Origin of the sequence: Alcaligenes sp. Lyrl_28 (assembly GCF_051948705.1) — a bacterium.
In the GTDB taxonomy this organism is placed as follows: Bacteria; Pseudomonadota; Gammaproteobacteria; order Burkholderiales; family Burkholderiaceae_B; genus Alcaligenes; species Alcaligenes ammonioxydans.
The window spans coordinates 113,352-228,694 of the sequence record NZ_JAYJLG010000004.1; the positions used below are offsets into that span (position 1 = coordinate 113,352).

Below are 115,343 nucleotides of genomic sequence, written 5' to 3' on the forward strand. Positions count from 1 at the left end.
TCTGGCTCAGATTTTGGGTGCAGGCAACGGTACACGTGTTTCGAATTTGGCCTGATGAATGGAAAAAAAACTGCGGATATTACGTATGTTCGCCTGGCTGGTGAACAGGGCATGAGCCAGCTTGTGATAGGCCGTCATATCGCTGACTTGCAAAATCACAATGAAATCCACCCCGGTTGAGACGCGATAGCACTGCGTCACCGCCGCTTCGGGGGCCATCAGGCGCTCGAACTGCTGCAAATATTCTTCACCCTGACGGTCCAGCGTAATCTCCACAATCGCCGTCAAACTGGAGCCCAGTTGCTCCGGGTCCAGCAAGGCGACCTGCCTGCGAATCACCCCTTGTTCACTTAAACGACGCACTCGCCGCAAACAGGTTGGGGGAGAGGCATGCACGAGCAAAGCCAGTTCCTGATTGCTGATGGAAGCATCATTTTGCAGCTGCTCCAGAATGCGTAAATCCAGCTCGTCTAGTTCAATCATGACAATGTTTATCTAATCGTATTGAAATAAAATTCCATAAAATCAGAATTTTTATTTATTTATTTTATTTTTATTATTAATTGAAATTTTAATTCATTTCAAAAGAAAAATAGACATAAAATTTTTTGTGTTTCAGATCAGAATAAGCAGATTGCATTAATTAGTCGGCCGACCGAAAGGGGCCATGAACAGGAGTTGGCTATGTGTGGAATTGTTGGCGCTGTGGCGCAACGCGATATTGTTCCCGTGCTGCTGGAAGGTCTGAAACGTCTGGAGTACCGGGGCTACGATTCTTGTGGCGTTGCTGTTCATGCGCAGGGCCTGTTGTTGCGGGCGCGCAGTACTCAGCGCGTGGCCGAGCTGCAAGAACAGGTTAAGGCAGACCATCTGCAAGGCTTTACCGGCATTGCTCATACCCGTTGGGCAACCCATGGCGCGCCGGCTACTCATAATGCACACCCGCATTTTTCGGGCAAAGGTAAGGCCCGCATTGCGCTGGTGCATAACGGCATCATTGAAAACCACGACGAGCTGCGCGCCGAGCTGCAAGCCATAGGCTATGTGTTCGAGAGCCAGACCGACACCGAAGTGATCGCTCACCTGATTGACCACCTGTACAACGGTGATCTGTTCGAGGCTGTGCAGCAGGTTATTCGCCGTTTGACCGGCGCTTATGCGATTGCGGTGTTCTGTCAGGATGAACCGCACCGTGTGGTGGGCGCGCGCCACGGCTCGCCCCTGGTGGTGGGTGTGGGTCAGAACGAGAACTTTCTGGCCTCGGATGCGCTGGCACTGGCCGGAACGACCGATCAGATCATTTATCTGGAAGACGGTGACGTGATTGATTTGCAAATCAGTAAAGTATGGATCATGGACAAGGAGGGGCGCTCTGTAGACCGTCCCGTCCACACCGTTCATTTGCACACCGCTGCGGCTGAATTGGGCCCCTATCGTCACTTTATGCAAAAGGAGATCTTTGAGCAGCCCCGCGCGGTGGGTGACACCTTGCAAGATATCGAAAGCGTCACCCCCGAGCTGTTTGGCGATCAGGCCTACAAGGTGTTCCAGGACATTGACAATGTGCTGATTCTGGCTTGTGGCACCAGCTACTATGCTGGTCTGACTGCTCGTTACTGGATCGAATCGCTGGCCAAAATCCCCGTCAACGTGGAAATTGCCAGCGAATACCGCTACCGCGACAGCGTTCCTAATCCGCGCACGCTGGTCGTGACTATTTCCCAGTCCGGCGAAACGGCTGACACGCTGGCTGCCTTGAAGCATGCCCGAAGTCTGGGCATGGAGCAGACCTTGACCATCTGCAACGTAGCCACCAGTGCCATGGTGCGCGAGTGCAAGCTGTCCTATATCACTCGTGCTGGCGTTGAAATTGGCGTGGCTTCCACCAAAGCCTTCACGACTCAGCTGACGGCCTTGTTTCTGTTGACCATCGCACTGGCGCAGGTCAAGGGCCACCTGAATCAGGAGCAGGAAGGCGACTACCTGAAAGCCTTGCGTCACTTGCCTACCGCTATCGCGGCCGTGCTGGCTCTGGAGCCGCAAATCATGGCCTGGGCGGACCGTTTTGCCAGCAAGGAAAACGCCTTGTTCCTGGGCCGTGGCATGCATTACCCCATCGCCATGGAAGGTGCGCTGAAGCTGAAAGAAATCAGCTACATCCACGCTGAAGGCTATCCGGCCGGTGAACTGAAACATGGCCCGCTGGCCCTGGTCACCGAAGCCATGCCCGTGGTCACTATCGCTCCACGCGATGAGTTGCTGGAAAAGCTGAAATCCAATATTGAAGAAGTCCATGCTCGTGGGGGTGAGCTGTATGTGTTTGCCGACGCCGATACCCGTATCGGCAGCAGTGAACGTGTGCATGTAATCCGTATGCCAGAGCACTACGGCAAACTGTCCCCTATCCTGCACACCGTGACCCTGCAATTGCTGGCCTATCACACGGCTTGCTCGCGCGGCACGGACGTGGATAAGCCACGGAATCTGGCCAAGAGTGTGACCGTCGAATAAACCTTGATTCAAGGTGCCAAAAATGAAGAGCCGCTGCGGCGGCTCTTTTGGTATTTCGTTTCGGATGGCCGTTTGTGGTCGGTTTTTATCGAGAAACATGCCTCATGAGTGAGAGTAGGCTTTACCGCTAAGCCGCTGTAAATAATGGATCTGGCTCTGCCCCCTGACAACAGGGTCTATATCCCGGCAGAACATACCTTGCACGTGTTCCGGAAGGATGTGAGTCACGGCAAAGTCAAAAAGATCAAACAGTGTCTGGGACGTATCTCGTTTACAAGGAATGCACGGGGGAAGCTGTAAGGTGTCGTACAGGCTGACAAGGTGAGACTCAAGGCCCGGATTTGGCGTAAAGCTGAATTCGGGCTTTTTCACAGCTTTGAATTGCTTGCGGGATTTATAATCAAACTACAAGATTAGTAATCTAACTAAATGGTTGGCGCTCAGAGTTACGAGCGTGAAAAGTCTTTGCCCCGGATGCGTGTGCAGGTGCTGATGCTGGGGTGGTAATGCATCCGCGTCGTGTTGTCTGCTCAGCTTAGCGAGCAGGTCTTGGAAAGCGATGTCTGGGCAGCAGCGCCAACACTTTCTGGCCGGGCTGCAAGAGGCAATGGCTGGTTTATCCAGCCAGGGTATTGAGGTTCTGACCCTGAGCGTTACGGAGCCTCATATCGATCAAGCCAGCAGCCATCACTTTATGGGTGTGTGGCGCTTCCCGGATCAGCGGGCTTGCCAGGCTCTGCTGGCGGGTATCCAAGCCAGCGGTTGGTATGAGTACTTCGATCACATAAACGCGGCGGGCGCGCAGGGTGAGTTTGCTCAACACCTGCTTGATCTGGCGAATGTTTGATGGAGTGGTAGGGCACGAGTTGCTTGTTTTTCCGGCTCTCGGTGCCGGCTATCTATGTGGTGTAGGCATGGAGCCTGGTTACGAGCCCATGCCACTGATGGCTTGATCGGGAAAGAAAGGAAGGCAATCACTTCATTTGCTGCACCGCATCTCAAGGAAAACCTCCATGTACGGCAGCTAAGCATGGCGGCACACTGGAAGAGAGGCCGCGCCCGCCCGGGGGTGGTCTGTTTTCGGGATGAGCGCAACTATGCAGTCTTCACATGTGGCACACGTCCAAGAGATCACGGCTGTTTGGCAGGGCAGCCTGTCCCGGCGCGATCAGGCTGTGGTCCATAGCTGGCGGCGGTGTATTGAGCATCACAGGCTGGACCCGGCACAGGCTTGCGAGGCCTATATCGTGCCCGATTCCCAGCTGCGTGAGCACCGTCAACAGTCCGAAGCCCTGATCAATATTGCGCGCTCCGGGCTGGAGCGTCTTTATCAACAGGTGTCCGGGCTCAATTACGTACTGCTGTTGTCCGATAACAAGGGCGTTACGGTGGATTTTCTGGGTTCGGAAGGCCAGCGCGATGCCTTGCGGCAGGCCGGCCTGTATATGGGCTCGGAATGGTCTGAAGAGCGTGCGGGAACGTGCGCGGTGGGCACTTGCCTGCACACGGGCGAGGCCCTGACCATTCATCAAAATGATCATTTCGATCATATGCATGCGCCTTTATCCTGCACGGCGGCGCCTATCTATCACTATGACGGCAAGCTGGCCGCAGTACTGGATTTGTCCTTGTTGCAGTCGCCGGAGGCCAAGGCCAGCCAGGGCTTGGCCCTGCACCTTGCCAATGCGGCGACCCGTCGTATTGAATTGGCTAATTTGATGGCCTGCCACCGTCAGGAATGGATTCTATGTTTGTCGCAGTCGCCGGAGTTTCTGGATATTGATCCGGAAGCGGCTATTGCGATTGATGGCTCTGGCCGTATCAAGGGCATGACGCATACGGGTGCCCGAATTCTGGCGCGGGCAGCGGGGGTGGACTGGCGTAATCCTGCGGATTTGCTGGGGCAGAGTTTGATGCGCTTTCTGCATCTGGAAGTGGATCAGTTACCGACCTTGATGCGCTATCGCCCCACGCAGGAGCGAGTCGTCATGGCCCGGGATGGGAGTGTGCTGTTTGCCCATGCCATTGAGCCCAGGCGTGTATTGAACAATCGGTCTGTGGGGATGGATGGGGCAGCCGTGGATGCGGCCTTGCCACAGGCATTGCGAGGCTTGGCAGGCACGGATGCGGCCATGCAGTCCATGCTGCTGAAAGCTGCCCGTTTGGCAACGCGGGAAATGCCGGTACTGTTGCAGGGCGAGACGGGTTCGGGCAAAGAATATCTGGCACGTGCGATTCACACAGCTAGTGGTCGTCGCGGGAGTTTTGTGGCCGTCAATTGTGCGGCCTTGCCCGAGAGTCTGATTGAAAGCGAATTGTTCGGCTATTTAGCTGGCACGTATACCGGCGGTGCTGCACGAGGTCGCACGGGTTTGATCGAGGCGGCTGATGGCGGCACTCTATTCTTGGACGAGATTGGCGACATGCCGCTGGCTTTGCAAAGTCGTTTGCTGCGAGTACTGGCCGAGTCCGAGGTCATGCCTTTGGGCGCACGCACAAGCAAGCGCGTGGACCTGCGCGTGATTTCAGCCAGCCACCATGATTTAAGCGCCTTGGTAGAGCAAGGCCGCTTCCGTGCGGATTTGCTGTATCGCTTGAATGCGGCGGTGTTGACCCTGCCTGCCTTGCGTCAGCGCAGTGATCTGGAGTGGCTGGTGCAGCAGATATTGCATCGGCGTAACAAGGGCGATGTACCCGGCTTGTCTCCCGAGGCCTGGCAAGCGTTGCAAGCGTATGAGTGGCCAGGTAATTTGCGCGAACTGGACAATGCACTGGTGCTGGCACTGGCCTTGGCGGAAGGCTCCTGCATTGAGGTACAGGATTTACCAGAGGCGTTGCGCGAGCGGCGTCTGGCCACATCTACAAGTAGCCCGACGTCAGTTATCTGCGCCGGGGAACCCTCCTGGCGGCAGGTTTTGCAGGCCTGCGACGGTAATGTCAGTGCGGCAGCGCGGCAGCTTGGAATCAGCCGGTCCACCTTGCATCGTTATATCAAACGAGCAGGTCTGACTCAGCAAGACTCGGCCCCTGACACAGGCTGCGACACCTGATGCACCACCTGTGTCACCACTGGCACAGTTTCACCGCTTTGAAACAAGCGATACCCCTTTAAAACAAGCCATTCCCGGTTTGGCACGGTGTTTGCTATGTACTCCATAGCTGGGCGGCAAAAGCCCGGCACACCATTAAAACGATATGGAGACAAATCATGCAAACACAGCAGCAACTGCAACCGTCTGCGCGACAGTTGGACACGGTTCTTGACCAGTTGACCCATGCGCTTGCCAGCAATGCACCGGACGATGCGGCAGCCCTGTTTGCCGAAGAATGCTTTTGGCGTGATCTGGTTATGTTCACCTGGAACATCCGAACTATGGAGGGGCGCGATCAGATCCGCGACATGCTGACGCAGCAGCAACAAGGTACCGTGTCAGCCAGGTTCGAGCGCGACAGTGCCGAGCCGGTCAGTGACGATGGCCAAGGTCTGGTGGAGGGCTGGTTCCATGTGGAAACCGATGTGGCGCGTGGCTATGGCCATATTCGCGTCAAGGACGGCAAGATCTGGACCTTTCTGACCACCATGTCTGAATTGAAAGGCTATGAGGAGCCGTTAGGCGTGCGTCGTCCCATGGGGGCCGAGCACGGCATCCGGCGCGGCCGTCAGACCTGGCAGGAGCGTCGTCAACAGGAGCAGGCAACATTAGGTACGTCTGAACAGCCCTATGTATTGGTCATTGGGGGCGGACAGGGCGGCATTGCCCTGGGCGCACGTTTGCGGCAGTTGAATGTGCCCACGCTCATCATTGATCAACATGCTCGACCCGGCGATAGCTGGCGCAAGCGTTACAAGTCTCTGTGCCTGCATGACCCCGTCTGGTACGACCACCTGCCTTATATGCCTTTCCCCGACAACTGGCCTGTCTTTGCGCCCAAGGACAAGATTGGCGACTGGCTGGAAATGTACGTCAAGGTGATGGAGCTGAATTACTGGAGCAGCACCGTGTGCAAGAAGGTGCGCTACGACGAGCCCAGCCAGACCTGGGAAGTGGAGATCGAGCGTGATGGCAAGCCCATGACGCTACGGCCACAGCAACTGGTCTTTGCCACGGGCATGTCCGGCAAGGCGAATGTGCCCAGTATCAAGGGACAGGAGGTGTTCAAGGGTGAGCAGCAGCACTCCTCGCAGCACCCTGGGCCGCAAGCGTATGCGGGCAAGAAAGTAGTCGTGATCGGGGCCAATAACTCGGCGCACGATATTTGCGCGGCGTTGTGGGAGGCGGGGGCGGACGTCACCATGGTGCAACGTTCGTCCACCCATATTGTGCGGTCCGACTCCTTGATGGAGATCGGCTTGGGAGATCTGTATTCTGAACGGGCGCTGGCTTCGGGAGTCACCACGCGCAAGGCAGACTTGCTCTTTGCGTCCCTGCCCTATCGCATCATGGCGGACTTCCAGATTCCTGTGTACGACAAGATCCGCGAGCGTGATGCAGAGTTCTACCAGAAGCTGGAGGCGGCAGGCTTCATGCTGGATTGGGGTGACGATGGTTCGGGCTTGTTCATGAAATACCTGCGACGTGCTTCGGGCTACTACATCGACGTAGGCGCTTGCGAGCTGATCATCGACGGCAGCATCAAGCTGAAATCCCGGACCGACATCAGCCATCTGACCGAGAACGCTGTGGTACTGACAGACGGCACGCAATTGCCTGCGGATCTGGTGGTGTACGCCACGGGCTACGGTTCCATGAACGGCTGGGTAGCGGATCTGGCCGGCCAGGAAATGGCGGACCGGGTGGGTAAATGCTGGGGCCTGGGTTCGGAAACCACGAAAGATCCGGGGCCATGGGAGGGCGAGCAGCGCAATATGTGGAAGCCCACCCAGCAGCCAAATCTGTGGTTTCACGGTGGCAACCTGCACCAGTCGCGGCATTACTCACAATATCTGGCCTTGCAGTTGAAAGCGCGTCAAGCGGGTTTGCCGGTGCAGGTCTATGGGCTGCAGCAAGTACATCATTTACGGTAATTGACCGGCTCACGGTGTCGCGTTTGTTAGTGGCACTGCTAAATTTCTTACCTTATGTATCCGCCCTGTCTTGCCTCTCCATGGGCAGGACAGGGTCTGTTGTCGTCCCGGCCCTTGGGTAAATTATTGCTCGTGCGAACAGCCTTCTGGTCAACGTTGTCCCCTACGTGAAAACCAGTCTCGATGCTGGCTAGGGCGGTTTGGGGCCAACTGGTACAGGGTCAGAAAAACAGGGTCAGGGACACCCGCTTATTCAGGTCGAAGAAGCTGCCTTGAGCAATTTGAAGGGAAATTATTATAAGGAAATTGCTTGTAGCATTTCGTAGTTGTCGCCCTGGTCGGGAATGTTACGGTGGAACCATCCATTGCAAACAACGAAATTTTTGTTGATTGAATTGGACTCCTTTTAATAGCAGGGATAAGGGAATTTTTAATTCTAAAAATACTCTTTCTGATATTGGAGAAAATCTATGAAAAAATCCGCCATCCTATCCAGTTTTCTAATGGCCTCGGCTTTGAGTTTTGGCCTGCAAGGCGGCGCACTGGCTAATGAGCCTGCCGTTAATCAGGATCATTCCGCAACAGCGGGCGAAGCCGTCAGCGATACCTGGATTACCACCAAGATCAAGGCTGATCTGGCCAGTACCAAGGATTTGAAGAGCACGGATATCTCTGTTGAGACCAATAACGGCGTTGCAACATTGACCGGTACCGTGCCTAGCGAAATCGAGCTTAAAAAAGCGGTGGCAGCCACCGAAAGCGTGAAAGGTGTTGTGAAAGTCGACTCGTCGGGATTGAAAGTGAAGCCGGAATAATTATTCCCTGATCAATCTCTGTAATGAAATTACTTTGTAAATAGGAGAACGACTATGAATGAAGATACGATTAAAGGCAAATGGAAGCAGCTGACTGGTAAAATTCAGGCGAAATGGGGCAAGCTGACCAATGACGATATGGATGTTGCCGAGGGCAATACCGAGTATCTGGTCGGTAAGATTCAGGAGCGCTACGGTATTGCACGTGAAGAGGCTGAAAAGCAGGTTCACGATTTTAATCGCGGCATCTGATCCCCGGCTTGATGGCCCGTTCAGAGAAAACGCCCTGCATATGCAGGGCGTTTTTGTTTTCTGAAACCGATCGTGCACTCCATGACCGGGTTTCTAAACCTGCCAGGCTCAGAATGGCGTTTAGTCCTCGTCCATGGCTTGGTAGCGTTCGACCAGATAGTCCAGCAGGGCCCGTACGGCAGGCATTTGACCACGGCGCGAGGAAAACACCGCATGAATGATCTCGCGGCGCGGCGCCCAGTCCGGGATCAGTTTGACTAAAGCGCCTTGTGCCAATTGATCGCAAACCACCAGTGTAGGCAGTTGGACGATTCCCACTCCAGCCAGGGCCGCGGCGCGCAGAGCGGTCATGTCCGTCGTGATCAGACGGGGGGTGTGGTGCAGTACGGCTTGCGCTCCATTGGGTCCGAACAAGGTCCAGGTATGGGTTTGCTGAGGCACACCCAGGCCCAGGCTGGGATAGTCGGCCAGATCCGCCGGCGAACCGGGCATGCCGTAACGGGCAATCAGCGCCGGGCTGGCTGTCAGACATTGGCTACGATCGGATAAAACACGCATCACCAGATCACTGTCCTGCAGGGGCGGGGGGCGGACGCGGATTGCGATATCCTGTGCTTCTCCGATGAGATCCACCTTCCGGTTGGTGGCCTCCAGCTGAACCGTCACATGCGGATAGCGGACCATGAAATCAGCCAACATCGTGCTGACATGCGCGTTCAGCAAGGTGATGGGGCAACTGAGACGTACCACGCCACGTGGCTCGGCATGCGTCATTTCAATGGCGGCTTGTGCCGCTTCAGCCTCTACCAGCATGGCCTTGCAGTGTTCGTAATAGGTCTGGCCGATTTCGGTCACCGTAAAGCGCCGGGTAGAACGTTGTATCAGCCGAACCCCCAGGCGCTCTTCCAAAGCGGCCAGTCGGCGGCTCAGGGTGGATTTGGGCAAGCCCAGTGCGCGACCGGCCGGGGCAAAGCCGCCGTGATCCACAATCTGAACATAAAAGTACAAGTCATTTAAATCGTGCATAGCGCTTTTATCGTTCCATAAATGGAACAGAGATGACCGTTTTAGGGGGCTACTGACTTCATCGTTCCGAGTTTATTCTGTCTCCTATGTTGAAACAAGGAGATGGACATGAAGAACATTCTTGGTATTTATAGTGCGCCCCGTCCCCATTGGGTGGGCGACGGCTTTCCCGTTCGCTCCCTGTTTTCGTACCACACGCACGCAAAACAGCTGAGTCCTTTTCTGTTGCTTGACTATGCCGGCCCGGCCGAGTTCGCGCCCAGCGAGCACAAGCGCGGTGTAGGTCAGCATCCGCACCGGGGGTTTGAAACGGTCACCATCGTCTACAAGGGGGAAGTGTCGCACCACGACTCCACCGGCCAGGGGGGCACGATCGGACCGGGCGATGTGCAGTGGATGACGGCGGGTTCGGGCATCTTGCACGAGGAGTACCACTCTGATGCCTTTGCCCGTTCGGGCGGCACCTTGGAGATGGTGCAGTTGTGGGTCAACCTGCCAGCCAAAGACAAAGGCACGCCTGCCGGTTATCAGGCTATTACTGACAAGCAGATCCCTGTCGTGCCTCTGCCCGATGCTGCCGGCAAGGTGCGCATTATTGCCGGTGAAAAAGACGGCGCTACAGGCCCTGCCAGAACCTTCACCCCCATGAATGTATGGGATTTGCGCCTGAATCAGGGGGGGATTGTCGAGCTGGAAAGTCCGCAAGGCTGGACGGCCGCCTTGGTGGTTCTGCACGGCACGGTGCTGGTCAATGGGCAAAGTGTGGTGCGTGAAGGGCAATTGGTAGTGCTGGATCGCGCCGGTAGCCAGTTCATGGTGGAAGCCAATAACGATGCGGTGGTCTTGCTGATCAGTGGTCAACCGATTGATGAGTCCATCGTGGGTCATGGGCCGTTTGTCATGAATAGCCAGCAGGAAATCTTGCAGGCGATGGACGATTTTAACAATGGCCGCTTTGGCTCCATGCCTTCTGGCGCGACTTCCTAAGGCTGGTCGGTGAGGGCGGCCCGGTCCGCTCTCACTGGCTGGGTTGAAACAGCTCAACGCTTTGTTTTTGCTGCGCGATTTCCCAGAAGCGCTTTAGCCGTGCCGGGTGCCGGATTGGCACCCACCCTTTCTTACTCATTCTTAAGGAGAACTGAGATGACTACGCCTTACAAACGTCTTGATAAAGACCAGGCCGCTGTATTACTGGTCGATCACCAAACCGGGCTGCTGTCTCTGGTCCGTGATATTGATCCGGACAAGTTCAAGAACAATGTGCTGGCTTTGGCTGATCTGGCCAAGTACTTCAAGCTGCCCACGATTTTGACTACCAGCTTTGAAGAAGGCCCTAATGGCCCCTTGGTTCCCGAACTGAAAGAAATTTTTCCCGATGCGCCTTACATCGCACGTCCTGGTCAGATCAACGCCTGGGATAACGACGAGTTCGTCAAGGCTATCGAGGCAAGCGGCAAGAAGCAGCTGATTATTGCGGGAGTCGTCACGGAAGTGTGCGTGGCATTTCCGGCCCTGTCGGCCCTGCAAGCCGGGTTTGATGTGTTTGTGGTAACCGACGCCTCGGGGACATTCAATGAAATTACCCGCCACGCAGCGTGGGATCGCATGTCGGCGGCTGGCGCGCAGTTGATGACCTGGTTTGGGGTGGCCTGCGAGCTACACCGCGATTGGCGTAACGATGTGGAAGGTCTGGGTGCCTTGTTCTCTGCCCATATTCCTGACTATCGCAATCTGATCCACAGTCACAGCAAGTTTACTTCTGGCAAGTAAGCGTTTGTTTGCCCTTCTGCCCAGTTTGATGGGCAGCATTTTTTTCGTTTTGGTCGCCCGCGAGGAGCAGGCAGACATGGATAAAATTTGCTCATTTTGACTGGCGGAAGGCGGACGAACGGAGTAAAAAACCAGGTGCTGGTGTGAACGGGTAAATAGACCATGGTCTGTGGGGATGCTGTGAAAACCTGGGTTTGCATGACAGCGTGGAGCGATTTTTAAAAGGTAGCTGGAATGCGATTGAAAGATAAGGTGGCGCTTGTAACCGGATCGGCAGCCGGTATAGGTTTGGCAACGGCCAGAAAGTTTGCCCAGGAAGGCGCGGTAGTGGTCTTGTGTGACCGGGATGCCCAAGCCCTTGAGTCGGCCGCACAGTCCTTACACGCCCCGGGCGTGACGGTCGTGGCCTATACCGTGGATGTCACCGACCGTGCTCAGATTGATGCGATGGTGGCGGATGTAAAGCATCGGTTCGGCCGTATCGATGTATTGGTGAACAATGCTGGGATCACCAAAGACGCCAAGCTGCTGCGCATGACGGAACAGCAGTTTGACGATGTCATTGATGTCAATTTGAAAGCGGTATTCAATTTCACTCAGGCAGTGGCCGCGGTGATGCTGGAGCAGGAAAGCGGCGCTATCCTCAATGCGTCCAGTGTGGTGGGGCTGTATGGCAATTATGGTCAGACCAATTACGCGGCCAGCAAGTTTGGTGTGATTGGGTTTACCAAGACCTGGGCCCGTGAACTGGGCCCCAAAGGGATTCGCGTCAATGCCGTTTGCCCTGGTTTCATCGAGACGGACATTTTGAAATCCATCCCTGAAAAAGTGCTGCAAGGCTTTCGCGATCATTGCTGGCTGCGCCGTATGGGCAAGCCGGAGGAAGTGGCCAATGTATACGCGTTCCTGGCTTCGGACGAGGCCAGCTTTATCAATGGCACGACCTTAGAAGTATCAGGTGGCCTGACGATTTGATGTTGCGTCTGCAGCGGCGCCTGAATCGGGGCCCCGCCAAGGCCTGGAGCGTAAGTTACAAGCCCGATCCCGCCTGGATACGGGATCGGGTTTTTTGATGCAGGCTTTCAGCGGGGATGCCGCGGCGTGAGAACTGTTTGCCGATTTCCCGGCCCGGGCCAACGGGCTTGGCAGCAGGGACAGGATTTAATCCAACTCGGGGTGGCGGTCCACCAGACCTTGGCGTTTCTGTTTCAGGCTTTCCAACTCGGCCTCGGCCTTGGCAATGGCTTCTTCCACCTCCTGGACGCTTTGCTCGATGTGATCGTAGGCTTGTTGGAGCAGTTCTTTGGCTTCCTTGGGGTTGGAGGCGGTCGGCGTATCGCCGCGCAAGGGGCGGTTAGCCGTTTCAGGCAGGAACACGGCCGTAATCAAACCGATGACACTAGCAAACATCAGGTAATAGGCAGGGATCAGAAGGTTATTGCTTTGCTCCACCAGCCACGCAGCGATGGTTGGCGTCAGGCCCGCCACAATAATCGCAATATTGAAAGAGGCGGCCAGGGCACTGTAGCGTAGTCGGGTCGGGAACAGGGCGGGCAGGGTAGAGGCCATGACCCCGGTCAGGCAGTTCAGTAAAACGGCCAGAATCAGCAGTCCCAGAAAGATCTGCACATTGCTGTCGCTGCCAATAAAGTGGAAGGCGGGAATGGCAAAGATCAGCAGTCCCAGACTGCCGGCCAGCAAGAAGGGCTTGCGCCCGATCTTGTCGCTGACAAAGCCCACCACCGGTTGCACAAACAGCATCCCGATCATCACCACCACAATAATGAAGACACCGTGTTCTTCGGCATAGCCCAGACTGCTGGACAGATAGGTCGGCATGTAGGTCAGCAACATGTAGTAGGTAATGTTGGTGACCAGCACCATGCCAATACAGATCAGCAGGGCTTTACGGTATTTGGAGAAGATCTCGCCAAAGGAAATCGTCGGGCGCTCTTGCAGGGCGGCACGGTCCTCTTTTTCCATCTTTTCCAGTTGCTCGGTAAAGGCTGGCGTCTCTTCGGCCGCATGGCGCAGATACAGGCCCAAAATGCCCAGTGGGCCGGCTATCAGGAAGGGAATGCGCCAGCCCCAGTCCTGAAAACTGGCTTCGCTCAGGGATGTTTGCAGCAACACCACCAGACCAGCGCCCAGCACAAAGCCTGCAATGGAGCCAAAGTCCAGCCAGCTTCCCAGAAACCCGCGTTGCCGGTCAGGTGCATATTCGGCCACAAAGACCGCGGCGCCGGTGTATTCGCCGCCCACGGAAAAACCCTGGGCCAGTTTGCACAGCAACAGCAAGATGGGGGCCCAGATACCAATCGCGAGGTAGGAGGGAATCAGGCCTATCAGGAAGGTGCTGATCGCCATAATGATGATGGTCAGGGACAGCACCTTCTGACGACCGAACTTGTCCCCCATCAGCCCGAAGAATACGCCGCCCAATGGTCGCACCAAAAAAGGCACGGAAAAGGTGCCCAGCGCCGCAATGGTTTGCACGGCGGGCGAGGCGTCGGGGAAAAAGACTTTACCCAAGGTGGCGGCCACAAAGCCGTAGACACCAAAATCAAACCATTCCATGGCGTTGCCCAGCGCAGCGGCAGTCACGGCTTTTTTGAGCTTGGTGTTGTCTACGACGGTGATGTCGTCAAGATGAAGCGGCTTGGCGTTGCTGGAGGTCGCGGAAGACTGCGTCATGGTGCTTCTCCTGGTGAGCAGGACGATGACGCGCTGGGTCGCCTTGTGGGCCATCAACACCCGGAAAGCAGCACGGGCATGATGGCAGGGTGATCAGGCGAGCCTGAACGGTGCTACGTCCGGCTTTGCTGTTCGTCTATTCATGGAAAGGGTCGAGCAGACTGGGCCAGGTCGCGTCATCCTGCGCACGCGACTAGCGGTCCTTATTGTTACCGAGGCCGGGCGCCCCTCCCATGATATTTGCATATGCTTACAGAGCGCGGCATCCAGGCGGTAATGCTGCTTTTTTCACATAGGCCCGCAGCTCATCCACCAAGGCGGCCGCTGCAGGTGTCAAATCATGTTCCTGATGGAACATCAGGCATAAGGTGCGAACCAGTGTGGGGGCTTGCAGCAGCGAAAAACTCAGGCCGGGCATGAGAACCCGTTGAGCGGCCAGGGCCGGCAGTAGGGCAATGGCCAGACCACTCTGTACCAACGCCGCTTGTGAGGTGGTGCTGGACGCTTCATAAAAAGGGGCTGAGGCTTCAATGGGTAAATCCGGTCGCGATTGCAGCACTGCCATGATGCCTGTTTCGTCCACCACACCGACCAGTTTGCGCTCCTCCAGCGCCGACCAACTGACCGTGTTGTTGGCATCGGGTTTGATCTGCGTGTCGTCGCTGCGATAGAGCACGCCGAATTGATCTTCCAGCAGGGGTTGACTGTCCAGCCCTTGGACATCTGCCCAGGGACTGGTCAGACCAAAGTCGATTTCTCCTGCCACGATCTGGCGCTGAATGCGGCCTGAGTTGTCATCACGCAGATACAGCCGTACCGCAGGGTGCTGCTGCGAGAAATGAGCGGCAGCCGGTGCAATCAGATCCGTGATGGCCGAAGGGGCGGCCGCCACACTGACCCGCCCGCTTTTCAATTCTCCGTAACGCATGACATCACTGATGGCCCCATCAAAGTCCGCCAGCAATCGCGTGATGCGCGGCAGGAACTCCAGGCCAATAGGCGTCAGGGATACGCGCCGACTGGTGCGATTGAACAGAGTGGTATTCAAGGCAACTTCCAACTGCTGAATCAGGCCCGTGACCGAGGACTGGGTTTGAAAAAGTCGCCGGGCGGCGTGGGTGAAGCTGGCCTCCTGGGCGACGGCGACAAAGGCATTCAGGTGCTTGAGCGTGATGTGCTTGGGAAGTCTGTCCATTTCATTTTCTGATTGATCAATTAACTTAAACAATTTTTCATATTAATAATACCTTTGGATAATGCGGTCAACTCCCCTTTTTGTGGGAGGGTAAGTGGAGACGTAAATGCAGACAGACGACCGCAGCTTGGACGTCAAGATCAGCAATGGCTGGATTATTGATGGCTTGGCCACCCCGCGCTGGCGCGGTGATGTGGGTATTCGGTCGGGGCGTATTGTGGCCCTGGGCGATTTGAGCGCCTGGCATGCCGATCAAGTGGTGGATGCCAGCGGCCATGTGGTGGCCCCCGGATTTATCGACACCCACGGTCATGATGACTTGATGTTCATCGAGCGGCCCGCTCTGGACTGGAAAACCAGTCAGGGCATTACGACGGTGGTGGTTGGCAATTGTGGCGTCAGCGCCTTTCCGGCTCCCTTGCCCGGCAATTCGGCGGCTGCCTTGGCCTTGCTGGGCGACTCGCCCTTGTTTAAGGACATGGCGCAGTATGCACAGGCGGTGCGTCAGTTAACGCCCATGATCAATGTGGCAGCCTTGGTCGGCCATGCGAATTTGCGCATGGCTGTCATGCAGGACCCGCTCGCTCAGCCTGACGCCGATGAGCAGCAGGCCATGCAAGCCCTGTTGGCCCAGGCTCTGCAGGATGGGGCGGTGGGCTTTAGTACTGGCTTGGCCTATGAGCCTGGCTGCATGGCCGAACCGGCCGAACTGGAAGGCCTGGCCCGTGTTGCCGCTTCCCAGGGCTCCTTGCATACCAGTCATATTCGCAATGAAGGCGATACGGTGCAGGAGTCGGTAGAAGAAGTGCTGGCGATAGGCCGCCAGACGCAGTGCGCCACCCTGGTGTCGCATCACAAGTGCATGATGCCGGCCAACTGGGGCCGCAGTAGTGAGACCTTGGCCAATATTGATCGAGCGCGCGCCGATGGCGTACAGGCCACCCTCGATATCTACCCCTATTCGGGCAGCTCCACGATCCTGATTCCTGAGCGCGCCCACACCATAGACCAGATTCGTATTACCTGGTCCGAGCCTCACCCGGAATGCAATGGCCTGTATCTGGCCGAGATTGCCGAACAGTGGGGCTGCGACCGTGAAACTGCCGCACGGCGTTTGCTGCCGGCCGGCGCGATTTATTTTGCGATGGACGAGAAAGAAGTCCAGCGTATTTTCAGCCACCCATGTTGCATGGTGGGCTCGGACGGATTGCCTGCGGATGCGCATCCCCACCCTCGGTTGTGGGGCAGTTTTACGCGCATTTTAGGGCGGTACGTACGCGAAGATGGCCTGATGTCCCTGGAGCAGGCGGTCGCCAAAATGACGGCCCTGCCTGCTTCGGTTTTCGGGCTGGAAAACCGCGGCGTGTTGCAAGTCGGCGCCTGGGCGGATCTGGTGGTGTTTAATCCCGAAACGGTGCAAGATTGCGCCACCTGGGAGCAGCCCACCTTACCGTCTCAAGGTGTGCAGACTGTGTTTGTCAATGGTGTACAGGTTCATCCTGTCGCTCCGGAGCAGCGGCCCGGACAGGTGCTTAAACGCGCCTTTGCCGCTCAGGCACAAAGCCTGGATGCGCCGATTATTTCGGTTTAAGCGGCGCATCGGACAAGAAACCAGTTGCCCGGATCTGGGGCCGTCAACCAGGGCAGGGTGATTGCATCACATGCAAAGGCCGGACTTATGAAAAGCCGGCCAGGAAGGATCGTTAAGGAGACGACATGAGTGTCATTCAGCAAGCAATGCCAACGGGCAAGCGCAATGCAGCCATGGTGGTGTTTTTAATTGGCATGGCGATTGCCTTGTACACCCATTTTTACATGCCGGGTGAAAGCTCCCTGTGGGGCTTGACGCCGGTAGTGGTGTTCGCGCTTATCGCCCTGCTGGGTGTGGACATTGTGTTGGCCACGATTGGAGCCATTGTTTTGGGCGCCATCATGACCAGCACGACGCCGATTGCGATGGGTAAACTGCTGGCCGAGTCCCTGGGCTCGTTCATTGCGGTGGTGGGTTTGATTATTGTGCTGGGCGCCGGGGTTGGCGAGGTCGCCGCCCGTACGGGTGCCGCTGAGCAATTGGTGCGAGCCATTGTGAAGCGTATCGGCTTGTCCAATCCGGTGCGTGTGCGTTTGGGCATCATGGTGGCGTCCACCCTGATCTGTGGCGCTCTGGGCACGTTGGCGGGCGGTAACGCCATTATCGCTGCGGTGGTGATCCCGATTGCCGCGGCCGTGCGTCTGTCTCCCCCCGCCGTGGCTGCCTTGTTCCAAAGCGCCGGCTCCGCAGGTCTGGTGCTGGGCCCATTCACTCCTAATGTGGTGACGGTAACGGGTCTGACCGGTTTGAGCTACACCGACTATTTGCTGGTGGCCGGCCTGCCGATGGCGGCGGCAACCTTGCTGACGGGCTGGTTCATGTCCGGCCGCATCCAGAAAATCACCAAAGACCAGTTCCAGTACGAAGAAGCCTCGCAAGGCCAGGCGGCTTTTGATGTGAATGCCAAGGCGTCGCCTAAAGCAGTACGTGCAGCCTGGGCTTTCTGCATCACGATTGTGGGTCTGGCGGCGGTGGGTATTGCCTCCAAGGCCGGCTTTGCATACGCCATTATTGTGATGGTGTCCCTGGGAGCGGCAACCGGTCTGGCCGGCGGCATGAACCCACGCGAGATTTTGCAGGCCATGTATGCCGGGGCGGGCAAGCTGATCTGGATTTTCTTCTTGTTCTGGCTGTTCAATCCCGTGCTGGTGCTGGTGGATCAGCTCAATGCCTATCACGCCTTGCTCGATTCGGTACAACCGTATCTGGTCGGCATCAGTGGCGCGGTACTGTGCATGTTGATTGTGGCCTTTAACGTGGTGGGCCATATTCCGGGAGCCGCCGTCGCACAGATGACCTTTACCGCCAAGATTTTTGGCCCCCTCCTGGCAGCAGCTGGCGTGGGTCCTGCCGCAACGGCCGCCGTCATTCTGGGTAGCTCGCAAATTGACTGGTTCGGTCCCTTTCCTTCTTCGGATATGTTCGGCCAGATGGGGCTGGCGCGTTCCACTCAGCTTAAATACATGTTGTATAACGGCTGGGCGGTGATGATCGTCAACTTGTTGATGTTCGCCGGTCTATTCCTGATTTTGGTCTGAGTGCGGAAGGAGAGTGTGTATGTTTGCCTTGGGAAGCGAGTTGTTGGATGCGCCACGGGTTCGTGAGCGTCTGCAAGAAAGACTGGAGCCTGTGCTGGCCCAGGAAGCCGCCCGCATTTCGATGGCGGTCTACGCGACCGACGGTACCTCCTTGTTTGAGTGGCATGCGCAGCGCGTCATGCCCTCGGCCAGCTTGATCAAGACGCCCATGCTGCTGTGTCTGCTGGAACAGGTTGCCCAGGGCAGATTGTCGCTGGATACGGTCTATCCCTTGCCCGAGGGAGACCGTACGCCAGGCACCGGTATTTTGAGCCAGTTGCCTGGCGTGACCAGCCTGAGCTTGCGTGAGCTGGCCCTGCTGATGATCATTTTGAGCGACAACGTCGCCACCAATGCGCTGATCGACTTGCTGGGCATGGCTAACATCAACGCCTGGTGCGCGCAGGCTGGCCTGCAGCAGACCCAGTTGCAGCGTCACATGATGGACATGAAGGCGCGGGAGGCTGGTAAAGACAACTGGACTACCGCCCAGGATGCCTGCTCGACCTTGCTCTACCTGCTTGGCTCGCCTGCCTTGCCGGAAAGCCTGCGTCAGCAGGGTCTGGACATGCTGGCTGACCAGCGTGAACGAGGACATTTTGCGGCAATTTTGCCTTCCATCGCTCAACTGGCTCACAAGACCGGCTCTTTGCCCGGCTTGCGCCACGATGCCGGAATCTTGACCATGGGTGAGCGCAGTGTGGTGCTGGCGGTGATGGCCGATGGCTTTACGGACGGGCGCACCAGCACGTCTCTTTACGGGGGGCAGGGGGCGGGGGTGTTGTCCCGTCTGGCCTTGGAAACTGCTCGCGCCTTGCAGTACTGAGCCGGGCTGAAAGGATAAAAGTATGTCTACGACACGTGTGGCCCTGGTTCAGCTGGATAGTGGCCGCGACCGCCAGACCAATCTGGATCAGCTGGAGCATTGGGTGCTGGCCGCCGCCAGGGACGGGGCAAAACTCATTGTGACCCCCGAGTACAGCGATGTACGCGGCGATACGCCATGGCTGCAGCAAAACGCCACGCCTATCCCAGGCTTGGTAACCGAGCATATGGCCAGCCTGGCGCGGCGCACCGGAGCCTGGATTCATCTGGGTTCCATGCATGAGCGCCGTCCGGACGATCCTCGCCTGGGCAATACCAGTGTGACTTTCTCGCCCGATGGACAGATCGTGGCTCAGTATCGCAAAGTGCATTTATACGATGCGGTGGTCAACGGCCTGGAATACCGCGAGTCCGACGATTTTTGTCCTGGTGAGGAGGTTCAGAATGTGCAGGTCGGGGAACTGAACCTGGGTCTGAGCATTTGCTATGACATGCGCTTTGCCGAGCTCTTTCGTACCTTGCGAGCCCGGGGCGCGAATGTCCTGGTGGTGCCGGCTGCCTTTAATGTGCATACCGGCCGCGACCATTGGGAAGTGCTGTTGCGTGCCCGTGCCATTGAGAACCAATGCTATGTGCTGGCCGCCGCCCAAATTGGGGGGCCTGGTCCTGCCCTGCCCTGTCTGGGTCGCAGTATGATTATTGACCCTTGGGGAACGGTACTGGCCTGCATGCCGGATCATCCTGGCTATATCTGTGCCGATCTGGACCCCGCTCGTGTGCAGCGCATGCGCGAATCACTGCCGGCCTGGCAGCACCGCCGGGGTGATCTGTATCCTATTCCCTCTTGATTGTGTGCTGAAACCGACCGGAGCCCGTCATGACTGTTCCTGCTGCTTTTGAGTTTTACCCGGGCACTGTCCCCTTGCTGATCTCCATGCCGCATTCGGGCACCTACGTGCCCTCGGATTTGCTGACGCGTTTCACGGAATCGGCTCGTCAGGTGCCTGATACGGACTGGCATATTCCCCGCCTTTATGAATGCGCGCGCACATTGGGGGCTTCGGTTCTGGCAGCGACCTATTCACGCTTTGTCGTGGACCAGAACCGCCCGCCGGACAATAGCAGCCTGTATCCGGGTCAAAGTGTCACCGGCCTATGTCCAGTGGACATGTTTGACGATGCGCCCATTTATCAGCCCGGCCAGGAGCCGGACGAGCGAGAGGTTGCCCAGCGGCGCGAAACCATCTGGTTGCCTTATCACCAGAAACTGGAAGAAGAGCTCACCCGCCTGCTGGCGCTGCATGGTCGTGTGGTCCTATGGGATGCGCACTCGATTCGTTCGGTAGTGCCGCGTTTTTTTGAAGGCCGCCTGCCCGATCTGAATTTTGGCACCGCCAATGGTCAGAGCTGTGATCCTGCCTTGAGCGAACGTCTGATGAAAACGGCCTTGGCCAACCAGGACTACAGCAGCGTGTTGAATGGCCGTTTCAAAGGTGGCTACATTACTCGCCATTACGGACGTCCTGAACAGAACATCCATGCGGTCCAACTGGAAATGGCGCAGTGCTGTTATATGCAAGAGCAATGGCCTTTTGCCTACAACGAAGAGGCGGCCGGTCGGATCCAGCCCCTGATCGAGGCTTTGCTGCGCGACGCGCTGGCCTTTGCCACGCAAGCGTAAACGCCTTGTCGGCCCCGGCACAGACTGTCCGGGGCGCTACACTATCGCCTTGGCCACGGTGGCCGTAGAGCGATTCATCCATGTCCGACTTTCCCCCCCCCCTGTTCGAGAAGCTGTGCTGTCCCTTGGATGGCTTGCCGCTCACATTTGAATCACCTAGCTGGCGTTGCGCCTCGGGTCATTGCTTTGACACCGCCAGTCAGGGCTATATCAATCTCCTGCCGGTACAGAACAAGCGTTCTCGCGATCCGGGCGATAGCAAGGAAATGGTAGCGGCACGCCGTCGCTATCTGGAATCGGGGGTGTATGAACCTATTGCCGCCGGTGTGTGGCGTGCCTTGATGGATGGTCTGGAAGGGGAGGCTCCTTATGCCTGTCTGGATGCGGGCTGTGGTGAAGGCTATTACCCGCGTTACTTGCGTCAGCAGGATCAAGATGGGCAGTTGGCCCTGATTGGTCTGGATATTTCCAAATGGGCCGTTATGGCGGCGGCACGCAGCTCCTCGGACATCCGTTGGCTGGTGGGCAGCAATGCGCAACTGCCAGTGCCCGATGGTGCCTTGGATGCGGTCTTATGCCTGTTTGGGTTTGCAGTGCCCGAGGAATTTTGGCGGGCTTTAAAGCCAGGTGGCATCTGGGTTCAGGTTGAGGCCGGGCCGGAGCATCTGCTGGAGCTGCGTCGCATTATTTATCCGACGCTGAAAGCCGATAAGGAAGAGAATCTGGTGCCCCCGACCGGCTTTAGCCTGGAAACCACCGAACGCGTCCGTGCCCAGATCCGGCTCGACTCACAGGAACAGATTGCAGATCTGCTGTTGATGACACCCCACCTGTTTCGAGCCAGTGCCCAGGGGCGGGAACAAGCGCGTCAATTGACGAGCCTGCCTGTTCAGCTGGATGTGCGTATCAAGGTGCTGCGCCGTCTTTAAGCGCTCTGCTTGTCTGTTTCGTCTACGCCAGGATCGCACAGCTCGACGCGGTTGCGACCATTGCGCTTGGCTTTATACAGGGCTTCGTCCGCCAGTTTCAGGACGGTGCTGTGGTCGCGGGCGTGAATCGGCCAGTGGGCCAACCCGATTGAAATGGTGATGGGCGAGCCCGCAGGACTGGTAGTCTCGCTGATCAGAATGCGCAAGCGCTCGGCCAGTTGCAACGCCTGATCGATATCCTGATCAGGCAGGAAAATACAGAACTCCTCACCGCCGACCCGGCAGATCAGATCCGTGTCGCGGGTGCAGGCCCGCATGGTGTCGGCCAGAAAGCTCAATACCAGATCGCCGACATCGTGGCCGTAGGTATCGTTGACCCGTTTGAAGTGGTCAATATCCACGGTCAGTACGGAAAAGGGGGTGTCCATTTCCTTCCATTGCTGCAGCACTGTCGTCATGCCGCGCCGGTTGTTCAGACCGGTCAGGGGGTCGGTATTGCGTTCCACATTCATGACGCCCATCTTGCGGTTGACACGTTTCAAACCCAGCAGCATGGCCAGCTTGATCTGGCGGGACTCAAAGTACCAGGCGTGAACCTGGGCAATACGGGAGCTGGCATTGGCCGAATCCAGGTGTGGAGCCTGCCGGGCCAGCTGACGCAGGGGTTTGGCGATCAGCATGGCCAGCATCCAGATCAGAATCTGTACGGCCAGAAAAAAGGGAATGGAGTTGCGCACTACTTTTCCCAGCAAGACGGTCAACTCGTCCAGAACGACTTTTGTGGGGCTTTGTACCACCACCCCCCATTTCACATCGCTGCTGGGGGCGAAACCGGCCAGCATGTCCACGCCCTTGATGTTGCGCAAGGACAAGGCGTCACTTTCGCCCTGGCTGACGGCATCAATGGCCGGGTTGCCGTGTATGACTTCGCCAATACGCGCGACATCCCGGTGGAAAATCAGGCGTTTGTGTTGATCAACCACATAGATGTAGGAGCCATCACGGTAAAAATGTTCACCTAGCAGGGTATTGAGGCTATTGGGCTCGTGCAGATAAATAGAGCCGCCCACCAGACCTTTGTAGTTTCCCTGGGCGTCAAAAAGAGGGTGGGACAGAAAAATCAGCAAGCGCCCCGTTGCGGACAGATAGGGCGGGCTGACGACGGGTTTACGCGTTTTCAAGGCCAGTTGAGTGCCTTCGCCGCGCAAGGTTGTGCCCAACAAGCTGAGCTTTTCAGGAGCATTGGCCAGGACCCGTCCCTCGGCATCGAGAATCAGCACCGAGTTAAAACTGTTGTTTTGTTCTTTCAGCCGTTGTACTTCGTCGATCAGTAATTGTTCGTCGATATACCTGGATCGCTCGAGCACGCCAGCGCTATAGCTCAGTTGCTGCAACAGGTTGGCGATAAATGCATCTGTACTGCTGGCCAGTTTCAGCGCGTAGGCGCGGTTTTTTTCCAGAGCTTGCTCGATCAGCAAGGAACGTTCCGCTGAGTAGGCCCCATACAAGGTGTAGCCCATGGTCAGCAGACTGCTGGCAGTAGCCAGCAAGAGAATCAGCCGGCGCAGATCAACAAAAAACATGAGGAAGGGCGAGTGCTCGAAATAAAGGGAGGAAAGGGGGCACAAGACAGGCGGGAGGCACCTAAATGATTATACGTAAAGAATGTTTCCGGGTTTGTGTAGGTGTGTCGGAAGGCCACAGGGGGGACGTCACGCGGGGCAGGGGGTGGCGCCAGCGTGTAAGATGTGAAATGGTCTAGACCCATAGACAATTACCCGATGTGTTTTGCTGGCTGGGTGAATTGGGTGGTATCGGCCGGCACTTTTCCATGGAGATCCCGATATGAAAAGCGTAGATAGTTTTAAAGCTTTGCACCAGTTGGATGTCGGCGGGCAGTCCTACGACTACTATCGGTTGGATGCGGTTCGTGGAGATGGTCTGGATGTTGCCAGTCTGCCTTATGGCTTGAAGATCCTGCTGGAAAACTTGCTGCGCACCGAAGATGGTGGGGATGTGACGGCCGATGACATTCGCGCCCTGGCGGCCTGGGACCCGGCTGCCGAGCCTGACCGCGAAATTGCTTTTACCCCCGCTCGCGTCGTGTTGCAGGATTTTACGGGCGTGCCTGCCGTGGTGGATTTGGCTGCCATGCGCGAAGCGATGCAGGCGCTGGGCGGCGACCCGCAAAAAATCAATCCTCTGGCGCCAGTAGAGCTGGTGATTGACCATTCGGTGATCGTGGACGATTTTGGCAAGCCCAGCTCGTTTGAACGCAACGTGCAGATTGAGTACGAACGCAATATGGAGCGTTATCAGTTTCTGCGCTGGGGCCAAAGCGCGTTTAACAATTTCAAGGTCGTTCCCCCCGGTACGGGGATTGTGCATCAGGTCAACCTGGAGCATCTGGCCCGTGTGGTCTTTACACGCGACGAGCAAGGCCGTCAGCTGGCCTATCCCGATACCTGTGTCGGTACGGACTCGCACACGCCCATGGTGAACGGTTTGGGCGTGGTGGCCTGGGGGGTAGGCGGGATTGAGGCTGAAGCGGCCATGTTGGGTCAGCCTATTTCCATGCTGATCCCGCGTGTCGTGGGCTTTAAGCTGACCGGTCAAATGCCCGAAGGCACAACGGCCACGGATCTGGTGCTGACCATCACCGACATGCTGCGCCAGCACGGCGTAGTCGGCAAGTTTGTCGAGTTCTATGGCCCAGGCGTCAGTGCCGTGCCTTTGGCCAATCGTGCCACCATCGGCAATATGAGCCCCGAATACGGCTCCACCATCTCCATGTTCCCGATTGACGAGGAAACACTGCGTTATATGGAGCTGACCGGACGTAGCAAAGAGCAGATCGAGCTGGTGCGTGCCTATGCGCAGGCTCAGGGGCTGTGGCACGACCCCGAGCACGAGCCACGTTATTCCGAACGTCTGGAGCTGGACCTGTCCACGGTGGTGCCCTCGATCGCCGGACCTAAGCGTCCCCAGGACCGTATCGCACTGTCGTCCTCCAAACCGGCCTTCCGTACTGCGGTGCGTGATTTGCTGGGCGATGATGTCGCCACCTACGACGAGGCCGTCGAAGAGAGCTTTCCTGCCTCGGACGTGCCCTCGCATAAACCGCCAGCACCCCGGAAAGCGGCGGTGGAGTTCACGCTGGCCGATGGCAGCCCATGCACGCTGGATCATGGCTCGGTCGTTATTGCTGCGATTACTTCATGTACCAACACCTCTAACCCCAGCGTCATGATGGCGGCGGGGCTGCTGGCCAAGAAGGCCGTGGAAAAGGGCCTGAGCCGCAAGCCTTGGGTGAAAACCAGTCTGGCTCCGGGATCGCGCGTGGTCACGGATTACTACCAGCGTGCAGGTCTGACCTCTTATCTGGACAAGCTGGGCTTTGATCTGGTTGGCTACGGTTGCACCACATGTATCGGTAACTCCGGTCCCTTGATTCCGGAAGTCAGCCAGGCCATTAATCAGAACGATCTGGCGGTGGTGTCCACGCTGTCCGGCAATCGTAACTTCGAAGGGCGCATTCACCCCGAAGTGAAAATGAACTACCTGATGTCGCCCCCGCTGGTGGTGGCTTATGCCCTGGCCGGCACCATGGATATCGACCTGTACCACGAACCGTTGGGGCAGGGCAGCGATGGTCAGGACGTCTATCTGAAAGACATCTGGCCTTCCGCGGCGGAAGTACAGGAGGTGATTGGCAAAGCCATTGCCTCCGAGATGTACCGTGACGGCTACGCGGATGTATTTGCCGGTGATGAGCGCTGGCGCTCCCTGCCTACGCCCAAAGGGGATCGTTTCGAGTGGCAGGACGATTCCACCTACGTGCGAAAACCGCCTTATTTCATTGACCTGAAGCGTGAGCCCAGCCCTGTGGCGGACATACGGGGGGCCCGCGTACTGGCCAAGCTGGGCGATTCGGTGACGACAGACCATATCAGCCCTGCCGGTTCCATTGCCCGCACGTCGCCGGCTGCCACTTACCTGATGGACCACGGTGTCAAACCCCAGGATTTCAACTCCTATGGCTCTCGTCGCGGCAACCATGAGGTCATGATTCGCGGCACGTTTGCCAATGTGCGTTTGCGTAATCAACTGGCACCTGGCACAGAAGGCGGTTATACGCGCGACTTTACGCAGGACGGCGCGCCGGTAGCCACGATTTACGATGCCTCGCGTCATTACCTCAATGCCGGTGTTCCGCTGGTGATTCTGGCGGGCAAGGAATACGGCTCGGGTTCTTCTCGTGACTGGGCGGCCAAGGGCACCGTGCTTTTGGGCGTGCGTGCGGTGATTGCCGAATCCTACGAGCGCATTCACCGCAGTAACCTGTTGGGGATGGGGGTGATGCCCTTGCAGTTCCTGGCTGGTCAAAATGCTGCCACGCTGGGTCTGACCGGGGATGAGGTGTTTGATATTGAAGGCATCACGGCGCTGAACCAGGACCGCATTCCGGAAAAAGTCACTGTGCGGGCCGGTGATATCGAGTTCGAGGCGCTGGTTCGAATCGATACGCCCAGCGAAGCGCATTACTACCGTCATGGGGGTATCATGCAATACGTTTTGCGAGGCTTGCTAAAGGCATAAGCGCTGCGGCAGGCCAGAGCGTGTTGTGATACGCCAGCAGGTGCGCCAGTGACTTGAGGGGACTGGCGCACTGGTGGATGAGAGGGCCGGCATGTCTGCCGGCTTTTTTGCTTGGATAAAGAAAAAATGACACATACCCAGGAAGCTTCTTGGTCTGAGTTACTGTCGGGCCGCAATGGCTTGCGCTCCTTGGCCCTGGCCGGAGGGGTGGCTGTTCATGCCATTAACGTATACGTGGCCACCACCATTCTTCCTTCGGTCGTGGAGGATATTGGCGGGCTGGAGTACTACGCCTGGAATACCACGTTGTTTGTGGTGGCCTCGATTCTGGGCTCGGCCCTGTCACCGCAGGTTCTGGAGAAGTGGGGCCTGCGACACAGCTTTCTGATGTCGCTGTTGTTTTTTGCCATTGGCACGACCTTGTGCGCGGCAGCGCCCTCCATGCTGTTTTTGCTGTTTGCCCGCACGATTCAGGGTTTAGGGGGCGGCTTGCTGCTGGGTCTGAGCTATTCCTCCATCCGGCTGGTGTTTGAGGAGCGGCTCTGGCCGCGTGTCATGGCCCTGGTCTCCAGCATGTGGGGGGTGGCTACCCTGTCGGGCCCGGCCATTGGCGGCGTTTTTGCCCAGATGGGACAGTGGCGTCTGGCCTTCTGGAGTGTCTTGCCCTGTGCGGCCTTGCTGGCGGTGCTGGTCTGGACACAGCTGCGCGATGCGCGGGCTCCAGAATCACGACAATCAGGCTCGACCCTGGGCAAGGTATTGTTGTTGACGGCTTCGGTGCTGGTAATGTCGGCGGGCAGCTTGTCCACCTCCTGGGTGATCAATCTGGCCGGTGTGGCGGGCGGTGCTGCCTTGGTTTACGGGATGGCACGCTCAGACCGTCAATCTACCAGTCGTCTGTTTCCCCAAGGCACCTATTCGATTCGTACTGCTTTGGGCAGTCTCTATGCCGGTATTGGTCTGGTCAGCGTGGCCGTAGCGACCGAAATCTTCATTCCGTATTTCCTGCAGATCATTCACCACATGAGTCCCCTGAAGGCGGGCTATCTGACCGCCTTGATGTCAGGGGGATGGACCTTGGGGTCGATTGCCAGCTCCAGCCGTGGGCTGGAAACCGGCGATAGACTGATTATTGTCGGGCCGGTGCTCTCGGGCCTGTCCCTGGCTGCTTTGGGAGTCCTCATCCCATGGGTGGGCTTGAGTGAGGGGACAGACTATTCCTGGGCCCTGTATCTGGCTTTGCTGGGCGTGGGGGTAGGGATTGGGCTGGCCTGGCCGCACTTGTTGACGCGGGTTTTTCATTCGGCCCCCAAGGGGCAGGAGAATATCGCCTCGGCCGCCATTACCACCTTGCAGTTGTACACGATGGCATTGGGGGCGGCCTTGGCAGGGATAATTACCACGGCAACCGGGTTTGTGGACCCTGGCGGCATGCAGGGCGCGCGTCAGTCGGCACAGGCTTTGCTGTGGTTGTTTGCCCTGGCGCCCCTTTTAGCTGCCTTTCTGTCCGGACCGGCGCGCCGTGTGCGTCCTGGCGCTTAGTCCTGGACGGTGCTTTTGGGCAGGCGAAACAGTTCCGGGTCTGGGCCAAGACGGCCATCGGGCCGGTCCAGACTGGCGATATCGGCCATATCCTGTTCGCTTAGCTCGAAGCTGAAGATGTCCATATTGGCGCGCTGACGCTCGGGGGAGTTGGACTTGGTAATCACCATATTGCCCAGTTGAATCTGCCAGCGCAGCATGACTTGAGCCACGGAACGGCCATGCTGCTTGGCAATCTTGTTCAGCACCGGGTTGTCCCACAGCGTGCCCAGCCCCAGGGGGCTCCAGGCTTGAGTCTGAATGGCATGATCTTCATGATAGTGGCGCGATTCAGCCTGCTGGAAACCGGGGTGCAGTTCGATCTGGTTCAATACGGGCAGAACGCCGGTCTTGTCCAGCAGGGTTTGCAGGTGCTGCGGCAGAAAATTGCATACCCCAATCGATTTCACACGGCCCTCGTTGCGCAGATTGATCAGCGTCTCCCAGGTCTGGATGTACTGGCGGTTTTTGGGCACGGGCCAGTGAATCAGGTACAGATCTACATAATCGAGCTGCAGCTTGTCCATGCTTTCCTCAAAGCCTGCACGGGTATTGTCGTGGCCATGCATGTCATTCCACAGCTTGGTGGTCACAAACAGCTCTTCGCGGGGCACCTTGGACTGGCGAATCCCTTGGCCGACTTCGGCTTCGTTGCCGTAAATGGCGGCAGTATCGATCAGGCGGTAGCCCGCTTCGATGCCACTGCACACCACATCGGCCGTTTGCTCGGCAGGTACCTGCCAGACGCCCAGGCCCAGTTGCGGGGCGCGGTTATCATCATGGAAGGTGATTGTTGGGGGGGTAGTCGACATGGGTCTCTCCTCGGTTGAGTGCACGGCAAAACAGCCTGGATACGACTGATGAAACCACCGCGCATTGGGAACAATCGGGTTCTAGAGTACAAGCGCTGACTCTGTAAAAGTCCTTAAAAGGACCGGAATCCGCATGGGGTGGACACGCGAGGCTTGTACGCAGGCAGGAAATTAGCTTATTGTTTTTTGTCCTGCGGCGATTATAGAGGCGTCGACTGGTTTTTTTCTTAAGATGTTGCAATCTGCATCATTCACAATCCTATATAAGCAATCCTATATAAGCGTTTGCGCTATGGGATTCCAGCTGGAGTAAGTATGAGCGTACATACCACGCAGGTTCGCGTTAGCGTTCCCACTTTGATCGCCTGCAAGGGCAAACAAAAAATTGCTGCCTTGACTGCGTACATCGCGCCCGTTGCACGGATGCTGGACGAGCACCTGGACATGATTCTGGTGGGTGACTCGACCGCCATGGTGGGCTATGCGATGCCTGACACCTTAAGCATTACGGTCGATATGATGGCTGCCCATGCAGCGGCTGTGGTGCGCGCGACGCAGCATGCTTGCATTGTCGTGGATATGCCGTTTGGCAGCTATCAGGAATCACCCCAGCAGGCTTTTGCCAATGCCTCGCGCATGCTGGCGGCCAGCGGTGCGCAGGCGGTCAAGCTCGAAGGTGGGCATGTCATGGCGGAAACCACCCGTTTCCTGGTGGAGCGGGGTGTTCCGGTGCTGGCGCACGTCGGCCTGATGCCTCAGTACGTCAATACCATGGGCGGCTATAAGGCGCAGGGGATGACCGATGCCGCTGCACAGCGTGTTTTGGAAGATGCGGTCGCCCACGCCCAGGCCGGAGCCTGGGGAGTCGTGCTGGAAGGTGTGGCGGAAAGTTTGGGTCGCCGCATTACGGAAAGTATTGCGATTCCCACCATCGGCATTGGCGCCTCGCCCGCCTGCGATGGACAAGTCCTGGTGACTGAGGACATTCTGGGCCTGACCAATGGCAAGATTCCCAAGTTCGCCAAACCGTATGCGGATGTGGGGGCCTTGATCTCGCAAGCGGCCGCCCAATACGCGGCCGAAGTGCGGGATGGGACTTTCCCTACGCTCGATCAATGTTTCGGTGTTAAACGCTAGTCCGGCCAACTATTCCGCACTAGAATATTCCATGTTGATAAATGCGGCATTCACATAGAACGACATGGAAATTCGCCAATTAGAAGCTTTTGCAGCTGTGATGTCCGCAGGCAGTGTGACTGCTGCCGGTCGACTGTTGGATCGCTCACAGCCTGTAGTCAGCCGTCAGATCCAGGAGCTGGAGCAGGAGTTGGGCTTCCGGCTCTTTACCCGTACCCGCCCGCAGGTCACCCTGACGGAACAGGGACGGGAGTTTTATCTGGAAGCCCGGCCTGTGCTGATGAACCTGGAAGTGCTGCAAAGCCGTGCGCTGGAAATCGCCCGCGGGGGACTGCGGCCCCTGCGTATCGTGGCCACTCATGCCATGGCGATGGGTTTGTTGCCTCAGGTCTTGGGCATCATGGAGCAGCACGATCCGGCCTTCAAGCAAAAGCTGATGATTGATACCGTCAAGCCGGAGGAAGTTGTTCAAGCCATCGACGAAGGGCGGGCCGATCTGGCCGTGACCAGCCTGCCTTTGGATATTGATGGCTGTACCCTGCATTGGTCAGGGCAAAGCCCCTGTTTGCTGGGCATGGCGGTGAACCATGCATTGGCCAGTCAAGACCTGGTCCGGCTCAGCGATATTCAGGGCACTCCCCTGATTTCCGTTCAGAATCGTCATCGCTTACGCCATACCCTGGCGACCGCTTTGTTGCGTGCCAGTCCGGAGGCTCCCGAAGATATTCGTCATATTGAGGTGGCGTCCTCGCTGGAAGGACTGGTGCTGGCCAGCCAAGGGGTGGGAGTGTCCCTGATTGATCCGTTCACTGCGCATGGCCTGCCTCTGCCCAACGTCGTGCTGCGCCCGATTGATATTCACGTGCCCTACATGGTTGGTGTGGTGTCTTTGCGGTCGCGGGAGTTGCGCCCCGATGCACAGCGCCTGGTTGAAGCCATGCGGCAATATGTGCTGCAGTTCATCCCGCGTTTTGTGCTGGGGGACGATACGGGCCTGCCAAGCACGCAGGACCCCTTTGATTCACTGTAATCAGCTGCGTAGCGCGGGCAGGCAGATCCGCCTGCTGCGCGTCCGGCTGCCATGGCATTAGCAAGCCATCGCGTACGACAACGCTTTCAGCTTCATGCCCAGACCGACCTTAGCCTTCACCCAACGCTGGCGTTGTAGTGAAGGGCGTGCGGCGAAACTGGCGATGTAGCGCGTCGGCGGCGGCCGTGTCTGCCCCGTGTTCCCTCATGTGCTTCCGGTAGAGGTGACTGGCAGCGATGCAAAAAGCGCGTGTGTTGCTGCGCCCAAGCGGGTGTCGGGACGAGCCTGGTCAAAAATGACATCGAAGTGATTGCGTCCTGGCATTTCGATGGGCGGCAGATATTGGGCGCCCTGTGCTTTCAGCAAGTCAGCAAACGCTTGGCTCTGGCGCTTGAACTCCGAGGTTTCGATTTCTCCCCAGCCGATGAGGGTGGGTGGAAAACCTGTCAGATCAAGCAACTGGGGGCTGACCGCCCGTGCGCTTGCCGCGTCCAGGGACAGTGCATCATTGATGCTGGTGCCTATCAAGGGTTGAAGGTCGTAAATGCCAGACACCAACACGGCCGCTGCCGGCGTTCCCAAAGGCAAATCAGCATCATCCTCCCACCCACGCAGACAGCACATGGCTGCCAGATGCGCGCCGGCAGAACTGCCGGAAACGACCATGCGTTGCGGGTCAAAGCCCAGTTTGTTGCCATGTTGATGCAGCCAGCGCAGTGCCTTGCGGCATTCCAGCACCATGTCATGGACGCAGGCTTGTGGTGCCAAGGTGTAATCAAGGGCGGCAAAGGCGATGCCAGCTGCCGTGCAGTCTGGGGCCGAGAACGATGAGGATGCTTTGGAAAGCTCCTGCCAGTAGCCGCCATGTATAAATAGCAGCAGGGGCGGGAGCGATTCCGAGTGCGTGCCCGCAGGCAGAAAGAGGTCGAGCTTATGCGCAGCAGCGTCGCCATAAGCGAGCTCGACATGGTGGGCACTGCCGACCAGAGCGGCTTTGCTCAGTGTGGCGTACTGCTCAATGTACGGCGCATAGTTGCCACCGATACAAGAGCTGGGCGAGTATTCACGCTCGCGATCTTGCGGCGAAAAAACGGGGTTGGGTATCTGTGTCACAGCGCAGTCCGCACAGTCCAGATTTCGGGGAACAACACGACATCCAGCATTTTGCGCAGGTAGCTGACCCCTCCCGTCCCACCTGTGCCGCGCTTGAAGCCGATAACGCGTTCAACCGTGGTGACATGACGGAAACGCCAAAGCCGGAAGGCGTCTTCAATGTCGGTCAGTTTCTCACCGAGCTGGTACAGATCCCAATGCGCATGAGGGTCACGGTAAACCTGTAACCAGGCGGCTTCCACTTCCGCATTGGCCAGGTAGGGCTGGGTCCAGTCGCGGTCCAGGTAGTTGGCGGGGATAGCAAAGCCCTGACGGGCCAATAGTCGCAATGACTCGTCATAAAGCGAGGGGGCGCGATAGGCAGCATCCACCTGGCGGAGCAGATCCGGCCGGTGTGCATGCGGTTTGAGCATGGCGGCGTTCTTGTTGCCCAGGGCAAACTCAATGCAGCGATACTGCGCGCTTTGAAAGCCGCTGGAGCTGGCCAGATAGGGCCGCATGGCGGTGTACTCCGGCGGGGTCATGGTCGAGAGCACGGTCCAGGCGCTAACCAACTGCTCCATGATGCGCGAGACACGTGCCAGCATCTTGAAGCTGTCGGCATAGCGGTCGGCAGCGACCGCTGCGGTAGCGGCGTTCAGTTCGTGCAGCATCAGTTTCATCCAGAGCTCGCTGGTCTGATGCTGAATGATGAACAGCATTTCATCGTGGGCGGGCGAGAGCGGGTGCTGGGCGCCGAGCACCTCATCCAGATGCAGGTAGTCGCCGTAGCTCATGGACTGGCTGAAATCCAACTGCGCTTTTTCTTCCGCAACAATGCGTTCTGTCTCGCCGACTCCCTTGTCAGCCGATGCGTTGGAGGCATTCATGTGTTCTGTTCCCGGTATGTTAATAATGACCCGAGCGACAGTGTGATCAAGTCGCCTGAGTCGGCAGAAAACCAAAGTCGCGTTGCGCGCCAGGGGGAGTGGGCCCCGCATCATGCCCGAAAGTCTCCATGAGCGGCAGGATGCGCTTACCCGAACAAGCGGGCTTAGGGGCAGAGACGCAAAGTGTCTGTGGTTTCATTATTTCATCCCACTTAGATTTATGCGTTGATCTTATTTATTTAAGAGGGTTGCGCCAAGCGGTTTTTTATACAAGCATAATTTTTTCAGTAAAAATTAAAAAACAGGTTTTTTTATGCATATAGAACTGGATGAGGTGGACTACCTTTTGTTGGCCGAGCTGCAGGCAAACGCCAGGCTTACCACGAGCGAGCTGGCGCAAAAGGTGGGGATATCCCAATCGCCTTGCTGGCGTCGGATTCGGCGCATGGAAGAGGCGGGACTTATTGCCGGCTATCAGGCGCGGCTGGACCGTCGTGGCCTGGGTTACGGGGTGGTGGCGTTTGTCAGTATCAGTGTCGACTTTCAGAACGAAGCGCGTTCGGTGCAGTTTGTGGAGGCGGTACGCGACATACCGGAGGTGGTGATGTGCCATGGCATTGCCGGACCGGCTGACTTTTTGCTCATGGTGGTGGCCAAAGACCTGGATAGCTACTCGGAGCTGCTGCAGCGCAAGCTGCATCGCCTGCCTGGGGTTCGGCAGGCGCAGACCAGCTTTTCCCTGCAGGAATTCAAAGGACTTAACGAGCTGCCGATTCCGTTATTGACGCGCCCCTCGGTCTGAGGCAAGTACCCCCCTTATCGAGGCAAGCCTGTCTGCCCATTTTGCTTGTTCTGCCTGCTTGGGCGATGCGCCTCTGGCCGGATGCCGCATTTTCAGGCATATACTTGATGCTTAAACAATTAACTTGAATCGGGCGTGAAAGCTCGACCTTACGTGGGAGGCAGCCTGCATCATGCGGCTCAATGTTCAGGATTTTCAGCTAGCGGCCCGGCGCCGTCTGCCCGGTTTTGTGTATGACTATGTTGCCGGCGGGGCAGAGGATGAGCTGTGTCTGGCTCGTAATCAAGCGGATTTGCAGACGATGACCTTATCGCCGCGCAGTTTGCGGGACACATCGGCCATCTCGACCAGCATAGAGGTTTTTGGACGGCGGTGGTCGGCTCCTTTTGGGGTGGCGCCGGTGGGCCTGATTGATGTGGTGCGTCCTGGCGGGGACGTGCTGGCAGCGCGCGCCGCTGGCAAGGCAGGCTTGCCCTACATTTTGTCTACGGCCTCCAACAGCGCCCTGGAACACGTGCGAGAGGCTTGTGACGGGCCGTGCTGGATGCAGTTATATGTCATGCAAGACAGGGGGATGGCCAATTCCATTTTGGATCGTGCTCGTCAAGCTGGTTTTGAGGCGCTGGTGTTGACGGTAGACGTGCCGGTCGGTGGGTACCGGGAGAAAGATATACGTCATGGCTTTAAGCTACCTTTTCGCCCCGGTCCCCGTTTACTGCTGGATATGGCTTTGCAGCCACGTTGGTTGTGGCGGCAGGCATTAGCCGGACAGCCCCAGTTCGTCAATCTGATGCCGACGGAAGGGGCCAGCTCCGCCCAGGCGCAGGCAGCCCTGTTGGCTAGAAGTATGGACCGCAGCCTGGTGTGGAACGACGTAGCGTGGCTGCGCTCCAAATGGGATGGCCCTGTACTGGTCAAAGGCGTGCTACATCCAGAAGACGCGCGTCAGGCGCTGCGTCATGGTGTGGATGGCTTGATTGTCTCCAATCACGGTGGCCGCCAATTGGACTGTGCGCCATCCACAATCAGTGTGCTCCCGCAGATCATGGCGATCGTCAACTCGCAGATCCCGGTGTTCATCGACAGTGGTTTCCGGCGGGGTTCGGATGTTGCCAAAGCGCTTGCCTGCGGTGCGACGGGCGCTTTTTTTGGCCGAGCGATTGCCTACGGCTTGGCCCAAAATGGTGAGCAAGGGGTTGCGACCGTGCTCAGCCTGCTGACTCAGGAGCTGGAGCGAACCATGACATTGCTGGGAGCGGGGTGTCCCGCGGATCTGGCCGAGTGTCTGGTCCCGACGGCAGAGTAAGGCAGGATAGGGCGGCATACAGGAATCACTGCCGATTCACCTCGAGAAGTTTGTTTTCCTGGCGAAAGTTGGTCACCACAGTCAGGTCTTGTTTGCGGAAGATCTCCTGCCCAAGCAGCCAGAGAATACCGAGCATGCCCCCTGATAAGCCCCCCAGAATGACAATTAGCGCACGCATAGGCTTGTCACGCTTTAAGGGAAGGGTAGGGGGACGTTGAGTGAAATATAAAAGGCTGTTGACTTTATAGTGTCGCAGCGGTTCAAGTTGCTCAAGCTCCCGCTTGATCTCAAAGTAATTAGGCGGGTAAATAATAGGTGATCTGGCCCAGGTCTCAAGTTCAGCGCTCAGGTACTTTTCACCGAGCATGAATAGGCGTTTGCTATCGCTAAGCTCAATGACGGTGGCCCCTTCCGTCTGTCTGGCAACGATATAGTCCTTGATGCCGGCAAGTTTGGCTGTATGCAGGGCGGCCTCCAGATTTTCAATGCTGTGCTGGCGGTCCGTCATCAGCTTGAATTCAATGTTGTGAAGATCCGTTTGTCGAGACAGTATCTGGGCATTGAGCTGGTCGTTGAATTCTTTATCGACTTGTTCAAATGCCAGTGCGTTTACCCAGTCCAGATAGCCGTTCAGCACTTCCTGGGCCTGCTCTGCGCTGGTCGCACTAAAGGAGAACCTGTAATAGGGCGCAATGACATCATGCTCAGGGGCCTTGATCTTGAGCTGATCTACCAGTTCCAGCAGTAAGAGGCGGTCGGCTCTCTGGTCGCCTGTCAGCTGTTGTTTGTAGTAATCGGTCTCACTCAGGTAGGCCCATTGGTTTCTGGAAATGGCAGCTTGTGTGACAAATGCACTAAATAGCAAGGAGCTCAGTGCATGCGTGTCAATGGTCTGGTTGCCTGTCACTCGCGCCATGGCGCGACGTTGGTCCAGGTAAGCGCTGATTTGTTCTACGCGTGGTGCGCTGACGTACGCCACGGATGTCCATTGTTCTTTGGCAACAAGGGCATAAATGGTGGCTAGTACGACACCGGCGAAGAAGAAACGCAGAAATAGGGCGCGCTTTTCCCAAAACCTTCGAAGAAGCTGTACCAGATCTAGCTGGCCGTTATGTTGAGTGCTGCGTGCGTGGAGTTCTGACATTAGAAAGCAATCCTGGACTGTTTAACATTAGAAGCATTCACTGCTTTAAATTTATATAAAGGCGAACCTAATGAGGACCTATGGATGAACTTGCTATCAATAGCAGCAGGTTTTATTAGGGGTACAAACAGGTGAAAAGAATGTTATTCCTATAGAGCGTGCTGCATGCTGCCTGAAATAGCCGGTCCCCTTTTCCTAAGCAAAAATAGCGGGGCTGGGTGTGGGTCAAGCCTGGCATTTTTTTGCTTGTGAGTTTTGATGGGGATTCTTAAGTGGCTGATAGTAAAGGTTTAAAACGTAGCGGTTTGAATGTCGAGACAGCAGAACAAGTAGGGCTTAAGAGCAGCAAGATGAGCTCTGTGTACTGAATCGAGAAAAGCATTGCTGGGATGAGGACGTAAGAAACTTTCACTAAGATTCCCAGAGGTTATTTTGAGATCTGTGAATTAATCAATAAGGACGCTATTTTTGCGTGATTGAATAATAACTCACCGTTCAAAAAAGTTGCATAAAACATTGAGTTTGTCAATTGCCTTATTATGCGGTGGCTAATAAATAAAAATGATTTAAAAGTAAAAACTGCGCATGGTTTTTATTGGTTTAATTATTGATATAAGAAATTATTAATAAATGATAAATCATTAATCATAAGTAAAAACTTAATAATAAAAACGAGTGATAAATGTCAGCTATAGACATATATCCAAATTGAAGGCGCTGCAGTAATGAAATGGTATGGCGGACTGGGCTCGTGGCCAGGCCCAACAGACGCCCTATGAGGGCGTCGGCCTCTTTTCTTCTGGTGACTGCAGGGTGGGGGCGAGCTGAGTGGTGTCGCTTCGAGAGACAGGCTGATGGTGCCCGTAAACTATGATTGCTGTTGCTGTTGCTGTTGCTGGGCTGCTTGCCAGGCGGCGAGCCACGCCCTGCCTGGAAGTGCCGACCTAACCATCGGGGCCAGGTACTCTGGTCAGGCGCTTTGTCTGCCCGTCAGAACCAACAGCAGGCAAGAAGTAGGCAGAAAAACAGCATAAAAAAAGGGCCACCATTTCTGGTGACCCTTTTTATGCGGTAAACCGCTGATATTCGTGGTGCCGGCTAAAGGAGTTGAACCCTCGACCTTCGCATTACAAGTGCGCTGCTCTACCAACTGAGCTAAGCCGGCGAATTGATGATTATAGCCGTATTTTTTCCAAAGAAGCAATCACTAGGCACAGATTGCTAGGAGCCGAAGTGTGAAAACGGGGTGCATAGATAGGTTCTGGTTATAAGGGCATGATGAAAATGTCGTTTTAAATGCCTTTTTCCCTACTCATAATTTGATCTATCCAAGCTGTGCTTATATAGATAGCACGCGATTGAACATGAATGCCGCGCCTGGAAGGTTGCGTCAGGGAACTGTGGGGAACACCATGAAATTGAAGTCTGTTGTTGGCTCTGCCTTGTTGTTGGCCTCGTTGTTGGGAGGTACAGCCAGTGCCCAGGTTACGTTGTTGAACGCCTCGTTTGACGTGGCGCGCGAAACCTTTGCGGCGATCAACCCCAAGTTTGTCGAGCACTGGAAAGCGACTACAGGCCAAGACATCAAGATTGACCAGTCGTTTGCCGGGACCTCCCGTCAGGCCCAAGACATTATTCAAGGCAAGAAAGTTGATACCGTCACCTTTAACCAGGTAACCGATATTGAGTTCCTGGCCGAGCGCGGCGCAGTAGCCAAGGATTGGGCCCAGCAGTTCCCCAACAACAGCTCCCCTTACTACAGCACCATCGCCTTTTTGGTGCGCAAGGGCAATCCCAAGAACATTCAGTCTTGGGATGATCTGGTGCGCGATGATGTGAAACTGGTATTCCCTAACCCCAAGACCTCGGGCAATGCACGCTATACCTATCTGGCTTCCTGGCTGTATGCCAACGAGGCGTTCGGTGGCGATGAGGCCAAGATCAAGCAGTTCGTGGCTAAGGTGTTGGGCAATGTAGAGAGTTTTCCCACTGGCGGTCGGGGCGCGACCGTGGCTTTCGCACAGAACGGCCAGGGCGATGTGCTGCTGACTTTTGAGTCCGAAGTGCTCAACATTGCTGGCAGCGAAGAGTTCAAGGGCAGCGAGCTGGAAGTGGTGGTGCCTCCTGTCAGTGTTCTGGCCGAGTTTCCCGTGGCGGTGGTTGATCGGGTAGTGGATCAGAAAGGCACGCGCAAGGAAGCGACCGAGTACCTGAAGTTTCAGTACACCCCCGAAATTCAGCGCTTGCTGGCCGGCTTTAACTATCGGGTGACGGACCCGGCGGTTGCCAAGGAATTCGAATCCAAATATGCGCCCGTCAAGCTGATCAATCCCACCGACGTTCTGGGCCCCTGGACTGAGATTCAAAGCCGTCACTTTGCCGCTAACGGGGTATTGGATCAGTTGCTGGCGAAATAATTCATGAGCCGTACTCTTGTGGGCGAAGCGCAGGCTTCCGGGGTGAAGACTGCGCTAAAGCCCCTCTTTTTTTTGCATCGCCCCGTTATGCCGGGTTTTGGGCTGAGTTTTGGCTTTAGCGTCCTGTACCTGTCCATTATCGTGCTTTTGCCTTTGTCGGCCCTGTTCATGTACGTCAGCGACATGAGCCTGGCCGATTATTGGCGCGCAATCACTGACAAGCGCGTTGTCAGCAGTTACCAGGTCACGGTCAGTGCCGCCTTTTATTCCACCGTGATCGCCAGTGTGGTGGGCTTTATCATCGCCTGGATCATTACGCGCTTTGAGTTTCCAGGGCGTCGGCTGATCGACGCCTTGGTGGATTTGCCCTTTGCGCTGCCGACGTCTGTGGCTGGCTTGACCCTGGCAACCCTGTTTGTGCCGGGCGGCTGGTTTGGCCAGTTCCTGCCGGAGGGCTGGAAGGTCGCTTATCAATACCCCGGTATTGTTCTGGCCATGACTTTTACCAGTTTGCCCTTTGTGGTGCGCATTGTGCAGCCTGTCATTGAGGAACTGGGTGCGGAGTACGAGGAAGTCGCCCATACACTGGGTGCGAGCGGGTGGCAGACCTTTAGCAAAGTCGTGTTTCCGCCTTTGATTCCTGCCTTGGTGACGGGAGCCTCGCAAGCTTTTATCCGTAGCCTGGGAGAGTTTGGCGCCGTCATTATGATTGCGGGCAATATTCCTTTCAAAACCGAAGTTTCATCTTTGATGATTTTTGTGCGCTTGCAAGAGTTCAATTACCCGGCGGCAGCGGCGATTGCCTCGGTGATCCTGATCGCTTCCCTGCTGCTGCTGTTTAGCCTGCAGCTGGTGCAGAATCGCCTGTTAGGCTGGCAGCGGAGGGCGTCATGAGAAAACCACCTAAGAGCCTGGCAGACCGCTTGATCCTGACGGTGGGCATCGGGCTGGTGCTCGGCTTGCTTGTTGTTCCCTTGGTGCTGATTTTCTCCAAAGCGCTGGGTGATGGCTTGCCCGCTTTGTGGAGCAATCTGCAAGAGGACTATATGCTCCACGCCATCGGGCTGACCTTGTTCGTGGCGGTGCTGACGGTACCGCTGAACATGGTGTTCGGCATCTTGCTGGCCTGGTGTCTGACGCACTACCAGTTTCGTGGCCGTCGCTTGTTAAGTACCCTGGTGGACCTGCCTTACGCGGTTTCCCCGGTGGTGGCAGGTTTGTGTTACCTCGTGGTCTATGGGGTAGAGTCGTCGCTGGGGCAGTGGTTAAGCGCACGGGATATTCAGTTGATGTTTGCCTGGCCCGGGATCTTGATGGTGACCATCTTCGTGACGACCCCGTATGTCGCCCGTATTCTGATCCCCGTCATGCAGGCTCAAGGTTCGGATGCGCAGGCGGCCGCCTTAAGTCTGGGGGCCAATGGTTGGCAAATCTTCTGGCACGTTACCTTGCCGGATATCAAATGGGCGCTGCTGTACGGCGTCGTGCTGACCAATGCGCGAGCTATTGGCGAATTTGGTGCGGTATCTGTTGTGTCGGGCACCATCATGAACCAGACCTTGACCCTGTCCTTGCTGGTCGATCAGCTCAACAATGATAACAAGGCGGCTGCGGCCTTTACCGCGGCTGCACTGCTGGCGGTATTCGCTATTGTGTCAGTGATGCTCAAGAGCCTTCTGGAGTGGCGTGTGGCCGCTGGACGCCGTCGTAATCAGGCTGAGGCGGTGCAGCAAGGCTAAGGGGCGAGCGCGGCGGTCGTAGCGTCTAACCGGACGTAGTGCCAAAAACATAGAGCCCCATGCGGGGCTCTATGTTTTTCTGCGTCGACCTCGCCTTACTTGACGATCTTGAGGTGCGAAACCTTGTCAGCGTCTTTTTTGGCAGTGGGTGCTTCTGTTGTCGTTTCAGGAGCGACAGCAGTTGGTGCGTCGCCTTGTGGGTAGGGCTCGGACTCCATGACTTCAAAACCCATGCCGGCACCGGTTTCACGTGCGTAAATGGCCGAGACGGCGGCTACAGGCACGAATATGTCTTCCGTCACGCCGCCAAAGCGTGCCTGAAATTCAATGTACTCGTTGCCCAGAATCAGGCCGTTGGTGGCCAGATGGCCAATATTCAGGGTGATTTGACCATCCTGAATATGGCCTCGCGGGACGACGGTATTAGCATCCACCGTCACCACGATATGAGGAGTGTACCCGTGGTCTGAACACCATTCGTGCAGCGCGCGCAACAGGTAAGGCTTGGTCGAGGTTTCTTGCATAATCGATTAGCGACGCATGACTTTTTCGGAGGGAGTCAGTGCTTCAATGTAGGCCGGACGCGAGAACACGCGTTCGGCATACTTTTGCACCGGAGCAGCGCTCTTGGGCAGTTCAATGCCGTAGTGGTCCAGACGCCAGAGCAAAGGAGCGATCGCCACGTCCAGCATGGAGAACTCTTCACCCAGCATGTACTTGTTCTTGAGCAAGATGGGCGCCAGTTGGGACAGGTGATTGCGGATTTGCTGACGGGCCTGTTCCTGGGCCTTGGCATCGGCATTGCGACGATCCTCCAGAGCCGCCACATGCACAAACAGTTCCTTTTCAAAGTTGTACAGGAACAAGCGTGTGCGGGCACGCATGGTGGGATCTGCGGGCATTAGCTGTGGATGGGGGAAGCGCTCATCAATGTATTCATTGATGATGTTCGATTCGTACAAGATCAGGTCACGTTCTACCAGGATTGGCACCTGTCCGTAGGGGTTCATGACGGCGATATCTTCAGGCTTGTTGTACAAGTCGATGTCGCGGATCTCGAAATCCATGCCTTTTTCAAACAACACGAAACGGCAGCGCTGTGAGAATGGGCAAGTTGTTCCAGAGTAGAGCACCATCATGGTAGGAGATTCCAGTCGTAGAAATAAAAACAAGAGCCTCACGGCTCAGGATTCAAAACCCTGCAAGGGGTTTTAACAATAAAGAGCCGGGCAGACTAGTCAAGCCTGCCCGTCTAGCATAGCGTTTTACTTGATGTCTTTCCAGAAAACGCTGTTCAGTCGCCATGCAACGGCAAAGAACAAGAGCAGGAACAGCATCACGCCCACGCCGATCTTTTTGCGCTCCAGTTGCACAGGTTCGGCCATCCAGTCCATAAAGTTGGCCAGGTCAGCCACATCGCTGTCGTATTTGGCAGCGGCCTTGGCGTTAACGGGCTCAAGCTTGACGGTGTCAGTCGCGTGGCCCGTGTAGTCGGCCAACACTTCTTTCTTGACGTTGGAGAAGCCGGCAGGATCGTAGGTGGCGGTGGTCTTGACCCATTCCTTGCTGCCGTCATCCTTGGCTTCCTGAGCCACGGTAGTGCGGTTCATGGTTACCCCACCCTGGCGCTCCCACAGCGCGTGAGGCATCCCCACGCTTGGGAAAACCAGGTTGTCCCAGCCTGTTGGGCGCGAGACGTCACGGTAGAACGTGCGCAAGTAGGTGTAGATGTAGTCTGCGCCGCTGGGGCCCAGGTTGGTGGACTTGGCACGGGCAATCACGGACAGGTCTGGTGGGGCTGCGCCAAACCATTTCTTGCCCATTTCAGGGGTCATGGCGATCTTCATCAGATCACCCACCTTGTCCGAGGAGAACAGCAGGTTCTTTTTGATGTCCTCTTCAGTCAGGCCGATCTCTGTCAGCTTGTTGTAGCGCATGGAGTTGGCGCTATGACAGTTCAGACAGTAGTTCACAAACAGTTTTGCGCCATTTTGCAAGGCCGCCATGTCATTCATGCGGTCGGGCGCGCGCTCCAGGGCATAGCCACCTCCGGCGGCACCAGCCACCGTGCAGGTAAGGGACAAGGCCAGAGCGCCAAGCAGTTTTTTAATCATGGTCATTCCGTTTCGTGTTGGGGGCCTAGTGAGGGCGGAAAGTCACGCGATCAGGTTCGGGTTTGAACGTACCCATGCGGCTCCATACTGGCATCAGCAGGAAGAAAGCGAGGTAGATCACCGTACCGATCTGGCTCAGCAGGTTGAACAGGTCGTTCGGGGCCTGCGTGCCCAGGTAACCCAAGATCAGGAAGTTGATGATGAAAATCGCGTACAGCACTTTATGCCAGGTAGGACGGTAGCGAATCGACTTCACAGGCGATTTATCCAGCCAAGGCAGGAAGAACAGGATCACGACCGTACCGCCCATGGCCACCACGCCCCAGAACTTGGCGTCAATGACACGCAGCAAAACGGCAACAGCAATCAGGATGGCCGGTACGGCCAGGCGCCAGATACCGGGCAGCTTGCCCTTGACGAACAGCACCAGAGCGCCCAGCACGGAAGCACCGGCCAGAACCCAGGTAAAGTCGGCGGTCGTTGCGCGCAGCATGGAGTAGAAAGGCGTGAAATACCAGACCGGCGCAATGTGCGGAGGCGTCTTCAGTGCGTCGGCGGGGCTGAAGTTGTTGAACTCCAGGAAGTAGCCGCCCATTTCAGGGGCAAAGAACACGATCGCAGCGAACACGATCAGAAAGCCTGCCACGCCCAGAATGTCATGGACGGTGTAGTAGGGGTGGAAGGGAATGCCATCCAAAGGACGACCTTGAGCGTCTTTGGGGCCTTTCTTGATTTCCACGCCGTCGGGGTTGTTGGAGCCGACTTCGTGCAGGGCGATCAGGTGAGCGACCACCAGACCCAGCAGGACCAGAGGCACAGCAATCACGTGCAGAGCAAAGAAGCGGTTCAGGGTGGCGTCGGAGACCACGTAGTCGCCACGGATGAAAATAGCCAGGTCAGGACCAATGAATGGAATGGCCGAGAACAGGTTAACAATCACCTGGGCACCCCAGTAGGACATCTGGCCCCAGGGCAGCAGGTAGCCCATGAAGGCTTCAGCCATCAGACAGAGGAAAATGGCGACGCCAAAAATCCAGACCAGCTCACGTGGTTTGCGGTACGAGCCGTAGAACAGGCCGCGCAGCATGTGCAGGTACACCACCACGAAGAACATGGAAGCGCCGGTGGAGTGCATGTAGCGGATGATCCAGCCGCCTGGCACTTCACGCATGATGTATTCGACCGACTCAAACGCCAGCTTGGCATCGGGCTTGTAGTTCATGACCAGGAAAATACCGGTCACGATCTGAATAACCAGCACCAGCAGTGCCAGAGAGCCAAAGAAGTACCAGAAGTTGAAGTTCTTCGGCGCGTAGTATTCTGACATGTGCTCTTTGTACATGGATGTCAGGGGGAAGCGCCTGTCAATCCATCCCAAGAGTCCTGTCGTTTCGACGGTTTTCTCGCCAGCCATGAAACGGCTCCTTTATCTTTTTAAATAGTACGTATTGGGTTGCAGCCGCCTTAGGCCTTGTTGTTTTCGTCCACGCCGATGGTGACCATCATGCCGTCGGCCGAGAACTCATAAGGCGGGATCTCCAGATTGTCTGGAGCGGGCTTGTTGCTGTAGACGCGGCCGGCCAGGTCAAACGTGGAACCGTGGCAGGGGCACAGAAAACCACCTTCCCAACCACCAGGCAGACCCGGGCCAGCGCCGGCGGCCAGATGCGGAGTAGGGGAGCAGCCCAGGTGGGTGCAAATACCGATACAGATAAAGATTTCGGGGCGACGCGAACGGTATTCGTTCTTGGCGTACGCGGGGGTGTAACCGGGGCGATCCGAGTCAGGGTCGGCCAGCTGGCTGTCCAGCTTGGGCAAGGCGTCCAGCTGCTCTTGGGTACGGTGCAGAATCCAGACCGGTTTCCCGCGCCATTCCACGGTGCGCATCTCACCGGGGGCGATGCTGGAAATATCGACCTCTACGGGAGCGCCGGCCGCTTTTGCTTTCTCGGAAGGAGCAAAGGAGCTGACAAAGGGAACAGCTGTCGCCACACCAGCGACACCACCTAATGCACAGGCGGTGGCGACCCAGGTGCGGCGCGAAGGATCGGGCGGAAGGTTGAGATCAACCGCGCCTCTGGCATCGGGCTGTGTCGTATTCTGACTCATTCTAGTATCCTTATTCCTGCCCGACTCGGGCAATACCACAATTTACGGATTTGGGCCTGGGTATATTATTCAACCGCACATTATACGCTTTACCCAGCGCAGCATAACTTGATCAAAGGTGAACATATGAACAAGGCTCGAGGTTTTCTTAACGAATTCCGGGAGTTCGCCGTTAAGGGCAACATGATGGACCTGGCGGTCGGTGTCATTATCGGCGCTGCCTTCGGCAAGATTATCGACTCGCTGGTAAAAGACATCGTCATGCCCGTCATCAGTTTCATCCTTGGCGGCGAGGTGGATTTTACCAACCAGTTCACGGTCTTGCGTACACCAGAGGGCTATACCGGTCCTCAAACCCTGGAAGCTTTGAATGCGGCGGGGGCCGTTGTTTTGTCCTGGGGTAACTTCCTGACCATTTTCATCAACTTCATCTTGCTGGCCTTCGTGGTGTTTTGCATGGTCAAGATGGTTAACCGCATGCGTGCCACGGTGGCCAAGGCTGAGGCTGCTGAGGCCGTACCCGAGCCAACCCCTGAAGACGTGCTGTTGCTGCGCGAGATCAGGGATTCGCTGAAAAAATAAAAGCCCAAACTTATCAAAGCTTTAAGGTGCCTTTCGGCACCTTTTTGTTTATGTAAACCGACCGGCGGGGTCAAGTTCGCCCGCGCCGGTTGCCTGATTTTAGCCTTTCATGGGCTGGGCTTGTCTAGCCATGCGAGTCTTTAAAGCTTGTTCAAAGTCATATGTACCGGTTTTTGCTCCGGTCAGATCGGGTTGTCCAGGTCGATGAACTCTACGGCGATGCCAAACTGACGGGCAATTTCCTCTCCCAGGGCTTTAGCACCATACCGTTCGGTCGCATGATGCCCTGCGGCCATGAAGGCAATATCGTTTTCCTGAGCACTATGGAAGGTTTGTTCCGACGCCTCGCCGCTGATGTAAAGATCGGCTTGTGCTGCCACGGCGCTTTCAATAAAACCTTGCGCACCCCCAGTACACCAGGCCACGCGGCGTATTTTCCGTTGTAAATCACCAACAATCAGAGGTTTGCGTTGTAAATTATTGCAAACTGTCAGGCCGAATGTTTCCAATGAAACGGGGGTTGGCAATTCGCCCAGCCAGACCAGTCCATCTGGACCACAGGTTTGGGGCAGGCCGTTTGCGTCACGCAGGACCTCAATACCCAATTGCCGGGCTAATTGAGCGTTGTTGCCGAACTGGGGATGGGCGTCCAGGGGCAAGTGGTAGCCCAAGAGGTTAAGCTGATGCGACAGGACGCGTTCGATACGAGTTTTTCGAGTGCCCACAATGCACGGATTTTCGTTTTTCCAGAACCAGCCGTGGTGCACCAGAATAGCGTCCGCCTGGCGGGCAATAGCGGCGTCAATCAGCGCCAGCGAGGCTGTCACCCCCGTGACGAGTTTGCCAATATAGGGCTTGCCTTCGACCTGGAGTCCATTGGGACAGTAGTCCTTGAAGCGGGCGATATCCAAGGTGCTGTTGAGCCAGTCGGTCAGCTCGGCCGTTGAAACCTGAGTCATGGAATTCCTTATCTGAAAGAGTGCTATGCGTCGATTGTGGCTAGTGTTTGCTCAAGCGGTAACGATCTGTCTGGCGGGCTTTTTTATTGTGGTGACGCTGCGACCTCAATGGCTGGGAGCCCCACAGACACCGGCCCGTGATACGAGCAGGGCGGTGCTGCCTGCGCCGGCCCCCGTCGTTCAGGCGCCTGTTGCTCAGGAAGGCCGCGTGTCGTATGCCTTGGCGGTAACCCGTGCCGCGCCTGCTGTCGTTAATGTGTACACCAGCAAGCATTTGGAAGGCAATTCTCCCTTGTTGGAGGACCCTGATTTGCAGCGTCTGTTCCGTGAACTGCCTGATCTGATGGGACGACGTTCCACCATCAACCTGGGTTCGGGCGTGATCGTACACGAACAGGGCTATATCCTGACCAATTACCACGTGATCGAGGCGGCGGATGCGATAGAGGTGGCTTTGTCCGATGGCCGTCAGGCCAGGGCCCGCCTGATTGGTTCGGACCCGGAAAGTGACCTGGCCGTGCTTAAGGTCGATCTGCCCAAGCTGGCGGTGATTCGCGCCCGGTCTCAGGATCAGTTGCAGGTGGGAGATGTTGTACTGGCGATTGGCAATCCCTTTGGAGTGGGGCAAACCACTACGATGGGTATTGTGTCTGGACTGGGCCGCAATCGCCTGGGCATCAATATTTACGAGAACTTTATCCAGACAGACGCGGCGATCAATCCGGGTAATTCCGGTGGGGCCCTGGTGGATGCGGCAGGCCGCTTGGTGGGCATCAATACCGCCATTTATTCCGAAACGGGTGGGTCGCTGGGAATCGGCTTTGCCATTCCCGCATCGACAGCGCTGGCCATTATGGACGAGATTATTCGTAATGGCGAAGTGACGCGGGGTTGGCTGGGGCTGGAGCCGCAGGACATCACCCCCGATCTGGTCAAGAGCTTCAAGCTGAAAAATGATGCGGGGGTAATTATCGCCAGCGTGCAGCGTCATGGACCGGCTGCCGAGGCGCATTTGTTGGTGGGGGATATTGTGCTGCGCTTGAATGGTCAGCCTGTGGCTGATTCGATTGATCTGCTCAACCAGATCGGTCCGGTGCAGCCCGGGCAAATCGTGACCTTGAGTGTGCTGCGCGAGGGCAAGGAACTGGATGTCCCCGTCAAGGTTGGTATGCGGCCGCAAGTGCGCAAATAAGGAGGGAGGCTACGGCTTCCCTTGCATGAGGGGCGCTTAGGCCGGAGGGGAGTCGCTCAGAGCGTCTGGGCGCTGCTTTCCTGGTGGGGCCTCTGGGTCGCCGCGGCTTTGCCATGATGCATACGGGCTGCCCATCGGCCTGACGCTCCGGTGTGGGTATGAGGTGGCTATAAAAAAATGGCTCTCTTGCCTTGCCCTGTCCGGGGCCGCACGGAGAGCCATATTTTTGGGTCGGGGTGATGCAGGGATGTCCTGTCCTGTGGTACGCCTAGGGGCTTACAGGTCCAGCTCCCGACTTTCACTGCTTTCTGTTTCCCGTTTCTTGATCAGGCTGGCGGCCAGGATGCCTAATTCGTAGAGCAGGCACAGTGGCGCTGCCAACAGAAGTTGACTGACCACATCGGGAGGCGTCACGATGGCGGCAATCACGAAGGCGCCCACGATGACGTAGCCACGGATTTCACGCAGCTTGGCCACCGTGACCACCCCGGTTTTTACCAGCAGGATAACGGCGATAGGCACTTCAAACGTAATGCCAAAGGCCAGGAACATCGTCATGACAAAGCCCAGGTAGGCTTCGATGTCAGGGGCGGGCGTGATCGATTGCGGGGCAAACGACGCGATGAAGTGAAAGACCGTGCGAAATACGACGAAATAGCAAAAGGCCATCCCGGCGATGAACAGCAGCGTGCTGGTCATGATCAGGGGCAGAGCCAGTTTCTTCTCGTGGTTATAGAGGCCAGGGGCGATAAAAGCCCAGGCCTGGTACAGCACGATGGGCAAGGCCAGCACAAAAGCGGCCATCAAGGTGACCTTGACCGGCACCATAAAGGGGGTGATGACCCCGGTGGCGATCATGCGGGTCCCTTCTGGCAGGGAGCTCATCATGGGCTGGGCCAGCACATCATAAATGGCTGAGGCGCCCGGATAAGTGAACAACACAATAAATATCCCTACCACGGCGATGACTGCGCGCAACAAACGTGTGCGCAGCTCGACCAGGTGGGAGATAAACGTATCTTCTTGAGGCGTTTCGGTGCTCATGCCGTTGGTCCTTTAGAGGGTTGGGCGGGAGCATCCGTAGGACGGGGAGCGTCGTCACTGGCCGGCGTATGAGGCGCTGGCTGGGCGGCTGCATCCGGGGCCGGCGGCTTGATGGCCGGTTCTGCCAAAGGAGCGTCGGGCGTGGCAGGGGCGCTTTCGGACGTATCCGAAAAGGCCTTGCGTGCCGATTCCGACGCATTGTGCAGGGTATCGCGTGCTTCGGTCAGAGGCTGGCTGATGCTTTTGCCCGTGTCTTCGACCGAACTGCGTACCGAGCGGGCAGCTTCCTCCATCTGGTCTTTGAGTTTATTGACCTCATCCAGATTGATTTCGCGTTGGATATCGGTCTTGACCTCGTTGACGTAGCGCTGCGCGCGGCCAAGCAAATGGCCTACGGTGCGCGCTACTTTGGGCAGACGTTCGGGACCGATGACGATCAGGGCGACCACTCCAATCAGGAGCAGCTCGCTAAAGCTGACATCAAACATTCAGACTCACACAAGAAGGGGGTCAGGCGCGATCGGACTTTTCCTTGGCCTGAACGTCGATCGTTTGAGGATCTGCAGCACGCTGGCTGACGCTTTCGGGTGTTTTTTCTTCTTCACCCACGTCTTTCATGCCTTCTTTAAAACCCTTGACTGCGCCGCCCAGGTCCGAGCCAATGTTGCGCAGTTTTTTGGTGCCGAAAACCAGGGCGACGATGACCAGAACGATCAGCCAGTGCCAAATGCTAAAGCTACCCATAATGTATCTCCCTTAAGCAGCCATGGCTGCGCGTTGTTGCCATGGGCGCTCACCGCCCAAGATGTGCATGTGTAAATGGTTGATTTCCTGTCCGCCATCCAAACCGTTGTTGATGACAATACGGAAACCGCCTTCGGGGCCGGGGCGACAACCAGCCTGTGCGGCCAGGGAAGGTGCCAAAGCCATCATTTTACCCAACCATTCGCTATCCTGGTTCGAGACGTCCTGCATGGAGACGACGTGTTTTTTGGGAATGACCAGAATATGAACTGGAGCGGCGGGGTTGATGTCGTGAAATGCCAGAAAGTCTTCGTCCTCGTACACTTTTTTGGACGGAATCTGACCGGCAGCAATTTTACAAAACAGACAGTTCTCGCTCATAGCAACCTCGGTAGCGAAACATTCGCCAGGCGAATGCTGAAAATCTAGGTATTCGGACAGTGTAGCGCGACTAGATGACAGGATTACACCTGATCCTTAGGTCGCGAAGCTTTTTCTTCCAGGCCCGATGTGCCCTCGCGGCGCAACAGCTCTGTGAGTACATCGCGAGGCTCCAGACCATAATAGGTCAGCGCCACCAGACTATGAAACCACAGATCTGCCGTTTCGTAGACAATACGCTCGCGCTCCTGATCCTTGGCGGCCATGACCAGCTCGGTTGCCTCTTCGCCAATCTTTTTCAAGAATGCATCCGGACCTTTGGCCAGCAATTTGGCGGCGTAGGATGAGGACGGGTCACCCCCTTGAGCAGGTAAACGGGATTTCAAGGTCCGGCCAAGGTGGTCGAGAATGGTCTCGACGGTAGGTTGTTCGCTCATCGGTAAATATGCTCCGGGTCTTTCAGTACGGGATCGACCGTTACCCATTGTGCCTGATCGCTCTGGCCTTGCAGCTGACGATAAAAGCAGCTTTCCCGCCCGGTATGGCAGGCAATCTGGCCAAGTTGTTCCACGCTGAGCAAAATAACGTCGCCATCGCAATCCAGGCGCAAGTCGCTGACATGTTGCACATGACCGGACTCCTCGCCCTTGCGCCACAGACGCTGGCGGGAGCGCGACCAATACACGGCACGACCCGTGCTGACGGTCTCTTGCAAGGACTCCTGGTTCATCCAGGCGACCATCAGAATTTTGCCCGTTGCCTGGTCTTGCGCAATGGCGGGGATCAAGCCGTGTTCATCAAAGCGAATTTCAGCCAGCCAAGCCGGTAAGTCAGCCATTAGCGTCGCACCTGAATACCCTGCGCAGCCATGAATGCTTTGGCTTCGGCAATAGTGTGTTGACCATAGTGGAAAATGCTGGCGGCCAGTACGGCGCTGGCGCCGCCCTTGATCACCCCATCGGCCAGATCCTGCAGTCCACCGACTCCGCCCGAGGCAATGACGGGCACAGAGACGGCATCGGCCACGGCACGAGTCAGCTCAAGGTCAAATCCGGACTTGGTGCCGTCGCGATCCATGCTGGTCAGCAGCAGTTCGCCGGCACCGTATTCGGCCATTTTCGCGGCCCATTCCACCACATCCAGTCCGGTCCCGCGACGTCCGCCGTGGGTAAAGACTTCCCAGCGGGGAGCCTCATTGCCGGTACTGACACGACGTGCATCGATGGCGACAACCATGCACTGCTTGCCATGATGGTCACTGGCTGCACGTACCAGATCAGGGTTGCTGATGGCAGCGCTGTTGATGGAAACCTTGTCCGCACCGGCATTGAGCAGGCGCTGGATATCAGCCACTTCGCGAACACCGCCACCGACCGTCAAAGGGATGAAGATCTGGCTGGCCACCTGTTCGATGATGGGCAAAATCAGATCGCGGTTATCCGAGGTGGCGGTAATGTCCAGGAAAGTCAGCTCGTCGGCACCCTGATCGTTGTATTTGCGGGCGATCTCGACCGGATCACCCGCATCGACCAGATCCACAAAGTTGATCCCCTTGACCACCCGACCGGCGGTGACATCCAGACAGGGGATAATGCGGCAGGCTAATTCGTTGGCAGCAACCTGGCTCATGCCGGGTACTCGTCAGCAAATGTCTGTGCCTCGGCAAAATCCAGGGTGCCTTCGTAGATGCTGCGTCCCAAAATGACGCCTTCAATCCCTTCGTGCTCGACCGCGCACAGCTCTTCGATGTCTTTCAGATTGGTGACACCACCCGAAGCGATGACGGGAATCTTGACATGCTGGGACAGCTTGACAGTGGCTTCGATGTTCACGCCGCTCAGCATGCCATCACGGCCAATATCGGTATAAATAATGGATTCGCAGCCGTAGTCTTCAAATTTCTTGGCCAGGTCCAGTACGTCGTGGCGGGTCAGCTTGCTCCAGCCGTCGGTGGCGATTTTGCCATCACGGGCGTCCAGACCAACAATGATGCTGCCGGGAAAGGCGCTGCAGGCATCCTGCAGGAAACCGGGGCTTTTGACCGCGGCGGTGCCGATAATGACGTAGCTCATGCCGGCGTCCAGGTAGCGCTCGATGGTGTCCAGGTCGCGGATGCCGCCACCGATCTGCACGGGAATCTCACCGTCGACGGCTGCAATAATGGACTTGATGGCCTCGCTGTTCTTGGGTTTTCCGGCAAAGGCGCCGTTCAGATCCACCAGATGCAGGCGTCGGGCCCCTTGCTCTAGCCACTGTGTTGCTATTTTGGCCGGATCATCCGAGAAAATAGTGGCATCGTCCAGGTCACCCTGGCGAAGGCGCACACAACGCCCGTCTTTAAGGTCGATGGCGGGAATCAAAAGCATGGTCTTTAGCCGTAAAAAACGTAAGAAATACTGGGTCGGAAAAAGTCAGAAAAACGCCAGGAAGCTTTCTTGAAAAATCATGGCTTCCAGTGGGCGAAATTCCGGAACAGTTGCAGGCCGTTGTCTGCGCTTTTCTCAGGATGGCATTGCAACGCAAAAATATTAGCGTTTGCGATCGCCGAGGTAAAGCATTGGCCGTAGTGCGTCGAACCACAAGTTTGATCTATATGCAGCGGATCGACAAAGTAGCTGTGTACAAAGTAAAAGAACGCACCATCCTCAATGCCCGCCCATAAGGGATGATCCCGAGTCTGGTGGACTCGGTTCCAGCCAATATGAGGCACTTTTAATGCGGAGCCGCCGGTGTGCTCGCTGCTTTTGTAATTCGGACCTTCAAAGCGGCGTACCTGTCCGGGAATCAGGCCCAGGCAGGGAACATTGCCTTCCTGGCTGGAATCGAACAGCATCTGTTCGCCTACGCAGATACCCAGCAAGGGTTTGCTGCGGGCGGCGGCCAGCAAGGCATCACGCAAGCCGGACTGGTCCAGATGGGCCATGCAGTCGGGCATGGCGCCCTGACCGGGTAATACGACCCGGTCCGCATCCAGAATGGCTTGAGGGGTTTGAGCAAGAACAACGCGCGCCTCGGGCGAGGCGGCATGCAGTGCCCGGGCAACTGAGAAGATGTTGCCCGAACCGTAATCGACAATAGCGATAGTGGTCACGATGTGTGTCCGAAGGACGTTTACAGAACCCCTTTGGTCGAAGGCACCACGCCTTCGCTACGTGGGTCCAGCTCCAGAGCCATGCGCAATGCTCGGCCAAAGGCTTTGAACACGGTTTCGCACTGATGGTGTGCGTTTTCACCGCGCAGGTTATCGATGTGCAAGGATACCAGGGCGTGATTGACAAAGCCCTGGAAAAACTCGCGTGCCAAGTCTACATCGAACTGGCCGATTCGTGCGCGGGTGAAGGGCACAAAATAAAACAGGCCGGGACGACCGGAGAAGTCCACCACCACGCGCGAGAGCGCTTCGTCCAGCGGAACATAGGAATGTCCGTAGCGGCGCAGACCGGCCTTGCTGCCCACAGCTTTGGCAAAGGCCTGGCCCAGCGCAATGCCGATATCCTCGACGGTATGATGGTCGTCGATGTGAGTATCGCCTTCACAATGCACGTCCAGATCGATCAGGCCGTGTCGGGCGATCTGGTCCAGCATGTGGTCCAGAAAAGGCACGCCACTGTTGAGCGAGTGACGGCCGGTGCCGTCCAGGTTTACAGCCACGCGGATGCGGGTTTCGTTGGTATTGCGGGTAATCTCGGCGGTACGCATGTCAGAGCCGGCGGCAAGGCCGGTATCAGGATTGGTTCAATCGGAATTGCGCGCTGGCAGCGTGGGCGTACAGCCCCTCGCCTTGTGCCAGCGTAGCGGCTATGGGTCCCAGTGTCTGGGCGCCTGATTCTGAAACCTGAATAATGCTGCTGCGTTTCTGGAAATCGTAGACGCCCAACGGTGACGAGAAACGCGCAGTGCGTGCCGTCGGCAGGACATGATTGGGCCCGGCACAGTAATCGCCCAGCGATTCGGAACTGTAGGGGCCCAGGAAAATGGCGCCAGCATGGCGGATTTTGCTCAACAGGTCCTGGGCATTCCGGGTAGAGACTTCCAGGTGTTCTGGCGCGATATGGTTGCTGATCTTACAGGCCTCGTCCAGATCGCGGACATGGATCAGGGCGCCGCGACCGGACAGGCTGCGGCGAATGATGTCCGCACGTGGCATGGTGGGCAACAGGCGTTCGATAGCTGCCTCAACCTGGTCCAGGAAGTCGGCATCGGGACACAGCAAGATGGCCTGAGCCAGCTCGTCGTGTTCAGCCTGGGAGAACAGGTCCATGGCTACCCAGTCTGCGGGCGCGCTGCCGTCGCTGATGATCAGGATCTCGGACGGGCCGGCAATCATGTCGATGCCCACGACCCCAAACACCCGGCGTTTGGCAGCGGCGACGTAGGCATTGCCGGGGCCGACAATCTTGTCGACCGCCGGGATGGTGTCTGTGCCGTAGGCCAGAGCACCCACGGCTTGCGCGCCACCAATGGTGAACACGCGGTCTACACCACCCAGAGCGGCCGCAGCCAGCACGATGGGGTTGCGCACGCCATCGGGTGTGGGCGTGACCATGATCAACTCTGGAACGCCGGCCACTTTGGCGGGAATGGCGTTCATCAGGACTGAGGAGGGGTAAGCGGCCTTGCCACCGGGAACATACAGTCCCACGCGATCCAGGGGGGTGACTTGCTGACCCAGCACCGTGCCGTCAGGCTCTGTATAGGTCCAGGTTTCGCTGCGTTGGTGCTCGTGGTAGCGACGCACACGTTCGGCAGCCTGCTCCAGCGCCTTGCGCTGGTCGGCCGGCAAACTCTCCAAAGCGGCCAATAGTTCCGCCTTGGGGATTTCCAGCGCGCTGGCCTGTTCAACAGTCAGCCGGTCAAAGCGTTGCGTGTAGTCCAGCAAGGCCGTGTCTCCCTCATGCTGGATACGATGCAGGATCTGGGCACAGGCGTGCTCGATCGATTCGTCTTCGGACGCTTCGTAAGCCAGTAGGGTGCGCAGCTCAGCATCGAACTGGGCGGATTGGGAGGTTAGGCGATGGATCAGTGACATGTCGCAACAGGAAAAGGCTAAGGTTCAAAGGCCAGTGTATAACATTTCGCCCAGGCAAAAGGCGGTCTGCGCCTTTTGCACAAGCAGGATTGACAGACGTTTTGCCCCTTATGGGAAGAAGGGGTGGGTTTACTCGTCCAGGGAAGCACGCGAGAAGGCGTCGATCAGGGGTTGCAATTGCGCGCCACGGTTTTTCATGGCGGCCTGATTGACGATCAAACGCGAGGAAATGGGGGTGATGTCTTCCACTTCCACCAGCTTGTTAGCGCGCAGGGTGCCGCCGCTGGAGACCAGATCCACAATCGCATCGGCCAGGCCGACCAGCGGGGCCAGTTCCATGGAGCCATACAGCTTGATCAGGTCCACATACACGCCCTTGCTGGCGAAGTGTTCACGAGCCGCACGCGTGTATTTGGTGGCGATGCGCAGGCGCGAGCCCTGTTTGACGGCCGAGTGGTAGTCAAAGCCTTCGGCCACGGCCACACACAGACGGCATCGGGCGATGTTCAGATCCACCGGTTGGTACAGGCCGCCAGGGTGCTGTTCCATGTGCTCGTACAACACATCCTTGCCGGCAATCCCGATATGGGCGGCGCCGTATTGCACATAGGTGGGCACGTCGGTAGCACGCACAATAATCAGACGCAGGTCCGGATTGTTGGTGGGCAGGATGAGTTTGCGCGACGTCTCCGGGCTTTCCAGTACCTTGATGCCCGCCTCTTCCAGCAAAGGCAGGGTTTCGTCAAAAATCCGGCCTTTGGACAAGGCCAGCGTCAGAGGTTGATTTAAACCGGCGGGACTCATTAGGTTTCCTTGCTGCTGATTCGCTCGATATTGGCGCCGACGGCTTGAAGCTTGGCTTCCATACGGTCGTAGCCACGGTCCAGATGGTAGATGCGTTCGACGGTGGTGTCACCCCGGGCCGCCAGGCCCGCAATGACCAGGCTGGCTGACGCACGCAGATCGGTTGCCATGACGTTGGCGCCGGTCAGGAAGGGAGCGCCGGTAACGACGGCCATATGACCTTCGATATCGATCTGCGCGCCCAGGCGGTTGAGCTCCTGCACATGCATGTAGCGATTTTCAAAGATGGTTTCCACGACCGAGGCGGTGCCCTCGGCAATGGTATTCAAGGCCATCAGTTGAGCCTGCATGTCAGTGGGAAAGCCGGGGTATTCGCTGGTGCGAAAGCTAACGGCTTTGGGACGACCCTCCATGCTGGCCTTGATCCAGTCCGGGCCGGTTTCAATATGCAGACCGGCTTCACGCAACTTATCGAGCGTGGCGCCCATGGCGTCGGCATCGGTATTGCGCAAGGTCAGTTCGCCACCGGTGGCGGCCACGGCGCACAGGAAAGTTCCTGCTTCGATACGATCTGGGCAGATGGTGTGCTTGGCACCGTGCAGGCGTTCGATCCCGTCAATCACGATGCGGTCGGTACCGTGGCCCTGAATCTTGGCGCCCATTTTGATCAGCAGTTCGGCCAGATCGATAATTTCGGGCTCGCGCGCTGCGTTCTCAAGAATGGTTTGGCCTTCAGCCAGAACGGCCGCCATCATCAGGTTTTCTGTGCCGGTGACCGTCACCATATCGGTACGCACCACTGCACCGCGCAAACGTTTGGCACGGGCATTCACAAAGCCGTGTTCGACATGGATTTCCGCACCCATGGCAGCCAGGCCTTTGATGTGCTGATCCACCGGGCGCTGGCCAATGGCGCAACCACCGGGCAGGCTGACGCGGGCCTCGCCAAAGCGGGCCAGCAGGGGACCCAGCACCAGAATGGAGGCGCGCATGGTTTTCACCAGTTCGTAGGGTGCTTCCAGTTTGGTGATGTTGGCTGCGTTCAGCTCCAAGGTGCCATTGCGTTCCTGCCTGACCCCTAACTGACCCAAAAGCTTCAGGGTAGTGTCAATGTCGCGCAGACGCGGGACATTGTCCAGATAGACCGTGTCGGCAGTCAGTAAACTGGCGCACAGAATAGGCAGGGCGGCGTTTTTGGCGCCAGAGACGGTGATCTCGCCATGCAGGCGCTGGCCACCTGTGATGCGTAATTTATCCATTCGGATTGGCCTTGTATTCGTCGGGGGTAAGCGTGCGCATGGACAAGGCGTGGATCTCGGCCTTCATCCGGTCGCCCAGCGCCTTGTAGACCAGTTGGTGACGGGCAATCAGGCGTTTGCCTTCAAAGGCGGGGCTGACGATCAGGGCTTCAAAGTGCGAACCATCGCCTTGTACTTGCAGGTGTTCACAGGGCAGGTTGTCGGCAATGTATTGGTGAACTTGTTCGGGAGTCGGCAACATGAAATCAATTCCGTAATTTATAGCCTGAGGCAAGCAGGCGTAGCGAAATCAGACACAGCGCAACAAAGACGCTGGCGACAACGGTCAGGCTGAACCAGGGAGAAATATCCGAGGCGGCGAAAAAACCGTAGCGGAACCCGTCAATGGTATAGAGCAACGGATTCCAGTGTGAAACAGTTTGCCAGAAGGGCGGCAGGCTATGGATCGAATAGAACACGCCCGACAGAAAGGTGGCCGGCATGATCAGAAAGTTCTGAAACGCGGCCAGCTGGTCGAATTTTTCGGACCACAAACCAGCGATCAGACCCAAGGCGCCCATGATGCCGCAAGACATGATGGCAAAGACCAATACCCACATCGGCTTGGCAATGGGCAAGGAGACAAAGAACAGGGAAACCAGCCAGACACATAGCCCCACACAGATGCCACGTGCGATGGAGGCAAGCAGGTAGGCGGCAAAAATTTCGCGGTGCGAGAGCGGCGGCAGCAGAATAAAGACCAGATTGCCGGTGATGCGACTTTGAATCAAGGACGATGAGGGGTTGGCAAAGGCGTTTTGCAGCATGCTCATCATCATCAGGCCCGGGATCAGGAAAGCAGTGTAGGGCACGGAGTCATAGACGGTGACGCGGCCTTCCAGCACATGGGCGAAAATCAGCAGATACATCAGCGCCGTCAGTACCGGGGCGGCAATCGTCTGAAAGCCCACTTTCCAAAAGCGCATCAGCTCCTTGCGCAGCAGGGTGGGAAAGCCCGAGCCCATCTTGGGTTGTGGAGGCAGACTCAGGGTACCGGTTTTGGGTCTGGGCGTATCACTGTGTTGGGGAACGCCCCAGTGTTTGGGAGAGTGGTTTGGGTTCACAGGGCGACTCCCATTTTTCCTTCGTTGTGCATGATGCGCACAAATGCATCCTCCAGATCATGGCCGCCTGCGCGCTCCATGATGGCTTGCGTGGTGTCCAGTGCCACGATTTTGCCACTTTTGAGCATGGCCAGCCGGCCACAGAGCGCCTGGGCTTCTTCCAGGTAGTGGGTGGTCAGCAAGATGGTGTGACCTTGCTGGTTCAGACGGATGATGAACTCCCACAAGGTGCGGCGCAGGTCCACGTCCACGCCGGCAGTGGGCTCGTCCAGAATGATGACCGGAGGGCGATGCACCAGCGCCTGGGCTACCAGCACGCGACGCTTCATGCCACCGGACAAAGCGCGCATATTGGTGTCGGCTTTGTCACTCAGGGCCAGATTGGCCAGAATCTCGTCAATCCAGTCGTCATTGTTTTTCAGGCCGAAGTAGCCTGATTGCAGCCGCAGGGTTTCCCGGACTGTGAAGAAAGGATCGTACACAATTTCCTGCGGCACCACGCCCAGTGACTGGCGTGCCTTCTGGTATTGGGTACGCACATCGTAACCACAGACGCTGACCTGACCGCTGGTGGGACGGGTCAGACCGGCCAGCATGGAAATCAAGGTTGTCTTGCCGGCCCCATTGGGTCCGAGCAAACCGAAAAATTCGCCATGTTCGATAGTCAGGCTGACCTGATCGACGGCCAGAAAACCGGCATCGGCACGGGGTTGTGAAAACAGGCTTTTGAGCCCCCGTCGTTGGGGGGCAAAGCGTTTGCTGACGTTATCAAGTTTGAAGGCGGACATGGCAAATTGAGTTGGCCTGACGCGGGTGGTGCGAAGCGGGACGTCGCCGTGGCGTCTTTGTTAACTAAACAGGCCTACGCGCTGGCGTAGACCTGTTGGGGGGTGGTCAGGCTCTTTATTATAGAGTACGACGCTGGTCTGCTTAACAATGCCCCAGCCCAGGCGCCGTGTTTGCCACGGCTGGGCTTAACTGTTCTGCTTGTTCAGCGCATCAATCAGACCGTCAATACCACCTTGCTCAATTTGCTGGGCGAACTGGTTGCGGTAGTTCTGGATCAGCCAGATGCCTTCCACGTTCAGGTCGTAAATCTTCCAGCCGTCGGCCGTTTTTTCCAGGCGGTAGTCCACACCCACAGGGCCGCCATTGGGCTGGGTCAGTGACGAGCGCACGACGACGTCGTCGGCACTGGCATCCCCGCGGAAGGGCAAAATAGTCAGCTGGGTGTTGTCATCCACGCGGGACAAGGCGCCGCTGTACGTGCGAACCAGGGTGCCCTTGAACGCGTCGACCAGTTTCTGACGCTGTTCGGGGCTGGCTTGACGCCAGTAGCGACCGGCGGAAAGACGGGTCGTTTTTTCCAGGTTCACGTAAGGCATGATGTTTTCATTCACAGCCGCCAGAATGGCAGTCCGGTCCCCTTTGCGGATGGACTCGCTTTGTTTGACGACCTTCAATGCTTGATTGCCGACCGTTTCAACAAATTTGTTGGGCTCGCCTTTGGGATCAGCTGCTTGTGCTTGTGCGCCTAGCGAGGACAAACACAGGGCCAGGGCCGCACAGACGGTCAGAATCCAGGAAAACAGGCGGGAGGGAGAGGACTGCAAAGCAGTCCCGCCCGGGGCGGGACGGGAAATCATAAAAAACTCCAGATGAATGGTCGGCGGGCAGGGCGTTTTTATTCGTCTGCGTCCGAGTAGTCAGGCAAATCCTGGCTGGTGTCACCGCCGGTGCGGCGGGCTTGCACCATCGCATGACGTCGCTGCAGGTAAGCGTCGCGTATGAAGCTGTAGCGGTCAAGGGCGATGTCGTTAACAAGTTTTTCTGTGTCCAGGAGCCCGGCGCGAGCATCCACAGCCCACAGGCCCATGATGCTGTTGCGTACGGGGACATCCTTGATGGCCATGATCGGGCCAGTGGACGAGAAACCTTCCAGGAAGCTGGTGCCGCGTGCCACACCGTCACGGACGGTGCTGGGCCCGAAGAAGGGCAGCATGACGTAGGGGCCGGATTTGACACCCCATACACCCAGCGTTACGCCAAAGTCGTTAGGGATGCGCTTGGAGCCGTTCATGGTGGCAACGTCGATACAGCCGCCCAGACCCATGGTGGAGTTAAACAGTACCCGACCCAGGGTATTGAAGAAGTCGACGTGCTCGCCTTGCAGGAAGCTGTTGACTGCTGACCAGGCATCACCCATGTTGTTGAAAATGTTACTGATACATGTGCGTACAGGTTGGGGCGTCAGTGCCGTATAGCCTTCCGCAATTGGTTTGATCAGCGCGCCGTCCACGTTTTCGTTAAAGGCGTAGATGCCGCGGTTCATGCTCTCCCAGGGGTCCTGGGGATTGGGGTTGGGCACACTGGCGCAACCGGCCACAAGTGCTGCGCTGGCACCGATCAGGCTCAAACGGACTGCACGGGGCAGGGAGTAGGAGCGGTGGGTGGTTGTATTCATGGTTGTGTCGTCTGTAATGAGCATGAGGCAGCGTTGTATCACTCCGATTTGGAGCCGCCGTCCTTGGAGGCTGTGTTGTAGAGGAACTTGCTGATCAGTTCTTCAAGCACAACCGCGCTTTGGGTATAGGTAATGGTGCTGCCGCTTTGCAGATCCTTGTCGTCACCGCCTGCGGTCAGGCCAATGTACTGCTCGCCCAGCAGGCCCGATGTCAGAATCGAGGCCGAGGTATCGACAGGGAACTTGTAATGTTCATCCATATCCAGGGTGACGACCGCCTTGAAGTCCTGATTGTCAAAACCGATCGAACTCACCCGGCCAACAACCACGCCGCTGGCCTTGATAGGCGCGCGGGGTTTCAAGCCCCCAAGATTATCGAACTTGGCCGAGACCTGGTAGGTCTTGGCAAAGGAAAAAGAATTGAGGTTACCCGCACGCAGGGCCAGGAATGCCAGTGCGACCAGCCCCAGCAAGACAAACAGGCCAACCCAGAAATCGGTTTTGTCGCGATTCATAACTGAGTAATTCCTAAATAGTTAACTGAACATAAGGGCGGTGAGCAGGAAGTCCGTGCCCAATACCGCCAACGCACCACTGACGACTGTGCGTGTGGTCGCGCGAGATACGCCTTCAGGTGTGGCCTTGGCATGCCAGCCCATATAGAGCGCAATCAAGGTGACGATCAGGCCAAAGACCAGGCTTTTGATCACCCCATTAAGAACGTCGTCAATTACATCGACGCCGTTTTGCATTTGTGACCAGAAAGCGCCCGCATCGATGCCGATCATTTGCACGCCGACAATATAGCCGCCCAGCACACCCACCATGGAAAAGACGGCCGCCAAGATGGGCATGGCAATGATGCCGCCCCAAAAGCGCGGTACCAGCAAGCGGCGCAAGGGGTCCACGGCCATCACTTCCATGGCGGCAATCTGTTCGCCGGCCTTCATCAGGCCAATTTCGGCGGTCAGGGAGGTGCCCGCCCGGCCAGCAAATAGCAGGGCGGTAACGACCGGTCCCAGCTCACGCACCAGGGACAAGGCCACCAGCAGGCCCAAGGCCTCTTCGGAGCCATAACGGTTCAGCGTGTAATAGCCTTGTAAACCCAGTACAAAACCCACAAACAGCCCGGAAACGGCAATGATCAGCAGCGAATAGTTGCCAATGAAGTGGATTTGCTGGGACACCAGGCGTGGGCGACGCCACAGCAGCGATGAACGCAGCAGCAAGGCAGCAAACAGGCGACTGAATGCGCCCAAGCCGTAAATGCTGTTGCGTATGGCAGCGCCAAGCGCGCTAATCGGGGCGGTAATGAAGTTCATGAGCGCGTCGTCCGATTCTGCAACCAGGCCTCAAAAGCCGGGGTGACAGGGTAATTGAAGGCGATGGGGCCATCGGGCTGACCACGCAAAAACTGTTGTACGTAGGGGTCTTGGGAAGCGCGCAGTTCAGCGGGCGTGCCCTGTGTCAGCAAACGCCCCTGGCCAACCATGTAGACCTGGTCGGCAATCGCAAAGGATTCGGCCACATCGTGCGTGATCAGTACCGAGGCACAGTTCAGGCGGTCGGTCAGGTTGCGAATCAGTTGTGCGGTAATGCCCATGGAAATGGGGTCCAGCCCGGCGAAAGGTTCGTCGTACAGAATCAGCTCGGGTTCCAGCACAATGGCGCGAGCCAGAGCAACCCGGCGAGCCATGCCTCCGGAGATTTCATTCACACCTAAATGAGCGGCGGCGCGCAGACCCACGGCGTCCAGCTTGGCCAGCACCCGTTCCTGTATGGCAGCTTCGGAGTCGTTGCTCAGTTCGCGAAGGGGGAACGCGACGTTTTCAAACACGTTCAGGTCGGTGAACAGGGCGCCTTGCTGAAACAGGACACCCATGCGCTGGCGCGTCTGGCGCAGGGCCTCGCCGTCCAGCTTGGCCAGATCCTGACCAAACACCGTAACAGTCCCCTTCTGGGCACGGATTTGCCCGGTGGCAGCCCGTAGAAGTGTTGTTTTTCCGGAACCTGACCCCCCCATCATGGCGACGACCTGGCCTTTCTGGACGGTCATGGACACATCCGCCAGGACGGTGAAAGCGCCATAGCCCAGCGAAGCGGAATCCAGATTTAGTACGGCTTGGTCAGTATTTACAGCCATGTCGTGGGTAAAAGGGGGTAAAAAGACCTGCTATTGTACCGCTTGCCGGTCTGGCGGCTCAATGTATTGCGCTTAATCAAGGTGGAAATACGGCGTTTATTGAAAGAGACAGGCGCTCTGGGATACCGTTATCGACTTTAGAACGAAGCGGGGACCAGAAAAAGACGTATTGACGGGGCCAGGTAGGTTCAGGTCACAGCGTGTGTCAACGCAAAAAGCAGACCACCAGCCGCCAATAGCCATAAGGGATTGATGCGGGTGAGCAGCAGGACGGCGGCGCAGGCCAACGCCGTCCCCCAAGCCCACACTCCGCCTTGGGCTGCTTTCAGAATCGTGCCGCTGGCCGCCAGGATCATGCCGGCGGCAATAGGCAGCAGGCCGATTTCGATGGCGCGGATCAGGCGGCTGCCTTCATAGCGCTTCCAGATGGTGGCCAGATAATAAATCAGCACCGCTGAAGGCAGAAAAATGGCGATCGATGCCACCAGGGCGCCGGCCCAGCCCGCTGCTTTCCAGCCCACCAGCGTGACCAGCAGGGATTTTGGGCCGGGTGTCAGGCGTGACAGGGCAAACAAATCCAGAAATTCCTGATCGCTGAGCCAGCCATGAATATCGACCGATTGCCGATGTATTTCGGGAATGATGCTTTGCCCACCGCCAATGGTCAGGAAGGACAGGGGGGCAAAGACACGGATAAGTTGCAAGAGGATGGGGATCATGGCTGTTTCGTCGCAGCGTCTTCCAATTGCAGCCAGGCGTACCCGACCGACAGGGGAGCACAGATCACAATGACGGCGATCAGGTTCCATTCCATGACAAATATGCCGATAAAGACCGCCATCATCAGGGCAATGGGTATGGCGCCGGTGGCCGCGCTGCGTGCCGAGCGCACCCCCATTTCAAGGGACAGGCCCAGGGCGGCAGCCGCAATGCCCGCCATGATCTGGGGAACCAGCACAGAGTCCGTCAACTGCTCCAGCCCGATCAGCATCAGAATGGCCACAAGCAGTGGGGGGAGAACCATGCCCAGCGAGGCGACCAAAGCGCCTGGGCCGGCCTGAAGGCGGTAGCCAATCCAGATAGATAAATTGACGACGTTTATGCCGGGCAGCGCTTGGGACAGAGCCAGACCGCTCAAAAAATCCGCCTGACTCATTAATCGTCGCTGCACGACAAATTCACGCATGAGCCAAGCACTTAAGCCCCCGCCGAAGCTGGTCAGGCCAATGCGAGCAAAGATCAGAAAGAGGGTGCCCAAGGATAAGGGGGGCGCGTCTTGAGGCCGGATCATAGGGTCATAAAGCGCGATAGGGTTCGCCAAGATGAAAGTGTGGTCGTTTCTGGCCTACAAAGTACGCCGTTTTTGTCTTCTTGTGGGCGCTACGCTGCCAGTCCTTCGTCGGCGTTGCTGCTTCTCAAGCCCGGATGCTGCGCAAAGTATCCGTTCAGGCGGGAGAAGGATGCGCCATTTTTTAGTCTCCGGGTCATTATTCGTTTGAAATATTTAAAATGAATAATTAATTAAATTAAATGAAAATTTAAATAGAAACCGGATTGAAAAAAATAAAAAAGAAATAATAAAAACCAGGCCGGGACAGGCCTGCTGCGCACCTGGGGCGAGTAATCCTATTCGGAATGAATGGCGCAAGAAAAGAGCATGATGCTGGTTCAATCTATTGAAATAAAAGAGATTGAAACGATCGTTTGAATTTTTCCGGATGCAGGTAAGGCCACGGAAACATACGCTGACACGCCACGGTAGACCGGTTGATGAAGATGGATTTGATCTACGCCCCGCTTTGAATGAAAATAAAAAAGACTTTATGGTCTTAAAGCCGCTGGTACGTGTACGATTATCCGATCGCCTCACATCGTAGAGCCCCGTTTGGGATCTTGCGCGGCGTGGGGGTTCAGTTTCCTGGAGACAAACCTATGACATCTAGTTCAGCCAGTGCAGTGACGGGCAGTGCCCGAACCTTACGTCGGGTCGCCGTGTGCGGTGCCGGCGTTATGGGCGCGCAAATTGCCGCCCATTGCGTGAATGCAGGCATACCCGTCGTTTTGTTTGATCTGCCCGCGCGTGAAGGGCCAAAAAATGGCATTGTCACTCGTGCCATCGCCCATCTTCGAAAAATGAATCCCGCTCCCCTAGGTACGCCCGATCTGGCTGACCTGATTGAGCCGGCCAACTATGAAGACAATCTGGATCGTCTGGCCGATTGCGACTTGGTGATTGAGGCGATTGCCGAGCGCCTGGACTGGAAACAGGATCTGTACCGCAAGATCGGGCCAGCACTGAACCCTAACGCCATCATCGCCAGCAATACTTCGGGCCTGTCCATCACCTCGTTGGCAGAGGTGTTGCCGGAAGCGCTGCGCCCACGTTTTTGCGGCGTGCACTTTTTCAACCCTCCACGCTACATGAGCCTGGTGGAGCTGATCCCCACGAAATACACTCAGCCAGCCCTGCTGGATATTCTGGAAACCTTCCTGGTCTCGCAACTAGGCAAGGGCGTGGTTCGCGCCAAAGATACTCCCAACTTCATTGGCAATCGCATCGGTGTTTTCGGCATTCTGTCCGTGTTCGAGCAGGCACGCCGTTTCTCCCTGACGTATGAGCAGGTTGATGAATTGACGGGCACTCGCCTGGGACGCGCCAAATCGGGTACCTACCGGACGGCTGACGTGGTGGGTCTGGACACCCTGGCACACGTGATTCGTACCATGCAGGATCAACTGCCTGATGACAGCTTCAAAGCACACTTTGGCCTGCCGCCCGAAGTGCAGGGTCTGATTGACGCAGGCGCTTTGGGTCAAAAGACCGGCGCCGGTTTCTTCCGCAAGAAGGGGCGTGAAATCCAGCGGTTCGATGCACAGCAGCGCGATTACGTGACGGCTGACCAGAAAATCGATCCCGATGTCGCCGCCATTTTGGCCGTACGTGACCCGGCCGAACGGCTGCGTCAACTGCGCGAGTCCGACAAGCCTCAGGCTCAATTCGTGTGGGCGGTGTTGCGCGACACCTTCCATTACAGCGCCATTCACCTGCAAGACATTGCAGACAACGCCCGTCAGCTGGATCTGGCCCTGAAGTGGGGGTTTGGTCATAAGCAGGGGCCGTTCGAGATCTGGCAATCGGCGGGATGGCGTCAGGTTGCTGAGTGGATCACTCAGGATATTCAGGACGGCAAGACACTGAGTAATCAGCCGCTGCCCGATTGGGCGACACGCGGCCCGGTATGGGAAGCCCAGGGTGTCCACACTGCCGCCGGTTCCTGGAATCCATCGCAAAGTCGCTTTGAAGGTCGCAGCGAACTGCCGGTTTATCAGCGTCACATCGGCACCCCTTTGCTGGTCGGCGAAGTCGAGTCCCTGGAAACCACGACGGTGTTTGAGGATGAATCGGTACGCTGCTGGACGTTACCCGCGCCGCATCCCCAGGATGTGCTGATTGTGTCCTTCAAGACCAAGATGCACACGCTCAGCCCCGGCGTAGTCAATGGCGTGTTCAAGGCGGTTGAGCTGGCCGAAGCGTCGTATCAGGCGTTGGTCATTGCACAGGATGGCGACCCGTTCTCCGCGGGTGCCGACCTGAAGGCCATTTTGCCGCTGTTCGAGAAAGAGGGGGTGGCGGCGGTCGAGCCGGTGGAACGCGCCATGCAGGACATGGTGCTGCGTATCCGTTACGCCCAAGTGCCAGTGGTGGCTGCGGTGGCCGGTCTGGCTCTGGGTGGCGGTTGCGAACTGGCTGTCCATTGTGCGCACCGGGTTGCCCATTTCGAGTCTTATATCGGTTTAGTGGAGGTCGGTGTGGGACTGGTGCCGGGTGCCGGTGGTCTGGCGTACTCGGCACGCCGCGCGGCCGAACTGCAGGCCATGGGGGCGCCCGACGCCCCACTGCTGGCGTATCTGAAGCGCTTTGCGCTGGCAATTGCCAGCGCCCAGGTGTCGCGTTCTGCGCTGGATGCCCGCCAGCTTGGTTTTCTGAAGGAGTCCGACACCATCGTGATGAACCGTCAGGAACTGGTGTATGTGGCCGTTCGTCAGGCTCAGGCTTTGGCCAGCGCCGGCTGGCGTGCGCCGCTGCCACGTCGCTTCCCGGTGGCCGGTCGCGATGGCATTGCCACACTGAAAGCTCAACTGGTGAATATGAAAGAAGGTGGTTTTATCTCGGAGTATGACTTCCATATCGCCGAGAAGGTCGTAACCGTGATCTGCGGGGGCGATGTAGATCCAGGCTCGCTGGTGGATGAGGCATGGATGATGACGCAAGAGCGGCAGGCTTTCATGGCGCTGCTCAATTCCCCCAAGACCCAGGAGCGTATTGCTGGGATGTTGAGCACTGGCAAGCCCGTGCGTAACTAGAGCGGATCAAGGAGTGGACATGACTGTACAACAAGCTTATATCGTCGCTGCCAAGCGTACACCCATCGGAAAAGCGCCTCGTGGCGTGTTTTCGTCCTATCGCCCTGACGAGCTGCTGGCGCATGCCATTCGCGGCATGCTGGCTGATGTACCCAAGCTGGACCCGGCCGCCATTGAAGAAGTGGTGGCCGGCTGCGCCCTGCCTGAAGGCCCACAGGGTTTTAACGTCGCGCGCATCTCCGCCTTGCTGGCAGGGTTGCCGCACACCGTGGCCGGCATGACCGTCAACCGTTTCTGCGCCTCGGGTCTGAGTGCCATCGCCATTGCGGCCGATCGTATCCGTACTGGTCAGGCAGACATTATCGTGGCCTCCGGCGTGGAATCCATGAGTCAGGTGCCGGTGATGGGCGTGAACACCAGTTTCAGTCCCGAGATCTTTACCTCGGACGAAAACTACGGGATTGCCTACGGTATGGGCCTGACGGCTGAAGAGGTCGCTCGTCAGTGGAAGGTGTCTCGCGAAGACCAGGACGCGTTTGCTCTGGCCTCGCACCAGAAAGCCGTCAAGGCCTGGGAGTCGGGCGAATTTACGGGTGAAGTCTTGCCGGTTACGGTGACCCGTCGCCAGCCTGACCTGAACACTCAGGAAATCTCCGTTAAAACCCAAGTGGTCGAACGGGACGAAGGCCCACGCCCGGATACCAGTCTGGAAGCCTTGGGTAAATTGCGCCCCGTGTTTGCGGCGCGTGGTTCGGTCACGGCCGGCAACAGCTCGCAGACCTCGGACGGGGCCGGTGCCTTGCTGCTTGTCTCCGAGCGAGCCTTGCGGGAGCACAATCTGACGCCCCTGGCACGCTTTGTGACCTTCTCGGTGCGTGGCGTACCGCCTGCCATTATGGGGATTGGGCCTAAAGAAGCCGTCCCGCATGCGCTGGCTCTGGCAGGCTTGAAGCAAGACCAGATGGACTGGATCGAGCTGAACGAAGCCTTTGCGGCTCAGTCGCTGGCAGTGATTCGGGATCTGGGTCTGGACCCTGAGCGGGTCAATCCGCTGGGTGGCGCCATTGCCATGGGCCACCCGCTGGGTGCGACCGGTGCCATGCGTGCTGCTACGGTGGTTCATGCCTTGCAGCGTCGTCAGTTGAAATACGGCATGCTCACCATGTGTATTGGTACCGGCATGGGTGCAGCCGGGATTTTCGAGCGGACATAATTTCCGATCTGCTGCTTTTATCGTTGCTGGACAAAGCCGCCTTCGGGCGGCTTTTTATTGGTCTGTCCCCGGCAGGGAGGGGCAAGAGCGCGATACGTGTAAGCAAATTTGCTTAAAACCCGCTAAATGTCAAAAAAGTAAAGGTTTGTTGTTGTCATAGAGTAGACATAGGCCCGCGCCATAGTCCTTTTTATTGTGTTGAACAGCTCACACGGAGGATGTATGGGATTGCCCTCGCGCATGGTGTCCAGCCTGCATGTGCCCCCCCTGTTCTGGCAGGGGTGGGTCAAGGCCCGTCTGGAGTCGGGGCAGTTTGAAGTCGACTGCGGCGAGCGCTGCTGGATTGTGCCGCAGGCCGTCAGTTGCCTGGTGCAGCCGCAAGTGGGTGACAAGGTATGGGTAGGCGGGGCCGATGGCGAGCAGGCCTATGTGTTTGCCGTGCTGGAGCGCCCTCAGGGCGGGGCCTTGCATTTGGTGGCTGAGCAAGGGTTGCATGTGCAGGCTGCGCAGGGAGGGGTACATATTCAGTCCGAGGCCGATTTGACGTTGCAGGCCGGTGCGCATTTGCGCCAGTCGGGCCGAGAAGTGAGCCTGACGGCAGGCACGCTGCGGATCTTGTCGCGGGTCCAGGAAACGGTGTCCGATCGCTTGTCTCAAGTCTGTAATCACGTATTTCGTCTGACTGAAAAAGAAGAGCGTTGGCGTGGTGGCCGACTGGACGTACAAGCCCAGCATCAAATGCGTTTGCATGCCCGCCATACCTTGATGAGCGCACGTGAGCTGGTCAAAGTTGACGCTGACCAAATACACATGGGGTAGGCATGCTGACAGAACGTCTTGTGCAAGTGCATAGCCCCTTGGGCCCGGAGGTCCTGCTGTTTCAGGCCTTGCAAGGCCGAGAAGGGTTGTCTCAGCCCTTTGAGTTGCAGGTGGATGTGGTGTGCAACACACCCTTGCTGGATTTACGCAGCTTGCTGGGTGAGTCCCTGAGTCTGGAGATCAGGACGCCGCTTGCCGTTCCGCGTTTCCTGGACGGGCGCATCAGCGCGTTTCGTCTGCTGGGCAAAACAGGTCGTAGCGACCGCTTTTACACCTACAGGGCCACCTTGCGTCCCTGGCTCTGGTTCTTGAGCCAGAACATGGACAGCCGGATTTTTCAGGAAAAAACAGTGCCTGAGGTCTTGCAGGACGTACTGGGCCGTTACCCCTTTGCCTGGGAATCTCGGCTGACGCAGGATTATCCACGTCAGACTTATTGCGTTCAGTATCAGGAGAGCGATTTTCAGTTTGTCAGCCGCTTGATGGAGCGCGAAGGGATTTACTACTGGTTCGAACATCGTAACGGGGCTCATACGCTGGTGATGGCGGATGATGCCGGCCAGCATGCGGCTGCGCCCTGGTTGACTGAACTACCCTTTGTGTCCCCCGACCGGGTAGCGCATCCCGATGTCGAGCATATCCATGCCTGGCACCCGTATGAGCAAGTCACTCCGGGCCGTTACGCGACGGCCGATTACGACTATTGCAAGCCGGGGGCCAGCCTGGACGCCACACGCAGCAACCCCGCTGAACACGCCTTGGGTGATCTGGAAGTGTACGAATGGGCGGGTGGCTATACCGAGCCTCACCACGGTGAGCATTACTCTCGCTTGCGGCTCGAAGCCTTGCAGGCGGTACGCAGTCAGGCGCAAGCCCAGACCAATGCGCGCGGGGTCGCGCCAGGGTATGTGTTGTCCGTGCGCAATCATCCGCGTCTGGAGGACAATCGCGATTACCTGGTGACCCAGGTTGATTACGATTTTCTCGATGTCAGCCATACCGGTGAGAGTGGCATGGCCAGCCACTACTTTATTGATTTTCGGGTGATGCCATCCAGCCAGCCTTACCGTCCTTTGCGGCTTACGCCGGTTCCACGCACCTACGGCCCTCAAACCGCCAAGGTGGTGGGCAAGAGCGGCGAGCAACTGTGGACCGATCAGTATGGTCGCATCAAGGTTCAGTTTTTGTGGGACCGCTATGGGCAGGCCAATGAAAACAGCTCCTGCTGGCTGCGCGTCTCCAGCCCGTGGGCAGGCGGCGGCTTTGGGGGCATTCAATTGCCCCGCGTGGGCGACGAAGTGATCGTGGACTTTCTGGGGGGCGACCCGGACCGGCCCATTGCGGTCGGTCGCGTGTATAACGCCAGCAATATGCCACCCTGGAACCTGCCGGACAATGCGACGCAAAGCGGCTTTTTGAGCCGCTCCAAAGACGGTGACCCCAGCAACGCCAACGCCTTCATGTTTGAGGACAGGGCCGGTCAGGAGCGTATCTGGCTACATGCCGAGCGCAATCTGGACACGGAAGTTGAAGGGGACGAAACCCATACCGTCGATGGCAACCGGACTACCGTGATTACTGGCCACGATACCTTGAGCGTTATGGCGACCCGCACCACCACGGTGCAGGATCTGGAAACCGAGACCTTCAATAGCGGGGTTGTACGCACAGTCATCGGAGATCTGGTCGAAACCATAGAGGGCGAGCAGACGCGCACTCACACCGGTGATGTGACGCGCACGGTGACAGGCAATGTGACCGATACGCTGACCGGGGACCTGAGCAGAACGATTACCGGCGATGTCACCCATACCGTCACGGGCGGGGTCACGGACGCCATCACCGGCACCCGCAACTCCACTCAAACCGGCGACTACACCCGCACGATTACTGGCGCGGTGGACTACACCGTGACCGGCGATGTTAAAGAAACCGTTACGGGTAATGTGGACCTGACTACCACTGGCAATGTCACTGACACCCTGACCGGCAATCTGACCAAAAGCATTTCCGGGCCCGTGGACATTACCGCCTCAACAGGGGTGAACATCACCACGCCCAGCTGGAAGGTCAATGTCACGAGTCTGGAGCGCTTCTGGGTGCCTCACACCGAAAGGGTGACGGGGTTTCGCCTGAACGGGACAGGCGCTTCCCTGGATGCCTGGGGCATGCGGGCACAGGCGTATGGGCTGAACTATCAGTGGGCCTATTACAAGATCGATAAGGCGACCTTCAAAAACGATGAGGTCATGCTCGATATCAAGAAGAAAGGCTTGGCCTTGAAGAAGATAGGCATGGAAACGCACAAATCGATGATGAGTTTGCGTAAGGCCATCCTGCATTTGTTCATGTAATCAAGGAGGGGCAGATTCACGATGGCAACGGCGGTACGCACAGGCTTAATGCTCTTGTTCCTGACGGCGATGATTACCTACGTGGGCGTGATGACCCAGTGGGAAGGGCCGGGCTTTTATATCTCTATTTTCTTGTACCTGTTTTTCCTGATAGCGCTGGAGACGACGCGCCGCGATTTCATGCAGCATTACCGCGCCTGGCCGGAGCAGGCCAGATACAGAAAGCTGGTCCGGGGAAATGCAGTGCGGGTACAGGCGGAGATTGTGGAGTGCACCCCATTGCGGGAAGGGCGCACACATGCTTATCCCTTGGTACGCCTGGTTTTGGATGTGCAGGGAACACGCGTTGATCTGGATGTGCTGATGCAGCCTGAACTGGGGTACAGATTCAGGCCGGGTAATACGGTGGCGGTGCTCTGTGACGCGACTGATCCACGCCAATGCGCCATTGATCGTGAGCAGGTGGCTTTGCAGCTCAAACCTGTGCACAGCCCGTATGTGGATTAGTGTCAGGTTCCGGCTTTGGGAAAAAGGGCTGAGATGCTAGGGCTGCTTCTTTGGATGTTTCTGGCGCTGAGTCTGGCGGCGATGATGGTACGTATCGGCATGGCTTTGGAATGGAGTGGTTTTTTACCATATCTGGTCGCCATCGTGCTGGTGGTGCCGGTGGGCTTCTTGGTGGCTGGTGCTCGAGCGCTTGTGCGTTATTGGCGTGCCTGGCCCGAGCAACGCGTGTATCAGCGGCTGCGCTCCAGGAAGGCGCTGCGATGCCAGGCGCGCATCGTGGCTCAAGAGGAGTTGCTGCCGGGTGTGTTCAAGCTGGTTTATCCCTTGTTGCGTCTTAGTCTGGACGTCGAGGGGCGCAGGACGTTTATAGAGGTGTTGATTCAACCCGAATTGCACAGCCGGTTTGGGCCAGGTCAGGTGGTGGCCGTGCTGGGCGACCTCCATGAACCGACACGTTGCGCGCTTGATCGTGAACAGGTCGTATTGCAATTGCGGCCTGTCTTCACTTCCTATGGTGATTGACCTTATGTGGCAGGATGAACAGAAACAATGATCGGACCAGCAAACATGGCTAAGGAGTTCATATGCGCCTAGTCAAGCCATTGCGCTTGGGTGTTTTGGCGCGTCCCTGGAGCTGGCGTGGTCAGCATGCGTTGGGTGTTTCAGTCCAGGCCTGGTGCTCGATGGATGCGCCGCATTTATTAAGCACTGATGCACGCATGTGGCAGGGGGTGTCGAGCCTGATCTTGGACGATGAGGTGGTGGATCTGGCTTTACCCAAGCCTTGCGCGGAGTTTCTGGTATCGGGACATGCCTGTGCTCCGCAGGGGCAAGAGGTCTCGCAACTGGTGGTTCAAGCCCGTGTCGGCCCCATTGAAAAGAGGCTGGCCGTGTTCGGGCGACGCCAATGGCGTCAAGGCAGGCCCGGCGAGGCAGCGCCTTTTACGCGTGTGCCCTTGGATGGTAGCCGTAGCTGGGGAGGGCCGCAGTATCCCGATAATCCGGCAGGCATGGGGATGGAGCTTGCCGCTCCTGGAGAGCCGCTGACGTTGCCTCAGGTCGAACCCTGGGAGGGGCGTTTGCATCGTTCTGCTCAGCAAGGCAGCCCGGCCGGTTTGGGGCCCGTCTCTCCGTTGCGACCACGACGTTTTCGTTTGGCCGGTCATTATGATCCCGCCTGGTTGCAACATGATCCGGGCATGATGCTTGACAGCCTGGACCCGCATTTTTTCAACACGGCGGAGCCAGATCAGTGGTGGCCCAGGCAGAGCCACTGGCCTGCAGACAGTACGTGGGAGCTACACCATCTGCATGCACAACGACCCCAGTGGTGCGGCACCTTGCCGCAGTGGCAAGCCATGTGCTGGTATCAGGATCGTCGGGTCCCCGGATTGCAAAAGCTGGATCTGCTGCACACCACAGTCTGGTTTTTTCCGGACCTGGGCCACATGTTGCTGCTGTATCAGGGAAGTGTGTCCGTGCAGGATGCGCAGGCTCAAGATGTGAGTGTGTTAATGCCCGCAGTGGAGCTGGCAGGACAAGCTCGCGGCCAGGATCATTATGAGCGCGTGCTGCACTTGCGCAGCGAAGGAGATCAGGCTGGCCTGTTTGCCTTGCGCGATCAAGACTTGCTGCCCCAGGCTTGCTGTGCCCCCCTGGGTGAGGTGCTAAGCAGCCCGGACGATCCCTTGTCATTGACGATGCGCACGCGTCTGGAGCGGTGGGCGCAGGAGGCGGCGCAAGCTCACCCCGCCTGGCAAGATGACTTTTTTTCGCTGACACAGGCAGGGCCTCCCAAGCCTATGGATATAGACCGGACAGACTGGGTGCAGGAAGTGCGTCAGTCCAATCGTCAGCTGTGGGATGCGCGTCAGAAACTGGCTGCGGGCATGGAGCAGGTGCAGGATATGCAGCGCCAATCCCCTTTTCAGGACAAGGCGGCTTATCGGGTTGCTGCCCGGGAAACCCAACACCTTTTAGATGAACTCGATAGGATGGGTAGTGATAACGCTGCGGTATCCGGGGTGCTGGCCAAGCCTGTCGAACAGGCCAGGCAGGCCATGCAAGCCTATGGCGATGCCATGCTGGTCTCCGAGCTGAGGCAACAGCGTTTGCGCAGGCGCGTGGAACTGATTTTGGCAGGAACGCGGAATCTTTCCGGTCTGGATTTGAGCGGCCTGCATTTGCAGGGTTTCGACTTTTCCGGTGTGCGCTGTGTGGGCACCTGCTTTAACGATGCCGTTCTGACAGAAGGCACATTTGCGGGGGCGGATTGTTCAGGGGCGAGTTTTGTGCGGGCTCGCCTGGAGCAGGTGCAGTTCACCCAGTCCCAGTTGGATGATGTGGATTTCAGCGCAGCGGTCTTGCAGTCGGTGCAGTTTCGTCACGTGCAGGCGATACGTTGGCAACCCCGCGAATCCAGTTGGCAGGATGTGTTGTTTCAGCAGTCCCATTTGCAGGAACAGGAATGGCTGGATGTGGATATGCTGCGCTGTACGTTCGAGTCCTCCCAGTTGCAGGAAGTGCAGTATTTGATGCGCTCGCGCTTGTCTGGGGTGAGGTATCAGGATTGCCAGCTGCAGCAATGCCTCTGGCTGGATTGTGATCTGCGTGGGCTGTCCTTGCGCGGCTCCACGCTGAAAGAGTCGTCCTGGCTGTTGGGTTTGCTCGATGGTGTGGCAGATTGCAGTGCGAGTACATGGCACCAAAGTGTGGTGTCCGGCCTGGATATGCCAGGGTCAAACTGGCAGGGGGCGCGTCTGGAAGAGAGCAATCTGCGAGGCGTGGATTTATCCCAGTCCTGCTTTGAACAAGCTCAGCTCCAGTGTTGCGATTTATCCCGTGCCAATCTGCACGGTTCGCAATGGAGTCAGGCCGTTTTGCGAGAGTGCATTTTGATTGATGCGGACTTCAGTCAAGCCGTGCTGAGCAAGGTTGATATGAGCAACAGTCTGGCCGGCGGAGCGAATGTGCGCGGAGCCTTGCTGGATACGGTGAATCTGTTTCGGGCTGATCTGCAAGGATGGCAAACCGACATGCGTACTCGTAGCCGGAATGTCTACCTGCGCACCGCACGTCGTGGACCGGCGGGAGGCCCGGTCTGATGGACGCTCATGTTTTGCGTTTGCGCATCCGCCAGGGTGAGCCATTGCAAGGTCTGGATTTAAGTGACTTGTATCTGCCGCCAGGTGATTACTCCGGGGCCGTGTTCCTGTCCTGCCGCTTGCCACGCGTGAAGGCATTAGGTGTCAATCTGGCGGGTAGCCATTTTCACCAGTGCGATCTGAGCGGGGCCGTCTTGGATGCCAGTACCCTGGACGGCTGCGTTTTTATGGACAGTGTACTCAAGGAGCTGTCTTGCAAACATGTACAGGCAAGTGAGGTGACCTGGCAGGACTGCGATTTGCAGGGTGCTCTTTGGCAAGGCGGTGCCTGGATCGAGACGCATTGGGCGCATTGTGTGCTGCGGTCAGGAAATTTCGATCAGGCTTTGTTGCAAGCCTGTACCTGGACAGGTTGCCGGGCTGGCGAGCTGTCCTTGCGGTCAACCCGGCTGGAAGAGGTGGCGGTGATGGAACTGGATTGGCGCGGCAGCCTGCTGGCAGGCAGTCGCTGGAGCCGGGTCACCGCGATTGACTGCAATTTCCAAGGCATGAACTTGTCCGGGCTGGATCTGGGTGGCAGTGTTTTGATGGGGTCCGACTTTACTCAGGCGGACCTAAGCCACGCCCGCCTTTGCAGCACCAATTTCAAGTCTGCCATCCTGAATCAGGCCGTGCTGAACCAGGTGCAGGCCGAGCAGGCGTTGTTTGTTCAGGCGCAAGCCCAAGGCTTGCAAATGCGGCAAGCCAATCTGACGCAAAGCCTGTGGGCTCAAGCCCATGCCCCCGAGGCGGATTTTCGCGGTTCGGTTTTACAGCAAGCCTACTTCGCGCAGGCGGTACTGGAGCAGGCCCGTTTCGAGCATAGCCAGCTGCGTTATGCGGATTTCTCGTATGCAGATTGCCGCCGGGCCCGTTGGGATGGCGCGCATTTTGAACGCACCCAGTTTCATCGTTGCCTGCAGGACAAGGCCGGACAGGAGCAGGTTGCAGGCTGCCTGCCCAATCATCCGGCTTTGCACGAATCCGAAAGCTGGACGGCGCGTTATATGAATCTTGAGTAAGGAGCCCGGATGTTTGCCAATTGCCAACGGGGCGGTATGGACATCGCCTTTCCCGACATCTGCAAGACGCCACCGGCTCTGTTGCCCATTCCTTACCCCAATTTTGCGACGGGGCTGATGGGCATCCCCAATGCCTGGAACATCTTGTTGCAGGGCGGCCCTGCCCATAATCTGCTCACGACGATACCCTTGAGTAATGGCGACAATCCGGGTGTAGCCTTGGGCTTGATCTCGCAAACCGTGATGTCGCGTTCGCGCTCCATTACCTGTGTGCCCAATGTGCTGTGGAAGGGAATTCCAGCCACCCGCCTGACCAGCCTGAGCATGCAAAATACCGTCAACACAGTGGGCATGCGGGTGGTGCCCAGCCAGTTCAAAGTGCTGTTGCTAGGTGGCGGTGGTGCCGGTGGCGGACTCGGTAAAGGCGGCAAAGGCGTCTCGGGCAGCGGGCCGGAGGCGGCGCGCAAGGCGGCGGCACGGGAGGCCAAGCGGGCGCAGCTTAAACGCAACCGGCGTCGTGGCGCGCAGCGGGAACGCGAGGTTGAGGCCGAGCTGAAGCAGGAAGGCCATGAGGTGATGGGTACGCAGGTATCTGCAAAAACACCGCTGACCCGCCGTGTGATCGATATACTGATCAAGGACAAGAACACGGGCAAAATCCGGGCGGTCGAAGTCAAAAGTGGGGGAGCACGCCGGTCCGCAACCCAGAAGGCCAAGGACAAGGCGATGGAGAGCAGGGGAGCAGAATTGATTGGCAAGAATGCGCCCCGCCAGCCCCTTCCCAAGAACCTACGCATACCTACGGAGGTACGACATTGAAAACGCACACTGATCCCGTTAAATATGACGCTGTGGACTGGCATGTCGGTGGGGACTATCCTGCTGGTCTGGGCCCGCAGGGCGGGCGCACCCATATTGGCATGTACCTGGCCTGGCTGGTGGAAAAAGGTTTGCTGGCCGATACCTTTGTCGATCGCTATCCCAACGAGGTGCGCCAGTGCCGCGATCACATGCTCAAAGGCTCGCAATTGTTGCAAGACTGCTGCGACGACGTGCTGGTCAGCGAAGATATGTCCGAGTTGGGCAAGGCTTTCAGCGATTTTTATTACGACGAGCTGTATCTGGACGATTACGTGGATACGCTGGACGACGAGGTGCTGCCCTCTATCTACCATGTGCCCGACGACTGGGACAGTTACGAGACCCTGCGACCGGTTCTGGAGCAACGTTATCAGCATTGGCGACAGGAGCAGGGGCTGGATAGCTGATTTTGCCCGCTCTCTGTGTTGGTTTGAAAAGCGCTGCCTGCGGGCGGCGCTTTTGCGTTTATATGCTTCAAAAAGAGCATAAATACATCTATTTTGCAAAATAAGTAAGGAAAAATTTTAGTCAAAAAGGTGTCACCTTCGCTTTCTAGACTGGCTGCGTAATCAGTTTTTCGAGACGACAGCTATGGTCGAAGGCATGCAGGAACCGTGGCAGCCAGCCTGGAGCGTGGCGCCTGACAAGGCTCTTTACGGGGAGAACCTGGAGTACGAGGCAGATTTTCTGGCCTTGATGCAGGCGCTGCACGTACAGGGTGAACAGCAGTTTGGCCAAACCATCATTCCGGCCCAGGTTCCCGATTGGACGCGCATCGTCCGTCTGGTGCAGGATTTGCTGGATCGCTCGGCCGATATCCGCTTGCTGGTGGTTCTGGCCCAGGCGCGTTTGCAGACCGGTGGACTGCCTGCCTTGGTGGACGTATGCCAATGGCTGTTAGGTGCGTTGCAAAAGGGCTGGGAGTACGTCCACCCACGCCTGTATGAGGATGGCGAGCTGGACCCGTTGCCCCGTGTCAATGCCCTGGCGGGTTTGTCGGCGATTGATGGGCTGGGGCGGTTGATGCGTGAAGCCCCTGTGGTCAGCCTGGGGCACCGTCAATTGAATTTGCGCGAAGTCGGATACGTACTGGATGGGGGGCAGAAAGACTCTGGCCTGCCTGGGCGAGACCGACTGGTAGAAGAATTGCGTCGTGCTTTTGCCGCCGGCCAGAGTCAGACTCAGGCCTTGCGTCGTCTACGCCAGTTCCGCCAGGAGCTGGAGGCCTTGGTGCGGCAGCATCTGGAGACGGAATGGGCGCTGCGGCTCGATGGGGCCTGGGATACCGTGGAAGCGGCCAGCGCGGTCCTGGATGCAGCGACCTCCCCGTCTGCGCCGCTGGCTCCTGAACCCATACAGGAAAGTGCGACGAGTACGGTGACATTGTCGTCTGGCCGTCCGTCAGTCCCCCCCATGGATTTGCTCAACTGGCAGAGCCTGCATGTTTCATCGCGCGAAGAAGTGGTGCTGCTGCTGGACAAGCTGGTGGCGTATTTCGAGCAGTACGAACCTAGTCATCCCGCCCCTTTGCTGTTGCGGCGCGCCCAGCAACTGGTGCCTATGGGCTTTCACGAGCTGATTCGTGATCTGGCTCCCGGCGCCTGGGAACAGATCCAGGTTTTCATGCCTCGATCCGAGGCGGCCTCTTAATTCCATCAATCAACTGGAGAAGACCTGATGTCTGTGAAATCCAATTCGGGTAGTGGACAGAAATTCCTTGGGCGCAATCGGGCTCCGCGTGTGCAAATTGAATATGACGTCGAACTGTACGGTGCCGAGCACCGTGTGCAACTGCCTTTTGTGATGGGCGTTCTGGCCGATCTGGCTGGACACAACACGGAGAGCCTGCCGGATCTGGGCGAGCGCAAGTTTATGGAAATTGACGTGGATAACTTCGATGACCGCATGAAGTCCATCGCGCCCAAGCTGAACATGCAGGTCCCCAATAGTTTGACGGGGGACGGAGTGCTGGGCGTGGAAGTCTCTTTTGATTCCATGGACAGTTTTTCTCCTGCCGAACTGGCCCGTCAGATCGAGCCTTTGGCACGCCTGCTCGAAGCCCGTACCCAACTGGCCAATTTGCTGACTTATATGGATGGCAAAAGCGGGGCGGAAGCGCTGCTGTCGCGTTTGCTTGAGCAGCCGGAGCTCTTGCGCGCCCTGGCTGGCCGCCCACCCCAGGCCCTGACAATGAACGAGTCTCAAGGCGATCAGGACAGCGATCCCCACGCATAAGGAGCCCTACCTCATGACTTCCCCCCAGACCTTGACCGCTACCCGTGACACGGCCCAGCTCGATGAGCTGTCCCGTCTGTTGCAGCAGGAATTTCGTCCCAAGACCGAGCAGGCCCAGCAAGCGGTTGAGTTTGCTGTGTCCACCTTGGCCGAGCAGGCCCTGGACCAGTCTGTGACCTTGAGTGAGGACGCCTATCAAACCATTCAGGCCGTGATTGCCCAGATCGACCAGAAGATGACCGAGCAGATCAATCACATCCTGCATCACCCCGAGTTTCAGCGCCTGGAAGGGGCATGGCGTGGCCTTCATTATCTGGTCAGCAATACGGAAACGGATGAGCTGCTGCGTATCCGCGTGCTTCCTGCGACCAAAAAAGAGCTGGCTCGCAATCTGAAGCGCTACAAAGGTGTGGCCTGGGATCAAAGCCCCTTGTTCAAAAAAGTCTATGAGCAGGAATACGGACAGTTTGGGGGTGAGCCTTTTGGTTGTCTGGTGGGGGATTATCACTTTGATCACAGCCCGCCCGATGTGGAAATGCTTGGCGAGCTGGCGCGCATTGGGGCTGCGGCGCATAGCCCCTTTATCGCCGGGGCTGCGCCGTCGGTCATGCAGATGGAGTCCTGGCAGGAGCTGGCCAATCCGCGGGATCTGACCAAGATTTTTTCCAATACCGAATACGCGGCCTGGCAAAGCTTGCGTGAGTCGGAGGATGCCCGTTATCTCGGCCTGGCCATGCCGCGTTTTCTGGCGCGGCTCCCCTATGGCGCACGCACCAACCCCGTCGATGAGTTCGATTTCGAGGAAGACACGGACGGCGCGAATCATGATCGGTATACCTGGGCCAACTCGGCCTATGCCATGGCGGTAAACATCAATCGCTCCTTCAAGCATTTTGGCTGGTGTACGGCGATCCGGGGTGTAGAGTCGGGAGGCGCTGTCGAGAATCTGCCCTGCCACACATTCCCGACGGACGATGGGGGCGTGGACATCAAGTGTCCCACCGAAATTGCGATCAGCGACCGTCGCGAGGCCGAGCTGGCCAAGAACGGCTTTATGCCGCTGGTCCATCGCAAGAACTCGGATTTTGCCGCCTTCATCGGTGCGCAGTCTTTGCAAAAACCTCAGGAATACTACGATGCCGATGCCACGGCCAACGCCCGTCTGGCAGCGCGTCTGCCTTATCTGTTTGCCTGCTGCCGGTTCGCGCATTACCTCAAATGCATCGTGCGTGACAAGATCGGCTCCTTTCGCGAACGTGACGATATGGAGCGTTGGCTGAACGGATGGATCATGAATTATGTAGATGGCGATCCCACCAACTCCTCGCAGGAAACCAAGGCGCGCAAGCCATTGGCGGCAGCTGAAGTGTCGGTGCAGGAGGTCCCCGATAACCCCGGTTACTACGCCGCCAAGTTCTTCTTGCGCCCGCATTACCAACTGGAAGGCCTGACGGTTTCGTTGCGACTGGTATCGCGCTTGCCGTCATTGAAAGGCGAGCAGAACTGATTTCCATCCTGGCCTTTGATGGCCTTATTCGACCTCCAAGGAGAAAAGCGTGTCTGTTGATATGTTCATGAAGATTGAAGGCGCCAATGGCGAGTCCAAAGATGCCAACCACAAAGACTGGACCGATATTCTGTCGTTCTCGTGGGGCGCCTCCCAGCCCGGCAGCATGAGCTCGGGCGGGGGCGGCGGTCAGGGCAAAGCCAACTTCAATGATCTGCATGTGCTCGCCCGCATTGACAAGGCCGCCCCAGCGGTGATGAAGCATTGCGCCAGTGGCAAACATCTGGGCAAGGTGGAGCTGTCGGTGTGCAAGGCCGGTGGCGAGCAGGTGGAATACACCAAAATTACGCTGGAAGAAGTCCTGGTGACTTCGGTTCAGCTCAATGCCGAGCGTGATGTGGAAAGTGTGATGGTCAACTATTCCTTTCAGGCCGCACGCGTCAAGCAGCAATATTGGGAGCAGTCCGAGCGCGGCAGCAAAGGGGCTGAAACCCTGGTGGCCTGGGATATCAAGCAGAATAAAGAGGCCTGATCGGGCTGGCTTCTAGAGGTAGGGCCGCCATGGACCGCTTTCGCTTACCGGGACGCCGCGGGGCCGCGCTGATGCGCGGTCAGGCAGATCGCTTGCAACCGTGTCTGCTGGACCGGTTGACCGACGAGCGGCCCGATCAGATTTGGGAGCCACCCCAGCCCATGAGCCAGTACCAGATGCGCCAGGCGGTGTTGCGCGATCTGGGTCATTTGCTCAATACCCCCAATCAGGGGGCGACTCCCTTGATGCAGGCCTTGGTCCATGTGCGTCGCTCCTGCCTGAATTATGGTTTGAGCCCGCTGGCCGGCAAGACCATGAGCGAGGTGGAGTGGCTGGATGTGGAACAGGCGCTGCGCACCGCGATTTTGCATTTCGAGCCCCGCATTTTGCCCGATACCTTGCAGGTGCATTGTCTGGATCACCGCTCCCAGCAGGATCTGCATAACGTGCTAAGTCTGCGTATTCAGGGCCATGTCTGGTGTGAACCGTATCCGCAGGAATTTCTACTGCGCACCAGCATTGATCTGGAAAGCGGGCAACTGGATCTTGAAGAGAGTGACGCATCGGGATGAATCCGGAGCTTTTGCATTACTACAATCGTGAACTGGCGTATCTGCGCGAGCTGGGCGCCGAGTTTGCGCAAGCCTACCCGAAGGTGGCTGCCCGTCTGGGTGTCCACGATACGGCGGTCGCTGATCCCTATGTCGAGCGCCTTCTGGAGGGGTTCAGCTTTCTGACGGCCCGCATCCAGCTGAAGATGGACGCGGAGTTTCCCCGCCTGAGCCAGCAATTGCTGGATGTGATCCAGCCTTCCTGGCTGATGCCCACTCCCAGCATGGGCTTGGTGCAGTTTTGTCCCAGCATGAGCGAAGGGGCGCTGGCCAAAGGTTTTACGGTGCCGCGTCACACCACCTTGCGCTCCCGTATTCCGGCTGGAGAGCAAACCGCCTGTGAGTTTTCCACCTGTCATACCGTCTCTTTGTGGCCCATGGCCTTGACGCATGTGCAACTGGGTGATGTCGCTGCTGATCTGCCGCTGGCGGCGCTGGGTAGTCGACAGGCGGCACAGGCTCGTTCGGCCTTGCGGCTGGACTTTTCGGTACAAGGCGGCCTGACACTGGAAGAATTGGCGGTAGATGAGCTGAGCCTGCATCTGGCTGGCCCGGAGTCTGACAGCAGCGTGTTGCTCGATGCCTTGTTGCGTCAGGCCTTGGGGGTATTCGTGCAGATGGAGGACGAGGCGCCGCAGTTTCTAGCGATGTCCGATTGCCTGACACACGATGGCCTGGAAGATGATCAAGCCATCTTGCCCATGGTGTCCCAGGAGTTCTCCGGCCATCGCTTGTTGCGGGAGTACTTTGCCTTGCCGGGGCGATTTGCTTTCGTGCGGCTACGGGGTTTGCAAGCCGCAATTGCCAGAGCGCGGGCGCAGGCGCTGAAAAGCCGTCGCTGGAGTGTGCACATTGTGTTGAAACAGGCCTGGCCTGATCTGGCCGCTCGAGTCGGGCCTGGCCATGTGCGTTTGTATTGCACGCCCGTCGTGAATTTGTTTCGTCGACGCAGTGAACGTATGGCCTTGCGTCCCCAGGCAAGCGATCATCACGTGGTCATGGACAGAACCCGTCCCATGGACTTTGAAGTTTGCCTGATGGAGCGGGTGCAAGGCCATGGCCGACGAGGAACAGACGATGTTGTGTTTCGCCCCTTGTATGCCAGTACGGCTCAGGATGGAGGGGCATATGGCCGCTATTACACGTTGCGCCGTGAACCGCGCCTCGTGTCCGATGCCCAGAAGCGTTGGGGGGGACGCAGCAGTTACGTAGGCAGTGAAGTCTATGTCTCGTTGGTCAATCAGCATGAGCAGTCCGAGTTTTTTGGCATGAATCAGATCAGTGTGACCGCCTGGTGCAGTAACCGTGATTTACCTTTGCTGCTGCCTCGTTCGCCTGAGTCGGATTTCAGTTTGCAGGTGTCGGCCCCTGTGGCCGGTATCCGCCTGTTGGGTGGACTGACCCGACCGCGAGCGGCCTCGACGGGAGGCCGCCAGGCCTGGGAGCTGATCGCGCAGATGAGCTTGGCCCAGTTGGGTGTGGCGCAGTCAGACCCGATACAGGCGGCGGATCGCTGGCGTGCCTTGCTGGCTCCGCATGTGGACAGCGCTGATGCGGGTGCTCTGCGCCAGCTGGCGTCCCTTATGGCGGTTCAGGCGCGGCCCGTGCAGCGGGCCATGCCTGGGCCAGGGCCGTTGGTGATGGCGCGTGGCGTGCATTTTGAGGTCACGCTGGATCAGAGTGGTTTTCCCGGTGGCCGTCCGTTTGTTCTGGCCGCTGTGCTCAGTCGTTACCTGGCCCGCCATGTCAGTCTGAACAGTTTTGTTTCTACCCAATTTCGTTCCGAAGCAGGAGTGGAACTGGGCGCCTGGGGGCCGCAAGCAGGTACGCGGGCGGTGCTGTGAACCGGGCCGAGCAAGAGCAGCTCAAGCCACAGGCTTCCTTGGAGGAGCTGGGTCGGATCATTCAGCAATGGCCTTTTGGGCATGATCTGTTTCGGGTCTTGCGGGCCGTTGATGCCTTGCAGGCAGCCCAGGGCCAGCCTCGCTTGGGAACCGCGCCTACGCCGCGTCAGGAAGAGGTGCGGGTAGGCCAGCCGCCGAGTCTGGCGTTTGCGGCTTCCAGCGTGCAAACCGCGCGCTGGGAAGATGAACAACTGCATCTGGATGTGCAAGGCTTTGGCTTGTGGGGGCCCAATGGCCCTTTGCCACTGCACATGACAGAGTACTTTTTCCAGCGGAGCCGCAACTTTGGTGACCATGCCGGTGTGGCCTTTCTGGACCAGTTTCATCACCGTCTGTTTTTGCTGTTTTTCAGAGCATGGGCACAAGCGCAGGCGGTCTGTGACCTGGAACATGATCAGGATGGTTTCACGCGTTGGCTGGCCAGTCTGGCTGGAGTAGGGAGTCAGGGCGAATCGGCTCCCGTGAGCGATCATGCCGTGTATTTTCAGGCGCCTGCGCTGGCGTCCCAAACTCGCAGTGCGCCTGCCCTGCAAGCGCTTCTGGCCAGCTATTTTCAAGTGCCCGTCAGCATTCAGCAGAACGTGCCGGTTTGGGTCGCGCTGGATGATCAAACCCAGGTCTGTCTGGGCCGCAGCTGTTCGGGGCTGGGGAAAAATGCCGTGCTGGGGGCGCGTATTCTGGACGTGCAGCAAACCATACGCATACGGATTGGCCCCTTGAGTCGGCAGGATTATGGACGCTTCTTGCCGGGCCGTCCGGCGTGGCGGCAATTGCGCTATTGCCTGGCTCTGTATCTGGGGCTGGAGTGGTCGGTTCAACTGCAACTGGTGCTGCATGCCAGTGAACAGCCTGATCTGGGCCTGGGGGCGGGAGTGGGGCTGGGCCAGGAAACCTGGCTGGGAAAACCCGGCACGCAGGACCGAGCGGATCTGTGCCTGTTTCTGGACAGCCGCCCCGATTGGCACGATCCGCGGCGCTAAGGCTTAGGCCTGACGCATTCCCTGCAAAAGATCGAACGCATTTTCCTTGTCCGACAAGGTGCTGACCCATTCCGGCGCGTGGCCCAATTCGGGCTGCCAGCTGACTGCCGGAATCGGGCTGTCGGTGCTGGTCGAGCGGCCCGGTTGGGCGGCGGCCTCAAAGGGATGCTTGTCCGAAGGGGCCGGCATGGGGCCGCCCACCGGGACCATGCCGGGAACATGCAGGTCTGCGAAAGGATCGGCCATGGGCGCCGCAGCCAAAGGCGTTTCAGGCTGCGTGCCAGGATGGGCACCCGACTCCACCCGGTAGTGCATGTCTCCTAAGGTCAGGCGATCCCCATTGTGCAAAGTCTGGACCTGCTCCAGTGCCAGCTCGATGCCATTGACGGCGACCTGACCGTCTGCGCTGGCTCGTTGAATCGTCAGCACATTTTGCTGACGTCGCAGGTAAGACAGGATGGGCGGTGTCTGATTGTTGTCGGGTAAGACCAGATCAGCCTGTGTCCAGGAGCCACACACCAGACCGGGTTCAGGCACTGGGCGGGGAGGGCCACCGGATTCGGCTTGTAAACACCAGTCTAACGACGTGCTCATGGCTGGGCTCCCGCCACTTTTTCATAAACCGGCCCCCAGATGGGGTGACCGCGCTCGGCCTGGGCCAAGCTAAAACCAGGGTCCACCACCCGGGCCTGCTTGAAACGCTCTTCACACAAAAAGGTGTAGTCGCGCACACAAAAGCTGAAGGCCTGCAGTTTCAAGGCTTCGCTGTATTGATGGGACGCGGCAGCAGGCAAGGTGCTGGAGCGTCCTACTTGCCGGATCACGGCGGTGTAGTCGCCTTCGTGAAAGGCAGAGCGGATCTGCTCCAGCTCAGCTTCGGCAGCCGGGCTGAATACAGCCACCGGTTTGTTCGGGGTCTGGGCGCAGGCCGCCAGCAACAAGGCCAGAGCCGGTGAAATCAGGCGGGCAGGTAAATACATGGCAGAAAAAAGAAAAGTTGAACTTGCCACCAAGACTAGGAAAGGAAAAAGACAGCCAGATGACATGACGCGGATGCTTTTGTAAGAGTTGTTGCGCAAGGGTAAGCACCGAAACACCCCGTGTCCTTAACAAAGTTGTCGCATTCATGCTTTTAGATGGGGCGCATTGTCATTCAAGGAGACGTCGTGACCGTTTGCCGATTGCTTCGTTTGTGTTCGCTGCTGATGTTGGGCGTGTTGACCGCGTGCGCGTCCACCTCCAGTCGCATGGCCGTGCCTTATGAAATCGTTCTGACTGCGGACGATCAGCTCAACCCGGATACCACGGGTCGGCCTTCTCCGGTCCAGGTGCTGGTGTTCGAGCTGCGCTCGGGAAGTGCTTTTGAGTCGCGGGATTTCTTTGCCCTGCAGTCCGACCCGCAACAAGCCTTGCAAGCTGACCTGCTCAATGTCGCGCAGATCGTGCTGCGTCCCGGCCAGACCCATACCTTCAAAAGGCCGGGCGACCTGCAGGCCACCGCCGTCGGCGTGGTCGTGGGCTATCGCGAGTTGGATGCCAGTGTGTGGCGAGTGTTGCTGCCGCTGCCCGAGTCGCGCACCACCAATATTTACAAGTTCTGGCAATCGGCTCCCGATGCCGTCCAGGTCAGTCTGCAATTACGCAAAAACGCCATTCAAGTGCTTGATTGATAGGTGTGGAACGGATTAATTCAATGGATAAAGTGATTTGGACCGAAGGGCTTTTTTTACGGCCCCAGCATTTTCAGCAGATGGAGCGGTATCTGGAGCATTACGCCCAGGCTGGACGGCGTGCCACACAGCCCTTTTTTTGGGGCTTTGAAGCCTTGATTCTGGACGAGCAGGCCCTGAGCATGGGCAGTGTAGCGCTGCGTGAAGCGCGTGGCCTGCTGCCCGACGGGACGCCATTTGACAGCAGGCCGGGCGCCATGCAGATCGCGGCCTGGACCGCCCCTGAGCTTGTGCGTCCCGAGCGACTGATGTTGGTGTTGCCCCGGCCTCAGGCAGGTCGAGCAGAAGTTCAGTTTGACGGGAGCAGCGCACGTCGTTCGCGCTATGTGGTCAGCGAGCAGGACTTGTATGACAGCAGCGGCCTGTCCCCCGAGCCTTGTCTGTCTCAATTGGGGCGTTTGCAGCCTGTGCTCTTGCCGGAGTCCGAGGTCTATGAAGACAGCGTTGCCATGCCGGTGGCGCGCATTCTGGAACGCCGGTCTGATCGTTCCTTGGTGCTGGACCCTGATTTTATTGCTCCTGTCCTGTCCATTCAGGCGCACGCGCGGCTGAGCGTGTTGAGCGCTGATGTACAGGCCTTGTTGCAGGCCCGCGCCCAGGCGTTGGCCCAGCGTCTGGGGCCGGGAGGGCGGGGGCAGGGCGATGTGGCTGACTTCATGATGCTGGAACTGGTCAACCGTTATCGGGCGGCCCTATGGGCCATGGAACAGCGCGCTCATGTACACCCCAGCGAGCTGTTTCAGATCTGGATGGAGCTGTATGGCGCTTTGGCCACCTACACCCAGGATGGGCGACAGCCGCTGGTCTGGCCTCCCTATCTGCATGACGATCTGGCCCAGTCCTTCTTGCCCCTGGTACTGGAGTTACGCCGGGCCTTGGCCGTAGTGCTGGAGCAGCAGGCCGTGTCGATTGCGCTGGAGGATAAAGGCCAGGGCGTGCGCCTGGCTCACATTGCCGATCGTTCGCTCTTGCAGCAGGCAGGTTTCATTCTGGCCGTACAGGCTGACTTGCCTGCTCAGACAGTACGCCAGCATTTTGCAGCGCAAGTGAAACTGGGGCCGGTGGAGCGCATTCGCGATCTGGTCCATCTGCAATTGCCCGGTATCGGTTTGCAGCCCTTGTCTGTTGCGCCGCGTGCTTTGCCCTATCACGCCGGGTTCACCTACTTCGAGCTGGAAAAAGGTGGCGAGTTATGGCGTCAGCTTGAGCACAATGGCGCCTTGGCCCTGCATCTGGCCGGAGATTTTCCTGGTCTGCAACTTGAGTTTTGGGCGATACGCCGCTGAACCGGAGCATGGCTATGAACGAGACAGTTTCCTGGGGCGCGGGCTCGGTGCCCGAACCGCGCCCATCGCGCGCGGACGCACCGCGCTTTATCGCTCAAGGCGCCAATCCCCTGTTGGAGGCCGCCAACCCCTTGTTGGTCATGGTGTCGGATATTCGTCGTAGCACCCACCATGCAGACCCGGCGGGCTTGCGTGCGAAGCTGGTGGCTGAAATCCGTCAGTTCGAGTTGCGCGCACAGGCGGTACCCGTAGCCAATGAGACCATTTTGGCGGCCCGTTATTGCTTGTGTACGACCTTGGACGAGGCGGCGGCCTTGACGCCTTGGGGGCAGGCGGGCGTCTGGTCCTCGCATACTTTGCTAGTCACTTTTCACAACGAGACCTGGGGGGGAGAGAAGTTCTTCCAGCTTCTGGACAAGCTGATGCAAAGCCCGGCTGCGCATTTGCACTTGCTGGAGCTGATGTATTTTTGCCTGGCCTTGGGGTTTCAAGGCCGCTACCGCGTCCATGAGCAGGGAGCGAGCCAACTGGAGACGGTGCGTCAGCGTCTTTACCTGAGCTTGCGTCAGTACGGCCCCACAGTGGCGACAGCCCTGTCTCCACATTGGCGGGACAAACCGGCGCAAAAAGTGGGCAAACCCTTACCGGTGCCGATCTGGGTTGCGGTTTGCGTGGCGCTGCTGCTGTGCATGCTGATGTATCTGGGCGCAAACCTGTTGCTCAACCGGCAATCGGATCAGGTCTTTGAGGACATCGTGGCCCTGCGCTTGCCAGCCTTGCAGACACAAGGGCTGACCGAACCAGCCGGTGTGACGCCACCTGCGCCTTTGGCCTTGGCAGAGCTGCTGGCTCCCGAGATTGCCGAGGGGCTGCTGACCGTCAGGGACCAGGCCGACCGCAGTGTCATTGTCTTGCGCGGAGACGGTTTGTTTGACTCCGGAGCGGACCAGGTCCGCGCACCGCTGCTGCCTGTCATTGCACGCATTGCCGATGGCGTGGAGGCCGCGCCGGGGCTGGTGCTGGTAGAAGGTTATACCGATAACGTGCCCATACGCAGTGTGCGCTTTCCATCTAATTTTCATCTTTCGCAGGCGCGCGCCGACTCGGTAAAAGCCGTGCTGCAGGAGCGGTTGAGCCAGCCTGAACGCGTGCGTGCTCAAGGCCGGGCCGATGCCGCGCCCGTGGCCGACAATCGCAGCGCTCAGGGTCGTGCCCAGAATCGCCGGGTGGAAATCACCATCGTGCCCTTGAGCAAGGAGTCCGGGCAATGACACGTCTGTTGAATCTGGTCTTTAGCCGCGGCGTCTGGACCTTTGTGGGCGTCGTGATCCTGCTGGTGCTGATCTGGGTACTGGGGCCCTTGCTGGCGGTGGGTCAGACCCGGCCGCTGGAAACCGAGCTGTCACGCTGGATAGCAATGGCGGCAGTGTTGCTGTTCTGGCTGGTGCGTCTGCTTTGGCGCAGTTGGCGCGAAGGCCGCTTGAACGCGCAGTTGCTGGGACAGCTGAGCCGTCCCGCGCCAAAGGCGGCGGCCGCGGCTGTGAGCGTCACTTCCCATCCATTGCAAAGCCAGTTTGACGAAGCGATCGAATTGCTCAAGCGGATTCGTTTCGGCTCGCATGTGGGCGGGCGCCTGCGCTCCCTTTTGTCACGTCAGTACGTGTACCAGTTGCCCTGGTACGTCTTTATCGGGGCGCCAGGTGCCGGTAAAACAACGGCACTGGTCAATTCGGGACTGCAGTTTCCCTTGTCGGAACGCTATGGGAAAACCTCCTTGCGCGGGGTGGGCGGGACGCGTAACTGTGACTGGTGGTTTACCGACGAAGCGGTGTTGCTGGATACGGCAGGCCGCTACACCACCCATGAGAGTGATCCGGTGGGTGATGAGCAGGAGTGGCGGGGGTTTCTGGGTCTGCTCAAGCGCTACCGTCGCCGCCAACCGATCAATGGCACCTTGCTGACAATCAGTGTGCCGGACCTGTTGTCCAGTACCCCGGAGCAACGTCACGACCACGCACAGGTATTGCGCCAGCGTCTGGCTGAGCTGCGCGAGCGGCTCGGGATTCAGTTCCCTATTTATGTGCTGGTCACCAAGATGGATTTGCTCCAGGGTTTTCAGGAGTATTTCGATCATTGCAGCCGCCAGGAGCTGGAACAGGTCTGGGGCTTTACCCTGCCGTATGAGCGTGCGCGGGAGGCGGGGTTTTCCTTGTCTCACACCTATGGGCGCGAGTATGAGGCCTTGCATCAGCGCCTGGAGCGTGGCCTTGCCGCAGTAATGGCCGAGCAGCCTGATGAACGTGTACGCGCCGAGGCGTATCTGCTTCCGCAACAGTTTGCCCGCCTGGGGCCGGTGCTGGAAGAGTTTCTGGAACAGGTATTTAGCCAGTCCCGATTCGAGGCACCGCTTTTGCTGCGCGGCGTGTACTTCACCAGTGGGCGTCAAGGCGGGGTGCGCCTGGATCAGGTGCGTGATCCCCTGCGCGAATATCTGGAGGTGGATGTACAGGCGGATCACGCTCAGCCTGTGGCGAACCAGGGCCGCAGCTACTTTCTGACCCAGTTGCTCAAAGAACTGATTTTTCAGGAGGCCGGCGTGGCGGGCCGGGACGAGCGCTGGGAGCGCCGCGTGCGCCTGCGACATTTTCTGGTTTACGGTCTGGTGGCGGCCGGTGTGCTGCTGTTGGGGCTGGCCTGGGGCCGCAGCGTTCTCCTGAATCGCGCTTACGTGGAACAGGTAGAGACTCGTATCCCCCAGGCCCAGCAACAAGCGGATCAGACACAGGTGCTGGACACCACGCCGGCAGTAGGGTTGCTGCCTTTGCTCGATATGTTGTCGCTGTTGCCGCAAAGCGATCAGTTTTCTCTGGATGCACCGGGGCTGGAGCGGCGCATGGGTTTATATCAGGGCCAGAAGATGAAAGCCGCTGCGGATACGGTGTATCAGCGGGCCTTGGAAAAGCTGCTGGCTCCTTTGCTGGCACGTCGTATTGAAACTGTGCTGCGCAGCGAACAGGCCCAGGACCTGGAGTATGGTTACGAGGCCTTGCGCGCTTACCTGATGCTCTACGACACGCGACGCTATGACGCTGTCCATTTGCAGACCTGGTTGCTGGGCAGTTTGAAGCAGGACTTGCCAGCCGGTTTTACCCAGTCGCAGTACGACAGGCTGGAGAGCCACGTTCGCGCGGTAACCCAGGCCGGTCTGCTACTGAATCCCTTTCCTCGTAATGAGGCTTTGATCGCGCAAAGTCGGGAGCGGCTGGCGCGCATCAGCCTGGAGCAGCGCACGTACAGCCGCATGCGTCGCATGTTGGCGGCCACGCCCGGCTTGTTGCCGATGTCGGTCGCGGGGATGGCGGGGCCTTATGCCGCTTCCGTGTTCCAGCGTGCCAGCGGCAAGCCCTTAACCGAAGGGGTGGACGGCTTGTACACCTACGAAGGGTACTGGACGGTGGTCGAACCGCGCATTGACAGCGAGTTGCGACAGATGCGCGAGGATGATCGCTGGATTCTGGGCTTGGACACGGGCGCCGCCCAATCCGAGGCGGCGCGCCGGGCCGCCAGCCAGGAATTGCGCCGCCTGTATCTGCTCGATTATGTGCGTGTGTGGGATGACTATCTGGCGGATTTGCGTCTGCTGCAAGGCGGCAGTTTGCTGGAAAACATTCAGTTGGCCCGTACCTTGTCCATGGCCGACTCGCCCTTGAAACAGCTGGTGCAGCAAGTGGCATTGCAAACCCGTTTGTTGCGCGAGGATGCTCAGCAAGGAGCATCGCTGGGTGCGCAGGCCAAGGTGAGATTGGACGATACGCGCCAGGCCTTGGAACAGATGTTCGGTCCCGTCGGTCTGGAGGGGAGCCGTCGTAATGAGCCTCAGGCCAAACAGGTCGAGGCGATTGTGGATCAGCACTTTGAGCCTTATCACCGCCTGGCCTCCAGCACGGGGGGCGCGCCTGCACCCATTGATGGCACGTTGGAGCTGCTCGATGAGTTCTATGCCTTTCTGACCTCCTCGGATGCTGCTTTGCGCAGTGCAGGAACTCCGCCGCCGTCCAATGTGCTGACCAAGTTGCAGGCCGAGGCAGGGCGTTTGCCCGGACCTTTGCGTGATGCGCTGGACCAGTTCTCGGTAGGCGCCTCTGCCGAGATTGCCTCACGCACGCAAGCGAGTCTGGGGCAGTTGCTCGATGCCACCTTGGGCCAGTTTTGCCGTAGCGCGATCGCAGGGCGTTATCCCTTTGCGGGGCAATCCAGCCAGGATGTTGCTCCTAACGACTTTGCTCGTCTGTTCGCACCGGGTGGCTTGATGGATGCTTTCTTTCAAGAGCATTTGATGCATCAGGTGGATATGTCGGGCGGACGCTGGCGTTTCAAGCCGGGAATAGACGGGCAGGCGGCGGCCAGCTTCCGTTATCTGGATGCGTTTCAGCGTGCCGCCGTGATTCGTGACGTGTTTTTTCCAGCCGGAAGCACTCAGCCACGTATTGATCTGGCATTCACCCCGGTGCAACTGGATGCGGCACTGTCGCAAGTGCTTCTGGATGTGGATGGGCAGGTGTTGCGGTACGCGCATGGCCCCCAGGTAGCGATGGGAGTGCAGTGGCCTGGGCCGCGAGGAGGCCGTCAGGTCAGCTTGGAGGCCCAACCGCAGTCCGAGGGGGCGGGTATAAGGGCCACTGGCGCGTGGGCGCTGTTGCGCTTGCTGGACAAGGCGCAAGTCGTGCCAGGAGCACCAGCAGGTGCCCAGCGCCTGTCCTTTGCCCTGGGCGGACGTCAGTTTGTCGTGGATGTGGTGGCCAACAGTTCCAAAAATCCATGGCGTCTGGCGGAAATGCGAGGGTTTACTTGTCCGGGGAGCCAGTGAGATGCTCAACGATGAGTTGGACGCGAACCTTGCCGTGATGTGGTACGGCAAGATTCCAGCAATGGGCGATTTCGTGCGCAGACGCATGCCCGACTCGATTCTGCTGCCGTGGGAGCGCTGGTTCAGTAGTGGGGTCAGTCAGATTCGTCCATTCACTAAGCCGGCTGGTGTCAATCTAGCGGGCTCAGCCGTTCCGGTCTGGGGGTTTGTCAGGTCCTTGCCTCAGGGCGGGGTGCAGGCGGGCGCGATCATGCCCAGTCAGGACCGGGTTGGACGGGAGTATCTGGTCTGTGCCCTGGTGGCCTTGGATCTGGAGCAATGTCAGCGCGTTCGTCTGCCTGTTCTTGCCAGTCTGGTTGAGCAACTGGGGCTGGTCTTGCAGCAAGGGGTGCGGTTTTGCTGGGCCGCGACGCAGGTAGACCAGACCTTGTGCCGTGCGCTGCCGGTTGCTGGCTTGTTGGCTGACAGTGCTGCCGCCCGGCTGGAACAACGCGAGGCAGGTCAGGACATTCTGGATGTGTTGTATGGCACGCGCGGGGGAGCTGTGCCGCAAGACCCATGGGCGGTGTTACAGCCTTGCCTGGAACCCGGCTCTCAACGCAGCTACTGGTGGTGTTTGGGGATGAACAACCCCAACTGGCGTAGCGTGACCCATCGTGGTGAGTTGAGCCTTGCCCTGTTTCGACGCTTGTTTACCTCAGTTACAGCGGCCGATCTTGATGGCCGTCTCTCTCAATCCTGGTGAGAACTTTCATGAAACGAACGACTTCTGCCCATGATGGACAGGGCCGTCCTTTGGGGCAGGTTCTGGATTCTTTGTCGCTGGACCAGCGGCTGCTTATTCTGGAGCATTTGGCCTTGCAACTGGCCCAATTGCATGAGCGGCAGGAATGGTATGGCGCGTTAGGTTTGGATACGGTGATATTGACCGACGAGGGCCTGGTTCAGTTACAAGCGCTGGCGCAGGTCCTGCACAAGCGTAACCTGACTCAGGCCCGTGCTCACGGCATGGCGTTTGATGAGCCTTGTGCGGCCCCTGAACAGTATGTGGACGACCCGACCCGGCCTGCTGGGCCGTGGACAGATGTCTACGGCTATGCCGCGTTGCGCTGGCACTTGACGACGGGCACGCCCTTGACGGCCGCACCCTGGCGACAGCTAAGGGACCCGGTGGGGATGGATGAGGAGGCGGATGGCCCCACCCAGGCCATGTTGCAGGGCTTGGCATTGGACTGGGTACAGCGCCCGCAATCCATGCTGTCGTATCGACGACTGGAAAGGTTAGGACAGGTGTCTGCCTCTGTCTCTGAGCAGACAGCGCTGGCGCGGCCCGTGTTGCCCATACGAACCGAACGCCGCGCCTTTGGCTGGCGTTGGCTGGGCGGCTTGGCCTTGCTGCTGGTGGTAGGGCTGGCAGTAGGGTACTGGAGCACAGGCGGTGAGGAGTCAGGATCGCTTGTTGCCACCACAGAGAGCGGCCAGGCCTTGATGGCCGAAACCCTTTCCAGAGGGGCGGCTCCCAAAGGGCAGGAGGGCCAGGCGGATCTGCGGGGTTTGCCGACGGCAGAGGGGTCCGTACAGGCCGTTTCAGAGCCAGTCGCGGCGCTCCCGAACACCTCGAGCGAGGGTGAGCCGTCTTCCCCGCCAGGGTTATCCGCTGCCGTGTCCGGGCAGGGGCAGGAAGGCGGACCAGTCGCGCTTCAGGCGGTGCAACCTGTTACGACCGATGCCATTCCATCGTTGGCGCCCATGTCGGCTCAAGCCAGCGTGTCAGCCGGGCAGGCACGGGTTCAGGCTGTGGAGCCGGCTGCCGAGGCAGTACAGGTATCAGGCATGTCGGCTGGGTTGGATGCCCTGCCATCGCAGCCAGCCCAGCCAGAGCAAGCGTCCGAGGAGCCGAGCCGTGTACCGCGGGTTGAGCCGACCCCTGCGGATACTGCCAAGCCTGAAGCCGTTGCACCGACGCAAGCGGCGCCCACGGCCAAAGGTACCGTCGTGCTGGATGTGCGGCCGTGGGGCGAGATCTACGTCAATGGACGCAAGCAGGGAGTCAGTCCGCCGTTGAAGTCCTTGTCCTTGCCGGCCGGCACACACCGCATCCTGATTAAAAATGCCGGCCTGCCGCCGTTTAGCAGCACGGTACGGGTGCGATCAGGACAGACAGCCAGCGTCAAACACGCGTTCAACTAGCTGACGAGTGGGGCAAGGCGGTGGGGGCTGACTTAGACCGCCTTGCGTCTGCCAATCAGACCGGTGGCCAGCAATGTACCCAACAAGACCGTGCTCATGCCGATCAACATTTGCGCGGTCAGCGCTTCGTCCAACAGCAAGGCGCCCCAGAGCACTCCGAAAGGCGGCACCAGAAATGTGACTGTGATGGTTTTGGAGGGGCCGACGTTGGCGAGCAGACGATAGAAAATCAGGTAGGCAACGGCGGTACATAACAGGGATAGGGACAGCGCCGCGCCCCAGGCGGGCACGCCTGGTGTTTGAGCCGGCCACCAGTACATGGCGGCGGGCAGCAAAACCAGGGTGGCGCTGACCATGCTGCCAGCCGCGACCGCCTGGGGTTGGACTCCGCGCAGATAGCGCGCGGTGAAGTTGGCGGCAATGCCGTAAAACACAGTGGCCAGCAAAGACGCCAGGACAGCCCAGCCTTCGGCCCCTTTGTTAAAGCTGAGCTTGTCGTACACCAGAATCAGAATGCCTAAAAAGCCGACGCACAGGCCCAGAATGCGGCTGGGCGTCAGGCGTTCTTTGAGCCAGACCCGGGCAACCAGTGCGCCAAACAGGGGTGCCATGGCATTGAGGACCGCCAGCAGGCCCGATTCCAGCCGCAATGCCGCAAAGGCATACAGGGAAAAAGGCGCGGCGGCATTGAGGACCCCGAGCGCAAAAATGGGCTTCCAGTTCGCCAGGAACACTGGCAGGCGGCCCGTGACGGTGATATAGCTCATCAGGGCCAGGGCGCTGACACCGACGCGCACGGCGGTCAGCGGGAAAGGGCCAAAGTCGGGAACCGCCTGCAGGGTAAATAAAAATGAGCCGCCCCAGATGGCGGCCAGCAGGAATAAATCGCGTAAGTCTTTGGGGGACATGGGAATGGGATCGGTGGCGGCGGTCCGCATGGGCCGCCCAACAGAACAGATTGTAATCCCCCACCCCCGGCAGAGCATCATTGCCCGTTTCCGTGGCAAGAGGGCGAACACTGTTCAAGGGCTTAATCGGGTCGCGCTTGATCAAGCGCGTTCTTGAGCACCGTAAAAATACGCGTGTCACAGCATTGGGCAACATTAAAGCGCAAGAACTGAGCGGCATCCGCTGCTTGACTGAACACGGGGCCAGGAGCCAGGATCACGCCATGGGGCAGGCAGGCGCGAGCCAGACTCAGGGCGTCGTGGCCTTCGGGCAGACGGGCCCAGAGAAACATGCCTTCGCGCGGGCGTAGCCACGCACTGAGGCCGAGCTGCTCCAGGCGTGTCAGGGTCACGTCCATGGCCTTGGACAGCCGGTATCGAATGTGCTCAAGATGTTTACGATAGCCGCTGTCGCCCAGCGCACTGTTCAGAATATGCGAAGCCAGGCGGTTGCTGCTGAAACTGGTTGCCGTGCGCAAATCCACCAGACTTTCTATCCAGGGCGCCTGTGCGGCGATGTAGCCGCAACGCAGCGACGCCGACAGGGTTTTGGAAAAACTGCCTATTTGCACGACGCGGGACAAGCCATCCAGTGCCGCCAGACGGGTTGCAGGGCGCGTTTCCAGATCGCCGAAAATGTCGTCCTCGATAATGTAGAGGTCGGCACGCTGCGCCATGGCCAGAACACTGTGCGCTGTAGCGGCCGAAAGCCGTGCTCCGGTCGGGTTGTGGATCCCCGAATTACTGATGTAGAGGCGGGGCTTGTGCTGTTGAAGTGCCGCTTCAAAAGCGGTCAGATCCGGCCCCTGGTGGGTGTAGGGCACACTGACGACGTTGGCCCTGTGCGCCCGTAGCAAAGCGTGAAAATTGAAGTAGCAAGGGTCGTCCACCAGCACGGTATCGCCTGCTTCCAGAAGAAATCGGCAAATCAGGTCAATAGCCTGAGTGCCTGAATCGGTCAGCATGATTTGATGCGGCCCAACTTCAATATCAGATTGCACAAGACGGCGGGCCAGTCGTTGTCGCAGAGACTCCAGACCGAGGGGTGAGCCATAGTCCGTCAGGTCCTGGCTGGCACTGCGTGCTGCTTTGCGCAGCCCCCGTCGCACGCCTTGTTCATACATCCAGTCCGAGGGCAGCCAGCCACAGCCGGGCATGAGTGCATCGTCGTCGGCCTCCAGAGACTGACGAGAGATCCACAAAGGGTCTATATCCCTGTCCAGTGCAGGTTCCAGGGCCGTCAGGCTCAGGGGGGCCAAAGGGGCCGTCACATAAAAGCCGGAGCCGGGCCGGGCTTCGATCAGCCCTTCTGCCGCCAGCCGGCCGTACGCCTCCACAATCGTAGAGACCGAGACGCCGGATGAACGGGCGTGTGCCCGCACAGAAGGCAGGCGTGTGCCCGGCGGATAGGTCCGTGCGGCGATGCGTTCACGCACGGATTGCATGAGGTGGTCGATACGGGTCAAGGCAGGCATGAGGCAGGGTTAGGCACGGTGTATGGGGATAAAGGCCAATACAGTTTTTTAAAACTGTACTGGACTGTGCCTGGGTATCCTGGCATAGCTGTGTTGTACTGACAAGCTTCTTTGGGGGAGAAAAAGCGATGGATAGCAAGGCGGTCAGCTGGCTGAATGGTTTTATGGGGGTAGCGATTTTTGCTGGTTCTTTACCGGCTACACGGGTCGCTGTGCTGGGTATGGACCCATTTTTCCTGACGGGTGCGCGAGCCGTCGTGGCTGCGTTGCTGGCCAGCGTCTGGTTGCTGCTGGGGCGCGTGGCACGGCCACAGCGATCGGATCTGTTGTCCCTGGCCGTGGTCGGTTTTGGTGTCGTGCTGGGATTCCCCTTGTTGACCGCGCTGGCCCTGCAGTACATCACTTCGGCGCATTCTATTGTGTATGTCGCCTTGTTGCCTTTGTGCACTGCGCTCTTTGGGGTGGTCTTGGCCGGTGAACGGCATAAACCCGTGTTCTGGTTATGCTCTGTTTTGGGCTGCCTGCTGGTGATGAGCTATGCCGCGCAGCAAGGGCTGGAAGCGGCCTGGCAAGGCGATCTGTATATGCTGGCAGCGGTGGTGGTCTGTGGCATGGGCTACGCCGAAGGTGGGCGTCTGTCGCGCCGCCTGGGAGGCTGGCAAGTAATTTGCTGGGCGTTGGTGCTGTCCTTGCCCTTGATGTTCCTCATGATGATCTGGTTCTGGCCCGCCAGCTTTGACACGGTCACCCTCTCGGCCTGGCTGGGGTTTGGCTACGTGTCGGTCTTCAGTATGTTTTTGGGCTTTGTGTTCTGGTATCGAGGACTGGCGCAGGGGGGCATCGCGGCAGTCGGACAGTTGCAGTTGCTGCAACCTTTTATGGGCTTGGCATTGGCTGCGGTCCTGCTGGGCGAGGCCGTCAATGCCAGCATGATCTGGGTCACGATGGGGGCCGCCTTGTGTGTGGCGGGTGCGCGGCGTTTTGCTTCCTGAGACAAGCGCTGTTCGCCGTATGGCCCGTTTGGCCTTGAGCGGTGGCCCCCAGACCCAGGGCACCTGTGTCGATCAAACCGGCCTGTTTTTCATCATGACAACAAACAGGCCGGTTTTCAATCATGCCGGGCGTTAACTACGCTTCGGCGTGTTTGGCGGCTTCTACCGCTGCGTGGGTGTCTTCTTTGGCGCCATTAAAGAACAGGTTTAGTAAAACGGCGGCCATCGAGGTCAGCAAAATACCCGATTCGATCAGCGGATGGATGGCGTGGGGCATCCACTGCATGTAATTGGGCGCCACCAGCGGGATCATGCCCACGCCAATCGAGATGGCGACAATCATGGAGTTGTTGCGGTTGGTCTTGTAGTCCACGCCGGACAGAATACGGATGCCGGTGGCGGTGACCATACCGAACATCACAATGCCGGCACCGCCCAGAACCACGGTAGGCAAGGATTCCACCAGGGCGGCCATCTTGGGCAGCAGGCCCAGAATAATCAGAATCACGCCGCCTGCCACGCACACAAAGCGACTGCGCACACCCGTTACGGCGACCAGACCCACGTTCTGCGAGAAGCTGGAGTAGGGGAAGGTATTGAAGATACCGCCCAGCAAGGTGCCCAGACCATCGGTACGCAGACCACGCGCCAGATCCTTCTGATCCACCTTCTTGCCCGTCATGTCGCTCAGCGCCAGGAACATGCCGGTCGATTCAATCAGCACCACAATCATGACCAGGGTCATGGTCGCAATGTGCAAAATGTTGAACTTGGGCATGCCAAAGTGAAACGGCAGAACCAGATCAACCCAGGCCGCGTTGGCCACTTTTTCGTAAGTCATGATGCCCATGGCCGAGGCCACAACCGCGCCAATGACAATACCCAGCAAGACAGCCACGTTAGCCAGAAAGCCTTTTGCGAATTTGGCAATCAACAGAATCGATGTGAGTACGATGGCCGCAATGCCCAGACCTGTCAGGTTGGCGTAACGGGGGTTGGGAACGGTGGCTTTCAAGGCCAGTCCTTCCGGGGGCGGTGGCAGGGCGGAGCCGGGCATGGCGGCAGCGGATTGGGCGTGCTGTATCCAGGCCAGATGGTCGGGGTTGATGACGCTGGGTGCAGTCGGGCCGACAGGATTGCCGAAAATCCAGTTGATGCCCACACGCATCAGCGTAATGCCGATCATGGCAATAATCGTGCCAGTGACCACCGGCGGGAAAAAACGCAGCATCCGGCTCACGGCAGGGGCAATGATCATGGTGATGATCCCGGCCCCGATGACGGTGCCAAACAGCATTTGAGCGCCCTCATGACCGGGGTTGGACTGGGCCATGGACACCATGGGACCCACGGCAGCGAAGGTAACGCCCATCATGACAGGCAGCTTGATGCCAAAGTACTGCGTAAAACCCATCGATTGAATGATGGATACGATGCCGCAGACAAACAGGTCTGCGGCGATCAGGATAGATACTTCTTCAGACGACAGATTTAAAGCCCGGCCCACAATTAGTGGAACCGCGACGGCACCGGCGTACATTACCAAAACGTGCTGCAGGCCCAATGCAGCCAGCCTGCCATTCGGTAATCGTTCGTCGACGGGTGCGGTGGTCGCGTTCGTACCCATGAGATGTCTCCAGAGTGGATTAATTATTAGATGTAGCCATCTCAATGTAACGGCGTGCGACAGGCGCGCCATAAGACAATTCGTATAGCGCCTAGGCGAACCAGCCTATAGATGAGGGATAACCCCGAAAAAAAACGCCCTGATTCAGGCGTTTTTGTACAGGCTAAGGGAAAACACTGCTTTGGTCACATATTGTCAGGCGTAAGCCCGCAATCCTTGTTGCGCGGCCATGGTAAAGGTATTGCACCCGTCACGAGGCGGTCGAGTTTGTATCAAAAATGAGTACATTGGATACGACTGGTTGGTTTTATCTGGTCTGAGCCGTTGTTCTACAGGGGCCTATCCGTGATTTTGTGTGCGGGGCATATCATAAGGACTAAAGACCATGGAGATGCCGATGAAAAAGAGACGTACAGCCGCCGCTCAGGCAGCAGCCCGTGGGCCACTGCCTGACGTGCCGGCCGAGTTGCTGGACCATTTAATCAAGGGACCGATGACGCCCGGCGAGGTTCAAGACCTGTTTCTGTCGTTCCAGAAGGCGGTGATTGAGCGCACGATGGCCGCAGAGATGAATCTGCATCTGGGATATCGGCCAGGCGAGGATAAGCCTGAAGGCCAGGCCAACGAGCGCAACGGTGCCAGCGGCAAGACGGTACTGACCGAGCATGGCCCGGTGCGGGTGGCGTTACCCCGCGACCGGGACGGCTCCTTCGCCCCGATCCTGATCCCCAAGCACGAGCGGCGCTTCACCGGGTTCGATGACCGGATCATCGCGATGTACGCCCGGGGCATGAGCGTGCGCGAGATACAGGCGTTCCTGGCCGAGAGTTACAACACCGAGGTCTCGCCAGACTTCATCAGCTCGGTCACCGACGAGATTATGGCTGAGACCATCGCCTGGCAGAACCGGCCATTGGAGGTGATGTACCCGGTCGTCTTCTTCGACGCGCTGCGGGTCAAGATCCGCGACGACGGCGGGGTCAGCAACAAGGCGGTGTACCTGGCCCTGGGCGTGCAGGCCGACGGCCAGCGCGACGTGCTGGGCTTGTGGGTCGAGCAGACCGAGGGGGCCAAGTTCTGGCTCAAGGTCTTCAACGAGCTCAAGACCCGTGGGTGCCAGGACATCCTGATCGCCGTGGGTGACGGCTTGAAGGGCCTGGCTGACGCCATTGGCACGGCCTTCCCGCGCACGACGGTGGAGACCTGCATCGTGCATCTGATCCGCAACAGCCTAGATTACGCGGGCTGGAAGGACCGCAAGGCGGTGGCCGCCGTGCTGCGCCCGATCAACAGGCCGCCGTGCAGGCGTTACAGGCGTTTGCCGATGGACCGTGGGTGGTAAAGTATCCGATGATCGTCGCTGCCTGGCAGCGAGCCTGGGAGAACGTCACGCCGTTCTTCGTCTTCCCGCCCGATATCAGGCGCGTGATCTACACGACCAACGCCATCGAGAGTTTTTGAACATGCAATTGCGTAAAATCATTAAGACTCGAGGGCACCTCCCCACCGACGAGGCCGCCATTAAGCTTCTATGGCTGGCGCTACGCAACGTGCTGGCCAAGTCCGTCAGAGCAACCTTCGACTGGAAAGCCGCCATGAACCAGTTTGCTATCATGTTCGGCGAACGGTTTACGGCGGCGCGGGGATAACAACTTTTAAAACGCCTCGCCCACAGAAATACGGACAGGCTCCAGCCGAAGCGATCAATGCGGCGACGCTGGCCTTGAAGAAGGCCTTGATTGAACGAGCGCTGGCTGGTGAACTCAGTCACCACCTGGGCTATTCGCCTGGCGCAGCCAAGCCCGCAGCGCTCAGCAACCAGCGCAACGGCAAGGGAGCCAAGACGCTGCTGACCGAGGACGGTCCGATCCGCATCGAGGTTCCCCGTGACCGGGACGGTAGTTTCGAGCCCATCCTGATTCCCAAGCACGAGCGGCGTTTCACGGGCTTTGACGACAAGATCATTGCCATGTACGCCCGTGGGATGACGGTGCGCGAGATCCAGGGGTTCGTGCTGGAGCAGTACGGCACCGAGGTCTCACCCGAGTTCATCAGCTCGGTCACCGACGAGGTCATGACTGAGGTGACGGCCTGGCAAGCCCGGCCGCTGGAGGTCATGTACCCGGTCGTGTTCTTCGATGCCCTGCGGGTCAAGATCCGTGAGGATGCGGTGGTGCGCAACAAGGCGGTCTACCTGGCCTTGGGCGTACAAGCTGACGGGACGCGCGACATCCTGGGGCTGTGGATCGAGAGCACCGAGGGTGCCAAGTTCTGGATGCGTGTGTTCAATGACCTGAAGACCCGCGGCGTCAATGACATCCTGATCGCTGTCACCGACGGCCTCAAGGGCATGCCCGAGGCGCTGGCCGCCGTCTTCCCGGCCACGACACTGCAAACCTGCATCGTCCACCTGATTCGCAACAGCCTGGATTACGCCGGCTGGAAGGATCGTAAACCACTAGCCGCAGCTATCCGTCCGATCTATACCGCACCCAGCGCGGAGGCGGCCTTGGCCGAACTGGAAGCGTTTGCTCAAGGTCCTTGGGGACAAAAGTTCCCAACGGTCACTGCCGCCTGGCGTCACGCCTGGGACCGAGTTATTCCTTTTTTTGCCTTGCCGCCAGCGGTGCGAAAGGTTATTTACACGACCAATGCCATTGAGAACGTCAACGCACAATTGCGTAAGATCATCAAGACACGCGGCCACTTCCCGAGTGACGAGGCGGCTACCAAGCTGATCTGGCAGGCACTACGTAATATCACCGCCAAATGGAGTCGCTCCGGCCACGATTGGAAGACAGCCATGAACCAATTCGCTATCCTTTATGAAGAACGATTCATCCGGCCTACCGCCTGATGTTCAACTCGCCTTGAACACGGAATTAATGACACCCCCCTTCGGCTGTCATCGGGCCATTGCCGAACTGTTCAAGCAGTTCAGCTGGGATAACCGGCAATACCGGCGGTGGGGTCTTCGTCTTGCGGGGCATAATCACTCCTTGAGTGCATGTTATGCCTTAAACACGAAATCTCTGACAAGCCCCTTGAAGTCGACCAGTGCTTTTTTCGCCCAGGCGGCGCTCGACCGCGAACTGAAGAAGTAAACGCCTATATCGACCGGTACCGGGACGTCTACGGGGTCGAGCCGATCTGCAAGGTGTTGCAGGTTGCCCTATCGGCGTCATGCCGCCCGCCAACGATGCCCGTCAAGGCAGGCGTTCGGGCCTTCAGTTCGCGCGCTCCAAAGAGCTCATCTAACCGCGCTTGCTGTTCGCCATGCTTTGACGTGCTCTGTTGGCTTTATTTCGTTAGGCTCAGTTCAGCCAACGTCTACAGCTAGCTGCCGATCTTCAATGCGATAGACGACGGCTACCGACAGTGAAACGTAGTCGCTCAGATGTGCCCGCGCCCAAGACGTTAGATGCTCGCGCAATTTGAGGGACAACCTGTGCGCGTCGTTTCGGTTGTAGGTGCCGTTCATTGGGCTTTGTTTCTTATACTCACCCGGGGCAATGTAGCCAAGTTCGAATTGTCGGCTGGCGATCGTATGTCGGTATTTCAACGATCAACGGGTTTGACGCGCGAACATTTTGTCCAGCCTGGCCTGTGGCGACAATTCTCAGCCGTCCTCTCTATGAGCGGCCACGTTGGGCTGGATTTTTGAGAAAGTCAAAAGTTTAAATAATGTAAAGACGACCTTGTCTTCAGGCAAATTTTACAGACCTGCGGTGCAATTGTCCACTATATTATTAGGGTTGACCCTATATCAACGGAGCCGAGGCTACGAAGGCCTAGCGATGTTAGAGCTATGTTTCAATAAATAGTTAGAGTCTAAAAAGGGGTCTTAATTAATGGTTTTTATCTGAGGAGTCCGTATGAAGTCTCTGCCCACAGGAACCCATCATAAGCGATTAACAATTGCATGTCTACTAGCGATGTCGCCACTAGGCTCATACGCGCAAGGCCTATCGGTCACGGACGGTACTTTGCATGTCCTTGCGCCGGATACGCATATTGATACAAGTGGTGTCGGTACCGCGGGTATCGGCGTTCTCGTACGAAACTCAGGGTCTGCGGTCGATGGCTCTGGGCTCACAATCACTACTAGTGGGCAGGGGGCCGCTGGTGTAAAGCTGGAAACCGGCGGCAAGATAAGAATCACCGGTGGGTCAATTCAAACTACCACGAATTTGGGTACTAGTAGCTCTGCTGCCTACGGCGTCTGGGTGACGGGGAAAGGGTTGGCTGACTTGCGTGAAACTTCGGTAACTACTTCAGGAGATTTTGCGTACGGGCTTTACGCGTTTACAGCTCCGGCGCAAGACCAAACGGGAATAATCGCGCAAAATGTTAACGTAAAGACCTTGGGCAATTCCGCACATGGGGCGGTCGCGGCGTCGAACGGCGCGATGGAATTGACAGGGGTTAACATCTCCACCGGAGGTAGCGGTGCTCGCGGTGTGAGTGCTCAGCGCGGCATCATTAAAATGACCGACAGCAATGTAATTACGACGGGTCAAAACGCACCAGGCATGATGGCAGTGGGTGATGGTTCGGGAGTGGGGTCCCAGGTCTCGCTCGAAAACACTACGATCAAAACGCAGGGATCCCAATCACGGGGAGTGGTAGTCGACACTGCAAGTACGTTTAGTATGAAGGGCGGGAGCATTGAAACCACTGCTCTTGACGGCACTGCATCGTTGTCTGCTTACGGTACGTGGGTCACCGGCGGTAGCCTGGCCCAATTCGAATCTGCTGTTGTGAAGACTCAAGGCGTCAGTGCTTACGGTATCTTCTCCACCTATGCGCCTACGGTATCGGATAAAAGCATAAGCGCGAACCAAACTTCCGTTGAAACATCCGGAACTAATGCCCATGGGCTCTTTGCGCATCTAAAAAGTATTATTAGTTTTGATGGTGGTACTCTAGAAACCAGTGGTGACAATGCCGTTGGCGCACGTGCGGAAGCGGGGGGGGGGCTGTCCATTAAGGACAGTGAGATCCGCACATCGGGATTCAACGCTGCGGGTTTGATGGCCACTGCAAATGCGACGGGCGTAAAAGCCAATGCTACGGCGGATGGGGTACACATTCTTACTCAGGGCGTGAACTCGGATGGTGTCGTTGCGTTTCAGCAAGGTTCCACCGTGGCGTTAACCGGCGGAATGATTGAAACGCGCGGTGATAAATCCTATGGCTTGTCGGCGGAAGCTACAGGCGTGGTAAATACGATGGGTACTAAAGTCTCGACGTCGGGAAATACTGCGTATGGTGCACGCGCCTTCTTCACGGCCGAGATCAATGTAAATGATTCCGTAATTGAAACACATGGTGCAGGTTCAAGTGGGCTGTATTCAAACGGATCCAGTACCATTAATGCGAATTCCTCTCTTGTTTCCACTGGCGGAGCGGGATCGGCAGGCGTGGAGCTGTTGTCTAAGGGGACTGTCATACTTGATCATTCGACTGTGGAAACATCGGGTGCGGGTTCTCATGGCATTCTAGGAAGGTTTTCTGCCTCGGGGGATTCAAATACTTTTCGTATGACGGACAGTGCCGTTCGTGCTACCGGTAGCGCCATGAAAGTTGCCGCGGGTTCGTTAGAAGCGTTTTTAACGCGGTCTAGTCTCGTCGGTGTGAATGGTGTCGCGATAGACGCTCAAGGGCATCTGGATTTGGTCGCTCAAGATCAATCGTATATTTCTGGTGCGGCAGTGAAGGATCCGGCGAATGGGGTATCAAGGTTGACGCTTAGCGATGGTAGCCGCTGGGATATGACGGGCGATTCCTCGCTGACCTCGCTCAACAATCTCGCGAGTCACGTTGCGTTTTCTGCGCCAGTCGACGGTGCTGCTGCTACGCAATACAAGGAGTTGAGAGTTGGTAGTTATGTTGGGGCGGGAGGCTCAATCGCGTTGAATACTTGGTTGGCCGGAAGTGAATCTGCCTCTGATAAGCTAATTATCGACGGCGGGCGTGCAAGCGGTAGCACTTCATTAACTGTCACGAACTCAGGTGGCGGTGGGGCGCTCACTTCTGGAGACGGCATCCAGGTCGTGGAGGTGGTGAATGGTGGCTCCACCGAGTCTGGGGCATTTTCCTTGGCGGGTCGTGTTGCAGCAGGTGCTTATGAGTACAGGCTGTACAGAGGAGGTAGCGTGGACAAGGATTCATGGTACTTGCGCTCTGCTAGTGTCGAAAAGCCAGTAGATCCAGATCGCCCGGTGAGTCCCGAAAAACCAGTAGATCCAGATCGCCCGGTGAGTCCCGAAAAACCAGTGGATCCAGATCGCCCGGTGAGTCCCGAAAAACCAGTGGATCCAGATCGCCCGGTGAGTCCCGAAAAACCAGGGAGACCTGAGTATCGCGTGGAAGTACCACTGAATATGGCGATTCCTTCGATTGCCAACAAGTTTGGTGTGGCCATGTTGGGCACCTATCATGATCGCAACGGCGAAGATTACGCTTCGCGGCAATTTGAAGATCGCAACGCAAGTTGGAGCCGTGTGATCGGTGAAATAGGCAAATCCGGTAAGAGCGGATACGACTCGTTTGCAGTTCAGGGGCCGGCCTTTACGTATGATGTGGCCGGCGTCCAGGTTGGGCAGGACCTTTACCGGACTCAAAATTCCGCTGGTACTAGAGACATTGCGGGCATCTATTTTGGCGCAGCAACGATTTCTGCAGATGTGAAAGGAGCGGAAGCTGGAAAAGCAGGTCGGTCATCAATGAATGGCTTCTCGCTTGGTGGTTACTGGACGCGCAAGGGCCAAGGTGGTGAGTACGTTGATGGTGTACTGCAGGGCACGTATTACCATGACGTAAAAGCCAACTCGACGGGGGGGGAGCGCTCGACAACTACGGGATATGGAGCGGTTGCATCTATCGAGGTGGGATATCCCATAGCACTGGGAGCGCGCTGGTCACTTGAACCACAGGCTCAATTTCTTTATCAGCATATCTCTTTAAACGACACGAGCGACAACTATGGTCGAATCCAGTTTGGTGATACGAACGCTGGTTACGCCCGCGCCGGTGCGAGGCTGGTTTATGGGGTCAATGACCGAAGCGATGAGCAAGTTACATATTGGGCGCGTGCAAATCTTTGGCAAAAAATAGGTGCCGACAGCCGAACTACGTTTACCAGCTTGGATGGAAAAAACCCAGTTTCTATGAATACGGAGTTGGGCAACACATGGGCTCAAATTGGCTTAGGAGTGTCTGGTAAGTTGTCGAAGCGGATTAGTGTATTCGCTTCTGGCGATTACAATCGTTCCTTGGATAGTCTTGGCGGTCACGGCGTAACTGGTCGTCTGGGTGTCAGGGTGTTGTGGTAGGTCTATATCGACCATAATCTCTCCGTTCTTTCTAACCTTGCTCACGGGCGGTCGAGGGAGTGTAGGAATGAAGCACGAACGAAGCTGGTGGAACGCTGTGTAGTTACTTTTGCGGGCGGTGGGCTGGTAGTTGGTCACTCAATGTTTACTTGATAGCTGGTTTCCGTACCCCGCTTGCTAAGAGACGCTTCGCATTGCCTGGCCGATGAGTTGTAGCGATCGGTCCGTGTTGGTAGACGGCACCGGCATCGTGGCGATGCTGTACGCCCTCTGCGAACTGTTCAGCCAATACCGTAGCGACGACCTGGCCAAGACGTATCACGCCCTGCGCGATTTCACCGGCGAGTACGCCGAGGAAAACGCCTTCTTCGCGGTGATCGATTGACGCCATCCCGGCCCGCCTCGGCGGGCCATTTTCTTCTGCGGTGCTGAATGATCAACGGTCGCAGCCCTCCTAAGTGGCGCTGCAGGGGAACAGTTTCGCTTCGAAAGAAGACCAGGGAAGGCGGGAAGGGGGGGCGGGTCTGTTGTCCCGGTCAGAATGCCACGTCGTTCTCGCGTTCAAGTGCGGCGCGTTACCGACTTTGCCGGCACCGTTGGCGGTCGACGGCCGTCTTCGACACTTGAGTAACTGTGTTCGATGTCAAGCGTAAAGAGTGTTGTCACGGGCTGCCTCATCCGCAGATAGTGCCAACCGACGACAAAGCCTGCAATCGGCAACAACCAGCTCAGCTAAGGGTTTGCTTCGCGAGTGTAGGTATCCCGGCACACCCTGTTCGAGATCTAGGCATGCACAAGGAGTACAACCACTGCAATCCTGGCTGCGTTGTCGGGGCTGGCTCTGACAGTGGGGCTGGAGCGTGGCAGCCCGCTTGCGTCGTCTTGCAGCGGCCTGGGCTTTGCATATTGGTTTGTATGGCCTGGCGTATGTCGTGCTGGTCTTTGTGCTGGGGCGGCCTATTTTTGCCACGGCCTTGCTGTGCGCGTTTTTCCTGCTGCTGGTTGTGGTAAGCAATGCCAAGTTCAAGGCGTTGCGTGAAGCCTTTGTGTTTCAGGATTATGAGTATTTCACGGATGCGATGCGTCACCCCCGGCTCTATATTCCTTTTCTGGGATGGGGCAAATTCTTTCTGGCGGCGGCGGGTTTTATTGCTGCTTTGATCATTGGCCTGTGGCTGGAGGCTGTGCCTGATGTGCGAGCGGCCTGGACGGCGCAGTGGGGTGCCTTGGCCGTGTTGGCTGTGCTGAGTCTGGGTTTGCTGTTGTGGGGAGACAGGGCGAGATTGATGGTGCAGATTGCGCCCGAGCAGGACGTGCAGGCCTTGGGGCTGTTAGCCAGCTTCTGGCGCTACTGGCAGCAAGGGCGGGAGCATCCACGCTTGTCTTCCCCTTTTGAACGTTCCGCTTCGTCGACTACGTCTGCCCTGACCCGGTCTGATTCTCTGGCGGATCTCCCCCATCTTGTCTCTGTGCAAAGTGAGTCTTTTTTTGATGCCCGGCGCCTTTCTGACGGGATTCGGCCAGATATTCTGGCAGAGTTTGACCGGTTCAAAGCCGAAGCACTGGCCAGCGGATATTTGCAGGTGCCCGCCTGGGGCGCCAATACCGTGCGTTCTGAGTTTTCCTTTTTAAGCGGTATTGAAAACAGGGCCTTGGGCGTACACCGCTTCAATCCCTATCGGGCCGTCTGTGCTGGCTGGTCGGTGGCAACCTTGGCATCCTGGTTAAAGCAGCAAGGCTACCGCACGATTTGCATTCATCCTTACCCCGCCAGTTTTTATCAACGCCATCGCGTCTTTCCGCTGTTTGGTTTTGACGAGTTTCTGGACATCAAGGCTTTTGCCGATGTGCAGCGCACAGGCCCTTACATCGGCGATCTGGCGGTCGCTGATAAAGTCGCGGCGGTTTTGGAGCAGGCCCAGGGGCCGGTATTCATCCACGTGATTACGATGGAAAATCATGGGCCTTTGCATCTGGAAAAGGTCGCGGCGGGCGATATCGAGGCCTTGTACCATCAAGCTCCCCCGCAAGGCTGCGAGGATCTGACCATTTATTTGCGGCATCTTCGCAATGCCGATGCCATGCTTGGGCGTTTGCGCACTGCCCTGAGCGCCTCCCCGCGGCCCACCAGTCTATGTTGGTATGGCGATCACGTTCCCATCATGCCCTCGGTCTACGCGGCCTTGGGCACGCCTTGCGGGGACGTGGACTACTTTATCTGGAACTCTGCGCAGGACCAGATCCGAATGCCGCACCGGGATACGGCAATTCATGATCTGGCGCGGGAATGGATGTGTCTGAGTGGGGTAATGTTCAAGCAGACGCCGTGAGCACCTGCTTGGAGTCAACGTTTGAAAACGTCTATCCAATGCCGGGTAGACGCATCATGGGTGGCAGAGATCTCTTTTTCTCCAGACAGCTCCTGCAAAATCCCATTGGCCAATACTTTGCCGTATTCCACGCCCCACTGATCGAAGGGATTGATACCCCAGATCAGGGCCTGCACGAAAATCTTGTGTTCGTACAAGGCCAGCAAGGCGCCCAGTGAGAACGGGTTCAGACGTGGCAGCACGATCAGCGTGTTGGGGCGTCCGCCCGAGTGGACACGGTGGTGGGCAAGCTCGGCGGCCTGTTCGCCCAGGCCCTGCTGCTCGCATTCGGCCAGGGCCTGTTCGTAGGTTTTGCCGCGCATCAGCGCCTCGCGCTGGGCCAGACAATTGGCCAACAACAGATGATGGTGCTCGGCCTGATGGTGATCCGCCTGCTGGCACACAATAAAGTCAACGGGAGCGCCGTCGCTGCCCTGGTGCAGCCACTGGTAAAAGGTGTGCTGCGCGTCGGTTCCTGCCAGACCCCAGACGGCTGCGCCCGTGGCGACGCCTACGGGCTCTCCGCCGGTGGTGACGGATTTGCCCAGGGACTCCATATCCAATTGCTGGATGTAGGGGACCAGATTGCCAAGGCGAAAATCGTAGGGCGAAATATTCAGTGAGCCATAGCCCAGTACACTGCGATTGACCACCCCCGCCAGAGCCATTTGCACGGGCACGTTGGAGGCAATGGGGGCTTCCTGGAAATGTTGATCCATGGCAGCCGCGCCTGACAGCATCCCGGCCACCACATCACTGCTGACGGCCAGGGCAGTGGTCAGACTGACGGCAGACCAGAGTGAAAAGCGCCCACCGACCCAATCCCAGAACTGAAAGATTTGTTTTTGCGGCACGCCCCAGCGTGCGGCGGTGTCCGGACGGGCGGTAACGGCCACAATCTGCTCATAGGGGTTGGCGACGCCGGCAGCCTGCAGCCATTCCAGGGCGCGTTGCCCGTTTTTCAAGGTCTCTGTGGTGGTGAAGGATTTGGAGGCAATGACAATCAGGGTGTCATGCGGGTCCATGCCCGATAGGGCATGTTCTAGCGCATGGCCATCGATATTGGCCAGAAAGCGCACATTGCGCCAGCTGTGACGATAGCCAAAGGCAGCCAAGGACAGCCGCACGCCCCAGTCGCTGCCGCCAATGCCGATATGGATGATGTTGCGCCAGCGGCGCTCGGAGTCAGCGACACGCACGAATTCGTTCATGCGTTCACGTTCCTTGGCCACGTCTGCGATGGGGGCAGGGGCGCGTAGGGCGCTATGCCAGGCGGCGCGCTGCTCGGTATTGTTGACGATGCCACCGCTCAGCAATTGTGTGCGAGCCTGATCGAAATGGCGGGCGGCCAGTAGTGCGGCTCCGGCCGCCTGTAGTTCTGGCGAGTGCCGTTGCCCACTCAAGTCCACTTGCAGGCCCGCTGCCTTCAGGCAGTGCAGGTCCAGTGCGTAGCGATCGGATTGACGCGCCGCCTCACAAAACCCGGTCCATTCTGGCAGACTGGGCAAAGGGGCAGCAGAGGGAAGGCTTGGACAGTTCACGGACATGGGGATTAGGCCTGCGGTAGACGAAACCGCCATTGTACGAGGCTTTGTCGGGCTTGAGCGCCCCCTGGTAAGCGGGTTTGACGGGGTGTTTACGAATGGATCGGCATCAGATGTTTGCCATCATAGGGTAGGACCCATGCCTGCAAACCGGGGTCGCTGGCCAGAACCCGCGCAATCGCTGGGGGCGACATCCATGAGAACGCCGTGGACAAGGCATCGGCAATGGTGGCGTTGCCCGCCACGACCGAGACACTGCGATACAAGGGTCGAGCCTGTCCATTGGCCGGGTTGAACAGATGAGTGACAGAGCCATCATGGCTCAGTGCGGTTCCCGCGCCCGACGAAGTGCTGACGGCCTGATTGCGTACGTCCAGATTCAAGAGGCGGGTTGGCTCTGCCGGGTCCCCTGTCAGACCAACCCGCCAGGGACGATTGCCCGGAGCCAGGCCGACGCTGCGTATCTCTCCCATGTCGATCAGGGCGTGTTCCAGCCCTGCCTGTTTGAGCTGCTCGGTGATGCGGTCGGTAATATAGCCTTGGGCAATACCGTTCAGGGTTAAGGCCATGCCTGGCCGCTGCAGCCAGATGGAGTCCTCCTGAATAAGTATGGCCTGGTGGCCGACTTGTTGCAGTGTCTGACTGATCTGGGCTGCGTCTGGGACAGCCGCCTGATTGCCCTTGCCTTGGGCCGCTTGGCTATACAGTTCCCAGAGTACTTGCACCGTCGGGTCAAAAGCCCCGTCGGTCAGCGCGCTAAGTCGTTGTGATTCCTGTAGCAGACGCGTCAGATCACCGGGGGCTTGCTTCAGATAGCCGTCGCGGTTCAGGCGTCGCAAGGCGCTGTCTTCCTGATACAGGCTGAATATTCGCTCCAGTCGTCGCACTTCGGACAAGGCTTGATCGATCAAGGTCTGTGCAAAAACCGGGTCGGGGTGGTGGATATGCAGTTGTGCGTCCGCACCCAAAGCCACACCTTGCCAGGAGCTGAGCGGGGTAGGGACCGCTTGCATCGCTTTGACGGCCCAGGGCACGCAAGTCAGTGCGCTGGTCGCGGCCACGATACCGATAAAACGACGACGGGAAACTGGAGTAGAAGTCATGGCAAATACCTGGGATCAGGAAGATAAGCGTTTCAAGGCAGCGCGACCGCACCGAAGATGTAGTTCTCCGGCATGTCGGCAAAGCGAACCAATTGGCCGCCATGTTGTTGCTGGAAGTCCTTGGCGGCCTGCTCCTGGCTAAAGGGCAGGGCATCGATGGTGCCCATGCCGCCGGTATAGCGGCTGTAGATAAGATACCAGGCATCTTGTGCCGGTATCCAGGCTTGTTCGGGGAACTGACCGTCCTGATCGCGCTGGGCCATGTCTTGGACATAAGTAGCGGCGATGGCTTTGGATTCTTCAGGCAGCATGGTGTAGGCAAAGACCTCGCGTATGGTGGTGAACCAGAGCGGCGCTTCGCGTTCGCGCAGAAGAATTTGCCCTTTGGGGCCTTGGTGCTCGAACAGGTACATGCCGCAATAGTGGCCTACGGCGGTGTGGGGGATCTGGACGACGGGCGGCGGTGGGGCCTGTATAGGCTCAGGCTGGCCACAAGCGGCCAGTATCAGTCCCAGGCACAGCAACAGAAAAGTGCGCAGTTTTTTCATAATGCTTTTCTTTTGAATACCAGGCTTGCCAGACCAAAAGGCACAGCGATCCATAGCAGCAGAACGCCCATCAGCACGCTGGCGGGCAGGCGAGCCTGTTCACTTAAACCGGCCATGCCGGCAAACATGGCGACATTCTCATAGCCGGTCAGATTTAGCAGGCGGTACACGTCGGTGGGGTTGAACAGCAGAATGATGTTCAGCCAGGACGCGGTGATCATGGCGCCTTGATCGGCAACCAGAATGCCTAGCAGAGCCATGTCATAAATCACCACGAAGAACAGCCAGATACCGATGGCCAGACCTGCTGCCGTTGCACGTTCTCTGACCAGGGTGCTGATGAAATAGCCCATGGACAGGAAACTGGCGCCGAGCAGAACGCTGGCCCCCATCATGGCCAGAAAGGGCGTCCAGACGCTGAAGTCCAGGCCTCCATGCGCCACTTGCAAGGTGATGCCTGCCAGGCCGTAGCCCACCACCGTGGACAGGCTCAGGATCAGGGCATGGCCCAGGAATTTACCGACCAGAACCTGCCAGCGATGGACGGGGTAGCTCAGCAGCAAGGACATGGTGCCGCGCTCGATCTCGCCCACAATGGCGTCGTAGGACAGCAGCATGGCGATCAGCGGGATCAAAAAAATAGACAGGCTGGACAGGCTGACAACCGTGACTGTCAACGGATCTACCTTGACGCTGCCCGTGGGGGCGCTGCCCAGAAAGCCCAGAGACAAAGCCAGTGCGGCCAGCAAGAGGGTGACCGCCAGTACCCAACGATTGCGCAGTCCGTCGCGCACTTCCTTTTGGATGATGATCAGGACAGGGTTCATGGCTTAGTAATCCTCGCGCTTCAAAAAGTGCGCATACAACTCGTCCAGACCGGGGGATTCCAGCTCCAGGTCGGTCAATCCGGGGATGGCATGCGTTTCGCGCAGAATCTGGATTTTTTCGGCTTCGGTGCAATGACGTTCCAGACGATTGGTGCCGATGACATTCCAGTGCTGTGGAACAGAATCGGGGATCTGCTCCACGGTCAGGCGAATACGTACCGGCAAGCCAGCGTGTTGGCGCAGTTCGGACAAGGTGCCATCGGCAATCTTGCGTCCTTGTTGCATCACGATGATGCGGTCTGCCAGACGTTCCATCTCTGCCAGAGCGTGGGTGCTGAGCAGGATGGTGGCCCCGGCATCGCGCAGTTCTTGCACGATCTCGTAGAACAGCAGACGGGAGGCCGGGTCCAGTCCGGTTGTGGGTTCATCCAGCAAAAGCACACGGGGTTTGCCCAGCAGGGTTTGGGCCAGTGCCAGCCGTTGGCGCATGCCTTTGGAGTACGTGCCTACGCGTTTGTGAGCCGCTTGGGCAATGCCGACACGTGCCAGTAAAGCCTGGTTGTCACTGGTCGGCAGCCCTTTGAGGCGGGCGTAAAACGCCAGTGTTTCGGTGCCGGTCAAGGCAGGGTGCAAGGCGACGGTTTCAGGCAGGTAGCCGATATGGGCTCGCAGCCGGACAGCCTGGGATGAACCCGCATCGTGGTCCAGCAAGGTGACCTTGCCTTCATCGGCACGGATCAGGCCCAGAATCAGTTTGATGACAGTACTTTTGCCTGCGCCATTGTGGCCAGCCAGCACCGTGCATTGGCCGGGGTAAAGCTCGAAGTTCACCGCGTTGGCGGCACGCTGCTGGCCATACAGCTTGCTGACATTGGCCAGCGCGACGGGGGCCGTACAGTTATTGGATGGAGTCATGATTGGCCTTGTAGCGCTCCCAGACGGGATTGTCGGGCGCACGCATCAGCGGTGCGCTATCGATGATGCCGCCGGGCAAAATGGCAGGAAATTGGGTTTGCGCCCAGCGCACAATGGAAACGGCGGGGCTGTTCAAGAGCACGCGGGCCGAAGGGGCTCGCCACACCAGTTGTTCAATCAGGCCATTGGGGCGATAAGCGGTGTCACCGATGCCGTCACCGTTCAGGTCAAAGGCGCTGTGATCGCTCCAGTAATTGCCCCGGTCCTTGCTGGACCACTCCAGGTAGCGGGTGCCCACATACTTCACCTGATTCTGGTTCTGGATGAAGGCGTTTTCCGTGATCTCATTGCCTTCGGAACCGGCGGTGTAGTGCACCCCGATCTGGGTGTTCTGAATCAGGTTGCCGGAGATCTTGTTGAAGTTGGCGTTGTAGAGAAAAACGCCTTTTTCGGCCCCGTCCACGACATTGTCGATAATGGTCGATTGCTGGGCGGCGTTGAGCATCAGGCCTTGATGCGTGCTGTCGATGCTGATGTTTTCACGTACCGTCAGGAACTGCGAAAACATCAGGGCATAAGCAATGTCATTGCCTATGGAGACATTGCTGCTGACCTCGCTGTTATTGGTGTACATGTAGTGCACCGCATAGCGTAGCTGGGTAAAGCGGTTGTGGCTGAACACATTGTCGCGGCTGGTATTGGAAAAAATCCCGTCGCGACCCCAGGAAATATCGTTGTACAAGATGCGTGAGCCGGGGGAGTTCCAGACGGTCACGCCATTGCCACGCTCATTCAGACGCAGCTCTTTATTGCCCACGATAGTGTTGTGCTGCACCAGCGCGTTGTGGGGCCCCCAGACATATACCCCCACCAGATTGTCGAGGATGTCGTTGTTTTCGATCAGGGCGTTATGGGCGGGCTTGTCCAGGAAGATGCCCGCATCCATATCCGGCAGGCTCAAGCCGGAATTGCGCACGGTGATCTGACGTATCTGCACATCTTCCGCCTGGACCCACACCGTGCGACCTTCACGTTCGCCCATCAACACGGCTTGCCGGTTGCTGGGGCCTTGAAGCGTCAAAGGTTTGTTCACGATGATATTGCCCTGATACGTGCCGGGAGCCAGCATCAGGATGTCGCCGGCTTGGGCGGCATCGATAACGGC

102 protein-coding genes, 1 tRNA gene, 3 pseudogenes and 1 other annotated feature (1 of these 107 only partly in view) are annotated in these 115,343 nt (G+C 57.8%); of the genes and pseudogenes, 56 read left to right on the plus strand and 50 right to left on the minus strand.

What is annotated here, in order from left to right; translation table 11 throughout:
• Positions 1-6: 6 nt before the first annotated feature.
• Entirely contained in the window at positions 7-483 is a 477-nt protein-coding gene (locus VF694_RS11155; protein ID WP_003805628.1) for an Lrp/AsnC family transcriptional regulator, read from the minus strand.
• Between the two features lie 201 nt (positions 484-684).
• Between VF694_RS11155 and glmS the strand changes: the two genes are divergently transcribed.
• The 6 genes from glmS to VF694_RS11185 all read left to right on the plus strand — a co-directional run bounded on the left by glmS (position 685) and on the right by VF694_RS11185 (position 8,604).
• Complete coding sequence (glmS, locus tag VF694_RS11160) at positions 685-2,511, plus strand: glutamine--fructose-6-phosphate transaminase (isomerizing) (RefSeq protein WP_440164374.1); 1,827 nt, start codon at positions 685-687, stop codon at positions 2,509-2,511.
• A 526-nt stretch (positions 2,512-3,037) separates the two neighbouring features.
• On the plus strand, positions 3,038-3,358 hold the full coding sequence (locus VF694_RS11165; RefSeq protein ID WP_039944128.1) for a DUF6616 family protein: 321 nt from the start codon (positions 3,038-3,040) through the stop codon (positions 3,356-3,358).
• A gap of 250 nt (positions 3,359-3,608) precedes the next feature.
• The gene (locus VF694_RS11170; protein WP_003805634.1) at positions 3,609-5,561 is read left to right on the plus strand and encodes a sigma-54-dependent Fis family transcriptional regulator; all 1,953 of its coding nucleotides are present in this window, start codon (positions 3,609-3,611) and stop codon (positions 5,559-5,561) included.
• A gap of 158 nt (positions 5,562-5,719) precedes the next feature.
• Positions 5,720-7,537, plus strand: coding sequence for an NAD(P)-binding domain-containing protein (locus VF694_RS11175; RefSeq protein ID WP_440164376.1), 1,818 nt, complete (start codon positions 5,720-5,722; stop codon positions 7,535-7,537).
• 470 nt (positions 7,538-8,007) lie between these two features.
• Positions 8,008-8,352 (plus strand): BON domain-containing protein, encoded by a 345-nt coding sequence (locus tag VF694_RS11180; RefSeq protein WP_003805637.1) that lies wholly within the window; start codon positions 8,008-8,010, stop codon positions 8,350-8,352.
• Between the two features lie 54 nt (positions 8,353-8,406).
• Positions 8,407-8,604, plus strand: coding sequence for a CsbD family protein (locus VF694_RS11185; RefSeq protein WP_003805639.1), 198 nt, complete (start codon positions 8,407-8,409; stop codon positions 8,602-8,604).
• A gap of 120 nt (positions 8,605-8,724) precedes the next feature.
• On the opposite strand, the gene VF694_RS11190 is transcribed toward VF694_RS11185, so the two are convergent.
• The gene (locus tag VF694_RS11190; protein WP_440164378.1) at positions 8,725-9,630 is read right to left on the minus strand and encodes a LysR family transcriptional regulator; all 906 of its coding nucleotides are present in this window, start codon (positions 9,628-9,630) and stop codon (positions 8,725-8,727) included.
• A gap of 108 nt (positions 9,631-9,738) precedes the next feature.
• Here VF694_RS11190 and VF694_RS11195 point away from each other — a divergent pair, with 108 nt between their 5' ends.
• The 3 genes from VF694_RS11195 (at position 9,739) to fabG (ending at position 12,375) form a co-directional block, all read left to right on the plus strand.
• Positions 9,739-10,617, plus strand: coding sequence for a pirin family protein (locus tag VF694_RS11195; protein WP_059318116.1), 879 nt, complete (start codon positions 9,739-9,741; stop codon positions 10,615-10,617).
• Positions 10,618-10,773: 156 nt separating this feature from the next.
• Positions 10,774-11,400 (plus strand): isochorismate family cysteine hydrolase YcaC, encoded by a 627-nt coding sequence (gene ycaC, locus VF694_RS11200; RefSeq protein ID WP_440164380.1) that lies wholly within the window; start codon positions 10,774-10,776, stop codon positions 11,398-11,400.
• A gap of 234 nt (positions 11,401-11,634) precedes the next feature.
• Entirely contained in the window at positions 11,635-12,375 is a 741-nt protein-coding gene (gene fabG / locus VF694_RS11205) for a 3-oxoacyl-ACP reductase FabG (RefSeq protein ID WP_059318118.1), read from the plus strand.
• A gap of 186 nt (positions 12,376-12,561) precedes the next feature.
• Here fabG and proP read toward each other — a convergent pair whose 3' ends face one another.
• Together proP and VF694_RS11215 are read right to left on the minus strand one after the other, a co-directional pair.
• Positions 12,562-14,094, minus strand: a complete 1,533-nt coding sequence (gene proP, locus VF694_RS11210) for a glycine betaine/L-proline transporter ProP (protein WP_003805648.1) — start codon at positions 14,092-14,094, stop codon at positions 12,562-12,564.
• 250 nt (positions 14,095-14,344) lie between these two features.
• Positions 14,345-15,289, minus strand: coding sequence for a LysR family transcriptional regulator (locus tag VF694_RS11215; RefSeq protein WP_059318119.1), 945 nt, complete (start codon positions 15,287-15,289; stop codon positions 14,345-14,347).
• Between the two features lie 106 nt (positions 15,290-15,395).
• Between VF694_RS11215 and VF694_RS11220 the strand changes: the two genes are divergently transcribed.
• The 6 genes from VF694_RS11220 to VF694_RS11245 all read left to right on the plus strand — a co-directional run bounded on the left by VF694_RS11220 (position 15,396) and on the right by VF694_RS11245 (position 21,892).
• Positions 15,396-16,880: an N-acyl-D-amino-acid deacylase family protein gene (locus VF694_RS11220; protein WP_003805650.1), complete on the plus strand. Its 1,485-nt coding sequence runs from the start codon at positions 15,396-15,398 to the stop codon at positions 16,878-16,880.
• Between the two features lie 125 nt (positions 16,881-17,005).
• Complete coding sequence (locus tag VF694_RS11225; protein WP_003805653.1) at positions 17,006-18,418, plus strand: hypothetical protein; 1,413 nt, start codon at positions 17,006-17,008, stop codon at positions 18,416-18,418.
• A gap of 19 nt (positions 18,419-18,437) precedes the next feature.
• The gene (locus VF694_RS11230; RefSeq protein ID WP_003805654.1) at positions 18,438-19,283 is read left to right on the plus strand and encodes a serine hydrolase; all 846 of its coding nucleotides are present in this window, start codon (positions 18,438-18,440) and stop codon (positions 19,281-19,283) included.
• Between the two features lie 22 nt (positions 19,284-19,305).
• A complete protein-coding gene (locus VF694_RS11235) occupies positions 19,306-20,130 on the plus strand; it encodes a carbon-nitrogen hydrolase family protein (protein WP_003805656.1) in 825 nt (274 codons plus the stop codon).
• A gap of 29 nt (positions 20,131-20,159) precedes the next feature.
• Positions 20,160-20,963, plus strand: coding sequence for an N-formylglutamate deformylase (hutG, locus tag VF694_RS11240; RefSeq protein ID WP_059318122.1), 804 nt, complete (start codon positions 20,160-20,162; stop codon positions 20,961-20,963).
• Positions 20,964-21,043: 80 nt separating this feature from the next.
• Positions 21,044-21,892, plus strand: a complete 849-nt coding sequence (locus VF694_RS11245) for a putative RNA methyltransferase (protein WP_240209094.1) — start codon at positions 21,044-21,046, stop codon at positions 21,890-21,892.
• Here the strand turns inward: VF694_RS11245 and VF694_RS11250 are convergent.
• Entirely contained in the window at positions 21,889-23,475 is a 1,587-nt protein-coding gene (locus VF694_RS11250) for a sensor domain-containing diguanylate cyclase (RefSeq protein ID WP_240209093.1), read from the minus strand. The genes VF694_RS11245 and VF694_RS11250 overlap by 4 nt on opposite strands.
• 262 nt (positions 23,476-23,737) lie before the next feature.
• On the opposite strand from VF694_RS11250, the gene acnA reads away from it, so the two are divergent.
• On the plus strand, positions 23,738-26,491 hold the full coding sequence (acnA, locus tag VF694_RS11255) for an aconitate hydratase AcnA (protein WP_440164384.1): 2,754 nt from the start codon (positions 23,738-23,740) through the stop codon (positions 26,489-26,491).
• Between the two features lie 126 nt (positions 26,492-26,617).
• Positions 26,618-28,033 carry an MFS transporter gene (locus VF694_RS11260; protein WP_003805667.1) on the plus strand — a complete coding sequence of 472 codons (1,416 nt, stop codon included), beginning with the start codon at positions 26,618-26,620 and terminating at the stop codon, positions 28,031-28,033.
• Here VF694_RS11260 and VF694_RS11265 read toward each other — a convergent pair.
• A complete protein-coding gene (locus tag VF694_RS11265; RefSeq protein ID WP_003805669.1) occupies positions 28,030-28,884 on the minus strand; it encodes an aldo/keto reductase in 855 nt (284 codons plus the stop codon). The genes VF694_RS11260 and VF694_RS11265 overlap by 4 nt on opposite strands.
• 315 nt (positions 28,885-29,199) lie before the next feature.
• On the opposite strand from VF694_RS11265, the gene panB reads away from it, so the two are divergent.
• Both panB and VF694_RS11275 read left to right on the plus strand, forming a co-directional pair.
• The gene (gene panB / locus VF694_RS11270; protein WP_003805671.1) at positions 29,200-30,021 is read left to right on the plus strand and encodes a 3-methyl-2-oxobutanoate hydroxymethyltransferase; all 822 of its coding nucleotides are present in this window, start codon (positions 29,200-29,202) and stop codon (positions 30,019-30,021) included.
• A gap of 64 nt (positions 30,022-30,085) precedes the next feature.
• On the plus strand, positions 30,086-31,051 hold the full coding sequence (locus VF694_RS11275) for a LysR family transcriptional regulator (RefSeq protein WP_003805673.1): 966 nt from the start codon (positions 30,086-30,088) through the stop codon (positions 31,049-31,051).
• A 204-nt stretch (positions 31,052-31,255) separates the two neighbouring features.
• On the opposite strand, the gene VF694_RS11280 is transcribed toward VF694_RS11275, so the two are convergent.
• Together VF694_RS11280 and kynA are read right to left on the minus strand one after the other, a co-directional pair.
• Positions 31,256-32,164 carry an alpha/beta hydrolase gene (locus VF694_RS11280; protein ID WP_131071046.1) on the minus strand — a complete coding sequence of 303 codons (909 nt, stop codon included), beginning with the start codon at positions 32,162-32,164 and terminating at the stop codon, positions 31,256-31,258.
• Positions 32,161-33,033, minus strand: a complete 873-nt coding sequence (kynA, locus tag VF694_RS11285) for a tryptophan 2,3-dioxygenase (protein WP_003805677.1) — start codon at positions 33,031-33,033, stop codon at positions 32,161-32,163. The genes VF694_RS11280 and kynA overlap by 4 nt, the downstream gene beginning before the upstream one ends.
• A 313-nt stretch (positions 33,034-33,346) precedes the next feature.
• Between kynA and VF694_RS11290 the strand changes: the two genes are divergently transcribed.
• Positions 33,347-33,835 (plus strand): Lrp/AsnC family transcriptional regulator, encoded by a 489-nt coding sequence (locus VF694_RS11290; RefSeq protein ID WP_003805681.1) that lies wholly within the window; start codon positions 33,347-33,349, stop codon positions 33,833-33,835.
• Positions 33,836-34,007: 172 nt separating this feature from the next.
• Positions 34,008-35,141, plus strand: coding sequence for an alpha-hydroxy acid oxidase (locus tag VF694_RS11295; protein WP_059318126.1), 1,134 nt, complete (start codon positions 34,008-34,010; stop codon positions 35,139-35,141).
• Between the two features lie 25 nt (positions 35,142-35,166).
• Here VF694_RS11295 and VF694_RS11300 read toward each other — a convergent pair whose 3' ends face one another.
• Together VF694_RS11300 and VF694_RS11305 are read right to left on the minus strand one after the other, a co-directional pair.
• Positions 35,167-36,285, minus strand: coding sequence for an LPS O-antigen chain length determinant protein WzzB (locus VF694_RS11300; RefSeq protein WP_059318127.1), 1,119 nt, complete (start codon positions 36,283-36,285; stop codon positions 35,167-35,169).
• A gap of 1,089 nt (positions 36,286-37,374) precedes the next feature.
• A tRNA-Thr gene (locus VF694_RS11305) sits at positions 37,375-37,450 on the minus strand.
• A gap of 247 nt (positions 37,451-37,697) precedes the next feature.
• Here VF694_RS11305 and cysP point away from each other — a divergent pair.
• The 3 genes from cysP to cysW are packed head-to-tail and all read left to right on the plus strand — an operon-like array spanning position 37,698 to position 40,441.
• A complete protein-coding gene (gene cysP, locus VF694_RS11310; protein WP_059318128.1) occupies positions 37,698-38,702 on the plus strand; it encodes a thiosulfate ABC transporter substrate-binding protein CysP in 1,005 nt (334 codons plus the stop codon).
• Positions 38,703-38,705: 3 nt separating this feature from the next.
• Positions 38,706-39,596: a sulfate ABC transporter permease subunit CysT gene (cysT, locus tag VF694_RS11315; RefSeq protein WP_003805388.1), complete on the plus strand. Its 891-nt coding sequence runs from the start codon at positions 38,706-38,708 to the stop codon at positions 39,594-39,596.
• A complete protein-coding gene (gene cysW, locus VF694_RS11320) occupies positions 39,593-40,441 on the plus strand; it encodes a sulfate ABC transporter permease subunit CysW (RefSeq protein WP_003805389.1) in 849 nt (282 codons plus the stop codon). The genes cysT and cysW overlap by 4 nt, the downstream gene beginning before the upstream one ends.
• A gap of 95 nt (positions 40,442-40,536) precedes the next feature.
• On the opposite strand, the gene VF694_RS11325 is transcribed toward cysW, so the two are convergent.
• From VF694_RS11325 to petA, 5 genes are all read right to left on the minus strand, one after another.
• Positions 40,537-40,965, minus strand: coding sequence for a ClpXP protease specificity-enhancing factor (locus VF694_RS11325; RefSeq protein WP_003805390.1), 429 nt, complete (start codon positions 40,963-40,965; stop codon positions 40,537-40,539).
• Between the two features lie 6 nt (positions 40,966-40,971).
• Entirely contained in the window at positions 40,972-41,580 is a 609-nt protein-coding gene (locus VF694_RS11330; RefSeq protein ID WP_003805391.1) for a glutathione S-transferase N-terminal domain-containing protein, read from the minus strand.
• A 126-nt stretch (positions 41,581-41,706) separates the two neighbouring features.
• Complete coding sequence (locus VF694_RS11335) at positions 41,707-42,561, minus strand: cytochrome c1 (RefSeq protein ID WP_131071043.1); 855 nt, start codon at positions 42,559-42,561, stop codon at positions 41,707-41,709.
• A 19-nt stretch (positions 42,562-42,580) separates the two neighbouring features.
• Positions 42,581-43,969, minus strand: a complete 1,389-nt coding sequence (locus VF694_RS11340) for a cytochrome b (RefSeq protein WP_003805393.1) — start codon at positions 43,967-43,969, stop codon at positions 42,581-42,583.
• Positions 43,970-44,019: 50 nt separating this feature from the next.
• Positions 44,020-44,664: a ubiquinol-cytochrome c reductase iron-sulfur subunit gene (gene petA, locus VF694_RS11345; protein ID WP_003805394.1), complete on the minus strand. Its 645-nt coding sequence runs from the start codon at positions 44,662-44,664 to the stop codon at positions 44,020-44,022.
• A 126-nt stretch (positions 44,665-44,790) separates the two neighbouring features.
• Here petA and mscL point away from each other — a divergent pair, with 126 nt between their 5' ends.
• Entirely contained in the window at positions 44,791-45,246 is a 456-nt protein-coding gene (mscL, locus tag VF694_RS11350; protein WP_003805396.1) for a large conductance mechanosensitive channel protein MscL, read from the plus strand.
• Positions 45,247-45,428: 182 nt separating this feature from the next.
• Here mscL and VF694_RS11355 read toward each other — a convergent pair whose 3' ends face one another.
• Positions 45,429-46,205 (minus strand): Nif3-like dinuclear metal center hexameric protein, encoded by a 777-nt coding sequence (locus tag VF694_RS11355; RefSeq protein WP_059318131.1) that lies wholly within the window; start codon positions 46,203-46,205, stop codon positions 45,429-45,431.
• Between the two features lie 25 nt (positions 46,206-46,230).
• Between VF694_RS11355 and VF694_RS11360 the strand changes: the two genes are divergently transcribed.
• Positions 46,231-47,397 carry a S1C family serine protease gene (locus VF694_RS11360; RefSeq protein WP_301606061.1) on the plus strand — a complete coding sequence of 389 codons (1,167 nt, stop codon included), beginning with the start codon at positions 46,231-46,233 and terminating at the stop codon, positions 47,395-47,397.
• Positions 47,398-47,673: 276 nt separating this feature from the next.
• Here VF694_RS11360 and tatC read toward each other — a convergent pair whose 3' ends face one another.
• From tatC to VF694_RS11475, 23 genes are all read right to left on the minus strand, one after another.
• A complete protein-coding gene (gene tatC, locus VF694_RS11365) occupies positions 47,674-48,441 on the minus strand; it encodes a twin-arginine translocase subunit TatC (protein WP_003805399.1) in 768 nt (255 codons plus the stop codon).
• Entirely contained in the window at positions 48,438-48,929 is a 492-nt protein-coding gene (gene tatB / locus VF694_RS11370) for a Sec-independent protein translocase protein TatB (RefSeq protein WP_336579975.1), read from the minus strand. Before tatB ends, tatC begins: the two co-directional genes overlap by 4 nt.
• A 22-nt stretch (positions 48,930-48,951) precedes the next feature.
• Positions 48,952-49,185, minus strand: a complete 234-nt coding sequence (gene tatA, locus VF694_RS11375) for a Sec-independent protein translocase subunit TatA (RefSeq protein ID WP_003805401.1) — start codon at positions 49,183-49,185, stop codon at positions 48,952-48,954.
• A 12-nt stretch (positions 49,186-49,197) separates the two neighbouring features.
• Positions 49,198-49,566 (minus strand): histidine triad nucleotide-binding protein, encoded by a 369-nt coding sequence (locus tag VF694_RS11380; RefSeq protein ID WP_003805403.1) that lies wholly within the window; start codon positions 49,564-49,566, stop codon positions 49,198-49,200.
• A gap of 83 nt (positions 49,567-49,649) precedes the next feature.
• Complete coding sequence (locus tag VF694_RS11385) at positions 49,650-50,003, minus strand: phosphoribosyl-ATP diphosphatase (RefSeq protein WP_003805405.1); 354 nt, start codon at positions 50,001-50,003, stop codon at positions 49,650-49,652.
• Entirely contained in the window at positions 50,000-50,404 is a 405-nt protein-coding gene (gene hisI / locus VF694_RS11390) for a phosphoribosyl-AMP cyclohydrolase (RefSeq protein WP_003805407.1), read from the minus strand. The genes VF694_RS11385 and hisI overlap by 4 nt, the downstream gene beginning before the upstream one ends.
• Entirely contained in the window at positions 50,404-51,195 is a 792-nt protein-coding gene (hisF, locus tag VF694_RS11395; protein ID WP_003805408.1) for an imidazole glycerol phosphate synthase subunit HisF, read from the minus strand. Before hisF ends, hisI begins: the two co-directional genes overlap by 1 nt.
• A complete protein-coding gene (gene hisA / locus VF694_RS11400; protein WP_003805410.1) occupies positions 51,192-51,932 on the minus strand; it encodes a 1-(5-phosphoribosyl)-5-[(5-phosphoribosylamino)methylideneamino]imidazole-4-carboxamide isomerase in 741 nt (246 codons plus the stop codon). The genes hisF and hisA overlap by 4 nt, the downstream gene beginning before the upstream one ends.
• Positions 51,933-52,009: 77 nt before the next feature.
• Positions 52,010-52,657, minus strand: a complete 648-nt coding sequence (hisH, locus tag VF694_RS11405) for an imidazole glycerol phosphate synthase subunit HisH (protein ID WP_059318135.1) — start codon at positions 52,655-52,657, stop codon at positions 52,010-52,012.
• 20 nt (positions 52,658-52,677) lie between these two features.
• Positions 52,678-53,265 (minus strand): imidazoleglycerol-phosphate dehydratase HisB, encoded by a 588-nt coding sequence (hisB, locus tag VF694_RS11410; RefSeq protein WP_003805414.1) that lies wholly within the window; start codon positions 53,263-53,265, stop codon positions 52,678-52,680.
• A gap of 25 nt (positions 53,266-53,290) precedes the next feature.
• Positions 53,291-54,595 (minus strand): histidinol dehydrogenase, encoded by a 1,305-nt coding sequence (gene hisD / locus VF694_RS11415; RefSeq protein WP_003805416.1) that lies wholly within the window; start codon positions 54,593-54,595, stop codon positions 53,291-53,293.
• A 129-nt stretch (positions 54,596-54,724) separates the two neighbouring features.
• The gene (hisG, locus tag VF694_RS11420) at positions 54,725-55,399 is read right to left on the minus strand and encodes an ATP phosphoribosyltransferase (protein WP_003805418.1); all 675 of its coding nucleotides are present in this window, start codon (positions 55,397-55,399) and stop codon (positions 54,725-54,727) included.
• A complete protein-coding gene (gene murA / locus VF694_RS11425; RefSeq protein WP_059318136.1) occupies positions 55,399-56,658 on the minus strand; it encodes a UDP-N-acetylglucosamine 1-carboxyvinyltransferase in 1,260 nt (419 codons plus the stop codon). Before murA ends, hisG begins: the two co-directional genes overlap by 1 nt.
• Entirely contained in the window at positions 56,651-56,899 is a 249-nt protein-coding gene (locus tag VF694_RS11430; RefSeq protein ID WP_003805423.1) for a BolA family protein, read from the minus strand. Before VF694_RS11430 ends, murA begins: the two co-directional genes overlap by 8 nt.
• Before the next feature lie 4 nt (positions 56,900-56,903).
• On the minus strand, positions 56,904-57,662 hold the full coding sequence (locus VF694_RS11435; RefSeq protein WP_051010478.1) for an ABC transporter permease: 759 nt from the start codon (positions 57,660-57,662) through the stop codon (positions 56,904-56,906).
• A 95-nt stretch (positions 57,663-57,757) separates the two neighbouring features.
• Positions 57,758-58,549 carry an ABC transporter ATP-binding protein gene (locus VF694_RS11440; protein ID WP_003805427.1) on the minus strand — a complete coding sequence of 264 codons (792 nt, stop codon included), beginning with the start codon at positions 58,547-58,549 and terminating at the stop codon, positions 57,758-57,760.
• Between the two features lie 186 nt (positions 58,550-58,735).
• Positions 58,736-59,407, minus strand: a complete 672-nt coding sequence (locus VF694_RS11445; RefSeq protein WP_003805429.1) for an MlaC/ttg2D family ABC transporter substrate-binding protein — start codon at positions 59,405-59,407, stop codon at positions 58,736-58,738.
• 38 nt (positions 59,408-59,445) lie between these two features.
• Positions 59,446-60,225 carry an MlaA family lipoprotein gene (locus VF694_RS11450; protein ID WP_003805431.1) on the minus strand — a complete coding sequence of 260 codons (780 nt, stop codon included), beginning with the start codon at positions 60,223-60,225 and terminating at the stop codon, positions 59,446-59,448.
• Between the two features lie 38 nt (positions 60,226-60,263).
• Entirely contained in the window at positions 60,264-60,740 is a 477-nt protein-coding gene (gene mlaD, locus VF694_RS11455; protein ID WP_003805432.1) for an outer membrane lipid asymmetry maintenance protein MlaD, read from the minus strand.
• A gap of 21 nt (positions 60,741-60,761) precedes the next feature.
• The gene (gene mlaE, locus VF694_RS11460) at positions 60,762-61,547 is read right to left on the minus strand and encodes a lipid asymmetry maintenance ABC transporter permease subunit MlaE (protein WP_003805434.1); all 786 of its coding nucleotides are present in this window, start codon (positions 61,545-61,547) and stop codon (positions 60,762-60,764) included.
• Positions 61,544-62,368, minus strand: coding sequence for an ABC transporter ATP-binding protein (locus VF694_RS11465; protein WP_003805436.1), 825 nt, complete (start codon positions 62,366-62,368; stop codon positions 61,544-61,546). The genes mlaE and VF694_RS11465 overlap by 4 nt, the downstream gene beginning before the upstream one ends.
• A gap of 188 nt (positions 62,369-62,556) precedes the next feature.
• Positions 62,557-63,087: a chromate transporter gene (locus VF694_RS11470; protein ID WP_003805438.1), complete on the minus strand. Its 531-nt coding sequence runs from the start codon at positions 63,085-63,087 to the stop codon at positions 62,557-62,559.
• On the minus strand, positions 63,084-63,659 hold the full coding sequence (locus VF694_RS11475) for a chromate transporter (RefSeq protein ID WP_003805440.1): 576 nt from the start codon (positions 63,657-63,659) through the stop codon (positions 63,084-63,086). Before VF694_RS11475 ends, VF694_RS11470 begins: the two co-directional genes overlap by 4 nt.
• Before the next feature lie 641 nt (positions 63,660-64,300).
• Here VF694_RS11475 and VF694_RS11480 point away from each other — a divergent pair.
• The 17 genes from VF694_RS11480 to tssG all read left to right on the plus strand — a co-directional run bounded on the left by VF694_RS11480 (position 64,301) and on the right by tssG (position 84,421).
• On the plus strand, positions 64,301-66,733 hold the full coding sequence (locus tag VF694_RS11480; RefSeq protein WP_131071035.1) for a 3-hydroxyacyl-CoA dehydrogenase/enoyl-CoA hydratase family protein: 2,433 nt from the start codon (positions 64,301-64,303) through the stop codon (positions 66,731-66,733).
• Positions 66,734-66,746: 13 nt separating this feature from the next.
• Complete coding sequence (locus tag VF694_RS11485; protein ID WP_165477532.1) at positions 66,747-67,946, plus strand: acetyl-CoA C-acyltransferase; 1,200 nt, start codon at positions 66,747-66,749, stop codon at positions 67,944-67,946.
• A 222-nt stretch (positions 67,947-68,168) separates the two neighbouring features.
• Positions 68,169-68,765 (plus strand): DUF3540 domain-containing protein, encoded by a 597-nt coding sequence (locus tag VF694_RS11490; protein WP_003805446.1) that lies wholly within the window; start codon positions 68,169-68,171, stop codon positions 68,763-68,765.
• A 2-nt stretch (positions 68,766-68,767) separates the two neighbouring features.
• On the plus strand, positions 68,768-71,119 hold the full coding sequence (locus VF694_RS11495; protein WP_440164395.1) for a type VI secretion system Vgr family protein: 2,352 nt from the start codon (positions 68,768-68,770) through the stop codon (positions 71,117-71,119).
• Between the two features lie 21 nt (positions 71,120-71,140).
• A complete protein-coding gene (locus VF694_RS11500) occupies positions 71,141-71,626 on the plus strand; it encodes a hypothetical protein (protein WP_003805449.1) in 486 nt (161 codons plus the stop codon).
• A 33-nt stretch (positions 71,627-71,659) separates the two neighbouring features.
• Positions 71,660-72,148 (plus strand): hypothetical protein, encoded by a 489-nt coding sequence (locus VF694_RS11505; RefSeq protein ID WP_100214936.1) that lies wholly within the window; start codon positions 71,660-71,662, stop codon positions 72,146-72,148.
• Between the two features lie 62 nt (positions 72,149-72,210).
• Entirely contained in the window at positions 72,211-74,730 is a 2,520-nt protein-coding gene (locus VF694_RS11510; protein ID WP_440164397.1) for a DUF2169 domain-containing protein, read from the plus strand.
• Positions 74,730-75,791: a pentapeptide repeat-containing protein gene (locus VF694_RS11515; protein WP_440164399.1), complete on the plus strand. Its 1,062-nt coding sequence runs from the start codon at positions 74,730-74,732 to the stop codon at positions 75,789-75,791. The genes VF694_RS11510 and VF694_RS11515 overlap by 1 nt, the downstream gene beginning before the upstream one ends.
• 9 nt (positions 75,792-75,800) lie before the next feature.
• Entirely contained in the window at positions 75,801-76,610 is an 810-nt protein-coding gene (locus VF694_RS11520) for a DUF4150 domain-containing protein (RefSeq protein WP_440164401.1), read from the plus strand.
• Positions 76,607-77,059: a DUF7832 domain-containing protein gene (locus VF694_RS11525; protein WP_131071031.1), complete on the plus strand. Its 453-nt coding sequence runs from the start codon at positions 76,607-76,609 to the stop codon at positions 77,057-77,059. Before VF694_RS11520 ends, VF694_RS11525 begins: the two co-directional genes overlap by 4 nt.
• A gap of 184 nt (positions 77,060-77,243) precedes the next feature.
• Positions 77,244-78,302 carry an ImpA family type VI secretion system protein gene (locus VF694_RS11530; RefSeq protein WP_440164402.1) on the plus strand — a complete coding sequence of 353 codons (1,059 nt, stop codon included), beginning with the start codon at positions 77,244-77,246 and terminating at the stop codon, positions 78,300-78,302.
• A gap of 27 nt (positions 78,303-78,329) precedes the next feature.
• Positions 78,330-78,887: a type VI secretion system contractile sheath small subunit gene (gene tssB, locus VF694_RS11535; protein ID WP_201024855.1), complete on the plus strand. Its 558-nt coding sequence runs from the start codon at positions 78,330-78,332 to the stop codon at positions 78,885-78,887.
• A gap of 13 nt (positions 78,888-78,900) precedes the next feature.
• Positions 78,901-80,394 (plus strand): type VI secretion system contractile sheath large subunit, encoded by a 1,494-nt coding sequence (tssC, locus tag VF694_RS11540; protein WP_003805465.1) that lies wholly within the window; start codon positions 78,901-78,903, stop codon positions 80,392-80,394.
• A gap of 49 nt (positions 80,395-80,443) precedes the next feature.
• Positions 80,444-80,926 carry an Hcp family type VI secretion system effector gene (locus tag VF694_RS11545; protein ID WP_003805467.1) on the plus strand — a complete coding sequence of 161 codons (483 nt, stop codon included), beginning with the start codon at positions 80,444-80,446 and terminating at the stop codon, positions 80,924-80,926.
• 29 nt (positions 80,927-80,955) lie between these two features.
• Complete coding sequence (gene tssE / locus VF694_RS11550; RefSeq protein WP_131071030.1) at positions 80,956-81,498, plus strand: type VI secretion system baseplate subunit TssE; 543 nt, start codon at positions 80,956-80,958, stop codon at positions 81,496-81,498.
• Positions 81,495-83,381: a type VI secretion system baseplate subunit TssF gene (gene tssF, locus VF694_RS11555; RefSeq protein ID WP_059318144.1), complete on the plus strand. Its 1,887-nt coding sequence runs from the start codon at positions 81,495-81,497 to the stop codon at positions 83,379-83,381. The genes tssE and tssF overlap by 4 nt, the downstream gene beginning before the upstream one ends.
• Positions 83,378-84,421 carry a type VI secretion system baseplate subunit TssG gene (tssG, locus tag VF694_RS11560; protein ID WP_426345346.1) on the plus strand — a complete coding sequence of 348 codons (1,044 nt, stop codon included), beginning with the start codon at positions 83,378-83,380 and terminating at the stop codon, positions 84,419-84,421. Before tssF ends, tssG begins: the two co-directional genes overlap by 4 nt.
• Before the next feature lie 3 nt (positions 84,422-84,424).
• Here tssG and VF694_RS11565 read toward each other — a convergent pair whose 3' ends face one another.
• Positions 84,425-85,015: a hypothetical protein gene (locus VF694_RS11565; RefSeq protein ID WP_131071029.1), complete on the minus strand. Its 591-nt coding sequence runs from the start codon at positions 85,013-85,015 to the stop codon at positions 84,425-84,427.
• Positions 85,012-85,401, minus strand: a complete 390-nt coding sequence (locus VF694_RS11570) for a TssQ family T6SS-associated lipoprotein (RefSeq protein WP_003805477.1) — start codon at positions 85,399-85,401, stop codon at positions 85,012-85,014. The genes VF694_RS11565 and VF694_RS11570 overlap by 4 nt, the downstream gene beginning before the upstream one ends.
• A gap of 186 nt (positions 85,402-85,587) precedes the next feature.
• Between VF694_RS11570 and tssJ the strand changes: the two genes are divergently transcribed.
• Genes tssJ through VF694_RS11600 form a run of 6 tightly spaced genes read left to right on the plus strand, consistent with a single transcriptional unit; the run spans position 85,588 to position 94,494 of the window.
• A complete protein-coding gene (gene tssJ, locus VF694_RS11575; RefSeq protein ID WP_230406223.1) occupies positions 85,588-86,091 on the plus strand; it encodes a type VI secretion system lipoprotein TssJ in 504 nt (167 codons plus the stop codon).
• Between the two features lie 23 nt (positions 86,092-86,114).
• Complete coding sequence (tssK, locus tag VF694_RS11580; RefSeq protein ID WP_003805481.1) at positions 86,115-87,437, plus strand: type VI secretion system baseplate subunit TssK; 1,323 nt, start codon at positions 86,115-86,117, stop codon at positions 87,435-87,437.
• 14 nt (positions 87,438-87,451) lie between these two features.
• The gene (locus VF694_RS11585) at positions 87,452-88,708 is read left to right on the plus strand and encodes a DotU family type VI secretion system protein (protein WP_440164406.1); all 1,257 of its coding nucleotides are present in this window, start codon (positions 87,452-87,454) and stop codon (positions 88,706-88,708) included.
• Entirely contained in the window at positions 88,705-92,304 is a 3,600-nt protein-coding gene (tssM, locus tag VF694_RS11590) for a type VI secretion system membrane subunit TssM (protein WP_336579964.1), read from the plus strand. Before VF694_RS11585 ends, tssM begins: the two co-directional genes overlap by 4 nt.
• A 1-nt stretch (position 92,305) precedes the next feature.
• Positions 92,306-93,049, plus strand: coding sequence for a type VI secretion system-associated protein TagF (gene tagF / locus VF694_RS11595; protein ID WP_429644125.1), 744 nt, complete (start codon positions 92,306-92,308; stop codon positions 93,047-93,049).
• An 8-nt stretch (positions 93,050-93,057) separates the two neighbouring features.
• Positions 93,058-94,494, plus strand: a complete 1,437-nt coding sequence (locus tag VF694_RS11600) for a PEGA domain-containing protein (RefSeq protein ID WP_440164408.1) — start codon at positions 93,058-93,060, stop codon at positions 94,492-94,494.
• 32 nt (positions 94,495-94,526) lie between these two features.
• Here the strand turns inward: VF694_RS11600 and VF694_RS11605 are convergent, their stop codons facing one another.
• Positions 94,527-95,432, minus strand: a complete 906-nt coding sequence (locus VF694_RS11605; RefSeq protein ID WP_440164410.1) for a DMT family transporter — start codon at positions 95,430-95,432, stop codon at positions 94,527-94,529.
• Between the two features lie 92 nt (positions 95,433-95,524).
• Positions 95,525-96,916: a PLP-dependent aminotransferase family protein gene (locus tag VF694_RS11610; RefSeq protein ID WP_440164411.1), complete on the minus strand. Its 1,392-nt coding sequence runs from the start codon at positions 96,914-96,916 to the stop codon at positions 95,525-95,527.
• 128 nt (positions 96,917-97,044) lie between these two features.
• Between VF694_RS11610 and VF694_RS11615 the strand changes: the two genes are divergently transcribed.
• A complete protein-coding gene (locus VF694_RS11615) occupies positions 97,045-97,908 on the plus strand; it encodes a DMT family transporter (protein WP_003805493.1) in 864 nt (287 codons plus the stop codon).
• Positions 97,909-98,044: 136 nt separating this feature from the next.
• Here VF694_RS11615 and VF694_RS11620 read toward each other — a convergent pair whose 3' ends face one another.
• Positions 98,045-99,535, minus strand: a complete 1,491-nt coding sequence (locus tag VF694_RS11620; RefSeq protein WP_003805495.1) for a nucleobase:cation symporter-2 family protein — start codon at positions 99,533-99,535, stop codon at positions 98,045-98,047.
• A 391-nt stretch (positions 99,536-99,926) separates the two neighbouring features.
• Between VF694_RS11620 and VF694_RS11625 the strand changes: the two are divergent.
• The 6 genes and pseudogenes from VF694_RS11625 (at position 99,927) to VF694_RS11650 (ending at position 109,202) form a co-directional block, all read left to right on the plus strand.
• Positions 99,927-101,184: pseudogene (locus VF694_RS11625) on the plus strand (IS256 family transposase).
• A 41-nt stretch (positions 101,185-101,225) separates the two neighbouring features.
• Positions 101,226-102,392 (plus strand): annotated as a pseudogene (locus tag VF694_RS11630) (IS256 family transposase); the annotation flags it as partial.
• Positions 102,393-102,593: 201 nt separating this feature from the next.
• Positions 102,594-102,710 (plus strand) — a sequence feature (AL1L pseudoknot).
• Positions 102,594-102,750 (plus strand): annotated as a pseudogene (locus VF694_RS11635) (IS3 family transposase); the annotation flags it as partial. Its footprint overlaps the feature before it by 117 nt.
• A gap of 660 nt (positions 102,751-103,410) precedes the next feature.
• Positions 103,411-106,872, plus strand: coding sequence for an autotransporter outer membrane beta-barrel domain-containing protein (locus VF694_RS11640; protein WP_440164414.1), 3,462 nt, complete (start codon positions 103,411-103,413; stop codon positions 106,870-106,872).
• 193 nt (positions 106,873-107,065) lie between these two features.
• Positions 107,066-107,257 carry an antirestriction protein gene (locus VF694_RS11645; protein WP_440164475.1) on the plus strand — a complete coding sequence of 64 codons (192 nt, stop codon included), beginning with the start codon at positions 107,066-107,068 and terminating at the stop codon, positions 107,255-107,257.
• A 475-nt stretch (positions 107,258-107,732) separates the two neighbouring features.
• Positions 107,733-109,202, plus strand: a complete 1,470-nt coding sequence (locus VF694_RS11650; RefSeq protein WP_440164416.1) for an LTA synthase family protein — start codon at positions 107,733-107,735, stop codon at positions 109,200-109,202.
• 14 nt (positions 109,203-109,216) lie between these two features.
• Here VF694_RS11650 and pgi read toward each other — a convergent pair whose 3' ends face one another.
• From pgi to VF694_RS11680, 6 genes are all read right to left on the minus strand, one after another.
• Positions 109,217-110,788 (minus strand): glucose-6-phosphate isomerase, encoded by a 1,572-nt coding sequence (pgi, locus tag VF694_RS11655; RefSeq protein ID WP_440164417.1) that lies wholly within the window; start codon positions 110,786-110,788, stop codon positions 109,217-109,219.
• Between the two features lie 89 nt (positions 110,789-110,877).
• On the minus strand, positions 110,878-111,888 hold the full coding sequence (locus VF694_RS11660; protein WP_440164418.1) for an FAD:protein FMN transferase: 1,011 nt from the start codon (positions 111,886-111,888) through the stop codon (positions 110,878-110,880).
• Positions 111,889-111,920: 32 nt separating this feature from the next.
• Entirely contained in the window at positions 111,921-112,436 is a 516-nt protein-coding gene (locus VF694_RS11665) for a nitrous oxide reductase accessory protein NosL (protein WP_131071019.1), read from the minus strand.
• Complete coding sequence (locus VF694_RS11670) at positions 112,433-113,263, minus strand: ABC transporter permease (protein WP_042485871.1); 831 nt, start codon at positions 113,261-113,263, stop codon at positions 112,433-112,435. The genes VF694_RS11665 and VF694_RS11670 overlap by 4 nt, the downstream gene beginning before the upstream one ends.
• A gap of 3 nt (positions 113,264-113,266) precedes the next feature.
• Positions 113,267-114,178: an ABC transporter ATP-binding protein gene (locus VF694_RS11675; RefSeq protein ID WP_440164419.1), complete on the minus strand. Its 912-nt coding sequence runs from the start codon at positions 114,176-114,178 to the stop codon at positions 113,267-113,269.
• On the minus strand, positions 114,162-115,343 hold the 3' portion of the coding sequence (locus tag VF694_RS11680) for a nitrous oxide reductase family maturation protein NosD (protein ID WP_440164420.1). 159 nt of this gene lie beyond the right edge of the window; only the last 1,182 of its 1,341 coding nucleotides appear in the window; the start codon falls outside the window, past its right edge; the stop codon is at positions 114,162-114,164. The genes VF694_RS11675 and VF694_RS11680 overlap by 17 nt, the downstream gene beginning before the upstream one ends.

What these genes read in the sequence shown, in the direction of transcription:
- VF694_RS11155 (WP_003805628.1), bottom strand. Translation starts at nt 483, where the DNA reads ATGATTGAACTAGACGAGCTGGATTTACGCATTCTGGAGCAGCTGCAA.
- glmS (WP_440164374.1), top strand. Translation starts at nt 685, where the DNA reads ATGTGTGGAATTGTTGGCGCTGTGGCGCAACGCGATATTGTTCCCGTG.
- VF694_RS11170 (WP_003805634.1), top strand. Translation starts at nt 3,609, where the DNA reads ATGCAGTCTTCACATGTGGCACACGTCCAAGAGATCACGGCTGTTTGG.
- VF694_RS11175 (WP_440164376.1), top strand. Translation starts at nt 5,720, where the DNA reads ATGCAAACACAGCAGCAACTGCAACCGTCTGCGCGACAGTTGGACACG.
- VF694_RS11180 (WP_003805637.1), top strand. Translation starts at nt 8,008, where the DNA reads ATGAAAAAATCCGCCATCCTATCCAGTTTTCTAATGGCCTCGGCTTTG.
- VF694_RS11185 (WP_003805639.1), top strand. Translation starts at nt 8,407, where the DNA reads ATGAATGAAGATACGATTAAAGGCAAATGGAAGCAGCTGACTGGTAAA.
- VF694_RS11190 (WP_440164378.1), bottom strand. Translation starts at nt 9,630, where the DNA reads ATGCACGATTTAAATGACTTGTACTTTTATGTTCAGATTGTGGATCAC.
- VF694_RS11195 (WP_059318116.1), top strand. Translation starts at nt 9,739, where the DNA reads ATGAAGAACATTCTTGGTATTTATAGTGCGCCCCGTCCCCATTGGGTG.
- ycaC (WP_440164380.1), top strand. Translation starts at nt 10,774, where the DNA reads ATGACTACGCCTTACAAACGTCTTGATAAAGACCAGGCCGCTGTATTA.
- fabG (WP_059318118.1), top strand. Translation starts at nt 11,635, where the DNA reads ATGCGATTGAAAGATAAGGTGGCGCTTGTAACCGGATCGGCAGCCGGT.
- proP (WP_003805648.1), bottom strand. Translation starts at nt 14,094, where the DNA reads ATGACGCAGTCTTCCGCGACCTCCAGCAACGCCAAGCCGCTTCATCTT.
- VF694_RS11215 (WP_059318119.1), bottom strand. Translation starts at nt 15,289, where the DNA reads ATGGACAGACTTCCCAAGCACATCACGCTCAAGCACCTGAATGCCTTT.
- VF694_RS11220 (WP_003805650.1), top strand. Translation starts at nt 15,396, where the DNA reads ATGCAGACAGACGACCGCAGCTTGGACGTCAAGATCAGCAATGGCTGG.
- VF694_RS11225 (WP_003805653.1), top strand. Translation starts at nt 17,006, where the DNA reads ATGAGTGTCATTCAGCAAGCAATGCCAACGGGCAAGCGCAATGCAGCC.
- VF694_RS11230 (WP_003805654.1), top strand. Translation starts at nt 18,438, where the DNA reads ATGTTTGCCTTGGGAAGCGAGTTGTTGGATGCGCCACGGGTTCGTGAG.
- VF694_RS11235 (WP_003805656.1), top strand. Translation starts at nt 19,306, where the DNA reads ATGTCTACGACACGTGTGGCCCTGGTTCAGCTGGATAGTGGCCGCGAC.
- hutG (WP_059318122.1), top strand. Translation starts at nt 20,160, where the DNA reads ATGACTGTTCCTGCTGCTTTTGAGTTTTACCCGGGCACTGTCCCCTTG.
- VF694_RS11245 (WP_240209094.1), top strand. Translation starts at nt 21,044, where the DNA reads ATGTCCGACTTTCCCCCCCCCCTGTTCGAGAAGCTGTGCTGTCCCTTG.
- VF694_RS11250 (WP_240209093.1), bottom strand. Translation starts at nt 23,475, where the DNA reads ATGTTTTTTGTTGATCTGCGCCGGCTGATTCTCTTGCTGGCTACTGCC.
- acnA (WP_440164384.1), top strand. Translation starts at nt 23,738, where the DNA reads ATGAAAAGCGTAGATAGTTTTAAAGCTTTGCACCAGTTGGATGTCGGC.
- VF694_RS11260 (WP_003805667.1), top strand. Translation starts at nt 26,618, where the DNA reads ATGACACATACCCAGGAAGCTTCTTGGTCTGAGTTACTGTCGGGCCGC.
- VF694_RS11265 (WP_003805669.1), bottom strand. Translation starts at nt 28,884, where the DNA reads ATGTCGACTACCCCCCCAACAATCACCTTCCATGATGATAACCGCGCC.
- panB (WP_003805671.1), top strand. Translation starts at nt 29,200, where the DNA reads ATGAGCGTACATACCACGCAGGTTCGCGTTAGCGTTCCCACTTTGATC.
- VF694_RS11275 (WP_003805673.1), top strand. Translation starts at nt 30,086, where the DNA reads ATGGAAATTCGCCAATTAGAAGCTTTTGCAGCTGTGATGTCCGCAGGC.
- kynA (WP_003805677.1), bottom strand. Translation starts at nt 33,033, where the DNA reads ATGAATGCCTCCAACGCATCGGCTGACAAGGGAGTCGGCGAGACAGAA.
- VF694_RS11290 (WP_003805681.1), top strand. Translation starts at nt 33,347, where the DNA reads ATGCATATAGAACTGGATGAGGTGGACTACCTTTTGTTGGCCGAGCTG.
- VF694_RS11295 (WP_059318126.1), top strand. Translation starts at nt 34,008, where the DNA reads ATGCGGCTCAATGTTCAGGATTTTCAGCTAGCGGCCCGGCGCCGTCTG.
- VF694_RS11300 (WP_059318127.1), bottom strand. Translation starts at nt 36,285, where the DNA reads ATGTCAGAACTCCACGCACGCAGCACTCAACATAACGGCCAGCTAGAT.
- cysP (WP_059318128.1), top strand. Translation starts at nt 37,698, where the DNA reads ATGAAATTGAAGTCTGTTGTTGGCTCTGCCTTGTTGTTGGCCTCGTTG.
- cysT (WP_003805388.1), top strand. Translation starts at nt 38,706, where the DNA reads ATGAGCCGTACTCTTGTGGGCGAAGCGCAGGCTTCCGGGGTGAAGACT.
- cysW (WP_003805389.1), top strand. Translation starts at nt 39,593, where the DNA reads ATGAGAAAACCACCTAAGAGCCTGGCAGACCGCTTGATCCTGACGGTG.
- VF694_RS11325 (WP_003805390.1), bottom strand. Translation starts at nt 40,965, where the DNA reads ATGCAAGAAACCTCGACCAAGCCTTACCTGTTGCGCGCGCTGCACGAA.
- VF694_RS11330 (WP_003805391.1), bottom strand. Translation starts at nt 41,580, where the DNA reads ATGATGGTGCTCTACTCTGGAACAACTTGCCCATTCTCACAGCGCTGC.
- VF694_RS11335 (WP_131071043.1), bottom strand. Translation starts at nt 42,561, where the DNA reads ATGACCATGATTAAAAAACTGCTTGGCGCTCTGGCCTTGTCCCTTACC.
- VF694_RS11340 (WP_003805393.1), bottom strand. Translation starts at nt 43,969, where the DNA reads ATGGCTGGCGAGAAAACCGTCGAAACGACAGGACTCTTGGGATGGATT.
- petA (WP_003805394.1), bottom strand. Translation starts at nt 44,664, where the DNA reads ATGAGTCAGAATACGACACAGCCCGATGCCAGAGGCGCGGTTGATCTC.
- mscL (WP_003805396.1), top strand. Translation starts at nt 44,791, where the DNA reads ATGAACAAGGCTCGAGGTTTTCTTAACGAATTCCGGGAGTTCGCCGTT.
- VF694_RS11355 (WP_059318131.1), bottom strand. Translation starts at nt 46,205, where the DNA reads ATGACTCAGGTTTCAACGGCCGAGCTGACCGACTGGCTCAACAGCACC.
- VF694_RS11360 (WP_301606061.1), top strand. Translation starts at nt 46,231, where the DNA reads ATGCGTCGATTGTGGCTAGTGTTTGCTCAAGCGGTAACGATCTGTCTG.
- tatC (WP_003805399.1), bottom strand. Translation starts at nt 48,441, where the DNA reads ATGAGCACCGAAACGCCTCAAGAAGATACGTTTATCTCCCACCTGGTC.
- tatB (WP_336579975.1), bottom strand. Translation starts at nt 48,929, where the DNA reads ATGTTTGATGTCAGCTTTAGCGAGCTGCTCCTGATTGGAGTGGTCGCC.
- tatA (WP_003805401.1), bottom strand. Translation starts at nt 49,185, where the DNA reads ATGGGTAGCTTTAGCATTTGGCACTGGCTGATCGTTCTGGTCATCGTC.
- VF694_RS11380 (WP_003805403.1), bottom strand. Translation starts at nt 49,566, where the DNA reads ATGAGCGAGAACTGTCTGTTTTGTAAAATTGCTGCCGGTCAGATTCCG.
- VF694_RS11385 (WP_003805405.1), bottom strand. Translation starts at nt 50,003, where the DNA reads ATGAGCGAACAACCTACCGTCGAGACCATTCTCGACCACCTTGGCCGG.
- hisI (WP_003805407.1), bottom strand. Translation starts at nt 50,404, where the DNA reads ATGGCTGACTTACCGGCTTGGCTGGCTGAAATTCGCTTTGATGAACAC.
- hisF (WP_003805408.1), bottom strand. Translation starts at nt 51,195, where the DNA reads ATGAGCCAGGTTGCTGCCAACGAATTAGCCTGCCGCATTATCCCCTGT.
- hisA (WP_003805410.1), bottom strand. Translation starts at nt 51,932, where the DNA reads ATGCTTTTGATTCCCGCCATCGACCTTAAAGACGGGCGTTGTGTGCGC.
- hisB (WP_003805414.1), bottom strand. Translation starts at nt 53,265, where the DNA reads ATGCGTACCGCCGAGATTACCCGCAATACCAACGAAACCCGCATCCGC.
- hisD (WP_003805416.1), bottom strand. Translation starts at nt 54,595, where the DNA reads ATGTCACTGATCCATCGCCTAACCTCCCAATCCGCCCAGTTCGATGCT.
- hisG (WP_003805418.1), bottom strand. Translation starts at nt 55,399, where the DNA reads ATGAGTCCCGCCGGTTTAAATCAACCTCTGACGCTGGCCTTGTCCAAA.
- murA (WP_059318136.1), bottom strand. Translation starts at nt 56,658, where the DNA reads ATGGATAAATTACGCATCACAGGTGGCCAGCGCCTGCATGGCGAGATC.
- VF694_RS11430 (WP_003805423.1), bottom strand. Translation starts at nt 56,899, where the DNA reads ATGTTGCCGACTCCCGAACAAGTTCACCAATACATTGCCGACAACCTG.
- VF694_RS11435 (WP_051010478.1), bottom strand. Translation starts at nt 57,662, where the DNA reads ATGGGCTCGGGCTTTCCCACCCTGCTGCGCAAGGAGCTGATGCGCTTT.
- VF694_RS11440 (WP_003805427.1), bottom strand. Translation starts at nt 58,549, where the DNA reads ATGTCCGCCTTCAAACTTGATAACGTCAGCAAACGCTTTGCCCCCCAA.
- VF694_RS11445 (WP_003805429.1), bottom strand. Translation starts at nt 59,407, where the DNA reads ATGATTTCCCGTCCCGCCCCGGGCGGGACTGCTTTGCAGTCCTCTCCC.
- VF694_RS11450 (WP_003805431.1), bottom strand. Translation starts at nt 60,225, where the DNA reads ATGAATACAACCACCCACCGCTCCTACTCCCTGCCCCGTGCAGTCCGT.
- mlaD (WP_003805432.1), bottom strand. Translation starts at nt 60,740, where the DNA reads ATGAATCGCGACAAAACCGATTTCTGGGTTGGCCTGTTTGTCTTGCTG.
- mlaE (WP_003805434.1), bottom strand. Translation starts at nt 61,547, where the DNA reads ATGAACTTCATTACCGCCCCGATTAGCGCGCTTGGCGCTGCCATACGC.
- VF694_RS11465 (WP_003805436.1), bottom strand. Translation starts at nt 62,368, where the DNA reads ATGGCTGTAAATACTGACCAAGCCGTACTAAATCTGGATTCCGCTTCG.
- VF694_RS11470 (WP_003805438.1), bottom strand. Translation starts at nt 63,087, where the DNA reads ATGATCCCCATCCTCTTGCAACTTATCCGTGTCTTTGCCCCCCTGTCC.
- VF694_RS11475 (WP_003805440.1), bottom strand. Translation starts at nt 63,659, where the DNA reads ATGATCCGGCCTCAAGACGCGCCCCCCTTATCCTTGGGCACCCTCTTT.
- VF694_RS11480 (WP_131071035.1), top strand. Translation starts at nt 64,301, where the DNA reads ATGACATCTAGTTCAGCCAGTGCAGTGACGGGCAGTGCCCGAACCTTA.
- VF694_RS11490 (WP_003805446.1), top strand. Translation starts at nt 68,169, where the DNA reads ATGGGATTGCCCTCGCGCATGGTGTCCAGCCTGCATGTGCCCCCCCTG.
- VF694_RS11495 (WP_440164395.1), top strand. Translation starts at nt 68,768, where the DNA reads ATGCTGACAGAACGTCTTGTGCAAGTGCATAGCCCCTTGGGCCCGGAG.
- VF694_RS11500 (WP_003805449.1), top strand. Translation starts at nt 71,141, where the DNA reads ATGGCAACGGCGGTACGCACAGGCTTAATGCTCTTGTTCCTGACGGCG.
- VF694_RS11505 (WP_100214936.1), top strand. Translation starts at nt 71,660, where the DNA reads ATGCTAGGGCTGCTTCTTTGGATGTTTCTGGCGCTGAGTCTGGCGGCG.
- VF694_RS11510 (WP_440164397.1), top strand. Translation starts at nt 72,211, where the DNA reads ATGCGCCTAGTCAAGCCATTGCGCTTGGGTGTTTTGGCGCGTCCCTGG.
- VF694_RS11515 (WP_440164399.1), top strand. Translation starts at nt 74,730, where the DNA reads ATGGACGCTCATGTTTTGCGTTTGCGCATCCGCCAGGGTGAGCCATTG.
- VF694_RS11520 (WP_440164401.1), top strand. Translation starts at nt 75,801, where the DNA reads ATGTTTGCCAATTGCCAACGGGGCGGTATGGACATCGCCTTTCCCGAC.
- VF694_RS11530 (WP_440164402.1), top strand. Translation starts at nt 77,244, where the DNA reads ATGGTCGAAGGCATGCAGGAACCGTGGCAGCCAGCCTGGAGCGTGGCG.
- tssB (WP_201024855.1), top strand. Translation starts at nt 78,330, where the DNA reads ATGTCTGTGAAATCCAATTCGGGTAGTGGACAGAAATTCCTTGGGCGC.
- tssC (WP_003805465.1), top strand. Translation starts at nt 78,901, where the DNA reads ATGACTTCCCCCCAGACCTTGACCGCTACCCGTGACACGGCCCAGCTC.
- tssE (WP_131071030.1), top strand. Translation starts at nt 80,956, where the DNA reads ATGGACCGCTTTCGCTTACCGGGACGCCGCGGGGCCGCGCTGATGCGC.
- tssF (WP_059318144.1), top strand. Translation starts at nt 81,495, where the DNA reads ATGAATCCGGAGCTTTTGCATTACTACAATCGTGAACTGGCGTATCTG.
- VF694_RS11565 (WP_131071029.1), bottom strand. Translation starts at nt 85,015, where the DNA reads ATGAGCACGTCGTTAGACTGGTGTTTACAAGCCGAATCCGGTGGCCCT.
- VF694_RS11570 (WP_003805477.1), bottom strand. Translation starts at nt 85,401, where the DNA reads ATGTATTTACCTGCCCGCCTGATTTCACCGGCTCTGGCCTTGTTGCTG.
- tssK (WP_003805481.1), top strand. Translation starts at nt 86,115, where the DNA reads ATGGATAAAGTGATTTGGACCGAAGGGCTTTTTTTACGGCCCCAGCAT.
- VF694_RS11585 (WP_440164406.1), top strand. Translation starts at nt 87,452, where the DNA reads ATGAACGAGACAGTTTCCTGGGGCGCGGGCTCGGTGCCCGAACCGCGC.
- tssM (WP_336579964.1), top strand. Translation starts at nt 88,705, where the DNA reads ATGACACGTCTGTTGAATCTGGTCTTTAGCCGCGGCGTCTGGACCTTT.
- tagF (WP_429644125.1), top strand. Translation starts at nt 92,306, where the DNA reads ATGCTCAACGATGAGTTGGACGCGAACCTTGCCGTGATGTGGTACGGC.
- VF694_RS11600 (WP_440164408.1), top strand. Translation starts at nt 93,058, where the DNA reads ATGAAACGAACGACTTCTGCCCATGATGGACAGGGCCGTCCTTTGGGG.
- VF694_RS11605 (WP_440164410.1), bottom strand. Translation starts at nt 95,432, where the DNA reads ATGCGGACCGCCGCCACCGATCCCATTCCCATGTCCCCCAAAGACTTA.
- VF694_RS11610 (WP_440164411.1), bottom strand. Translation starts at nt 96,916, where the DNA reads ATGCCTGCCTTGACCCGTATCGACCACCTCATGCAATCCGTGCGTGAA.
- VF694_RS11615 (WP_003805493.1), top strand. Translation starts at nt 97,045, where the DNA reads ATGGATAGCAAGGCGGTCAGCTGGCTGAATGGTTTTATGGGGGTAGCG.
- VF694_RS11620 (WP_003805495.1), bottom strand. Translation starts at nt 99,535, where the DNA reads ATGGGTACGAACGCGACCACCGCACCCGTCGACGAACGATTACCGAAT.
- VF694_RS11640 (WP_440164414.1), top strand. Translation starts at nt 103,411, where the DNA reads ATGAAGTCTCTGCCCACAGGAACCCATCATAAGCGATTAACAATTGCA.
- pgi (WP_440164417.1), bottom strand. Translation starts at nt 110,788, where the DNA reads ATGTCCGTGAACTGTCCAAGCCTTCCCTCTGCTGCCCCTTTGCCCAGT.
- VF694_RS11660 (WP_440164418.1), bottom strand. Translation starts at nt 111,888, where the DNA reads ATGACTTCTACTCCAGTTTCCCGTCGTCGTTTTATCGGTATCGTGGCC.
- VF694_RS11665 (WP_131071019.1), bottom strand. Translation starts at nt 112,436, where the DNA reads ATGAAAAAACTGCGCACTTTTCTGTTGCTGTGCCTGGGACTGATACTG.
- VF694_RS11670 (WP_042485871.1), bottom strand. Translation starts at nt 113,263, where the DNA reads ATGAACCCTGTCCTGATCATCATCCAAAAGGAAGTGCGCGACGGACTG.
- VF694_RS11675 (WP_440164419.1), bottom strand. Translation starts at nt 114,178, where the DNA reads ATGACTCCATCCAATAACTGTACGGCCCCCGTCGCGCTGGCCAATGTC.